This window comes from Oceanihabitans sp. IOP_32, from assembly GCF_009498295.1.
In the GTDB taxonomy this organism is placed as follows: Bacteria; Bacteroidota; Bacteroidia; order Flavobacteriales; family Flavobacteriaceae; genus Wocania; species Wocania indica.
In genome coordinates, this window is the sequence record NZ_CP040813.1 from 818700 (window position 1) to 934042 (window position 115343).

General features: G+C 34.1%; 107 protein-coding genes, 3 tRNA genes, 3 pseudogenes and 1 riboswitch (2 of these 114 cut by a window edge). Of the genes and pseudogenes, 57 read left to right on the forward strand and 56 right to left on the reverse strand.

Annotation, left to right across the window (positions count from 1 at the left end; translation table 11 throughout):
- The 7 genes from FEZ18_RS03370 to FEZ18_RS03400 form a co-directional block, all read left to right on the forward strand.
- Positions 1-7 carry the 3' portion of a hypothetical protein gene (locus FEZ18_RS03370; protein ID WP_153267021.1) on the forward strand. 875 nt of this gene lie to the left of the window's left edge, so only the last 7 of its 882 coding nucleotides appear in the window; the start codon falls outside the window, past its left edge; the stop codon is at positions 5-7.
- A 21-nt stretch (positions 8-28) separates the two neighbouring features.
- Positions 29-601, forward strand: a complete 573-nt coding sequence (locus FEZ18_RS03375; protein WP_153267022.1) for an REP-associated tyrosine transposase — start codon at positions 29-31, stop codon at positions 599-601.
- Between the two features lie 470 nt (positions 602-1071).
- On the forward strand, positions 1072-1317 hold the full coding sequence (locus FEZ18_RS03380; RefSeq protein ID WP_153267023.1) for a hypothetical protein: 246 nt from the start codon (positions 1072-1074) through the stop codon (positions 1315-1317).
- Positions 1318-1411: 94 nt separating this feature from the next.
- The gene (locus FEZ18_RS03385; protein ID WP_153267024.1) at positions 1412-4054 is read left to right on the forward strand and encodes a hypothetical protein; all 2643 of its coding nucleotides are present in this window, start codon (positions 1412-1414) and stop codon (positions 4052-4054) included.
- A 1-nt stretch (position 4055) separates the two neighbouring features.
- Complete coding sequence (locus FEZ18_RS03390; protein WP_153267025.1) at positions 4056-4415, forward strand: hypothetical protein; 360 nt, start codon at positions 4056-4058, stop codon at positions 4413-4415.
- A 3-nt stretch (positions 4416-4418) separates the two neighbouring features.
- The gene (locus FEZ18_RS03395) at positions 4419-5204 is read left to right on the forward strand and encodes a hypothetical protein (protein ID WP_153267026.1); all 786 of its coding nucleotides are present in this window, start codon (positions 4419-4421) and stop codon (positions 5202-5204) included.
- 3 nt (positions 5205-5207) lie between these two features.
- Positions 5208-5621 carry a hypothetical protein gene (locus FEZ18_RS03400; RefSeq protein WP_153267027.1) on the forward strand — a complete coding sequence of 138 codons (414 nt, stop codon included), beginning with the start codon at positions 5208-5210 and terminating at the stop codon, positions 5619-5621.
- Here FEZ18_RS03400 and FEZ18_RS03405 read toward each other — a convergent pair.
- Complete coding sequence (locus tag FEZ18_RS03405) at positions 5605-5952, reverse strand: helix-turn-helix domain-containing protein (protein ID WP_228122835.1); 348 nt, start codon at positions 5950-5952, stop codon at positions 5605-5607. The genes FEZ18_RS03400 and FEZ18_RS03405 overlap by 17 nt on opposite strands.
- 128 nt (positions 5953-6080) lie before the next feature.
- Here FEZ18_RS03405 and FEZ18_RS03410 point away from each other — a divergent pair, with 128 nt between their 5' ends.
- The 5 genes from FEZ18_RS03410 (at position 6081) to FEZ18_RS03430 (ending at position 11161) form a co-directional block, all read left to right on the forward strand.
- Positions 6081-8675, forward strand: coding sequence for a CHC2 zinc finger domain-containing protein (locus FEZ18_RS03410; protein ID WP_153267028.1), 2595 nt, complete (start codon positions 6081-6083; stop codon positions 8673-8675).
- Between the two features lie 115 nt (positions 8676-8790).
- Positions 8791-9555 carry a tyrosine-type recombinase/integrase gene (locus FEZ18_RS03415; protein WP_153267029.1) on the forward strand — a complete coding sequence of 255 codons (765 nt, stop codon included), beginning with the start codon at positions 8791-8793 and terminating at the stop codon, positions 9553-9555.
- Between the two features lie 49 nt (positions 9556-9604).
- Positions 9605-10486 carry a site-specific integrase gene (locus FEZ18_RS03420; protein WP_228122837.1) on the forward strand — a complete coding sequence of 294 codons (882 nt, stop codon included), beginning with the start codon at positions 9605-9607 and terminating at the stop codon, positions 10484-10486.
- A gap of 229 nt (positions 10487-10715) precedes the next feature.
- The gene (locus FEZ18_RS14895; protein ID WP_317164459.1) at positions 10716-10823 is read left to right on the forward strand and encodes a type II toxin-antitoxin system RelE/ParE family toxin; all 108 of its coding nucleotides are present in this window, start codon (positions 10716-10718) and stop codon (positions 10821-10823) included.
- Positions 10824-10858: 35 nt separating this feature from the next.
- On the forward strand, positions 10859-11161 hold the full coding sequence (locus tag FEZ18_RS03430) for a helix-turn-helix domain-containing protein (RefSeq protein WP_410505132.1): 303 nt from the start codon (positions 10859-10861) through the stop codon (positions 11159-11161).
- A 92-nt stretch (positions 11162-11253) separates the two neighbouring features.
- On the opposite strand, the gene FEZ18_RS03435 is transcribed toward FEZ18_RS03430, so the two are convergent.
- Entirely contained in the window at positions 11254-12450 is a 1197-nt protein-coding gene (locus FEZ18_RS03435; protein WP_153267032.1) for an IS256 family transposase, read from the reverse strand.
- Positions 12451-13093: 643 nt separating this feature from the next.
- Here FEZ18_RS03435 and FEZ18_RS03440 point away from each other — a divergent pair.
- Together FEZ18_RS03440 and FEZ18_RS03445 are read left to right on the forward strand one after the other, a co-directional pair.
- Positions 13094-13738, forward strand: coding sequence for a hypothetical protein (locus FEZ18_RS03440; RefSeq protein ID WP_153267033.1), 645 nt, complete (start codon positions 13094-13096; stop codon positions 13736-13738).
- Positions 13739-13741: 3 nt separating this feature from the next.
- Positions 13742-14155 (forward strand): hypothetical protein, encoded by a 414-nt coding sequence (locus tag FEZ18_RS03445; protein WP_153267027.1) that lies wholly within the window; start codon positions 13742-13744, stop codon positions 14153-14155.
- Here FEZ18_RS03445 and FEZ18_RS03450 read toward each other — a convergent pair.
- Complete coding sequence (locus tag FEZ18_RS03450; RefSeq protein ID WP_228122835.1) at positions 14139-14486, reverse strand: helix-turn-helix domain-containing protein; 348 nt, start codon at positions 14484-14486, stop codon at positions 14139-14141. The two genes, FEZ18_RS03445 and FEZ18_RS03450, sit on opposite strands and share 17 nt — an antisense overlap.
- A gap of 128 nt (positions 14487-14614) precedes the next feature.
- Between FEZ18_RS03450 and FEZ18_RS03455 the strand changes: the two genes are divergently transcribed.
- The 5 genes from FEZ18_RS03455 to FEZ18_RS03475 all read left to right on the forward strand — a co-directional run bounded on the left by FEZ18_RS03455 (position 14615) and on the right by FEZ18_RS03475 (position 19699).
- Positions 14615-17209 (forward strand): CHC2 zinc finger domain-containing protein, encoded by a 2595-nt coding sequence (locus tag FEZ18_RS03455; protein ID WP_153267034.1) that lies wholly within the window; start codon positions 14615-14617, stop codon positions 17207-17209.
- Positions 17210-17324: 115 nt separating this feature from the next.
- Positions 17325-18164 (forward strand): tyrosine-type recombinase/integrase, encoded by an 840-nt coding sequence (locus tag FEZ18_RS03460; protein ID WP_153267035.1) that lies wholly within the window; start codon positions 17325-17327, stop codon positions 18162-18164.
- A gap of 41 nt (positions 18165-18205) precedes the next feature.
- Positions 18206-19021 (forward strand): site-specific integrase, encoded by an 816-nt coding sequence (locus FEZ18_RS03465; RefSeq protein ID WP_153267030.1) that lies wholly within the window; start codon positions 18206-18208, stop codon positions 19019-19021.
- A 56-nt stretch (positions 19022-19077) separates the two neighbouring features.
- The gene (locus FEZ18_RS03470; RefSeq protein WP_153267036.1) at positions 19078-19410 is read left to right on the forward strand and encodes a type II toxin-antitoxin system RelE/ParE family toxin; all 333 of its coding nucleotides are present in this window, start codon (positions 19078-19080) and stop codon (positions 19408-19410) included.
- On the forward strand, positions 19397-19699 hold the full coding sequence (locus FEZ18_RS03475; protein WP_410505132.1) for a helix-turn-helix domain-containing protein: 303 nt from the start codon (positions 19397-19399) through the stop codon (positions 19697-19699). The genes FEZ18_RS03470 and FEZ18_RS03475 overlap by 14 nt, the downstream gene beginning before the upstream one ends.
- A 92-nt stretch (positions 19700-19791) precedes the next feature.
- On the opposite strand, the gene FEZ18_RS03480 is transcribed toward FEZ18_RS03475, so the two are convergent.
- Positions 19792-20988 (reverse strand): IS256 family transposase, encoded by a 1197-nt coding sequence (locus tag FEZ18_RS03480; RefSeq protein ID WP_153267032.1) that lies wholly within the window; start codon positions 20986-20988, stop codon positions 19792-19794.
- Positions 20989-21631: 643 nt separating this feature from the next.
- Here FEZ18_RS03480 and FEZ18_RS03485 point away from each other — a divergent pair.
- Positions 21632-22438 carry a hypothetical protein gene (locus tag FEZ18_RS03485; protein WP_153267037.1) on the forward strand — a complete coding sequence of 269 codons (807 nt, stop codon included), beginning with the start codon at positions 21632-21634 and terminating at the stop codon, positions 22436-22438.
- Here the strand turns inward: FEZ18_RS03485 and FEZ18_RS03490 are convergent.
- Together FEZ18_RS03490 and FEZ18_RS03495 are read right to left on the reverse strand one after the other, a co-directional pair.
- A complete protein-coding gene (locus FEZ18_RS03490) occupies positions 22430-22918 on the reverse strand; it encodes a hypothetical protein (protein ID WP_153267038.1) in 489 nt (162 codons plus the stop codon). The genes FEZ18_RS03485 and FEZ18_RS03490 overlap by 9 nt on opposite strands.
- Positions 22918-23166, reverse strand: coding sequence for a hypothetical protein (locus FEZ18_RS03495; RefSeq protein WP_153267039.1), 249 nt, complete (start codon positions 23164-23166; stop codon positions 22918-22920). The genes FEZ18_RS03490 and FEZ18_RS03495 overlap by 1 nt, the downstream gene beginning before the upstream one ends.
- Before the next feature lie 126 nt (positions 23167-23292).
- Here FEZ18_RS03495 and FEZ18_RS03500 point away from each other — a divergent pair, with 126 nt between their 5' ends.
- From FEZ18_RS03500 to FEZ18_RS03515, 4 genes are all read left to right on the forward strand, one after another.
- Positions 23293-24330: a hypothetical protein gene (locus FEZ18_RS03500; protein WP_153267040.1), complete on the forward strand. Its 1038-nt coding sequence runs from the start codon at positions 23293-23295 to the stop codon at positions 24328-24330.
- Positions 24331-25425 carry a PQQ-binding-like beta-propeller repeat protein gene (locus FEZ18_RS03505; protein WP_153267041.1) on the forward strand — a complete coding sequence of 365 codons (1095 nt, stop codon included), beginning with the start codon at positions 24331-24333 and terminating at the stop codon, positions 25423-25425.
- A 358-nt stretch (positions 25426-25783) separates the two neighbouring features.
- Positions 25784-27955, forward strand: a complete 2172-nt coding sequence (locus FEZ18_RS03510; RefSeq protein ID WP_153267042.1) for a hypothetical protein — start codon at positions 25784-25786, stop codon at positions 27953-27955.
- Positions 27937-28143 carry a hypothetical protein gene (locus tag FEZ18_RS03515; RefSeq protein WP_153267043.1) on the forward strand — a complete coding sequence of 69 codons (207 nt, stop codon included), beginning with the start codon at positions 27937-27939 and terminating at the stop codon, positions 28141-28143. The genes FEZ18_RS03510 and FEZ18_RS03515 overlap by 19 nt, the downstream gene beginning before the upstream one ends.
- A gap of 295 nt (positions 28144-28438) precedes the next feature.
- Here FEZ18_RS03515 and FEZ18_RS03520 read toward each other — a convergent pair.
- The 16 genes from FEZ18_RS03520 to mraZ form a co-directional block, all read right to left on the reverse strand.
- Positions 28439-28512, reverse strand: a tRNA-Arg gene (locus FEZ18_RS03520).
- 34 nt (positions 28513-28546) lie between these two features.
- Positions 28547-28777, reverse strand: a complete 231-nt coding sequence (locus FEZ18_RS03525; protein ID WP_153269033.1) for a GIY-YIG nuclease family protein — start codon at positions 28775-28777, stop codon at positions 28547-28549.
- Positions 28778-29095: 318 nt separating this feature from the next.
- Complete coding sequence (locus FEZ18_RS03530) at positions 29096-29545, reverse strand: GatB/YqeY domain-containing protein (RefSeq protein WP_153267044.1); 450 nt, start codon at positions 29543-29545, stop codon at positions 29096-29098.
- Positions 29546-29727: 182 nt separating this feature from the next.
- Positions 29728-31725 (reverse strand): cell division protein FtsZ, encoded by a 1998-nt coding sequence (ftsZ, locus tag FEZ18_RS03535; RefSeq protein ID WP_153267045.1) that lies wholly within the window; start codon positions 31723-31725, stop codon positions 29728-29730.
- Positions 31726-31781: 56 nt separating this feature from the next.
- Positions 31782-33116: a cell division protein FtsA gene (gene ftsA, locus FEZ18_RS03540; protein WP_153267046.1), complete on the reverse strand. Its 1335-nt coding sequence runs from the start codon at positions 33114-33116 to the stop codon at positions 31782-31784.
- Positions 33106-33813 carry a cell division protein FtsQ/DivIB gene (locus FEZ18_RS03545; protein ID WP_317164450.1) on the reverse strand — a complete coding sequence of 236 codons (708 nt, stop codon included), beginning with the start codon at positions 33811-33813 and terminating at the stop codon, positions 33106-33108. Before FEZ18_RS03545 ends, ftsA begins: the two co-directional genes overlap by 11 nt.
- A gap of 16 nt (positions 33814-33829) precedes the next feature.
- Positions 33830-35188: a UDP-N-acetylmuramate--L-alanine ligase gene (gene murC, locus FEZ18_RS03550; RefSeq protein ID WP_153269034.1), complete on the reverse strand. Its 1359-nt coding sequence runs from the start codon at positions 35186-35188 to the stop codon at positions 33830-33832.
- 72 nt (positions 35189-35260) lie between these two features.
- Complete coding sequence (murG, locus tag FEZ18_RS03555; RefSeq protein ID WP_153267048.1) at positions 35261-36364, reverse strand: undecaprenyldiphospho-muramoylpentapeptide beta-N-acetylglucosaminyltransferase; 1104 nt, start codon at positions 36362-36364, stop codon at positions 35261-35263.
- Between the two features lie 7 nt (positions 36365-36371).
- Positions 36372-37565, reverse strand: a complete 1194-nt coding sequence (locus FEZ18_RS03560; RefSeq protein WP_153267049.1) for an FtsW/RodA/SpoVE family cell cycle protein — start codon at positions 37563-37565, stop codon at positions 36372-36374.
- Between the two features lie 92 nt (positions 37566-37657).
- The gene (murD, locus tag FEZ18_RS03565; protein WP_153267050.1) at positions 37658-39052 is read right to left on the reverse strand and encodes a UDP-N-acetylmuramoyl-L-alanine--D-glutamate ligase; all 1395 of its coding nucleotides are present in this window, start codon (positions 39050-39052) and stop codon (positions 37658-37660) included.
- 8 nt (positions 39053-39060) lie between these two features.
- Positions 39061-40302, reverse strand: coding sequence for a phospho-N-acetylmuramoyl-pentapeptide-transferase (gene mraY, locus FEZ18_RS03570; RefSeq protein WP_153267051.1), 1242 nt, complete (start codon positions 40300-40302; stop codon positions 39061-39063).
- Positions 40303-40387: 85 nt separating this feature from the next.
- The gene (locus FEZ18_RS03575) at positions 40388-41851 is read right to left on the reverse strand and encodes a UDP-N-acetylmuramoyl-L-alanyl-D-glutamate--2,6-diaminopimelate ligase (protein WP_153267052.1); all 1464 of its coding nucleotides are present in this window, start codon (positions 41849-41851) and stop codon (positions 40388-40390) included.
- Entirely contained in the window at positions 41848-43809 is a 1962-nt protein-coding gene (locus tag FEZ18_RS03580) for a penicillin-binding protein (RefSeq protein WP_153269035.1), read from the reverse strand. The genes FEZ18_RS03575 and FEZ18_RS03580 overlap by 4 nt, the downstream gene beginning before the upstream one ends.
- A 75-nt stretch (positions 43810-43884) precedes the next feature.
- Positions 43885-44199: an FtsL-like putative cell division protein gene (locus FEZ18_RS03585; RefSeq protein ID WP_153267053.1), complete on the reverse strand. Its 315-nt coding sequence runs from the start codon at positions 44197-44199 to the stop codon at positions 43885-43887.
- 116 nt (positions 44200-44315) lie between these two features.
- A complete protein-coding gene (gene rsmH / locus FEZ18_RS03590; RefSeq protein WP_153267054.1) occupies positions 44316-45212 on the reverse strand; it encodes a 16S rRNA (cytosine(1402)-N(4))-methyltransferase RsmH in 897 nt (298 codons plus the stop codon).
- Positions 45199-45669 carry a division/cell wall cluster transcriptional repressor MraZ gene (gene mraZ / locus FEZ18_RS03595; RefSeq protein WP_153267055.1) on the reverse strand — a complete coding sequence of 157 codons (471 nt, stop codon included), beginning with the start codon at positions 45667-45669 and terminating at the stop codon, positions 45199-45201. The genes rsmH and mraZ overlap by 14 nt, the downstream gene beginning before the upstream one ends.
- A gap of 297 nt (positions 45670-45966) precedes the next feature.
- Here mraZ and FEZ18_RS03600 point away from each other — a divergent pair, with 297 nt between their 5' ends.
- From FEZ18_RS03600 to FEZ18_RS03610, 3 genes are all read left to right on the forward strand, one after another.
- Entirely contained in the window at positions 45967-46731 is a 765-nt protein-coding gene (locus FEZ18_RS03600) for an alpha/beta fold hydrolase (RefSeq protein ID WP_153267056.1), read from the forward strand.
- Positions 46732-46762: 31 nt separating this feature from the next.
- Complete coding sequence (gene yihA, locus FEZ18_RS03605) at positions 46763-47374, forward strand: ribosome biogenesis GTP-binding protein YihA/YsxC (RefSeq protein WP_153267057.1); 612 nt, start codon at positions 46763-46765, stop codon at positions 47372-47374.
- 138 nt (positions 47375-47512) lie between these two features.
- Positions 47513-48718, forward strand: a complete 1206-nt coding sequence (locus tag FEZ18_RS03610; RefSeq protein ID WP_153267058.1) for a C40 family peptidase — start codon at positions 47513-47515, stop codon at positions 48716-48718.
- 105 nt (positions 48719-48823) lie between these two features.
- Here FEZ18_RS03610 and FEZ18_RS03615 read toward each other — a convergent pair whose 3' ends face one another.
- Positions 48824-50959: a carboxy terminal-processing peptidase gene (locus FEZ18_RS03615; protein WP_153269036.1), complete on the reverse strand. Its 2136-nt coding sequence runs from the start codon at positions 50957-50959 to the stop codon at positions 48824-48826.
- 283 nt (positions 50960-51242) lie between these two features.
- Here FEZ18_RS03615 and surE point away from each other — a divergent pair, with 283 nt between their 5' ends.
- The 5 genes from surE (at position 51243) to FEZ18_RS03640 (ending at position 56222) form a co-directional block, all read left to right on the forward strand.
- Complete coding sequence (gene surE, locus FEZ18_RS03620; RefSeq protein ID WP_153267059.1) at positions 51243-52019, forward strand: 5'/3'-nucleotidase SurE; 777 nt, start codon at positions 51243-51245, stop codon at positions 52017-52019.
- Complete coding sequence (locus tag FEZ18_RS03625; RefSeq protein ID WP_153267060.1) at positions 52012-52296, forward strand: hypothetical protein; 285 nt, start codon at positions 52012-52014, stop codon at positions 52294-52296. Before surE ends, FEZ18_RS03625 begins: the two co-directional genes overlap by 8 nt.
- 82 nt (positions 52297-52378) lie before the next feature.
- The gene (gene lpxB, locus FEZ18_RS03630; protein WP_153267061.1) at positions 52379-53494 is read left to right on the forward strand and encodes a lipid-A-disaccharide synthase; all 1116 of its coding nucleotides are present in this window, start codon (positions 52379-52381) and stop codon (positions 53492-53494) included.
- 1 nt (position 53495) lies between these two features.
- Positions 53496-54032 carry a C40 family peptidase gene (locus FEZ18_RS03635; protein WP_153267062.1) on the forward strand — a complete coding sequence of 179 codons (537 nt, stop codon included), beginning with the start codon at positions 53496-53498 and terminating at the stop codon, positions 54030-54032.
- 150 nt (positions 54033-54182) lie between these two features.
- The gene (locus FEZ18_RS03640) at positions 54183-56222 is read left to right on the forward strand and encodes a ComEC/Rec2 family competence protein (protein ID WP_153267063.1); all 2040 of its coding nucleotides are present in this window, start codon (positions 54183-54185) and stop codon (positions 56220-56222) included.
- Positions 56223-56239: 17 nt separating this feature from the next.
- Here FEZ18_RS03640 and FEZ18_RS03645 read toward each other — a convergent pair.
- The 4 genes and pseudogenes from FEZ18_RS03645 to FEZ18_RS03660 all read right to left on the reverse strand — a co-directional run bounded on the left by FEZ18_RS03645 (position 56240) and on the right by FEZ18_RS03660 (position 63066).
- Positions 56240-56789 (reverse strand): annotated as a pseudogene (locus FEZ18_RS03645) (thioredoxin family protein).
- 87 nt (positions 56790-56876) lie between these two features.
- Positions 56877-58958: a peptide MFS transporter gene (locus FEZ18_RS03650; protein ID WP_153267064.1), complete on the reverse strand. Its 2082-nt coding sequence runs from the start codon at positions 58956-58958 to the stop codon at positions 56877-56879.
- A gap of 51 nt (positions 58959-59009) precedes the next feature.
- Entirely contained in the window at positions 59010-60845 is a 1836-nt protein-coding gene (locus FEZ18_RS03655; protein WP_153267065.1) for a peptide MFS transporter, read from the reverse strand.
- Between the two features lie 25 nt (positions 60846-60870).
- Positions 60871-63066 (reverse strand): S9 family peptidase, encoded by a 2196-nt coding sequence (locus FEZ18_RS03660; protein WP_153267066.1) that lies wholly within the window; start codon positions 63064-63066, stop codon positions 60871-60873.
- A gap of 117 nt (positions 63067-63183) precedes the next feature.
- On the opposite strand from FEZ18_RS03660, the gene FEZ18_RS03665 reads away from it, so the two are divergent.
- Positions 63184-64530, forward strand: a complete 1347-nt coding sequence (locus FEZ18_RS03665; RefSeq protein ID WP_153267067.1) for a hydroxymethylglutaryl-CoA reductase, degradative — start codon at positions 63184-63186, stop codon at positions 64528-64530.
- 55 nt (positions 64531-64585) lie between these two features.
- Positions 64586-65536 carry a GYDIA family GHMP kinase gene (locus FEZ18_RS03670; protein WP_153267068.1) on the forward strand — a complete coding sequence of 317 codons (951 nt, stop codon included), beginning with the start codon at positions 64586-64588 and terminating at the stop codon, positions 65534-65536.
- A 197-nt stretch (positions 65537-65733) separates the two neighbouring features.
- Here FEZ18_RS03670 and FEZ18_RS03675 read toward each other — a convergent pair whose 3' ends face one another.
- On the reverse strand, positions 65734-65895 hold the full coding sequence (locus tag FEZ18_RS03675) for a DUF1328 family protein (protein ID WP_153267069.1): 162 nt from the start codon (positions 65893-65895) through the stop codon (positions 65734-65736).
- Between the two features lie 177 nt (positions 65896-66072).
- A complete protein-coding gene (locus FEZ18_RS03680; protein ID WP_153267070.1) occupies positions 66073-66522 on the reverse strand; it encodes a ferritin-like domain-containing protein in 450 nt (149 codons plus the stop codon).
- Positions 66523-66926: 404 nt separating this feature from the next.
- Between FEZ18_RS03680 and FEZ18_RS03685 the strand changes: the two genes are divergently transcribed.
- Entirely contained in the window at positions 66927-67955 is a 1029-nt protein-coding gene (locus FEZ18_RS03685) for a helix-turn-helix domain-containing protein (RefSeq protein WP_153267071.1), read from the forward strand.
- A gap of 53 nt (positions 67956-68008) precedes the next feature.
- Here FEZ18_RS03685 and FEZ18_RS03690 read toward each other — a convergent pair whose 3' ends face one another.
- The 7 genes from FEZ18_RS03690 to FEZ18_RS03720 all read right to left on the reverse strand — a co-directional run bounded on the left by FEZ18_RS03690 (position 68009) and on the right by FEZ18_RS03720 (position 75953).
- Positions 68009-70165: a SurA N-terminal domain-containing protein gene (locus FEZ18_RS03690; protein ID WP_153267072.1), complete on the reverse strand. Its 2157-nt coding sequence runs from the start codon at positions 70163-70165 to the stop codon at positions 68009-68011.
- Between the two features lie 250 nt (positions 70166-70415).
- Complete coding sequence (locus FEZ18_RS03695) at positions 70416-71705, reverse strand: hemolysin family protein (RefSeq protein WP_153267073.1); 1290 nt, start codon at positions 71703-71705, stop codon at positions 70416-70418.
- Positions 71706-71900 (reverse strand): hypothetical protein, encoded by a 195-nt coding sequence (locus FEZ18_RS03700; RefSeq protein ID WP_153267074.1) that lies wholly within the window; start codon positions 71898-71900, stop codon positions 71706-71708.
- Positions 71901-71949: 49 nt separating this feature from the next.
- Positions 71950-72510: an LPS export ABC transporter periplasmic protein LptC gene (gene lptC, locus FEZ18_RS03705; protein WP_153267075.1), complete on the reverse strand. Its 561-nt coding sequence runs from the start codon at positions 72508-72510 to the stop codon at positions 71950-71952.
- Positions 72511-73893 carry a tetratricopeptide repeat protein gene (locus FEZ18_RS03710; protein WP_153267076.1) on the reverse strand — a complete coding sequence of 461 codons (1383 nt, stop codon included), beginning with the start codon at positions 73891-73893 and terminating at the stop codon, positions 72511-72513.
- Positions 73894-73911: 18 nt separating this feature from the next.
- Positions 73912-75225: a hypothetical protein gene (locus FEZ18_RS03715; RefSeq protein WP_153267077.1), complete on the reverse strand. Its 1314-nt coding sequence runs from the start codon at positions 75223-75225 to the stop codon at positions 73912-73914.
- Positions 75225-75953: a type III pantothenate kinase gene (locus tag FEZ18_RS03720; protein ID WP_153267078.1), complete on the reverse strand. Its 729-nt coding sequence runs from the start codon at positions 75951-75953 to the stop codon at positions 75225-75227. Before FEZ18_RS03720 ends, FEZ18_RS03715 begins: the two co-directional genes overlap by 1 nt.
- Before the next feature lie 173 nt (positions 75954-76126).
- Here FEZ18_RS03720 and FEZ18_RS03725 point away from each other — a divergent pair.
- Positions 76127-76199 (forward strand) — tRNA-Phe (locus FEZ18_RS03725).
- A gap of 746 nt (positions 76200-76945) precedes the next feature.
- On the opposite strand, the gene FEZ18_RS03730 is transcribed toward FEZ18_RS03725, so the two are convergent.
- From FEZ18_RS03730 to trxA, 4 genes and pseudogenes are all read right to left on the reverse strand, one after another.
- Positions 76946-77019, reverse strand: a tRNA-Asp gene (locus tag FEZ18_RS03730).
- A gap of 81 nt (positions 77020-77100) precedes the next feature.
- Positions 77101-78030 carry a DUF58 domain-containing protein gene (locus FEZ18_RS03735; protein WP_153267079.1) on the reverse strand — a complete coding sequence of 310 codons (930 nt, stop codon included), beginning with the start codon at positions 78028-78030 and terminating at the stop codon, positions 77101-77103.
- Positions 78031-78159: 129 nt separating this feature from the next.
- A pseudogene (locus tag FEZ18_RS03740) lies at positions 78160-78701 on the reverse strand (ClpP family protease).
- Positions 78702-78779: 78 nt separating this feature from the next.
- The gene (gene trxA / locus FEZ18_RS03745) at positions 78780-79097 is read right to left on the reverse strand and encodes a thioredoxin (RefSeq protein ID WP_153267080.1); all 318 of its coding nucleotides are present in this window, start codon (positions 79095-79097) and stop codon (positions 78780-78782) included.
- Between the two features lie 394 nt (positions 79098-79491).
- On the opposite strand from trxA, the gene FEZ18_RS03750 reads away from it, so the two are divergent.
- From FEZ18_RS03750 to FEZ18_RS03765, 4 genes are all read left to right on the forward strand, one after another.
- The gene (locus FEZ18_RS03750) at positions 79492-79857 is read left to right on the forward strand and encodes an SRPBCC family protein (protein WP_255473340.1); all 366 of its coding nucleotides are present in this window, start codon (positions 79492-79494) and stop codon (positions 79855-79857) included.
- Between the two features lie 644 nt (positions 79858-80501).
- Positions 80502-80735 (forward strand): thioredoxin family protein, encoded by a 234-nt coding sequence (locus FEZ18_RS03755; protein ID WP_153267082.1) that lies wholly within the window; start codon positions 80502-80504, stop codon positions 80733-80735.
- Between the two features lie 116 nt (positions 80736-80851).
- On the forward strand, positions 80852-81064 hold the full coding sequence (locus tag FEZ18_RS03760; protein ID WP_153267083.1) for a DUF2024 family protein: 213 nt from the start codon (positions 80852-80854) through the stop codon (positions 81062-81064).
- A 54-nt stretch (positions 81065-81118) separates the two neighbouring features.
- Positions 81119-81724 carry a MarR family winged helix-turn-helix transcriptional regulator gene (locus FEZ18_RS03765; protein ID WP_153267084.1) on the forward strand — a complete coding sequence of 202 codons (606 nt, stop codon included), beginning with the start codon at positions 81119-81121 and terminating at the stop codon, positions 81722-81724.
- 93 nt (positions 81725-81817) lie between these two features.
- Here the strand turns inward: FEZ18_RS03765 and FEZ18_RS03770 are convergent, their stop codons facing one another.
- The 7 genes and pseudogenes from FEZ18_RS03770 to dnaE all read right to left on the reverse strand — a co-directional run bounded on the left by FEZ18_RS03770 (position 81818) and on the right by dnaE (position 92852).
- Positions 81818-83644 (reverse strand): TonB-dependent receptor plug domain-containing protein, encoded by a 1827-nt coding sequence (locus FEZ18_RS03770; RefSeq protein WP_153267085.1) that lies wholly within the window; start codon positions 83642-83644, stop codon positions 81818-81820.
- 856 nt (positions 83645-84500) lie between these two features.
- Entirely contained in the window at positions 84501-84794 is a 294-nt protein-coding gene (locus FEZ18_RS03775; protein ID WP_153267086.1) for a hypothetical protein, read from the reverse strand.
- A 156-nt stretch (positions 84795-84950) separates the two neighbouring features.
- Positions 84951-85928, reverse strand: a complete 978-nt coding sequence (locus tag FEZ18_RS03780) for a DNA gyrase C-terminal beta-propeller domain-containing protein (protein ID WP_153267087.1) — start codon at positions 85926-85928, stop codon at positions 84951-84953.
- Positions 85918-87339, reverse strand: coding sequence for a phospholipase D-like domain-containing protein (locus FEZ18_RS03785; RefSeq protein ID WP_153267088.1), 1422 nt, complete (start codon positions 87337-87339; stop codon positions 85918-85920). Before FEZ18_RS03785 ends, FEZ18_RS03780 begins: the two co-directional genes overlap by 11 nt.
- 3 nt (positions 87340-87342) lie before the next feature.
- Positions 87343-87729, reverse strand: coding sequence for a hypothetical protein (locus FEZ18_RS03790; protein ID WP_153267089.1), 387 nt, complete (start codon positions 87727-87729; stop codon positions 87343-87345).
- A 139-nt stretch (positions 87730-87868) separates the two neighbouring features.
- Positions 87869-88243, reverse strand: coding sequence for a hypothetical protein (locus FEZ18_RS03795; RefSeq protein WP_153267090.1), 375 nt, complete (start codon positions 88241-88243; stop codon positions 87869-87871).
- A gap of 40 nt (positions 88244-88283) precedes the next feature.
- Positions 88284-88386, reverse strand: a riboswitch (SAM-I-IV-variant riboswitch).
- Between the two features lie 79 nt (positions 88387-88465).
- Positions 88466-92852: pseudogene (gene dnaE / locus FEZ18_RS03800) on the reverse strand (DNA polymerase III subunit alpha).
- 533 nt (positions 92853-93385) lie between these two features.
- On the opposite strand from dnaE, the gene FEZ18_RS03805 reads away from it, so the two are divergent.
- The gene (locus FEZ18_RS03805; protein ID WP_153267091.1) at positions 93386-93886 is read left to right on the forward strand and encodes a 30S ribosomal protein S16; all 501 of its coding nucleotides are present in this window, start codon (positions 93386-93388) and stop codon (positions 93884-93886) included.
- Between the two features lie 148 nt (positions 93887-94034).
- On the forward strand, positions 94035-94559 hold the full coding sequence (gene rimM, locus FEZ18_RS03810) for a ribosome maturation factor RimM (RefSeq protein WP_153267092.1): 525 nt from the start codon (positions 94035-94037) through the stop codon (positions 94557-94559).
- A gap of 11 nt (positions 94560-94570) precedes the next feature.
- Here the strand turns inward: rimM and FEZ18_RS03815 are convergent, their stop codons facing one another.
- Positions 94571-95023: a DUF2383 domain-containing protein gene (locus FEZ18_RS03815; RefSeq protein WP_153267093.1), complete on the reverse strand. Its 453-nt coding sequence runs from the start codon at positions 95021-95023 to the stop codon at positions 94571-94573.
- A 235-nt stretch (positions 95024-95258) separates the two neighbouring features.
- On the opposite strand from FEZ18_RS03815, the gene FEZ18_RS03820 reads away from it, so the two are divergent.
- From FEZ18_RS03820 to FEZ18_RS03830, 3 genes are all read left to right on the forward strand, one after another.
- Positions 95259-95975: a tRNA1(Val) (adenine(37)-N6)-methyltransferase gene (locus FEZ18_RS03820; protein ID WP_153267094.1), complete on the forward strand. Its 717-nt coding sequence runs from the start codon at positions 95259-95261 to the stop codon at positions 95973-95975.
- A gap of 120 nt (positions 95976-96095) precedes the next feature.
- Positions 96096-97274, forward strand: a complete 1179-nt coding sequence (locus FEZ18_RS03825; protein WP_153267095.1) for an acyl-CoA dehydrogenase family protein — start codon at positions 96096-96098, stop codon at positions 97272-97274.
- A 111-nt stretch (positions 97275-97385) separates the two neighbouring features.
- Positions 97386-98294 carry a metallophosphoesterase family protein gene (locus FEZ18_RS03830; RefSeq protein WP_153267096.1) on the forward strand — a complete coding sequence of 303 codons (909 nt, stop codon included), beginning with the start codon at positions 97386-97388 and terminating at the stop codon, positions 98292-98294.
- Positions 98295-98306: 12 nt separating this feature from the next.
- Here FEZ18_RS03830 and FEZ18_RS03835 read toward each other — a convergent pair whose 3' ends face one another.
- On the reverse strand, positions 98307-98855 hold the full coding sequence (locus FEZ18_RS03835) for a CvpA family protein (protein ID WP_410505133.1): 549 nt from the start codon (positions 98853-98855) through the stop codon (positions 98307-98309).
- Positions 98856-99413: 558 nt separating this feature from the next.
- Between FEZ18_RS03835 and FEZ18_RS03840 the strand changes: the two genes are divergently transcribed.
- The 7 genes from FEZ18_RS03840 to FEZ18_RS03870 all read left to right on the forward strand — a co-directional run bounded on the left by FEZ18_RS03840 (position 99414) and on the right by FEZ18_RS03870 (position 103948).
- Complete coding sequence (locus tag FEZ18_RS03840) at positions 99414-99770, forward strand: hypothetical protein (RefSeq protein ID WP_153267097.1); 357 nt, start codon at positions 99414-99416, stop codon at positions 99768-99770.
- Between the two features lie 134 nt (positions 99771-99904).
- Positions 99905-100924, forward strand: a complete 1020-nt coding sequence (gene pheS / locus FEZ18_RS03845; protein WP_153267098.1) for a phenylalanine--tRNA ligase subunit alpha — start codon at positions 99905-99907, stop codon at positions 100922-100924.
- 47 nt (positions 100925-100971) lie between these two features.
- Complete coding sequence (locus FEZ18_RS03850) at positions 100972-101568, forward strand: SHOCT domain-containing protein (protein ID WP_153267099.1); 597 nt, start codon at positions 100972-100974, stop codon at positions 101566-101568.
- Positions 101569-102013: 445 nt separating this feature from the next.
- Positions 102014-102235 carry a hypothetical protein gene (locus FEZ18_RS03855; protein ID WP_153267100.1) on the forward strand — a complete coding sequence of 74 codons (222 nt, stop codon included), beginning with the start codon at positions 102014-102016 and terminating at the stop codon, positions 102233-102235.
- A gap of 1 nt (position 102236) precedes the next feature.
- Entirely contained in the window at positions 102237-102539 is a 303-nt protein-coding gene (locus FEZ18_RS03860) for a type II toxin-antitoxin system RelE/ParE family toxin (RefSeq protein ID WP_153267101.1), read from the forward strand.
- A 312-nt stretch (positions 102540-102851) separates the two neighbouring features.
- Positions 102852-103421 (forward strand): pentapeptide repeat-containing protein, encoded by a 570-nt coding sequence (locus tag FEZ18_RS03865; protein WP_153267102.1) that lies wholly within the window; start codon positions 102852-102854, stop codon positions 103419-103421.
- Between the two features lie 131 nt (positions 103422-103552).
- Complete coding sequence (locus tag FEZ18_RS03870) at positions 103553-103948, forward strand: hypothetical protein (protein ID WP_153267103.1); 396 nt, start codon at positions 103553-103555, stop codon at positions 103946-103948.
- Between the two features lie 354 nt (positions 103949-104302).
- Here FEZ18_RS03870 and FEZ18_RS03875 read toward each other — a convergent pair whose 3' ends face one another.
- Complete coding sequence (locus FEZ18_RS03875; protein ID WP_228122840.1) at positions 104303-105292, reverse strand: sensor histidine kinase; 990 nt, start codon at positions 105290-105292, stop codon at positions 104303-104305.
- 61 nt (positions 105293-105353) lie between these two features.
- A complete protein-coding gene (locus FEZ18_RS03880) occupies positions 105354-106034 on the reverse strand; it encodes a response regulator transcription factor (RefSeq protein WP_153269038.1) in 681 nt (226 codons plus the stop codon).
- A gap of 203 nt (positions 106035-106237) precedes the next feature.
- Here FEZ18_RS03880 and FEZ18_RS03885 point away from each other — a divergent pair, with 203 nt between their 5' ends.
- Together FEZ18_RS03885 and FEZ18_RS03890 are read left to right on the forward strand one after the other, a co-directional pair.
- Positions 106238-106579: a T9SS type A sorting domain-containing protein gene (locus tag FEZ18_RS03885; protein ID WP_153267105.1), complete on the forward strand. Its 342-nt coding sequence runs from the start codon at positions 106238-106240 to the stop codon at positions 106577-106579.
- 193 nt (positions 106580-106772) lie between these two features.
- The gene (locus FEZ18_RS03890; protein WP_153267106.1) at positions 106773-107753 is read left to right on the forward strand and encodes an acyl transferase; all 981 of its coding nucleotides are present in this window, start codon (positions 106773-106775) and stop codon (positions 107751-107753) included.
- Between the two features lie 121 nt (positions 107754-107874).
- Here FEZ18_RS03890 and tyrS read toward each other — a convergent pair whose 3' ends face one another.
- On the reverse strand, positions 107875-109170 hold the full coding sequence (gene tyrS, locus FEZ18_RS03895; RefSeq protein ID WP_153267107.1) for a tyrosine--tRNA ligase: 1296 nt from the start codon (positions 109168-109170) through the stop codon (positions 107875-107877).
- A gap of 225 nt (positions 109171-109395) precedes the next feature.
- Here tyrS and FEZ18_RS03900 point away from each other — a divergent pair, with 225 nt between their 5' ends.
- Positions 109396-110403, forward strand: coding sequence for an NAD-dependent epimerase/dehydratase family protein (locus tag FEZ18_RS03900; protein ID WP_153267108.1), 1008 nt, complete (start codon positions 109396-109398; stop codon positions 110401-110403).
- On the opposite strand, the gene FEZ18_RS03905 is transcribed toward FEZ18_RS03900, so the two are convergent.
- Genes FEZ18_RS03905 through FEZ18_RS03915 form a run of 3 tightly spaced genes read right to left on the reverse strand, consistent with a single transcriptional unit; the run spans position 110372 to position 113070 of the window.
- The gene (locus tag FEZ18_RS03905; protein WP_153267109.1) at positions 110372-110992 is read right to left on the reverse strand and encodes a DUF4296 domain-containing protein; all 621 of its coding nucleotides are present in this window, start codon (positions 110990-110992) and stop codon (positions 110372-110374) included. The genes FEZ18_RS03900 and FEZ18_RS03905 overlap by 32 nt on opposite strands.
- Entirely contained in the window at positions 110989-112335 is a 1347-nt protein-coding gene (locus tag FEZ18_RS03910) for a dihydroorotase (protein ID WP_153267110.1), read from the reverse strand. Before FEZ18_RS03910 ends, FEZ18_RS03905 begins: the two co-directional genes overlap by 4 nt.
- Positions 112336-112344: 9 nt before the next feature.
- Positions 112345-113070: a polyprenol monophosphomannose synthase gene (locus FEZ18_RS03915; protein WP_153267111.1), complete on the reverse strand. Its 726-nt coding sequence runs from the start codon at positions 113068-113070 to the stop codon at positions 112345-112347.
- A 118-nt stretch (positions 113071-113188) separates the two neighbouring features.
- Between FEZ18_RS03915 and FEZ18_RS03920 the strand changes: the two genes are divergently transcribed.
- Both FEZ18_RS03920 and FEZ18_RS03925 read left to right on the forward strand, forming a co-directional pair.
- Positions 113189-113833 (forward strand): DUF4271 domain-containing protein, encoded by a 645-nt coding sequence (locus tag FEZ18_RS03920; RefSeq protein ID WP_153267112.1) that lies wholly within the window; start codon positions 113189-113191, stop codon positions 113831-113833.
- Between the two features lie 26 nt (positions 113834-113859).
- On the forward strand, positions 113860-114609 hold the full coding sequence (locus FEZ18_RS03925; RefSeq protein WP_153267113.1) for a uroporphyrinogen-III synthase: 750 nt from the start codon (positions 113860-113862) through the stop codon (positions 114607-114609).
- A gap of 79 nt (positions 114610-114688) precedes the next feature.
- On the opposite strand, the gene pckA is transcribed toward FEZ18_RS03925, so the two are convergent.
- On the reverse strand, positions 114689-115343 hold the end of the coding sequence (gene pckA / locus FEZ18_RS03930) for a phosphoenolpyruvate carboxykinase (ATP) (RefSeq protein WP_153267114.1). Its footprint extends 962 nt past the window's final position; 655 of the gene's 1617 nt are visible here — the last part of the coding sequence; the start codon falls outside the window, past its right edge; its stop codon occupies positions 114689-114691.

Here is a 115343-nt window from a genome sequence, read left to right on the forward strand (position 1 = left end):
ACACTAAGAAACAAAAAAGATTAAACAAATGAGTAGAAAATACAAGTTCCATAATCCAACAGCCGCATACTTTGTGAGCTTTGCTGTAGTGTATTGGTTAGATGTTTTCACAAGACAAGCTTATTTTACAATCTTGGAGCAAGCTGTTGAATATTGCAGAAAAGAAAAAGGCATGGAAGTTTTTGCTTATTGTTTTATGCCAAGTCATGTGCACTTGGTATTTAAATCCAACAACGAAGACCCATCAGGTTTATTAAGAGATTTTAAAGGATTTACCGCTAAAAAAACAATAAAAGCAATAGAAGAAAACCCTCAAGAAAGCAGAAAAGAATGGTTGCTTTGGATGATGGAAAGCGCAGGAAAAAAGAAAAGTAATGTTAGCAAAAGACAGTTTTGGCAACAACATAACAAACCTATTGAACTATGGAGTGGTAAAGTGATAAAACAAAAAATAGACTACATTCACAACAATCCAGTAGAACAAGGTTTTGTAACCAACCCTATAGATTGGAAATATAGTAGTGCCAGAAATTATGCCGATGATGAAACCGTATTAAAAATAGACAATAAAAACATGCATTTAGGAATGATGGAGCAATGAGTGTATTAAAAAGAAATAGTTGTTGTGTGGGCACGAGCGTGACGCTCGGGCTAGCGGGGGATTATTCAAATTTATAGAAATGGCAAAGATGTTTCAGAAGAGCAGTTAGATAAAGCAAATGAAATTGTAAAAAAACAAGACAATAATATAAATAACAATTATTTTATTTTTGATTTTGAGAAAATAGAAGAGGTTGAAGCAATTAAAGTAAACAAAGACCAGAGAGCATTAAATAATCTAGAATTAAAATTAGGGGTTTACCTTTTTTCTAAAGTTTTAAGCGAAGTAGATAATGAGAGTGATACCTTTATCCTTTTCTTAGAAAAAATAGAACAACAAAACTCAAATTTATTAACCGTCTTAAAAGAAAAAATTGAAGCTCAAGAAAATGATGCTGCAATTATTAATTACTTAGCAGAAGAGTTAATAATAGTGTTCTCTAATATATTAATAACAAATACGCCATAAATATGTTTAAATTAAAAACATGGGGAGCCTTAGCACTATGCATAGCTGCATTATATGTATTTATCACATTTGATACTTATTTAAATGATGATTTTCTTAATAAAGGAGTGGGAAACAAGAGGAAGTTAATGAATCTTATTGTATACACTTTAGCAGAAAATAAATTTGGTTATTGGTTTGTACGCTGTATACCGTTAGTACCAGCTTATATTTTTGGAGCATCATTTGTGAAAAATTTAAAAAAATAACAATAGTAAACATCCATAACTAAAACTTGACACCTAAGAAAATGATTAAATGGATGTGGCGTGTAACTATTGAAAAAACAATAAATATAAACACATGAAACATATTTTCACTCTTATTGTAATTTTACTTTACCAACAGTTTGGTTTTGCAAATACAACGCCAAGTATTGTAACTAAAAACCACAATACTACGGTAGTAAAAAACACAGTAGAACAACTTAATTATTTAGTTAAGCGTAATGCAAACAAAAATAATTTAAACGGGAAATCGCCTTGGTATATCTATATTTTAGGAGGCGATTTAGAAGATCTAAAATATTATATCGACAAAACAGAAGGTAGAGAAACTCGTCCAGAATATCTAATTGAACTAAACAAACAGCTTACAGCTATAAATAGTAAAGGTAATGCCGCCGTTTATGTTGCTTTTACAGATTATAAAAACGAATTAATAACTCCTATTTTTCCTGAAGAAGCAACAACTATGGGCGCAAGAACTGCCTATATAAATAAGCTAATAAATAATAAAGATTATAGTCAAGCTAGCCAAAAAGAACTAGAGTCTTATTTAAATTTTAATGACGCTTTTAAAGACCTTATTGAAAAAATCTATATCGAATCGGAATTAAGTAAAAGTGACGCTCCAAATATATTAATGCCCTTTACGAACTATTCCATAAGGCAGGTTATTCAAAAAATAAATACTAATAATACAAATCAATACACAGAATCTAAAGGTTTTGCATATACGCTATACGCTCCTAAATTAGAACAACCACTTAATAAAGGAAAACTTAAAGCAATTTATAATAATGAAATAGTATCATTATACCCCACAAACAATAATACCGAAAGAATAATTTCTAAAATAGCGCAATCTATTGATACCTACTTTTACGATGATAGCTTTGAGTATAGGGAATGTGAAGAATTGCTCGAGAAATATAAAAATGAACCTATTTTAACCGATTTTCCTGAATTTAGAAAAATTGCTGAAGCTAATCCTTGTGTTTTAAACAATGTTATAGAATGGGGTGTAGATATTAAAGAAAAATCGGACTGGATGACCATGACCGAAAAACTTATTGTTGTCCCCTTATATGCAGTGTTAGCAATTCCTGCTAGCACTATTGCAGGTTCAGCTATTTTAAAAGAATTAGGTAAGCAAAAAACTAAAGATGCTGCAATGGCCGCCTCTATAAATATTACCATACAAACTATTTCTAATTATTATTTTGAAGAATCTGTTTTTAACGAAACTAATACCAATAAAAGATGGGAAAAAGCATTGTTTGCTTTAGATATAAAAGACTTTACTAAAGATGTTATTGAAGGTGTGTGGCAACCAAGCACAAGGCAAATGGCTGTTATAAACTGTATTAACGAAGGTGTTTCCATAGAAAATTTAGACTGGGATAATATAGATATTTCTAAAGCTAACGTTAGCTTTAGTTATAAAGATTGCATCTATGAAGTTGTATACTATTTAACTTTTGAAAAAATTACCGAACAAGCTGGTGGCTACCTATTCAAAAAAATAGGAAACCTGGCTCAAAAAGACCCTAAACTATTTGTAAAGGCCTGGAGAGAACTGCGTAAAGACTTAGGCACAAATTTCAAAAAAACGATTAAAGGCGGAGCTAATAAATATTATAAAGATTTAGCAAAAGCCACAGGCATTTCTAAACTAAGCCAAGCAGCACAAAATTACCTAAATGCATCATTTAAAATGGACGATGCCATAGATGAAGCCTTTAGTGATCTGGCATCACAAATGGGTGAAACCGCAGGCTATCAATTTAAAAATTTAATAAAAGATGCTGCCATAGAAACCGAATTAGATATTATAAATGCTACACAAAAACAACTATCCAATCAAGTAACTAGCAGTATTGTAAAACAAGGAGCAAACGTCTCATTAGATTTTAATATAAATAATGGGAAAACTAAAATTTATGCTACCCTTTTAGAAAAATACGATGATGTCGATGGATCTTTTCGTATTGTATTTATAAATCCGTCTAAGTCCAGTGACCTAGACAATTTCTTAAAAAATACAACGTCTGGCAGAAAAGCTGTTATAGAAGCTCTAAAAGGTGATAAAACAAGCTTTAAGGCCACAGCAACATTAGCTAATGCTAAAGCCATGGGTATTGAAGATGGTAGTGAAATTGTAATAAACGAAGTCGTTTTAAAAACAAAAAAAGCTAATGGTGAGTTTGAAGATGATTTAATTGTTGGAAAGAATTTGGCAGGGAGTGTGTTTAATCACTTGCCTACATCTGGAGCAATAATAACTTCAAATGCTAAGCAAGGGACTTTTTTAATCGGCAGTTACCCAACTGACTTGCAACAGATTTTAACTGAATTAAATTATCCTAAAATCAATTCTATCGACTTAAACTTTCCTGTTCCATCAGGTCAAAAATTTAATCTTCTAAATATTTCTGACGACTTATACCAACAATATTTAAACAGTGGAGGAGGATTTTTTACGCAAGTAAATGGTCCTTGGATTGATGCTGCAGTTAATCAAGGTAGAGATATAATTGTTGTTTCTGATTTTCAACAACTCTATAATGCTGCTGGAGAATTAACGGGATTTGGTAAAGAAGTACATAGGCTTGAATGGGTTCACGGTTACAGATTTGATCCAAATACAAAAAAAATGATTCCTCAACAAGCAGGAACAACTTTACCAAATAAAACTTTACAATCGGACTATACTCAAAATTAATATGAATAATACATTTTTATCCGAAGTTATTGCATCAACAGATTTACACGCAGGAGGACATTTATTTGGAGTTTTGTTTTGTAAAAAATTAAACTTTAAAGTTGATGGTTCTGTAATTCTGACCAAACAGGTTTTAGATGATTTTAATCCTATAGATAAATCTGATGTTGCCCATCTAAATTCATATTCTATAGAAGGAAAATGGATTAAGAATAATTCAAATCAAATTAATTGTGTATTTGAATCTATTTTCTTAAAAATGACTGGAATTGAGAGTGTTAATAATAGATTAATTTTTCATTGTTATGACTCAAGGTTATCAAGGCAATGGGGAGAGGTATACAATAAATGTATCAGTTAAGAAATGTTACAAGGCTTAAAATATCTACTATTATACCTGTTAACATTTCTATTCGGAGTTCAAACGACCTATTCAGAAACGGAATTTGTTCTATCTCCGAATCAGATATCCTTCTCAATTGAACTAACCCAAAATTTCAAAAGCCTAGAAAAAGAACTCCAACCCAATATAGGTTTTCTAAAAGAAAAAAGTAAGTTTGGTAAGTCTGAAGGCTCATCAGTACGAATCAACTGTCATTGTACTAAATGGATTAGCTATGAATTGGTTAATGCAGGGGGTAATCTACCTTCGTTATTACGTCAATTAACTACAAAGCCTACATACAAACCATTAAGGACGATTTGGAGTAAAGAAGGAAAGACTACCACATTTATAGGTAAATGGGATGAAACTGTCAATGGTCAACAAAATGGATTACAAAAAGTATTTGATGAATTATCTGAAAGTGATTTGAATATTTACATGCAATCTGGAAAGTTTGAACATCGTGGAGGGTTTAACATGTTATCTATAGAAGATTTTTCTTTGAAACAAGCTGAGTATGTCCAAAAGATAAATACAGGTCAGATTAATTCCAGCTGGACGTTTGATGATTATATATGGGAAGCATATAATCGTCCATGGTTAGAAAGCGCATTACAAAGAGGAGATGATATTATTATTTGGAGTGATCCAGTAGCTTCAAGAAATGGTTTTTATCAAAGGGAATTAGATTTTATTCAGACTAATGCAAATCAGTATGGTTACGATTACAATTTAGGAATAAGTACAGGAACATTTTCAAAGTAAATTTTGCTTAAAGATAGAGTTGTAAATAGAGTTTTTAAAAGTTATTCCAGTAGTTCGGTCGAATATCATGCTGGAGGCTTCTTTGTGAGAAAGAACGCAGTATATCTTGTCTTTCTATCTAGTATGGATGTTTATTATTTTGAGAGAGAAGAAGGATTACACCCTAAGGATAATGATTATTCATTCTTATTATCAAACTTGGATAAAATAGAGAAGGAGAAATTTGAAATTATTGAAAACTCTAGTAATGTTTTGATATTGAAATCTGAAAAAGAAATACGTCTAGTTCCCTCTATTTTTATGGAGAGTGTTGAGCAAGAGAAATTATCAGAAATATTGATTGATTGGGGAGAAAATAAAACTCTCATTTTTAACCTCGTTTATACTATGTCAGGAAACTTTAGACTAACCCTTTAAGTTTGTTTTTAGCAATAAATGCATCAATTAAAGTATATACGTAATCCTTGTCTTTCTCGGTCATACGAGCTACCTCTTTAATTCTGTTCATTAGTTTATCAGTAAGCTCTAAATCAGTGTTTCCAACCAAGTAATCCAAAGAAACCCCAAGAGCTTTGGCTATTTTATTGGCAATTTCAACAGAAGGAGTAATCTCTTCACGTTCGTATCTGCCAATAACAGCTCCAGAAGTTCCCACTTCTTTACCGAGTTCATCTCTGCTAACACCTTTCTGTTTGCGTAAGTCTGCTATTTGTTTGCCAATATTCATAACTAAAAGATTACAAAACACCTTTAAAAACGATGTTTTTACAAAGATAGCGTACTTATAAGTGAAAAACAAAACGTATAAATTTGCTTAGATTTAATTTATAGATTACATTTGTTACTGATAAGTGATATTAAACTTTTCTCAGAATTATGGAAATCAAACAAATTAAAGAGCAATTAAACATAGAAACAGTACTAAACGAGTACGGTATTGCAATCAACAAAAACAAGCATTGCAAATGCCCTTTCCATAAAGATGATAAACCCAGTTTAAGAATTTACTCCGAAACCAATACCTATACTTGTTTTGGTTGTGATAAAACGGGAGACGTAATACAATTTATACAAGACTTTGAGAAATGCACCAAACATAAAGCATTAAAAAAAGCAACAGCATTAATCGGTACTGAAGAAATAAAACCAACCAAAGCAACAACAGAAACACAAGAGATTAACTACTCAGAACTCTTTCCAAAATTTAAACAAAGCCTACACAGAAGTAAAAAAGCGATAGCTTATTTAGAAGAAAGAGGAATTTATGATGTGAAGTTAGAGCAAGGATTTAATACTTCGACTGGGCTCAGTACAGGTAATGGCACTCAATTTAAGCAACTCAAAAATTGTATTATTTATCCATTAAAAGACCAGGGTAATAATATCGTAAGCCTTTACGGTAGAAATATAGCCAAAGCAGGAACGCATTATTATACAGCTAACAGAAAAGGTTTGTACCCGAACTATCCTACTGCAGAAACCAAAACACTAATACTTACAGAATCTGTAATTGACAGTGCTACACTTTTAAAATATACCAACTACCAAACACCTGCACTGAGCCAAGTCGAAGTGTTAGCACTTTACGGAACAAACGGACTAACAGAAGAACACACGGAGGCCGTGAGCCATTTAAACCAATTACAAGAAATTATACTCTTTTTTGATGGAGACAAAGCAGGAAATGAAGCGATAGAAAAGCACAGTAAAACCTTAAATGAGCTGTTACCAAACGTAATTATCAGTAAAGTAAATACTCCAGAGGATGAAGATGTAAATAGCTTAGTTCAAAGTCATGAACCAACAATATTAGAGCATCTAATTAATGATAGAGAAATACTTTTTTCTTCAATTGAAAAGAAAAAAGAATCCGAAAGCCTTGCAGTGAGCGAAGTTGAACTGAATACAGAAAATCCAGAGTATATAATTTATGAAAATGGTTCACTTCAAATAGCTGTTTTAGGAGGTGTAAACTTGTTCAGTTTGGATAAACTAAAAGTGACATTACGAATCACTAAAATAGTAGAAGGACGCTCAGTGTCCCCTATTTACAACATCAGGCAAAGCAATTTAGATTTATACAATGATGATTCAGTAGATAAATTCATAAGAAAAGTAGCCGAAAGATTAGAATTAGGAACAAGAGAAATACAGATTTCAATAGCAGAGTTAATAAATGGTTTAGAAGAATACAGATTAGAACAAGTAGAACTACAGAAACCCAACAAAGTCGAAAGTCGACAGCTAACTGAAAAAAGAAAACAACAAGTAATAGACTTTTTACAATCAAAGGATCTACTTCGTAGAACCAATGAACTCATCGGTAAAACTGGAATGGTTGGAGAAGAAAATAACCGTTTTATAATGTTTTTGGTATTTACTTCAAGACTCAGAGAACAGCCTTTGCATATCATCAGCTTAGGAGCTTCTGGAACAGGGAAAACCTACTTGCAAGAAAAGATAAGCGAATTAATCCCCGAAGAGCATAAACTAGAAATTACTGCCTTATCAGAAAATGCACTTTACTACTTTGACCGAACAGAATTAAAAAACAAACTCGTATTAATTGAGGACTTAGACGGAGCGCAAGATGAAAAAATACTGTACGCTATCCGTGAGTTAATGAGTAAAAAACGAATCTCTAAAACAATCCCCATCAAAGATGCTAAGGGAAATCTAAAAACAGTTACCCTCCAAGTTGAAGGTCCAATTTGTTTAACCGGAACAACCACCAAAGAACGCATTTATGAAGATAATGCAAACAGAAGTTTATTGATCTATTTAGACAATTCAAAAGCACATAAAAACCAAATTATGGAATATCAGCAAAATCTATCTGCAGGAACAATAAACAAACACAAAGAAGAAGAAATCAAAACCTTTTTACAAGATGTACAATTGCTATTAGAGAAAGTAAAAGTGCGTAATCCGTTCGCTACTAAGCTTAATATTCCTGATACTGTTTTCAAACCTTTAAGAACCAACACACACTATTTAAGCTTTATAGAAACGGTAACATTCTATCATCAATACCAAAGAGAGCGTAAAAAAGATGAGCAAGGAAACTACTACATAGAAACAACATTGGAAGATATTGAGGAAGCCAATAAACTACTAAAAGATGTGCTACTGGCTAAAAGTGATGAGCTTACAAAAGCGTGTAGAGATTTTTTAGAAATATTAAAAGCATACATCAAAAGAGAAGAAAAAGAGAGTTTCTACGCTAAAGAACTAAGAGCCAGTTTAAGAATAAATCCAAAGACATTGAGCCGATATTTAAGTGATTTATCTCGTTATGGTTATATCAAAATCATTGGCGGAAATCCAAGAAGTACAGGCTATGAATATGAAATCTTAAACAGCGAAGAATACAACCAATTAAAAGCCAATATCCAGACGGCATTAGATGAAGCTTTAGCCAATATTAAAGAAGAGTGTCTCAGTACCCCAGTAGTACCTCAGTTGAGTTAGTGAGGTACACAAAGCCAATAAATACAAGGGATTAAGTATGTACCTCAGTAAAAACTCCAAAATGCAAGGCACCCCCCAAAGAAAGTCGAGAGCCTCGACAAGCAATTATTAGATTATGGAACAAATTAAAGATTTTGAGAACTGGCTCACAAGGTTAGGTTATGCAGAAAGCACTATCAAAGGATATGTAAGATTATTAACTAATTTTTTCAACTATTTAAATCAAAGAAAAGCTAGTCAAAAGGAGATAGAAAACTTCATAAAAGACCTACACCAAACTAAATTATCAAGACAATCCATTCAAGGACATTTAAACGTAATCAATCGATACAGTGCCTTTTTAGAGCTAACTACAAAAGAGAAATTAACCGTTGGTAAAATCATAGTAGAAAGAGAGATAAAAACCGAGAGAACCATTTTCACACAAGAAGAAATCCAGCAACTTTTTTCTTCAATTGACGGACATGGTCCGAGCGATTTAATGGATAAAGCAGTACTTAGTTTGTATTACGGTTGTGGATTAAGAAGTAAAGAAGGCATCCATTTAGAACCCAAGGAAATTGATTTTAATAAAGGATTAATCTATGTTAAACCATGCAAGAATTATCAAAGTAGATACGTTCCAATGAGCGTGAAAGTAATGCGTGATTTAAAGGAATACCAAGACTTTTCAAGAGCAGTAATTAATCCAAACAGTAAGTATTTATTAGTTGGAAAACAGAAAGACAAAAGCACAGGAAGCTATCTTAATCAAAGGTTAAAAAATCTTCAAAAAAAAGCAGGAATCAGCAAGAAAGCTAGCCTACACAGTTTAAGGCATAGTATCGCTACACATCTTTTACAGCAAGGAATGGAACTAGAATACATTGGAGATTTTTAGGTCATAAACGTTTAGATAGCACACAAATTTACACCCACATATTGGAGGAATGGAAAAATATAGAGAATGGCTAACAGAAAGATATTACAGCCAGAAATGTATCAAGGATTTTATAATGAGAATTGGACTTTTTACCAAATGGCTCAAATTTCAAGGATTAACATTAAAAACGATAGATTATAAAGGCTTACTTAGCTATATTGGAGACTTACAAACCCAAGAAAAATCAAAAACCAGTATTAATACAACACTCAGAAGTATAGAACATTATTATACGTTTCTACAAATCAGAAATATTGCATTAAACGTAAGGCTAAGAGGAACGTACCAGGAACAAATTTTACTACTATCAGAAGAAGAACTTTTACAGATTTACAGCAATTATCAAAACACCACCAAACACGGTTATTTTAAGTATTCTAACAAATTGATTTTAGGCTTAATGATTTTTCAAGCGTTGGATAAACAAGATATTATGAACTTAGCATTAAAAGATATTGATTTAACAAAAGGAACTTTTCAAGTTCCTGCAGGAGTGAGAAGAAAAAATGAGAGAATAATACAACTAGAAGCGCATCAAATCATACCCTTACACGATTACATAATCAATTACAGAGGAATAGGAAGAAATGGGAAAAAGAGCTTAGAATCAAGCGAACGCCTGTTTCATCCCAACGTCAATAAAGAGCAACGCATCCACGACCAATTAAAAGCATTAGCCAAGGCAATTAGAGTGCAAAATCCAGATTTAAACTTCAAAAGATTAACTCAACTCAAACAATCAAGAATAGGGATTTGGATAGACTTATATGGTCTTAGAAAAACACAATATTTAGCAGGATATAAAGATGTTGGAAACATAGAAAAGTACCGAAATAAGGATATGAAAAACTTAAGTAAACAGATAGAAATGTTTCATCCCTTGAATTAAAAAGAGTTAAAAAACTTCATTAAACGTATCTAATTAGATACCTTTGTCGTATATTTATGAAGAGAGAAGTAATTATTTATAAAAACCATTTTCTTGATTTCTACAAGAAACAAGATGCAAAGACAAGAGTAAAAATTGATTATGTCTTAAAAATATTAGAGAATTAGACCAAATTCCAAGTCAGTATTTTAAGCATTTAACCGGTACAGATGGTTTATACGAAGCTCGAATAAAATTAGGGAGTAACATTTTTAGAGTTCTATGTTTTTTTGATAAGGGTAATTTAGTTGTATTACTGAATGGTTTTCAGAAAAAACACAAAAACACCAAAGAGTGAAATTAAATTAGCAGAACGATTAAAGAAAGAATATTATGAAGAAAAATAGCAATATAATAACTTTAGAAGAGCATTTAAATAATGCTTACGGAGAACAAGGAACAGATAGAAGAGATGAATTTGAAAGAGGATATGAATCTTTTAAATTAGGTGTTATGATTCGTGAAGCTCGTAAAAAGGCAAATATGACACAAGCAGAATTAGCAGAAAAAGCTCAAACTAAACGGAGTTATATATCAAGAATAGAATCAGATGCAAGTGATATACGTTTATCTACTTTAATGAGAATTGTAGAATTGGGTTTAGGAGGAAAATTAGAGCTTAATTTAAATATCTAGCAAATCCACCGCTAAAATCCCCACAAAAGCAAACCCAATTTGACACTATCCCATTAAGTGTGTAAACTTAATTTATCGAGGGTTTGACTTTCTTAAAGTTGAACCCTTTTTTCAAATATAGTTAAAAATTGGTTTAAAATAATGCCCCAATTCCTAATAGGCATTGACCATTTCTTGGTAGCCTCCCTTAATGCTAAAAATGTGGATTTCATTACAGCTTCATCGGTTGGGAATGAGAGCTTGTTTTTGGTGTATTTCCTAATTTTTCCATTGAGATTTTCAATAAGGTTTGTAGTGTAAATGATTTTTCTGATTTCAACCGGAAACTCATAAAAAGCAGTAAGCTCTTCCCAGTTATCCCTCCAACTTTTGATGGCATAAGAATACTTGTGTTCCCATTTTTCAGCAAAGTCCTCCAGGGCGGCCTTAGCGGCGCTTTTGGTAGGTGCATCGTAGATGTTTTTCATGTCTTTTGTAAACTCCTTTTTATCCTTCCAGACCACATAGCGACAAGCATTCCTAATTTGGTGTACCACACATATTTGAGTCTTGGATTCAGGGAACACGTTTTTAATGGTGTCGGTAAAGCCATTAAGGTTATCGGTGGCGGTAATAAGCAAATCTTGAACGCCTCTGGCTTTCATATCGGTCAAGACGCTCATCCAGAAGGCTGCCGATTCGTTCTTGCCCAACCAAAGCCCCAAGACTTCCTTTTTGCCGTCTCTACGAAGCCCTACGGCAATGTACATGGTTTTGTTGATGACTTTGGAGTTTTCTCGTACCTTGAAAACGATGCCATCCATCCAGGTTATTAAATATACAGGTTCTAGGGGGCGGTTCTGCCAAGCCACAATATCGTTGGTAACTTTATCTGTGATGCGTGATATGGTGGATGTTGATACATCAAAACCGTAGACCTCTCGGATTTGTTCTTCGATATCAGAATTACTCATACCTTTGGCGTATAGACTGATAATTACGTTTTCTATGCCATCGACCATATTGGTTCGCTTAGGGACAAGCATGGGGTTAAAGGAGGCTTCCCTGTCCCTAGGTACTTGAATGATACTTTCACCTAAAGCGGTTTTTACCTTTTTGGAAGCATAACCGTTGCGTGAGTTCGGATTGGGCGATTGTTCGTGTCTGCTGTAATCTAAATGAGCATCCAGCTCGCCTTCCAGCATCTTTTCAATGCCTCGTTTTTGAATGGACTTTAGAAAAGAGGTTAGTTCTTCTCCTGTTTTAAACTGTTTTAAAAAGTCGTCGTTTAATAAATCGTCTTTGTTCATCGTGTATAAAATTTAAATTAATAAAAAAATATCGAGGGTTGCAACCCTCGATATTTTTAAACTTTACACACTTTGTGAGATACTACCCCCAATTTTTTGCAGAAAAAGCAAAAAGCCTTTGTGTTTTCTTTTGTTCCGCTCGCCATCCCTTCTGTTTAATTTTTTGTCATAGTTTTTGTAAGCCATCCCACAAGTAGCACTTTGTTATTGTTTTTTTTGAAAATAAAAAAAGCCAACACCAAAAAGCTACCCCACCGCACAGAACAAAAAGCAATGCCAAAAAATTAAACCCCAAAGCTAAGTTACATAATACGTGTTATAAGTTCGCTTCGCACATTTTTAAGGCTGACTGATTGCTTTTTAAAGGATAAAAATGTCGTTATAACAGGTATTATGCAAAATAGCCACACAGCCAACGCTCCCCAACCCACACGTGCTAATGAAGATTCGTTTTCACCTTCCGCACGCAAGAAACATCCTCATTCTAATCAAGATTGTAGGGCGTTTGGATACTCATTTTTTATAATGAATGCCTAGAAACATTCTGCTAAAAATTAAAAATCCTACACAGGCATTAATTACAAAAAATCGAGTTGTTTTTTTCTTCAATTGAAAAAAAGAAAACAACTCGTATCTTTGAAACGTGAATAACCATTTCAAAATATATCTAATAGTCGCACTTAGCTTTTTCACAAGTTTCAATTTAAGTGCAAACGATACTTTTTTTTCAATTGAAAATAAAGGCGATAGGGTTTGTGAATTGGTTAATGCAGGGGGTAATCTACCTTCGTTATTACGTCAATTAACTACAAAGCCTACATACAAACCATTAAGGACGATTTGGAGTAAAGAAGGAAAGACTACCACATTTATAGGTAAATGGGATGAAACTGTCAATGGTCAACAAAATGGATTACAAAAAGTATTTGATGAATTATCTGAAAGTGATTTGAATATTTACATGCAATCTGGAAAGTTTGAACATCGTGGAGGGTTTAACATGTTATCTATAGAAGATTTTTCTTTGAAACAAGCTGAGTATGTCCAAAAGATAAATACAGGTCAGATTAATTCCAGCTGGACGTTTGATGATTATATATGGGAAGCATATAATCGTCCATGGTTAGAAAGCGCATTACAAAGAGGAGATGATATTATTATTTGGAGTGATCCAGTAGCTTCAAGAAATGGTTTTTATCAAAGGGAATTAGATTTTATTCAGACTAATGCAAATCAGTATGGTTACGATTACAATTTAGGAATAAGTACAGGAACATTTTCAAAGTAAATTTTGCTTAAAGATAGAGTTGTAAATAGAGTTTTTAAAAGTTATTCCAGTAGTTCGGTCGAATATCATGCTGGAGGCTTCTTTGTGAGAAAGAACGCAGTATATCTTGTCTTTCTATCTAGTATGGATGTTTATTATTTTGAGAGAGAAGAAGGATTACACCCTAAGGATAATGATTATTCATTCTTATTATCAAACTTGGATAAAATAGAGAAGGAGAAATTTGAAATTATTGAAAACTCTAGTAATGTTTTGATATTGAAATCTGAAAAAGAAATACGTCTAGTTCCCTCTATTTTTATGGAGAGTGTTGAGCAAGAGAAATTATCAGAAATATTGATTGATTGGGGAGAAAATAAAACTCTCATTTTTAACCTCGTTTATACTATGTCAGGAAACTTTAGACTAACCCTTTAAGTTTGTTTTTAGCAATAAATGCATCAATTAAAGTATATACGTAATCCTTGTCTTTCTCGGTCATACGAGCTACCTCTTTAATTCTGTTCATTAGTTTATCAGTAAGCTCTAAATCAGTGTTTCCAACCAAGTAATCCAAAGAAACCCCAAGAGCTTTGGCTATTTTATTGGCAATTTCAACAGAAGGAGTAATCTCTTCACGTTCGTATCTGCCAATAACAGCTCCAGAAGTTCCCACTTCTTTACCGAGTTCATCTCTGCTAACACCTTTCTGTTTGCGTAAGTCTGCTATTTGTTTGCCAATATTCATAACTAAAAGATTACAAAACACCTTTAAAAACGATGTTTTTACAAAGATAGCGTACTTATAAGTGAAAAACAAAACGTATAAATTTGCTTAGATTTAATTTATAGATTACATTTGTTACTGATAAGTGATATTAAACTTTTCTCAGAATTATGGAAATCAAACAAATTAAAGAGCAATTAAACATAGAAACAGTACTAAACGAGTACGGTATTGCAATCAACAAAAACAAGCATTGCAAATGCCCTTTCCATAAAGATGATAAACCCAGTTTAAGAATTTACTCCGAAACCAATACCTATACTTGTTTTGGTTGTGATAAAACGGGAGACGTAATACAATTTATACAAGACTTTGAGAAATGCACCAAACATAAAGCATTAAAAAAAGCAACAGCATTAATCGGTACTGAAGAAATAAAACCAACCAAAGCAACAACAGAAACACAAGAGATTAACTACTCAGAACTCTTTCCAAAATTTAAACAAAGCCTACACAGAAGTAAAAAAGCGATAGCTTATTTAGAAGAAAGAGGAATTTATGATGTGAAGTTAGAGCAAGGATTTAATACTTCGACTGGGCTCAGTACAGGTAATGGCACTCAATTTAAGCAACTCAAAAATTGTATTATTTATCCATTAAAAGACCAGGGTAATAATATCGTAAGCCTTTACGGTAGAAATATAGCCAAAGCAGGAACGCATTATTATACAGCTAACAGAAAAGGTTTGTACCCGAACTATCCTACTGCAGAAACCAAAACACTAATACTTACAGAATCTGTAATTGACAGTGCTACACTTTTAAAATATACCAACTACCAAACACCTGCACTGAGCCAAGTCGAAGTGTTAGCACTTTACGGAACAAACGGACTAACAGAAGAACACACGGAGGCCGTGAGCCATTTAAACCAATTACAAGAAATTATACTCTTTTTTGATGGAGACAAAGCAGGAAATGAAGCGATAGAAAAGCACAGTAAAACCTTAAATGAGCTGTTACCAAACGTAATTATCAGTAAAGTAAATACTCCAGAGGATGAAGATGTAAATAGCTTAGTTCAAAGTCATGAACCAACAATATTAGAGCATCTAATTAATGATAGAGAAATACTTTTTTCTTCAATTGAAAAGAAAAAAGAATCCGAAAGCCTTGCAGTGAGCGAAGTTGAACTGAATACAGAAAATCCAGAGTATATAATTTATGAAAATGGTTCACTTCAAATAGCTGTTTTAGGAGGTGTAAACTTGTTCAGTTTGGATAAACTAAAAGTGACATTACGAATCACTAAAATAGTAGAAGGACGCTCAGTGTCCCCTATTTACAACATCAGGCAAAGCAATTTAGATTTATACAATGATGATTCAGTAGATAAATTCATAAGAAAAGTAGCCGAAAGATTAGAATTAGGAACAAGAGAAATACAGATTTCAATAGCAGAGTTAATAAATGGTTTAGAAGAATACAGATTAGAACAAGTAGAACTACAGAAACCCAACAAAGTCGAAAGTCGACAGCTAACTGAAAAAAGAAAACAACAAGTAATAGACTTTTTACAATCAAAGGATCTACTTCGTAGAACCAATGAACTCATCGGTAAAACTGGAATGGTTGGAGAAGAAAATAACCGTTTATTAATGTTTTTGGTATTTACTTCAAGACTCAGAGAACAGCCTTTGCATATCATCAGCTTAGGAGCTTCTGGAACAGGGAAAACCTACTTGCAAGAAAAGATAAGCGAATTAATCCCCGAAGAGCATAAACTAGAAATTACTGCCTTATCAGAAAATGCACTTTACTACTTTGACCGAACAGAATTAAAAAACAAACTCGTATTAATTGAGGACTTAGACGGAGCGCAAGATGAAAAAATACTGTACGCTATCCGTGAGTTAATGAGTAAAAAACGAATCTCTAAAACAATCCCCATCAAAGATGCTAAGGGAAATCTAAAAACAGTTACCCTCCAAGTTGAAGGTCCAATTTGTTTAACCGGAACAACCACCAAAGAACGCATTTATGAAGATAATGCAAACAGAAGTTTATTGATCTATTTAGACAATTCAAAAGCACATAAAAACCAAATTATGGAATATCAGCAAAATCTATCTGCAGGAACAATAAACAAACACAAAGAAGAAGAAATCAAAACCTTTTTACAAGATGTACAATTGCTATTAGAGAAAGTAAAAGTGCGTAATCCGTTCGCTACTAAGCTTAATATTCCTGATACTGTTTTCAAACCTTTAAGAACCAACACACACTATTTAAGCTTTATAGAAACGGTAACATTCTATCATCAATACCAAAGAGAGCGTAAAAAAGATGAGCAAGGAAACTACTACATAGAAACAACATTGGAAGATATTGAGGAAGCCAATAAACTACTAAAAGATGTGCTACTGGCTAAAAGTGATGAGCTTACAAAAGCGTGTAGAGATTTTTTAGAAATATTAAAAGCATACATCAAAAGAGAAGAAAAAGAGAGTTTCTACGCTAAAGAACTAAGAGCCAGTTTAAGAATAAATCCAAAGACATTGAGCCGATATTTAAGTGATTTATCTCGTTATGGTTATATCAAAATCATTGGCGGAAATCCAAGAAGTACAGGCTATGAATATGAAATCTTAAACAGCGAAGAATACAACCAATTAAAAGCCAATATCCAGACGGCATTAGATGAAGCTTTAGCCAATATTAAAGAAGAGTGTCTCAGTACCCCAGTAGTACCTCAGTTGAGTTAGTGAGGTACACAAAGCCAATAAATACAAGGGATTAAGTATGTACCTCAGTAAAAACTCCAAAATGCAAGGCACCCCCCAAAGAAAGTCGAGAGCCTCGACAAGCAATTATTAGATTATGGAACAAATTAAAGATTTTGAGAACTGGCTCACAAGGTTAGGTTATGCAGAAAGCACTATCAAAGGATATGTAAGATTATTAACTAATTTTTTCAACTATTTAAATCAAAGAAAAGCTAGTCAAAAGGAGATAGAAAACTTCATAAAAGACCTACACCAAACTAAATTATCAAGACAATCCATTCAAGGACATTTAAACGTAATCAATCGATACAGTGCCTTTTTAGAGCTAACTACAAAAGAGAAATTAACCGTTGGTAAAATCATAGTAGAAAGAGAGATAAAAACCGAGAGAACCATTTTCACACAAGAAGAAATCCAGCAACTTTTTTCTTCAATTGACGGACATGGTCCGAGCGATTTAATGGATAAAGCAGTACTTAGTTTGTATTACGGTTGTGGATTAAGAAGTAAAGAAGGCATCCATTTAGAACCCAAGGAAATTGATTTTAATAAAGGATTAATCTATGTTAAACCATGCAAGAATTATCAAAGTAGATACGTTCCAATGAGCGTGAAAGTAATGCGTGATTTAAAGGAATACCAAGACTTTTCAAGAGCAGTAATTAATCCAAACAGTAAGTATTTATTAGTTGGAAAACAGAAAGACAAAAGCACAGGAAGCTATCTTAATCAAAGGTTAAAAAATCTTCAAAAAAAAGCAGGAATCAGCAAGAAAGCTAGCCTACACAGTTTAAGGCATAGTATCGCTACACATCTTTTACAGCAAGGAATGGAACTAGAATACATTGGAGATTTTTTAGGTCATAAACGTTTAGATAGCACACAAATTTACACCCACATATTGGAGGAATGGAAAAATATAGAGAATGGCTAACAGAAAGATATTACAGCCAGAAATGTATCAAGGATTTTATAATGAGAATTGGACTTTTTACCAAATGGCTCAAATTTCAAGGATTAACATTAAAAACGATAGATTATAAAGGCTTACTTAGCTATATTGGAGACTTACAAACCCAAGAAAAATCAAAAACCAGTATTAATACAACACTCAGAAGTATAGAACATTATTATACGTTTCTACAAATCAGAAATATTGCATTAAACGTAAGGCTAAGAGGAACGTACCAGGAACAAATTTTACTACTATCAGAAGAAGAACTTTTACAGATTTACAGCAATTATCAAAACACCACCAAACACGGTTATTTTAAGTATTCTAACAAATTGATTTTAGGCTTAATGATTTTTCAAGCGTTGGATAAACAAGATATTATGAACTTAGCATTAAAAGATATTGATTTAACAAAAGGAACTTTTCAAGTTCCTGCAGGAGTGAGAAGAAAAAATGAGAGAATAATACAACTAGAAGCGCATCAAATCATACCCTTACACGATTACATAATCAATTACAGAGGAATAGGAAGAAATGGGAAAAAGAGCTTAGAATCAAGCGAACGCCTGTTTCATCCCAACGTCAATAAAGAGCAACGCATCCACGACCAATTAAAAGCATTAGCCAAGGCAATTAGAGTGCAAAATCCAGATTTAAACTTCAAAAGATTAACTCAACTCAAACAATCAAGAATAGGGATTTGGATAGACTTATATGGTCTTAGAAAAACACAATATTTAGCAGGATATAAAGATGTTGGAAACATAGAAAAGTACCGAAATAAGGATATGAAAAACTTAAGTAAACAGATAGAAATGTTTCATCCCTTGAATTAAAAAGAGTTAAAAAACTTCATTAAACGTATCTAATTAGATACCTTTGTCGTATATTTATGAAGAGAGAAGTAATTATTTATAAAAACCATTTTCTTGATTTCTACAAGAAACAAGATGCAAAGACAAGAGTAAAAATTGATTATGTCTTAAAAATAATTAGAGAATTAGACCAAATTCCAAGTCAGTATTTTAAGCATTTAACCGGTACAGATGGTTTATACGAAGCTCGAATAAAATTAGGGAGTAACATTTTTAGAGTTCTATGTTTTTTTGATAAGGGTAATTTAGTTGTATTACTGAATGGTTTTCAGAAAAAGACACAAAAAACACCAAAGAGTGAAATTAAATTAGCAGAACGATTAAAGAAAGAATATTATGAAGAAAAATAGCAATATAATAACTTTAGAAGAGCATTTAAATAATGCTTACGGAGAACAAGGAACAGATAGAAGAGATGAATTTGAAAGAGGATATGAATCTTTTAAATTAGGTGTTATGATTCGTGAAGCTCGTAAAAAGGCAAATATGACACAAGCAGAATTAGCAGAAAAAGCTCAAACTAAACGGAGTTATATATCAAGAATAGAATCAGATGCAAGTGATATACGTTTATCTACTTTAATGAGAATTGTAGAATTGGGTTTAGGAGGAAAATTAGAGCTTAATTTAAATATCTAGCAAATCCACCGCTAAAATCCCCACAAAAGCAAACCCAATTTGACACTATCCCATTAAGTGTGTAAACTTAATTTATCGAGGGTTTGACTTTCTTAAAGTTGAACCCTTTTTTCAAATATAGTTAAAAATTGGTTTAAAATAATGCCCCAATTCCTAATAGGCATTGACCATTTCTTGGTAGCCTCCCTTAATGCTAAAAATGTGGATTTCATTACAGCTTCATCGGTTGGGAATGAGAGCTTGTTTTTGGTGTATTTCCTAATTTTTCCATTGAGATTTTCAATAAGGTTTGTAGTGTAAATGATTTTTCTGATTTCAACCGGAAACTCATAAAAAGCAGTAAGCTCTTCCCAGTTATCCCTCCAACTTTTGATGGCATAAGAATACTTGTGTTCCCATTTTTCAGCAAAGTCCTCCAGGGCGGCCTTAGCGGCGCTTTTGGTAGGTGCATCGTAGATGTTTTTCATGTCTTTTGTAAACTCCTTTTTATCCTTCCAGACCACATAGCGACAAGCATTCCTAATTTGGTGTACCACACATATTTGAGTCTTGGATTCAGGGAACACGTTTTTAATGGTGTCGGTAAAGCCATTAAGGTTATCGGTGGCGGTAATAAGCAAATCTTGAACGCCTCTGGCTTTCATATCGGTCAAGACGCTCATCCAGAAGGCTGCCGATTCGTTCTTGCCCAACCAAAGCCCCAAGACTTCCTTTTTGCCGTCTCTACGAAGCCCTACGGCAATGTACATGGTTTTGTTGATGACTTTGGAGTTTTCTCGTACCTTGAAAACGATGCCATCCATCCAGGTTATTAAATATACAGGTTCTAGGGGGCGGTTCTGCCAAGCCACAATATCGTTGGTAACTTTATCTGTGATGCGTGATATGGTGGATGTTGATACATCAAAACCGTAGACCTCTCGGATTTGTTCTTCGATATCAGAATTACTCATACCTTTGGCGTATAGACTGATAATTACGTTTTCTATGCCATCGACCATATTGGTTCGCTTAGGGACAAGCATGGGGTTAAAGGAGGCTTCCCTGTCCCTAGGTACTTGAATGATACTTTCACCTAAAGCGGTTTTTACCTTTTTGGAAGCATAACCGTTGCGTGAGTTCGGATTGGGCGATTGTTCGTGTCTGCTGTAATCTAAATGAGCATCCAGCTCGCCTTCCAGCATCTTTTCAATGCCTCGTTTTTGAATGGACTTTAGAAAAGAGGTTAGTTCTTCTCCTGTTTTAAACTGTTTTAAAAAGTCGTCGTTTAATAAATCGTCTTTGTTCATCGTGTATAAAATTTAAATTAATAAAAAAATATCGAGGGTTGCAACCCTCGATATTTTTAAACTTTACACACTTTGTGAGATACTACCCCCAATTTTTTGCAGAAAAAGCAAAAAGCCTTTGTGTTTTCTTTTGTTCCGCTCGCCATCCCTTCTGTTTAATTTTTTGTCATAGTTTTTGTAAGCCATCCCACAAGTAGCACTTTGTTATTGTTTTTTTTGAAAATAAAAAAAGCCAACACCAAAAAGCTACCCCACCGCACAGAACAAAAAGCAATGCCAAAAAATTAAACCCCAAAGCTAAGTTACATAATACGTGTTATAAGTTCGCTTCGCACATTTTTAAGGCTGACTGATTGCTTTTTAAAGGATAAAAATGTCGTTATAACAGGTATTATGCAAAATAGCCACACAGCCAACGCTCCCCAACCCACACGTGCTAATGAAGATTCGTTTTCACCTTCCGCACGCAAGAAACATCCTCATTCTAATCAAGATTGTAGGGCGTTTGGATACTCATTTTTTATAATGAATGCCTAGAAACATTCTGCTAAAAATTAAAAATCCTACACAGGCATTAATTACAAAAAATCGAGTTGTTTTTTTCTTCAATTGAAAAAAAGAAAACAACTCGTATCTTTGAAACGTGAATAACCATTTCAAAATATATCTAATAGTCGCACTTAGCTTTTTCACAAGTTTCAATTTAAGTGCAAACGATACTTTTTTTTCAATTGAAAATAAAGGCGATAGGGTTTGTGAATTGGCTAATGGGGTGGATGATGTTTTACTAGAAGCTATTAGAGTTGGAAAGAGAGCTGATGGGTCATTAGCAAATGCTTTAGATAATGCAAGTTTTCCTAAAGGTGGTGATGCTGTTAGAAAAGCAAATGGTGTTAACAGGAATAATAAGAGATTATTAGATATTGGGGATTCTGATATTCCTAATGCTGTTTCAGATTATACATTTTCAAAAGGAGGGCAAACCTTTTCAAAATTAGCAAATGAATCTTGGGATGATTTTTTCAAAAGATTAAAAGCTAATGGGTTTAATGTATTCGAGTCTCATCATATCTTTCCTGTTGATTTATTTAAGAGAGAATCTTTCCGAAAATGGTACGAATTAGAAGGTTTCAAGCATTTTGATGTAAATGGAACTAATTCTTTAGATAACCTGATTATGTTAGAAAAGAAAATTGTAGGCAATGGAGGTGTACATAGTAGACATGACGCTTATACTAGTCGAATTGGTGATTTTTTTGATTCAAGATGGGGAGAATTAAAAACGCAAAATCCTAACTGGAGTGATTTAAAAATAGCTGAAGAAATAAATAATGACGTAATCAACCTATCTAAAAACTTAAAACAATCTCTTTTAGATAACTCAGTAAAATCAAATACAGAAATATCTAAATTTTGGGATACAGTAGATTTTAATAGTTTGTTAAACTAGGTTACTATTGATAAAGAAATCATTTGTGTTTTTTCTTATTTGCTGAGCTAAAATCTTAATGCTATTATTTAGAGGGATGTAGAAATTGTTTAGTTCTATTTCAAGTTGTTTATATTTTGAATCAAAGTCAACAGGATTTGTTTCAAGATATCTAAATGTATTAACGTTTTTGTTATAAAAACTCAATGCTCTATCAATAGCCTCTTTTGTGTTTTTGTGACCTATTTTTTCTAATAGAATACTCAACTCTTCTAGTTCTATAATTTGGTCAGAATAATCAATAAAAAAATTTAATAGACCATAACTTTCAATTGTAAATTCTAAATCGTTTAATAGTTGACATATCCTATGATGTTCTAGAAAAGTAGAATTTTGTTCATCAGAAAAGGAGCTTTCTGGTTCATATTTTTCAGATTCACCAATTAATTGAATTAAATTTTCATCTGAAATTGAGTCGTTATAGGAAATAATTCTTCTCATTACACCAACCCTTTAATTTTCGTTTTAGCGATAAAGGCATCTAATAAAGAAAATACGTGTCCTTTGTCTGTATCGTTCATTTTAGAAACCTCATTAATACGGTTTAATACATCATCATCTAATTGTTGGTCTGTTTTGCCTACCAAATAATCTAAAGAAACTTTCAGCGCATCTGCAATTTTTTTAGCTACCATAACAAGGGAGAAATCCGTTTTGTTTGCTAAGCAATTATTAGAACAAATATTCATTTTTATTAGCTAATATTGTTTTTCATTTTTTTTAAACTCTCACAAGTACTTTACAAAAGCTTTATTTCTTCAAATTTATTTATTTAATAAATAAAAAGCAAATACAAAAATGTATCTTTACCTTCCATGAAAAAAATTTTTAAAATATTTTTTTTAATTGCGTTAAGCCTCTTTACAAGTTTCAATTTAAATGCATTGCATTCAATTAATAGTGGTAACGACGGGGTTATATTAATTGAAAGTGCAGGCACAGCCTTAGGCCAAGATGCAACTCAATTGCACAATAAATTCAATGGTTTTGAAGACCTTACCAAAATTAAATTTCTAGATGATTTTGAGGATGCCATTGATGATGTTAAAATCATATTTAATACAAATCCTAGTTTGATTGATGCGTGGAAGAAAGTAATTGGAAGAGCATATAGTACGGATGTTCCTTTTTTTGAAAAACTTTCTGAAATAATGGAACCATCAGTTCTAAATAAATTACCAAACGGTGAAGCTGATTTAGATGTTATAATCGCTGCATTAGTTCATCCTCATATAGGAGCTTCTCATACATTTTTGAAGCAAGCAGCAGAGCATTTAGATGATATAAAACATCTGGTTACTAATTTTGACGGTGTTGAAGGTTTTGATAAAGTTATAACAGCATTGAAGAACCCGAACTTTTTTGCTCAAGATGGAGCGAGCCATTTGTTGACTAAGTTGAAAACATTAAATGCTTCTAATGTAGCAAAGCTTGAAGGAAAAATAGTAGATGCAGATAATCTTGCTGGAATTTGTGCTAATTGCTTATTTGATATTCAATTATCAAGTGGTAAAAAATTAGAATTGAAAAGCTATTCAGAATCTACTATTGGGAATATTTCTGGTTCATCTCAATTTAAGAATCAGTTCAAAGCTTATTTAGCCGATGCTGATAATATGGATGAGTTTGAATATGTATTTAACAGTAAGAAAATTGGGGATAATTCTACTCTCGTAAAAGATAACTTTAAGACTTTATTTCAGCAGAATAATCATTCGATTTATGATGATATATTAAATACCAATCCAAATTCAACTGTATTTAGTTCTGTTGGCATTAATACTAAAGGTCAGTTTATCCAAGCAGTTAATAATACAGGTCATGACCTGTACAAATTTATTGATATTCTATAAATGAAATATATACAATCAATTAATGAAGTAAATGGGTGTTATTTTATACAGGATGCTTTTGTGGTGTTGTATAAAGAAGTTGTTCGATGTTTTGATTTAAGTCAAAACTTGTTGTGGGAGAAGTTAATACCTGGCAATAGTACAAATTGTATAATTTACAGAGAGCATGCTTACATTGAATTTATAAATAAAGAATCAGGGTTTGAGAAAACTATCACGTTAGATGTAAATACAGGTGACGTTGTAGATAGAGATTTAGAGAATTACATGTTAAGGAGTGTGTCAAATGAAGGATATGCTATTGCATTAAAATACAATCCAGATTATTCTACAAACACATTTTGTATTCAATTACCATTTAGAGTGAAATGGGAAAAACAAATTGAAGACTTACCATTATTTATTGATGGAGAATATCTTGTAAGTGGAGTCAAAAACAGAATAACCTCAATTGGAGATAACGGAAAAATAGATTGGAAGTTTGATACGTCAGAATTAGGTAATTGGTCTGATTATGATGGAAAAGAAAAGACAACAGAGATATTAAGAATTTTAGGGGTAAGAAACGAGGCACTATACTCATACTTAAACAATGGGAAAATTTTAGTCTTAGATATCAAGACTGGAAAGAAAATCTTAGTTATCGAAAATGATAAAAATACGGATCAAGGTTCGTTTAGTGGGATGTTTATGAATGCTGTTGAATTGGATGAAGAGTCTGGAAGACTAATACAATTATTTAATCAGCGATATACTGAAGTTGATTTAAACTCTGTTTCAGTAAGTCAAGAGTTTTTGAATGAAATGGAAGAGCAAGGGCTAAAGAATATGTCTCGTTTTGTATTTAATCATGATCATATTTACTTTGCCGATAAGAACAATAGCAAAGTAGGTGCTTTAGATCGAGTGACAAAAAAGATAGATTGGACTTACGAATTGTCACAAGATGGGGTTACAGAACAGTCAAGATATGCGAGAGGTCTTAAGTTAAACAGTAATAGACTTTACGTATTAGATAATAAAAGTTCTCTGCATATATTCGAGAGGCAAGATCTCCCGCTAGCGCGAGCGTCACGCTCGTGCCAGCAACAGTAAGAAACAAAAAGATTAAACAAAACAAATGAGTGTAAATTAGTGTTTATGATGCATTTTATAAAAACAAAGTATAAGCTTACTGGCTCCTAGCTCGGGACATTAAGAGCAATATACCTAAACAATGAGCAGAAAAACACAAAACCTATAATGTAAAGTTTTAATAATCAATCACAATAAACTAACTTTACTAAACAAAGGAAGAAAACATAAAAACCCATTTGATATTTAATTGTTGTATAACAACATTAAATATATCACAAAAAAGATTAGAAAAGTATTGAATAAAAAAGCACCATTATTTTTAATTTTTAAAGCTCACTTGCTAATCCCCCTACTTCTACTTTGTGTGTTAACACCAATGTCTATAACCGCACAAGACTTAGAGAATATAGGTAGTCGAACGGTAGATAAAATAAAAAACAGCCCTTTAAAAATAAAAGGAGGCATCTCTGCAAACAGTATATTTTATAACTCGAATGGGCGTAGTGCCCGCGAGCCATTTACTTATTTCTTACAAGGTAATTTAAACGTAAGTTGGCTAACCTTTAGTATGCCTTTAAGCTACAGCTTTACTAATACAGGTAACCAATTAGGTTACCAAACTCCATTTAAATTTAACAGACTTAGCATACACCCCAAATATAAATGGATACAAAGCCATATTGGTGATGTAGCCATGACGTTTTCGCCCTATACCTTAAGCGGCCATCAATTTACAGGAGCGGGTGTAGAATTAACACCAAACGACGCTTTTAATATGAGTGTCATGTATGGGCGTTTACTAAAAGCCACAGAGGATGATGGACAACAACAAACCCTTCCTGCCTTTAAGCGTATTGGATATGGTAGCAAATTAGGTTGGGAAAAAGAAAATTACAAAATTGGTCTTATTGGTTTCTATGCCAAAGATGATATCCATTCTATTGTGGCTGTTCCAGATGATAGAAACATTACCCCTAAAGAAAATTTAGTGTTTGGTTTGGATGGCGAGGTAACCATTGCAGAACATTTTATTATTAAAGCAGAGTATGCCTCTACAGCAATTACCCAAGACACAAGAGCCGAAAATACAAATGAAAAAGGAACAGGCTTAGCAAGTTTACTTTTTAACAGTAAAGGTTCTACCGAGTACTACAATGCTTATAAAATTGGTTTAGATTATGAATTAGACAAAATGAAAGTAGGTTTAGCCTACGAACGCATAGACCCCGGTTATGAAACACTCGGTGCTTATTTTTTTAATAATGATTTTGAAAACATCTCCCTTAATGGCTCCCGACCCCTGTTTAACGACAAATTAAATATATCGTTTAACGCTGGCTACCAACGGGACGACTTAAAAAATCAAAAAACACAAGCAACTAGTAGATTTGTGGGTGCAGTTAACGCCACTTTAAAAGTTACAGATAAAGTTACACTTACAGGGACTTATTCTAATTTCTCTACCCACACCAATAGTAGCCTTAACCAATTTGATGACATTAATGATAGCGATCTTACCGATGAAAATTTAGAAGCCTTAAACTTTAAACAATTATCACAAAACGCAAATGTGAACCTCAATTGGTTGTTAGCTGAAGGAGAAAAAAACAATCAAAATATTAATTTAAATTACAGTCTAGCTTCATCTGCAAATAAACAAGCGGGAATTATTAGGATTGGACAGGCTAATAATTTTCATAACGCCAATGCCGTATATACGATAGGCTTTCCAAAAGACAATATAAATATTTCTACATCTTTAAATTATAATTATAGTGATATTGGTAGGGATGATAGTGATGCTTACGGTGGCGCTTTAGATATTGGCAAAAAGTTTTTTGAGAACAAACTCAACGCATCACTTGGTGTAACTTATAATACCAACAATACCAAAGATTTAACAACCAACGTTCTTAATTTTAGAGGGAATGCCTCAATGGTTGTTGCAGAAAATCATAATCTCAACTTGAATGCCATACAATTATTTAAAACAGCTGCAAAGCAAGACGCTCTAAATGAGGTAACCGTAACATTTGGCTATACCTACACGTTTGATATTGGCAGGCCCAAGAGGAAACCGAAAAAAGAAAAAGAATTTTCATTTTCTTATAGAACACATACTTTTTCAGGTTTGCATGAAAATATTAGTAATGAAATTACATATCTAATAAATACTCCAGATTTTGTTGCGATTAAAAATGTATCAGCAATTAAGAACGAATTATCAAGATTAGAGGAAATACTGAGGCAAAACGAAAATAAATCTGATAAAGCTTATAAAAATTCCGGTATCAACTATTTAAAGTATTTATATGAACATAAAGACTATTTAAGCACCTACCAAAACATCGTTTTTAACAGTTTAAAAAGCTTATATGAAGATGCTAAGAAATTCGATTATTCGTTAAAAGAGGAATATGTTAACGAGTTGGCCATTATAAATACAGCCAAGCAAAAAGGTGAGACCATAAACCCAACCGATTTAGAAAACTTAGCCATAATAGAAAAAAATACAAAGCCCATACATGGATGCAAGAACAGCTTATAGTCATTACATTTGAGGATGTTTTAGAAAGCAAAGCCCTTTTGAAGGAATTTGAAAACATCTATTTATCCAAGGTTTTTGATTTGTTACAACTTCAAAAATCTAACGAGGAAGTAGAAATATATTTAATAACCCATTTAGCCGATTTTTATCATAAAAAATCGCATCAAATTCAAAATCTATCTCCATAATTCTAAATTTTTTATTCCTCTAATACCAATTTAGTTTTGAAATGTCGTATTATTAATTTGAATTATTTTTTGTTCAGATGAGATAGAAAATCAAAGCATAGCCTGAGTTATGGTTTTATTTTATACCGAAATATGGGTGAAAAAGAAACAAATTATATGCGGCATGACATGGCTAATTTGGTATAAAATAATAAAAACAAGTAGATCGTCCTCAAAGCGCCGCTTTGAAAATAGTTCTAACAAAAAAAAACGCTCAAGCGAGCTTGGCGTTTTTCCTTGTGCAACTATTTATTAGTGACCGCGAGAGGATTCGAACCTCCAACCCTCAGAGCCGAAATCTGATATTCTATCCAGTTGAACTACGCAGCCTTAATTCCTACAAAAGTAGGAATGTTTTTTTAAGTTACTTATTTTTTAACATATCCTTTAAAAAAGCCCTACCCATTCCAGTTTTAAAATACTTTTCTCTTAATATTGCTTCTACTCTCGTAGCAAATACTTCGTAATAAAACAGTCTCCAGGGCGCATAACCTTTTGTCGATTTAGTCTTTCCTTCATTATGTTCAATCAAGCGTTTATCTATATCTTGCGTATGCCCTTTGTATAATCTACCGTCTACTTCACTTATTAATATATAGAAACAATCTTAATTCATATCATCCGAAATCTGATATTCCCTGACTGTCGGCAGACAGGTATCCAGTTGAACTACGCAGCCTAAATTCCTACAAAAGTAGGAATATATTTTAAGTCATTAATTTTTTCTTTAACATATATTTTAAAAATGCGTTACCAATTCAAGTTTTAACCTTCTACTTCACTTATTAATATATAGAAACAATCTTTATTCATATCATCCGAAATCTGATATTCCCTGACTGTCGGCAGACAGGTATCCAGTTGAACTACGCAACCTTAATGCCTACAAAAGTAGGAATATCTTTTTATTTTTCTATGATAATTTTGCTTTTACAATATGAGATATCGTTTTACCATCGGCTTGTCCTGCTAGTTGCTTGTTAACTAAACCCATAACTTTACCCATATCTTTCATACCACTAGCATCAGTACTTTCTATAGTCATCACAACAACCTTTTCAATCTCTTCTTCGCTTAAAGCTTCTGGTAAAAATTGAGCAATCACATCGGCCTCGGCCAATTCTGGAGTTGCCAAGTCTTCGCGACCTTGCTCTAAAAAAATAGCCGCACTATCTCGGCGTTGTTTCACTTGCTTTTGAAGTATTTTAAGCTCCTGTTCTTCTGTTAAATCTGCTTTGTCTCCCGTCTCGGTTTGAGCTAGTAAAATAGCCGATTTAACCGCACGTAAAGCAGTTAAAGCCGTTTGATCCTTAGCTTTCATAGCCTCCTTCAAAGCCGCCATTATATCTTGTTGTAAACTCATGCCTTTGTTTTTTGAACTGCGAAGATATAAAAAAGTTAGATGAGTTACATGCGTTTAAAGGATCAAAAATCACCCTTAAATTGTTATTTGTTTAAAATTTTTAATCCGATAAAGAAGCCCAAAAAGTAAAATTTAATTTTTGGGCTAGTAATCAGTAAAATATAATACCAAAGATACTTTAATTAATCGACATTATCGTGCAAAAAAGAATTATTATTTCTTAATTGTATATCGTCATTATCATCTAAGCCCAAACTGGTCCTAGACCTATCTGTTTCTGATGAGTGTTTTGCTTCTTTTAAATTTACACCCTGACGTTTATAGGCTGGAACCTTCTCGATATCGTCTATCTTCGAGCTGTTAAACTTATAATTAAAAGCTTTCATTTTTAATCGGCGCTCGTTAGCGCGTTCCTTAAGTAAATCTGAAATAGGACTTTCCAAAGGATCCACCTCTTCTTCCGTTATCGATTCTTCTGCTGCTTCCGGTTTTACCACTTTCTTTTCAAAAACGATATTGTCGTCATAATCATCAAAAACCTCTTTAGACTTCGACGTTTTTTTATTTATTCCAGATTCCACTTCAACATAATCATCTAAAACATAACGTATACTACCCTTATCGGTGGTTTCTTCAACCGTTATTAGCTCGACATGATCGTTAACTGAGATGTCTTTTACCTCTTCATTTAATTGATGCGAAACAAGCTCGTCTGTGGTGTCGTTTTCTGAGGTTTCAGTAGATATTGGCAAATCGAAAGTTAAAGTAATTTGTTTCTCTTCTTCGATGTAATTTGATGCCACGTCGTCTTCTTTAATGTCCCCAGCAGCATTAGAGGTTCTTGAGACTGGATGTATTATAAAATCGTCGGACGCGTCGTTTTCTATACTGTTCGTGTCTTCATGGCTTTCTGCTTTTACTTCGCTATAAACCACATTAATATTCCTCATATCTTCTGTGGTTGTCGTTAAATTTGAATCTTTTACATCTCTATTTGCTAAACCCCTATTCTCTGTCTTTTTTTTTGCCTGATCGTTAGAATTTTCGTCAAAATCTAAGGTATGCCTTACAACTTGAGAAGTCTTCTTGGGTGTTTGTTTTGCAACAGGTTTCTTTCTGGTCATTTCGCGCTCTTCTTCAAGACCTAAAGTATGCACCACTTTTTTGGTTTCTGTGTTAGATATTTCATCCTGCTGCTCTACATTAAAACCCGTCGCAATAATAGTAACGGCTATAGATTCTTCTAAGCTTTCGTCTTCGCCAACCCCCATAATGATATTTGCACCATGACCGGCCTCAGACTGGATATGATCGTTAATCTCGCCAATCTCATCGATAGTGATTTCGTGCGATCCTGAAACTATTAACAGCAATACATTTTTAGCGCCAGTAATTTTATTATCGTTTAATAAAGGAGAATCTAAAGCCTTACGAATAGCGTCTTGAGCGCGACTTTTACCAGAAGCCTGAGCAGACCCCATAATAGCCGTTCCGCTGTTGCTAAGAACAGTTTTGGCATCGCGTAAATCGATATTTTGAGTATAATGGTGCGTTATAACTTCGGCTATACCACGAGCAGCAGTAGATAGCACTTCGTCTGCCTTAGAGAAACCAGCTTTAAAGCCGAGATTGCCGTAAACCTCACGAAGTTTGTTGTTATTTATCACAATTAAAGAATCCACAACGTTACGTAATTTTTCTATACCTCTTTGCGATTGTTCAATACGCATTTTACCCTCGAAGGCAAATGGCATGGTAACAATACCCACGGTTAATATGTCTAAATCTTTAGCCATTTGTGCGATTATGGGAGCAGCACCAGTACCAGTACCTCCACCCATACCAGCAGTTATAAAAACCATTTTTGTATTGGTATCAAGCATGGTAGAAATATCGTCGAAACTCTCGACAGCCGATTGTTCGCCAATATCGGGGTTTGCCCCTGCTCCTAATCCTTCGGTTAAATTTACGCCTAATTGGATTTTATTTGGAACGGCACTATTATGTAGTGCTTGCGCGTCTGTATTACAAACGTAAAAATCTACGCCTTTAATACCTTGTTGAAACATATGGTTTATAGCGTTGCTACCGCCACCACCAACTCCTATAACTTTAATGACATTCGATTGGTTCTTTGGTAAATCAAATGCTATGCTTTCGAATTCTTTCTTGCTGCTCATAAATTCTGTTTTACTTGAGGGTTTGTAATGTATTTTTCTTTATCAATGAATTTTAATTATTCTGCGCTATCTAAAAAATCTTTAACGCGCTCTGTCAACTTATCTAAAAACGAGCGTCGCTCTTTAACTGGTTTTTCTATGGTCTCTTCTTCATCTTCCTTTTCGGCTTCTGTTCGTTTTGCCTCTAAGGCTTCCAATTGCTCTTGATGCTCTTGCTCCATGCGCTTTCTATCTTGACGTTTTAAACCATCTAAAACCAAACCAACTGCGGTGGCGTAAAGCGGACTGGTAATTTCCTCATCACTATCACCAGCTAAATGCTCGTTTGGATAACCAATTCTGGTATCCATACCTGTAATATATTCTACCAATTGCTTTAGATGTTTTAATTGTGCGCCTCCACCTGTTAAAACAATACCTGCAATAAGTTTCTTTTTTTGTTCTTCGTGACCGTAATTTTTAATTTCTACGTACACCTGTTCTACAATTTCTACAACCCGAGCATGAATTATTTTTGAGAGATTTTTTAAGGTAATTTCTTTAGGTTCTCTACCACGTAATCCTGGAATAGATACAATTTCGTTATCCTTATTCTCACCCGGCCATGCCGATCCAAATTTTATTTTTAAAAGCTCGGCTTGTTTTTCTATAATAGAACAGCCTTCCTTTATGTCTTCTGTAATAACATTCCCACCAAAAGGAATAACAGCAGTATGGCGAATAATACCGTCTCTAAAAATAGCCAAGTCGGTTGTACCACCACCAATATCGATTAAAGCGACTCCCGCCTCTTTTTCTTCCTGACTTAATACGGCTTTTGCCGAGGCCAGAGGCTCTAAAGTGATACCCTCTAGACTTAAACCAGCACTTTTTATACAACGCCCTACATTTCTAATAGAGGATACCTGCCCAACAACTACATGGAAATTAGCTTCTAACCGTCCACCATACATACCTATAGGTTCCTTTATTTCGCCTTGACCATCAACCTTATATTCTTGTGGTAACACATGAATAATCTCTTCACCAGGCAACATGACTAATTTGTGCACTTGGTTTATAAGCCGCTCGATATCGTTATCGTCTATAACCGTTTCAGAATCTGATCTGGTAATATAGTCACTATGCTGCAAACTTCTAATATGCTGCCCCGCAATGCCAACAGTGACCTCCGATACCTGCAAATTCGCAGCTGCTTCGGCTTCTTGAAGCGCTTGCTGTATAGATTGAATGGTTTGCGTAATATTATTTACAACACCACGATGTACGCCCAAACTTTTAGATCTACCAATACCTAAAATTTCCACTTTGCCGTATTCGTTTTCACGCCCAATCATCACCACTATTTTTGTGGTCCCGATATCTAATCCTACTGCTATCTTATGCTCCATTGCTTACATTTTTGGTACACACTACTTGATTTTTAAACTGCAAATTGACTTTGCTATAATTATTAAGCGTTTGGTCTTTTTTATTTTTTTGATAAAACGCTTTTAAGTTACTTATTTTCCGATCTAAAAAATCAACACTACCTAACTCCACTACAAAATTGCACTGCCTCAACTTTAATTGGATCTTATTATTCGTGTTTTGATGAATCTCAATAACATTTTTTTTAAGAAAATCATCATGTTTAATTTTATTTGCTACTATAAATATACTACTTAAATCTTCTTTTTTCACATCACCTGTAACTAAAGGTACTCTGGCTGAATAATTGTTTGACAAAGGCATATAAAAACCTTGACTATCAATATAATACGGTTTTTTCACCTGCACTCGAGCTATCGGTGTTTTTTGTTCAATTTCTGCCTTAAGCGTACCATTTACCGTCATATACACCTCGGCAGTTTTTATCATAGGGTTTGCGTTAAGAGCGTTTTCCAATTTACTCAAAACTAAAGCTTCTTTGGCTATGTTTTTCGTCCCTCCATAATTTTGTATCAACAATTTACTAACAGCCTCATTTGTAATATATAGGTTGTTTTCGCCAACGAATTTTACATTAGGTTTCGAGACCTCCCGTTCTGCGTTTTTTCGAGACGAAAAAGCAAACAAAAAACCTACTATACCCAGTAGAACAATCATTTTTATGTTATTCCAATTAATTCGCAAGTTGTAATTCGTTTTTAATCATATTTACTTCTTTTCCTATATCGCCAGCACCCATCGTAATAATAACTTGTGCATCGCTTTTTTGTATGGCTTTTAACAGTTCTGATTTACTAACCAACTGCTTGTTTTCGTTGTTTATTTTATCCAACAGCCATTGGGAGTTCACGCCTTCAATTGGCAATTCTCTAGCCGGATAAATATCTAATAATACGACCTCGTTAAACGGCGCCAAACTCTTGGCAAAATCGTCAATAAAATCGCGTGTTCTAGAGTACAAATGCGGTTGAAAAATAGCCAATATTTTCTGATCTGGATACATTTCGCTAATCGCCTGGTACACCGCATTGATTTCTTTTGGATGATGTGCATAATCATCAATAAAAACGAGATTATCGGTTTTTATATGATATGTAAATCTTCGTTTCACCCCTTTATAAGTCGCCAAAGCTTTTACGAGTTGCTCTTGCGAACAACCATACTCTAAAGCCATCGCCAAGGCTATTAAGGCATTCTGCAAATTATGCCGACCTGGGAGGTTAAATTTTAAGTTTTTAAGGGTTGTTTTTGGTGTTTTTACATCAAAAACATACCGCCCATTTTCTATTTTTATATTTTGAATGCTATAATCAGAATCGTCTTCTATACCGTATGTAATACCGCTTAACGGCAAACCGTTTTTAACAAACAACTGACCGTTTGGCTTTATTCGCTCAGAAAACGCTTTAAACGATTCGTGCAAAGCTTCTTCTGCCCCGTAAATGTCCAAGTGATCGGCATCCATAGATGTTATACAAGCTAAATCTGGAGATAGGGTTAAGAACGACCTATCATATTCATCGGCCTCCACAACCGAAACTTCTGTGCCCTTCAATATTAAATTAGAATTGTAATTCTCGCTAACACCTCCTAAAAAAGCTGTTAATTCTACATCGCACTCATACATTAAATGTCCGAGAATACTGGTTGTGGTTGTTTTCCCATGAGTACCTGCAACGGCCAAACAAAAGGTGTTTTCGGTTATTAAACCCAAAACTTCAGACCGTTTTAATACCTGAAAGCCTTTAGTTTTAAAATAATTCAATTCGCTGTGAGTATGGGGAATAGCGGGAGTATAAACCACTAATGTATTATCAGGATTTAAAAACTCAGGGGCTATAGCTGCTACCGAATCTTCAAAATGAATTTTAACATTTAAAGCCTCTAGTGCTTCTGTTATGGCACTTGCTGTTTTATCGTACCCCGCCACCATTTTATTATTAGCACAAAAATAGCGTGCCAAAGCACTCATACCAATACCTCCAATACCAATAAAATAGATATGCGTGGCCCATGCCAAACCTTTGCTCATGGTATGCGCTTTACTATTATTATCGCTATTTTTTATTTCTCTATTCATGGTGTAACACTTCGTATTAGAAGATTAGGCATGATGTAAAAGCTCTTCTACTTGGTTTACTATTTCTTTTGTGGCATTTACTAGTGCCAATTTTTTTATATTCTCGCTCAGTTCCTTTTGTTTTTCCGCGGAAGCGATTAATTGCGAAAACTTATTCTCGAAATCGGTTTCTAAATCTTCTTCTTTAATTAATAATGCCGCATTATTTTTAACTACTGCCATCGCGTTTTTTGTTTGGTGATCTTCGGCCACGTTTGGCGATGGAATAAAAATTACAGGCTTACCCACGATACATAATTCTGATACCGAAATTGCACCTGCTCTCGAAATCACAATATCTGCAGCTGCGTAGGCATAATCCATTTTATTTAAAAACTGATGGACTTGCACGTTTTTTGTATGGCTATAAATTTTATATTGCTGATAATACAACTTACCACATTGCCAAATGATTTGCACATTCTGAGTGTCTAAAAAATCCAACTCCTTTTCTATCAGTTCATTAATTCGACGCGAGCCTAAACTACCCCCTAATACTAAGAGGGTCACTTTGCCAGATTTTAAGTCAAAATACGATTTCGCTTGTTCTGTTTTCGTTTCAATATCTAGTAAATCTTGACGTACGGGGTTTCCTGTTTTTATAATTTTTCCTTTTGGGAAAAACCGCTCTAAACCATCATAAGCCACACAAATTTTATCAACTTTTTTTCCTAGAAGCTTATTAGTAATTCCAGGAAATGAGTTTTGCTCTTGTATTAAACTAGGTATCTTTTTAGCCGCCGCTACATACAATAAAGGACCGCTTGCAAAACCACCAGTACCAATGGCGACGTTTGGTTTAAAAGATTTAACAATTTTTCTAGACTTTAAAATACTGCTAAGTACTTTAAAAGGAAACATCGCATTTTTAAGCGTTATTTTTCGCTGAATACCAGAAATCCATAACCCTTCAATACGATATCCAGCCTGCGGAATTTTCTCCATTTCCATACGATCTTTTGCCCCTACGAATAAAAACTCGGAGTCTGGAAAACGCGCTTTTATTTCGTTGGCAATAGCAATGGCAGGGTAGATATGTCCCCCTGTACCGCCACCTGATAATATGATTTTATACTTCTTATTCACCATTTTTAAATTACATCGCTTCCGAAAGAATTTCTAACGGATTATCCTCATTATTTTCCTGTTCTTTTATTTCTTCTCGTTTTGCACTAACACTTAAAATAATACCTATGGCTAAACAAGTCATCCAAATCGAGGTACCACCACTACTTATTAATGGCAGGGTTTGCCCGGTAACTGGAAACAATTCTACGGCAACTGCCATATTAATTAAAGCTTGAAACACTATAGGCAAGCCCACGCCAAGCACCAGCAGTTTGCCAAAAATAGTATCGGCTTTCTGGGCTGCGATAACAACCCTAAATAATAGCCACATGTATAAACCCATGATAATAAATCCTCCTATCAATCCGTATTCTTCAATAATTATCGCGAAAATAAAATCTGAAGACGATTGTGGTAAGAAATTCTTCTGGATACTTTTCCCGGGACCAACACCCTGAATACCCCCAGATGCAATGGCTATTTTTGCCTTTTCGATTTGATAATCGGCCTGAGTGTCTTCATCGTTTGAAAAACTTTCAATTCTGCTTAGCCAAGTATCTACTCGATTAGGCATCGCATCTGGAAAAGCCTTGGCTGTTAATACGAAAATAACTAATACCAAAATACCCGAACCGATAATCACACTTAAATAGCGGATAGGATACCCCCCTAAAAACACCAGCATAATTACCATTAAAAACATAATGGCAGCAGTTGAAAAATTAGCGGGCAAGATAAGCACTAAAATTAAGAATACGGGCACCCATAGTGGCCATATCGATTCTTTAAAAGTTATGGTTTTATCTTTTATTTTAGACATATATCGCGCCACATAAACCATTAAAACCACCGATGCTAAAGTTGAGGTTTGAAACGACACACCCACAACTGGTATTTTTATCCATCGGCTCGCATTTGCACCTTCTATAGTAGTGCCTTGCAACATGGTTACCCCTAATAACAATAATACTACAGGGATTAATATTAACGACAAGCCTTTAAAATAACGATACGGAATTTTATGAACACCATACATTATTACAAAGCCCAAAAGCAAATGCATAAAATGTTTTACAAAAAACGCAAAAGTGTTACCACTACCACTTCTATAGGCCAAATTACTAGCAGCACTATACACTGGTAAAAATGATAATATCGCTAATAGTGCCACAATGGCCCAAATTAACCTATCACCTTTTATATTTTTAAAAATTTGCTTCATTATTTTCTTCGCATTCCGTAAACACGAAATAGCCAGTTTAAATTTTCTATAGTTTGTTTTTAAATTAAGCTATAATTTAAATAATTACAGACTTATAAATTTCTTACCGCATTTTTAAATTGACGCCCTCTATCTTCATAATTCTCAAAAAGATCGAAACTTGCACAAGCAGGCGATAACAATACACTATCTCCAGCTTCTGCAATTTTATATGCCATTCTTACGGCCTCGTTCATTTCTTGGGTTTCATGAAAAACCTCAACCATGTTTTTAAACGTTTGTTTGAGCTTCTCATTATCTTTACCCAAGCATATAATTGCTTTAACTTTTTCGTTAACAAATCGGAATAAGCCTTCGTAGTCGTTACCCTTATCGACACCTCCAACAATCCACACGATTGGTGCATTAACGCTTTCTAAAGCATAGTAGGTCGCATTTACATTGGTGGCCTTCGAATCGTTTATATACTGAACTTTATTTATTTTTAAAACCGACTCTAAACGGTGTTCAACACCTTGAAAACTCTCTAAACTCTCGCGAATAGCTTGCTTTCTTATTTTTAATAAATGGGCTACTGTCGAGGCAGCCATAACGTTCTTTATATTGTGTTTACCTTTTAAGGCATTTCTTGTTGCAGACATAATTAACTGATTATTATTAATTGATATAATAATTTTTTGCTCATCCAAATACGCACCATTCTCAATAGTTTTTGTTAATGAAAAAGGTAATAATGTGGAGTGTACTGGGTGATTTTCAAGATATTGTGTAATCACCTCATCATCGGCGTCATAAATTAAAAAATCATCTTTGGTTTGATTCTTCGCTATTCTAAATTTTGAAGCGATATAATTTTCGAATTTATAATCGTATCTATCTAAATGATCTGGAGTTATATTAGTAACAACCGCTATTTTTGGTCTAAAATCAATAATATCATCTAACTGAAAACTGCTAATCTCTAAGACGTAGTTCTTAAAATCGTGCTCTAAAATCTGTTTCGCAAAACTGTCTCCAATATTGCCCGCTAACCCGACGTTTAATTCTTGTTTTAAAATATGATGCATGAGGGTCGCCGTTGTAGTTTTACCATTACTTCCCGTTATACCAATAATGGTCGCCTTGGTAAATTTAGCCGCAAATTCAATTTCTGAAACCACAGAGATACCGCGATCCCGTATTTTTTTTACAATTTGCACATGCTCTGGAATGCCCGGACTTTTCATAACCATGCTAGCATTTAAAATTTTAGCTTCGGTATGCTTTCCTTCTTCCCAATTAATCGCATGATGTTCTAAAACCTGTTTGTAATGTTCTTTAATCTCATTACTATCAGAAACAAAAACATCGTAACCATTAGCCTTGGCCAAAAGTGCCGTCCCTACACCACTTTCTCCACCACCAAGAATTACTAAATATCCAGCAGCCCCCTCTGATAATAAAGCGGTTTTTTGAGTTTGCTGAGTATTTTTTTTGTTTTGATTCATTTTAATTTTTATCTAATTTTTAATGTCACTATAGACACTATGGCTAATAAAATCCCTACAATCCAAAATCGAGTGACAATCTTACTTTCGTGGTACCCTAACTTCTGATAATGATGATGCAACGGAGCCATTTTAAAAAGCCGTCGTCCTACACCATGCTTCTTTTTGGTGTATTTAAACCACCCCACTTGCATAACAACCGATAAGTTTTCAACTAAAAAAATGCCACATAACACTGGAATTAACCATTCTTTTCGAACTGCAATAGCTATTACTGCAATTATTCCTCCTATGGTTAAACTCCCTGTATCACCCATAAACACCTGGGCCGGATATGCGTTATACCATAAAAACCCAATAAGCGCACCAACAAATGCTGCGATATAAATGGTTATTTCTTCTACCCTAGGGATGTACATGATGTTTAGGTAATCTGAAAAAATAATATTACCCGATACCCAAGCGAAAATACCCAGAGTTAATACTATAATAGCCGATGTTCCCGCGGCTAAGCCATCGATACCATCGGTGAGATTTGCGCCATTTGATACGGCAGTTATGATAAAAATGGTAACTAGAATAAAAACAATCCAAGCGTATTTCTCGAGTCCTGGATTAATCCATGTGATTAGTTTGGCATAATCAAACTCATTTCCTTTTACAAAAGGTATCGTCGTTTTTGTCGATTTCACTTCATCCTGAAATAACTTTGAAGCAGCAATTTTTGGGTTTTCAGCCAGAAGTTCTTGTTGTACTTCTGCAGGAAGTTTTTCTTTCATGGTCACATCATCGTGAAAAAATAGAGTTGCCCCCACGATTAAACCCAAACCAACTTGACCAACCACCTTAAATCTTCCTTTTAAACCTTCTTTATTGTTTTTAAATTTCTTGATATAATCATCGATAAATCCAATAACCCCCATCCAAAGGGTTGTTACAATTAATAAAATAATATAAATATTAGCCAGTTTAGCAAACAGGACAACCGGAATTAAAGTGGCAAGAATAATAATAATTCCACCCATGGTTGGCGTTCCAGCTTTTTGCACCTGCCCTTCCAGACCGAGATCTCTAATGGTTTCACCGACTTGTAGTTTTTGTAAAAAACGAATAATTCTTTTTCCAAAAATGGTTGATATTAGCAACGATAAAATCATAACTAATGCTGCTCTAAAAGTTAAATAACTAAAGAGTGTTGCTCCTGGCAACTGGAATTCGCTTTCTAAATATTCAAATAAGTAGTATAACATTTAATTCTTTTGTTGAGATGCTTCGACTGTGTTCAGCATGACATTATCATATAATTTTCACTTCCGTCTTCGGTCTTCCAACTCTTTATTTCTGCAATTGTTTTAAAAATTCTTGTACTATTTTATAATCATCAAAATCGAAACGCTCGCCATTAATTTCCTGATAATTTTCGTGTCCTTTCCCTGCGATCAAAATAATATCGTTGGGTTGAGCTAACTGGCATGCCGTCTTTATGGCTTGTTTTCTATCGGCAATGGTCATTGTTTTTTTAAAATTTTGAGGTTCAACACCACTTTCAATAGCTTTTAAAATAGCTTCAGGGTTTTCGCTTCGCGGATTATCGTTTGTAAAAATAACCTGGGTACTTAATGCCGATGCGATATGACCCATTTTTGGGCGTTTAGACACATCTCGATCGCCACCACAACCTACTACAGTAATTAAGGTTTCATTTTTAGTGCGTATGCTATTTATGGTTTCCAGTACATTCTTTAAGGCATCTGGCGTATGGGCGTAATCGACTATGGCCGTTATTTTTTCATCTGAAATTATATATTGAAAACGTCCGCTAACACTCTCTAAATCACTAACCAACCTCAAAACCTCTTCTTTTTCCAAACCTAACAATTCTGCAGTCGCATAAACGGCTAGTATATTATAAGCATTAAACTTGCCGATAAGACGAGTCCACACTTCACATTCGTTAATTTTAAGCAATAAGCCACTAAATTGATTTTCTAAAATTTGTGCTTTATAATCGGCATAACTTTTTAATGCGTAGGTATATTTTTTAGCCTTCGTATTTTGAAGCATTATCGACGCGTTTTTATCATCGGCATTTACAAGAGCAAATGCTTTAGCTGGAAGTGCATCAAAAAACACTTTTTTAACGTCGCGATATTCTGCAAAGGTGTTGTGATAATCTAAATGATCGTGAGAAAGATTGGTAAAAATACCGCCTTCAAAACGCAAACCTTCAATCCTGTTTTGATGAATACCATGCGAGCTTACTTCCATAAAACAAAACTCTACACCAGCATCATTCATTTCCTTTAAATACTTATTTATAGTTAAGGAGTCTGGTGTGGTATGGGTAGCCTGATATGTGGTATTATTAATACGTACTTTAACTGTAGACAACAAGCCCACTTTGTAGCCTGCTTTTGTGAATAAATTATACAATAAGGTTGCTACTGTAGTTTTACCATTTGTTCCAGTTACCCCTACCAACTTTAAATTTTCTGAAGGAGTATCGTAAAAATTTGAAGCCATAAACGCCAAGGCACTTTTAGAATTCTTAACTTGAACGTAAGTAATTCCCGGCGCTAAGTGTGCGGGTAAATTTTCGCAAACAATTGCCTTCGCACCATTATTTATGGCCTTGTCTATAAACTGATGCCCATCGATTAAGTTTCCTGTAATAGCAACAAACAAATCGTCGTTTTTAACCTCGCGAGAATCAAAACGAATGGTATTTATACACACACCTGTGCTTCCCACAACATCGTGAATGGCCACCTTATATAATATGTCTTTTAATACCTTCATGAAGCTTGTAATACAATAGATTGATTGTTTTTTAATTTAACCCCCTTATTAACCGACTGGTTTTTAATGATACCACTGCCGTTGAGTTTAACTTTTACATCTACATCCATATTCTCCAATAATGCCAAAGCATCCATAGCTGGTAAGCCTACAACCAGGGGCATGATGGTTTTGTAAGTTTGAGCTATTTTGTAAAATTGCTGATATTCCTTATCTGTCGATTTATTCTTAATGTCTAAAGATTCTACCTCATCGATAATAGGGGTGTCTGTAAAAATTTTTTGAGCAATTTTTTTAAATACAGGCCCTGAAACATCGGCACCATAATAGCCAACGCTTTTATCTGGTTCGTGAATTACTACTATACAAGAGTATTTAGGATTATCTGCAGGAAAATACCCAGCAAAAGACGAGATGTAATTTAGTTTTTCTTTGTTTTTATAATCTTTTTGACTCGTGCCCGTTTTACCAGCCATCGAGAAATTTTTAGAATACAACTTATTTCCTGTGCCGTGTTTTTTTTCGACGACATGCTTTAAAAGCTCTTGTAATTTCGCTACTGTTTCTTTCGAGCAAACCTGTTTATTAATCACCTCCTTCTTAAAAGGCACTATTACTTTATCGAACTCTTTAACTTCTTTTACAAACTGTGGTCTTACCATTTCACCATCATTTGCAATCGCATTATAAAAGGTTAAAATTTGCAGTGGAGTAAAGGATATTCCATAACCATAAGCCATCCACTGCAATGCGATGCCACTCCAGCGACCATTTTTAATTCTAGGATCTGGAATTACAGGGCTAGGCTCTCCTATAATTGGCAAGCCTAATTTCTGATTTAAACTCATGCTATAAAGTCTATCGACAAACTTACTTGGATTTTTTCCATACGCCTGATCGATTACCTTAACAATACCAACATTTGAAGACACCTCGAAAGCCTTAGAAACCGATATTTTACCATAACCACCGTGTTTTGAGTCTCGTATTCGCTTTCCATAAAATGATAACACCCCATTTTTTGTATCGACTACATCGCTAGTATCTATAACTTTATCTTCCAGTGCAACAGCAAGAGACATGAGCTTAAAGGTAGAACCCGATTCGTGAGATTCGCCAACCGCATAGTTTAAACGCTCGTAATATTTTCCGTTTTTATTTCTACCTAAATTAGAAATGGCTTTCACCTCTCCTGTTTTGGTTTCCATAACAACAACACAACCATGGTCGGCCTTATACTTCTCTAACTGCTCTAAAAGGGCATGATGGGCTATATCTTGAATGTTTACATTTATTGTGGTGTATAAATCGTAGCCGTTTTTAGGCTCAATTTCGTTAGCATCGCTTAGAGGCTTCCATTGCCCTTTGCCTATTTTTTGCTTTTTTCTATGACCATCGGTACCCCTTAAGTACTGAATACCAAAAGCCCCATCAATCCCAGGTCTGGTAATGTTTCCAGCATCATCAATACGCTCGTAACCTATAGTGCGTTGTGCAATGCCGCCCATAGGATGTTCGCGCTTTGTAGTTTGCCTAACGATTAAACCACCTCTAAATGCACCGAGATTTAATAAGGGAAAATTCCGAATTCTAATATAATCGGAATAACCAATGTCTCTAGCCAACAAATAATATCTATTTTTATTGGCTCGTGCTTTCCTAATTTCTTTTTGATAGTAACTAGATGGTCTCCCCGAGAAACTAGCCAGAGAGTCGCACAGCGGTTTTAAGTATTTTTCGAAGGTTTTAGACTTTGGCGTTAGGGCATCTATGCGAATATCATATTTAGGTACCGAGGTTGCCAACAAATTACTATTGGCCGAATATACATTACCCCTATTAGCCGGAATAACAACATCTTTAATTACACGTTCGCCAGCCATTGCCCGATACTTATCACCTTGCAAAAACTGAATACTTAACAATTTAAAAACCACAGCAAGACCAAAGACGAACATACAGCCTGCTATAAAATACAATCGGTTTAATATGTTTTTTTCGTTTACTGCCAAGACTTCCTTTTTTTTATTCTTCTATTGTTTTTTTATTTTGATTTTCTTAGGCGGAATTAATGAGGATGACAACCCTTTTTTCTGCATTTTAACCACCACAACCGATTCCATTTTTAAGCGCATCAATTTCGATCTACCTTCTATAAATATTGAACGCAATTCATTCACTTCATTTTTTAATTTTGCTATTTCGTATACTTTCTTGTCTGCACTATGCGAACTCGCAATCATTACAATAGCTAAACCAGAGACAAAAAGAATCATGCGCCAATTCTTAAAGGAATCGTCGCTTACCAAAAAGGTACCTTTTAATATGCTCTGAATATTTTTTTTCAACCTAGATTCTTGTTTTTTTCGTTAATGCTAGCCTTTTTAGGTATGACAATCTGTTTTTACGATTTCATTTCAAGAGATTCCTGTGTCTCGAAAAACCCCCTAGAACAACATCCTTTTTATAGTTTTTCAGCAATTCGAAGTTTTGCACTCCGTGCTCTATTATTTATTTTAATTTCTTCTTTCGACGGGATAATTAAGCCGTTTACTTTTTTTAAAGGCACTTCAAAATTGCCAAACATATCGCGTTCTGGCTCACCTTCAAAAAGCCCATTTCTAATAAATCGCTTCACTAACCTATCTTCTAAAGAATGGTAGGATATAAAACTTAAACGCCCCCCTACTTCTAAAAGCTCTGGCGTTTGCATTAAAAAGGCTTTTAAAACTTCAATTTCCTGATTAACCTCAATTCTAATTGCTTGATAAATTTGAGCTAACACCTTGTTTTCGTGACGCGGAGGCAAAAACTTTTTTAAAACCTTTTTTAATTGATCGCTTGTTTTAATTTGCTCAATTGCTCTGTGCTCTACAATTAATTTTGCCATCGCAGGAGCCGCTCTCAATTCACCATATTGCGAAAACACTTGCCTTAATTGCTCTTCTTCATATTCATTAACTACATGAAATGCCGATAACTCACTTTGTTGATTCATCCGCATATCCAAATCGGCATCAAATCGGGTTGAAAAACCACGTTCTGCAACATCAAATTGATGTGACGACACACCAAAATCGGCTAAAATACCATCGACTTTTTTTACGCCATGAAACCTTAAAAACCGCTTTACATATCTAAAATTTTCATGAATCAAGGTAAATCGCTCATCATCAATTGTATTTTCCAGTGCATCTTGATCTTGATCGAAAGCAAACAGTCTTCCCTTCTCACCAAGACGTTTTAATATCTCTCTACTATGACCGCCACCGCCAAACGTAACATCTACATAAATGCCATCTTCCTTAATATTTAAACCATCAACGGCTTCTTTTAATAATACAGGTTTATGATATTCCATAATCATCATCGTCTTGTCCCATAACTTCTTCTGCTAAATCTGCGAAATCTATAGCAGTATCGTTAATAACTTGTTCGTACTTGTCTTTATCCCAAATTTCAATAATATTAACAGCAGGCGAAATCACTATGTTTTTTGAAATTCCAGCAAAACCAATAAGATCTTTCGGAATTAACAAGCGTCCGCTTGCATCGATATCAACCATTTTTGCGCCAGCATTAAAACGACGAATAAAATCGTTGTTCTTTTTTTTAAACCTGTTAAGCTTATTCACCTTTTGCATAACCTCTTGCCACTCTCGCATAGGATACAACTCCAAACACGGCTGAAATACCGATCGCCTCAACACAAAACCATCTTCCAAAATAGACACCAATTGCTTCTTAATACCAGCAGGCATCATAAGCCTCCCCTTGGCATCTACTTTACAATCGTATGTACCTATTAATGAGTTCAAAACAGTTTTTGCTTAGTTTAGGGTTTCGTCCTCAAATATATCAAAAATTTTACCACTTTTTACCACTTTACTGCACTTTGTTAATAAGTTTTCCATTAAATAACTTCTTATTAAAACCAGCATGCGTTTAAAAAACATGAGTCATTGATTATCAATATTTTAAAAAAACACCAGTATATACGGGTGCTGGGCTAAGCTTAATTTTTAATTTTTTTTTGGAGCAGTTTAAATTAAATGATTGTAATCTGAATGAAATAACTATATTTGTTTTCAACGAAAAACAAGACTGACTAGTTAATGACACATCGTTTAAAAAAAGAAAAAAACCATAGCTATATTGAAATTGGGGAGGGTAAGCCTATAATTATTTTACATGGCCTAATGGGTGGACTAAGCAATTTTGATTCGGTAACTGCCTATTTTAGCAAAAAAGGCTATAAAATTTTAGTTCCAGAATTACCAATTTACAGCATGTCTCTAATCAAAACTAATGTAAAAAGTTTTGCTAAGTATTTACATGATTTTATTGCGTTTAAAGGTCTTGAAGATGTAATCTTACTGGGCAACTCTTTGGGCGGGCACATTGCCTTATATCACACCAAAATGTATCCTGAAAAAGTTAAAGCGCTTATAATAACTGGAAGCTCTGGACTTTACGAGAGCGCCATGGGTAGTGGTTACACAAAACGCAGCGATTACGAGGTTATTAAAAAGAAAGCCCAAGATGTTTTTTACGACCCTGCCGTTGCTACTAAAGCCATTGTAGACGAGGTTTACGAAACTGTAAACGATCGCAACAAACTTATAAAAACATTAGCGATTGCAAAAAGTGCGATAAGGCATAATATGGGTAAAGATTTACCTAAAATGGAGACTCCAACTTGCATTATTTGGGGAAAAAATGATACGGTTACACCACCAAATGTAGCCGAAGAATTCAACGAACTTTTACCAGATTCTGAATTGTTTTGGATCGATAAATGTGGTCATGCTGCCATGATGGAACACCCTGATGAATTTAACCAAATTTTAGACGCTTGGTTAACTAAGCGGAATTTCTAAATAGAAATCTATTGCTTTTTAAACGGAATACATGAAAATTAAATCTGCCGAATTTGTAATGAGTAATTCTGATGTTGAAAAATGTCCGAAAAGCAGGCTTCCAGAATATGCGTTTATTGGCAGGAGTAATGTTGGAAAATCGTCTTTAATTAATATGTTAACTGGTCGGAAAAGTTTAGCAAAAACTTCTGGTCGCCCTGGTAAAACACAACTTATAAACCATTTTTTAATTAATAAAAACTGGCACTTAGTAGACCTACCTGGATATGGTTATGCCCGCGTTTCAAAAAGCTCTAAAAAAACTTTTCAAAAATTTATTACTCAATATTTTGCTTTACGCGAACAGCTAGTTAGTGCTTTTGTTTTAGTTGACATTAGACACAACCCGCAACCCATAGATTTAGAATTTATGCAATGGTTAGGCGAAAACGGGATTCCGTTCTCCATTATTTTCACCAAAGCCGATAAACTAAAACCCAAAGCTATCGAAAACCATATTGAAGCGTACAAAAATGTACTTTTAGAAACTTGGGAAGATATGCCCAATTATTTCGTTACCTCCTCTTCAAAAACCATAGGAAAAGATGAGGTTTTAGAATACATAGATAGTTTAAATGCCAATATGGATTGGACTGCGCTTTAGCCCGAGATTTCGTATAGCCGCCCCTAATTAAAAAGACCTGTTTACTCCTTATTATTTACTTACCCCTTTTTTAGAAAAAAAAACACACTCGCACCTAAGCTTTGATTTTGTATTTTAGCTTCACTAAATTTAATTTTAATGAAACATTACATTATCATACTTGCTTTACTCTTTCTAGTGTCTTGCAACAAACAAGAAACCAGCTACCAAAATAATTTTGAACACATAAAGGATAGCCTTAAAACAATATATGCCCCAGATACTCGAGTGGAAGTATATCATATTAACTTAACTAAACAAGAAAAAACGCTTCTTGTAACTGGAGAAACTACCAACGCTGATGTTATTTCTGCATTATCTTCGTCACTTTTAAAAGCGATAGATACGTCGGGGAACTTAAACATAGATTTCGATATAGATTTACTGCCAAACACATCGGTTGGCGAAACAAAATATGCCTTAGTTAATAACTCGGTAGCCAACATCCGATCTAAACCAAAACACTCTGCAGAATTAGCGACACAAGCTATTTTAGGTACGGTTTTAAATGTCTTAAAAATTGAAGGCGATTTTTATTTAGTACAAACCCCAGATCGTTATATTTCGTGGGTAGATCACGGTGGTGTAACGCTAATAACTGATACTGAATTGAAAGAATGGCAAGCCACTCCTAAGATTATTTACACCGAAACTTTCGGACATGTTTATGCTTCTGATGAGCCAGATGCACCAATAATTTCAGACATTGTTCTGGGGTCTCAATTAAAGCTAGTAAACACCAAAAAAGACAGCTATAAAGTTAGCTATCCAGACAATCGCATAGGCTATATTAAAAAGGAAGAAGCCATGCCTTATAACGTATGGCTTGACATCTTAGAACCTTCTGCAGACCTCATAGAGACTACTGCCATGAAGTTTATAGGCGCTCCGTATTTATGGGGTGGCACCTCTACTAAAGGTATGGATTGTAGCGGTTTTACCAAAACTGTTTTTTTTATGAATGGTTTTGTGATTCCGCGAGATGCTTCACAGCAAATTAATGCGGGTAAATTGGTTGATGAGGATTTAAGGTTTGACAACCTACAAAAAGGAGATTTACTTTTTTTTGGTAAAAAAGCGACCGATAGCACAAAACAACGCACTACCCATGTTGGTATTTGGCTAAACAACGCTAATAATGAATTTATTCACGCTTCAGGTCGGGTAAAAATTAACTCGATAAATCCTGAAGCCCCAAATTATGACGCTCTTAATAAAAACAGATATTTAGGGGCAAAACGGTATTTAGGAGTCGATGACAGGCTTATTAAAAATTTAAAAGAACACCACAACCTAACGCCTTAAGATTTAGCCAAATATTTCAGGTCTAAAAATATATACTCAAAATAAAAACATCCCAAAGTTTTCGAACCCTGGGATGTTTTAGTATTAAAACTAATGCCTATAAACTTAGCGCTTAGTATGCGCTACTTTTTTCATGGCATAAGACATTTTTAAATCTTCCAGAACATTTAAAGCTTCTTCAATATACACATCTTTACTCATGCTTTCATACCATCTTTCTCGCTTTTCTTTGAGATCTGTGGTATCGCTAGTAAAAAGTTTACGCTCGTAGGCATGCGACTTAAATGTTAGGTTTGTTTTATATTCTGAAATGGCATCAAAACGTTTAGACTCCTCTTCATTTTTTTGATTAGTCGCTCTATACACTTCGTAATTTAATGGCACGAGAGTTTCGTCAATTTTGCTTTTCATCCATTTCGCGTTTTCATCAATAAGCTTTAACTGTGCATTATTACGCATGCGTTCCTTACTTTTGCTAATGGTTTCGTTATAGTCGTAATAGGTATCTAAGACCTTATAATTGGCAGCATCAATTTCGTCCCATGGCAATGGATTCGTTTTATCCTTCTCACCCACATCAATATAACTAAATCGTCCAGGCACAACAACATCACTCTTAACACCTTCTAACTGTACAGAGCCCCCATTAATTCTATAATACTTTTGAGTAGTTAATGCCAAAGCACCTAGATCGCCTAAAGTATTATTTCTAACGACGTTATTAAGATTCATCACATTTTGAACAGTTCCTTTGCCGTATGTTTGTTTACTACCTATAATAATTGCGCGTTTATAGTCCTGCATGGCAGCTGCCATAATCTCTGAGGCGGATGCAGAAATCTCATTAACCAAAATAACCAAAGGACCATCCCATGTAATCGACTTATCCTTATCTCTTAAAATTTCTTTGGACTCCCCTGTTGATCGCACTTGAACAATTGGTCCTTCTTCTATAAATAAACCAGCCATATCGACAACCGCAGGAAGTGAGCCCCCTCCGTTGCCACGTAAATCGAGCACTAGACCACCAATTCCCTCGGCTTTTAAACGCTCTATTTCTTTTTTTACATCTGCAGCGGCATTCAATCTTTTATAGTCGTTAAAGTCTAAATAAAAAGATGGTAAATTAATAACCCCAAACTTTTTATCGTTTTTTTCTACCAATGAAGATTTTGCGTAGGTTTCACCCAACTCTACAACATCTCTGGTAATAACTACATCTTTAATAGAGCCATCTATTTTTTTAATGGTTAAAGTCACTTTCGTGCCTTTTGGCCCCTTAATTAATTTTATGGCGTCGTCTATACGCATGCCAACTATACTAACGGCTTCCTTTTCATCTTCTTGTTTTACTTTTAAAATAATATCGTCTATCTCCAATTCTTTTCCACGCCAGGCCGGACCACCAGACACTAAATATGTGATTTTAATATAATCCATACGCTTTTGAAGCCCAGCTCCAATACCTTCCAACTTCCCAGACATACGCTGATCGAAAACCTCTTTATTTCGAGGGGCTAAATAATAGGTATGCGGGTCGAACTCATCTACAATAGCATTAACATACACGGCAAAATAATCTTCTCGAGTTAAATCGTCTAGATTATCATTAAAATAAATATCCAAAGATTTTAGAGTCGCCTCACGAGCTTCTTTTTCAATTTCTACAGCGGTTTTCATAACATGTAAAGAATCTTTTTCTTTAGCTTGTATTTCTTCTTTGTAAATATCGTCGTAATTAATTAATGTAGAGTATTTAAGTTGTAATCGCCAACGCTCCTTGAGTTCCTTTCTGTTGTTAACAAAAGACAGTTTCTCAGAATCGGTATCTAAAACCTCGTCTTTAGAAAAATCAAAAGGTTGAGATAAAACTTCTTTATAAAGAGATTTGGCTTCTTGAATACGCTTCATCATACGTTCGTGCGTCACGTTAAAAAAGGTAAGATCTGAGACTTTTAGTTGGTCGTCGATAGTTAACTTATACTTTTCAAAATCTTTATAATCTGAGGCATAAAAAAATCGCTTAAGCGGATCAATAGTTTCTATATAATCGGCAAAAAAATCAGCTGAAAATTCGTCATCAATAGCTATAGGATCAAAATGATATTCTTTTAAAATGTTTTTAATAATATGAATTAGCATTTTATCCTTATCAGAATCATCGAATGATTTTGTTGTAAAACTGCAGGATGCAAAAGCCAGCAACACCATTAACAATAACACCTTATAATTCCTCTTCATAATATTTTTCATAAATCTTTATTAATCATTATTTATGCGTCGAACGACACCTTATTTAGTATTCCTTTTGAGAGACAAACTCTACTTGTAGATTTTTACGTATTTCAATTTTTATTAGACCTTAAAATCTTCGTTCGCCAAAAGCCCTACCAATTATTTTTACTAAAATAGAGAAAAAACCATGCCAATAAATACAATTGCTACTAATTTTTTGTTAAAGCAAAGAAATTACCTATTTACAGGTCATTTTTCGTATTTTTGGTTTCTTATTTATAATTCAAGTATGTCAAAAAAACCTTTAATATTAGTAACTAACGACGATGGCATAAATGCGCCGGGTATTAGAATGCTAATTGAAGTCATGAAAACCATTGGAGAGGTTGTCGTAGTAGCTCCCGATGGTCCCCAAAGCGGAATGGGTCATGCCATTACAATTAACTCGACACTATACGCCAGAAAAATTAAATCGGAAAACCAAACGCACTTAGAGTACAGCTGCTCTGGAACTCCTGCAGACTGTGTTAAACTGGGTATAAGAGAACTATTAACTAGAAAACCAGATTTGTGTGTATCTGGTATTAACCATGGCTCAAACTCATCGATAAATGTAATTTATTCGGGCACTATGAGTGCTGCCATTGAGGCGGGTATCGAGGGTATTCCGGCCATAGGTTTTTCGCTATTAGATTATACTTGGAAGGCTAATTTTGACGCCTGTAAATCGTTTGTAAAAACCATTACCGAAAAAGCGCTAAAACACGGTATACCAAAAGATGTGGTTTTAAATGTAAACATCCCTAATGTTCCAGAGGAAGCTATAAAAGGAATAAAAGTTTGCCGCCAAGCACGAGCTAATTGGGTGGAAGCTTTCGATAAAAGACAAAACCCTCAAGGTCGCGATTATTATTGGCTTTCGGGTAAATTTGTTAATTTAGATCACGGAGAAGATACCGATGAGTGGGCCTTGGAACAGAATTACGTGTCTGTGGTTCCCACGCAATTTGATTTAACCGCACACAAACACATCAAATCAATAAACAATTGGAATTTAAATGATTAAAAAAGAAGTCGCAACAGGCGTATTGGTAGGTTTAATAGCAAATAGTATCGGTCTTTTTTTAGCTGCAAAGCTTTTGGGTGGTGGCGAAAGTTTTACTACCACTCTAAAAAACGCACATACTGAAGGTGTATTGGGTAAATTGTTGAGCCTAGGGGCTATTTTAAATTTAGTTGTTTTTTTTATTTTTATAAAAAAGAGACAGGACTACAGAGCTCGCGGGGTGTTATTGGTAACTGTTCTTGTGGCTGTTTTAACACTAATTTTTAAAATAATTTAATATGCTTTTATAACCGAGATCAGGTTCGGGTTTAAAAATAGATAAACAGGTTTAAAACTGTTTTTGAAATGACATTATAACAATGAAATACTATATAATTGCTGGCGAAGCATCGGGTGATTTACATGCATCGAACTTAATGAAAGCTTTACAAAAGGAAGATGTTAATGCCAATTTTAGGTTTTGGGGTGGCGATCTTATGCAAAGCGTAGGGGGAACTTTGGTGAAACATTATAAGGAGCGCGCCTTTATGGGGTTTATTGAAGTTATTTTAAACCTTAATAAAATATTTAAAGATCTCGCGTTTTGCAAGCAAGACATCGAAGCTTTTAATCCAGACGTTATAATTTTTATAGACAATTCTGGATTTAATTTGCGTATTGCAAAATGGGCAAAACAAAAAGGATTTAGAACAAATTATTATATCTCTCCGCAGGTTTGGGCATCGCGTGCAAAACGAGTTCATAACATTAAAAGGGATATTGACGCTATGTATGTTATTTTACCTTTTGAAAAAGACTTCTATAAAGATAACTTTAATTACGATGTTACCTTTGTGGGGCATCCTTTAATTGATGCTATTGCAGATAGAACTCAAATTGAAGAGGCAGAATTTCGAGCTATGCACCAATTAAATAACAAGCCTATAATTGCACTGTTACCAGGCAGTCGAAAACAAGAAATCACAAAAATGCTTTCGGTAATGCTTAGTTTAGTTCATGACTTTAAAGACTACCAATTTGTAATTGCAGGGGCACCTAGTCAAGATTATGAGTTTTATAAACCCTTTATTAAAAACGCTAATATTAGCTTTGTAGAAAATAAAACCTACGACTTGTTAAGTGTATCTACTGCAGCCTTAGTCACCTCTGGAACAGCCACTTTAGAAACGGCATTATTTAAAGTACCCCAAGTAGTATGTTATAAAAGTAGTGCTATCTCTTACGAAATCGCTAAACGTATTATAACTTTAAAATATATTTCTTTAGTTAATTTGATTATGAACAAGGAAGTTGTTAAAGAGCTTATTCAAAAAGATTTCAATAAAAATCGTTTAAAAGAAGAATTAGATTTAATATTAAACTCCGAAAAACGCGATCAATTATTTTTAGATTATTACGATTTAGAAAAAAAACTTGGTGGTAAAGGCGCTAGTGAAAAAACAGCCAAATTAATATACGAATCTATTAAGTCTTAATATGAAAAAACTCCTTTTTATACTCCTATTATTTGCTTGTTTTAGTAGTTGTAAATCTTCCAAATCAAGTAGTAGAAGAGAACATGTTGTTATTAAAAAACAAAAAGCTGAAGTCAAAACAAACCATTCTAAAAAAACCAAGGGCAACACCCTTTATAAAGCTGAGGATATCGTTAATTATGCTAAGAAATTCGAAGGGGTACGTTATAGATATGGGGGTACGACAAGAAAAGGTATGGATTGTTCTGGATTGATTAATACTGCTTTTAAAAGCGAAGGAATTTCACTTCCTAGAACCACCAAAGACTTGGCGATTACTGGAGATTGGATAGACCTCAAGCAAGTAAAAAAAGGTGATTTACTTTTTTTTGCGACTAGAAAAAATAGCAGAAAAGTAAACCATATTGGTATCGTAACGTATTCGCAAGTAGGTCGGGTTGAGTTTATTCATGCCTCAACAAGTAAAGGTGTTATTATTTCAGATTTATCTGAGCGCTATTGGTATTTTGCTTTTGTACAAGCCCGACGCGTGCTTTAACAGGATATAGAATGAACAACTACTATAAATTATAGTAACTTTAATTTACAAATTACACTTGAATGTGTTTATCATACAAACAAGTTAACTAAGCCTAAATATAATGTACAACATTTTTTGTACGTTATTTTTTTTAGTAAATTTAGGGGTATGAAGTTGCTGAATTTCACCATTATTAAATTTACAGGCTTTCTTATAATAGGAATTGTAATCTCTTATTTTTACTCTCCACCTTATCTTTTATCTCTATCTATAACAGCGATACTTCTTGTTCTACTTGTGATTCTTTTTTTGCTGGCAAGAAACAGATTTACCCAAACCATTTGGTTTGGTGTTATGGCTTATCTGTTAATGTTGTTTATTGGTATATTATCCGTCACTTTCCACAATCAAAAAAACTTTCCAGATCATTATTCTAAACTACTTTCTAATAAGGAAGAACCAACCAAAAACGTTGTTTTTAGAATAAGAGAAGTTTTAAAACCTGGAACCTATAACGACAAATATATTATCGACATCTTAGAGGTTAATAACGAAGTAGTCTCGGGTAAATCCTTATTAAATATTAAAAAAGATTCCGTAGCAGCGGCTTTAAAAGTAGATGAGATTATACTAAGTAATTTCCCATTCGAGACTCTTAAAGCGCCTTTAAACCCGCATCAATTTAATTATAAAAAATATCTTGAGAAGCAATACATCTACCATCAAGTATTCGCTGAAAATAAATATTTAGTTAAGATAAGTTCACACAGCCATACTTTTTTTGGATTTGCAAATAACGTTAGAGAACACATTAATCTAAAATTAAAAAATTATCCATTTTCTAAAGAAGAACTCGCTGTTATAAATGCCTTGCTCCTAGGGCAAAGACAAGATATTAGTAGCGAAGTTTACAACAACTATATAAATGCTGGTGCCGTACACATTCTAGCGGTTTCTGGCTTACATGTGGGTATTGTTTTAATTATTTTAAGTGTTATCCTTAAACCCCTTAATCGGTTTAAACACGGCAAGTTGCTAAAAACAATTTTAATGGTTAGCTGCTTATGGAGTTTTGCTTTAATTGCCGGACTATCGGCATCGGTAACCCGAGCAGTAACGATGTTCAGTATCGTTGCAATAGCTATGAATCTAAAAAGACCTACCAATATTTACAATACTTTAGCCATATCCATATTTGCAATTTTACTCTTTAAACCTTTATTTCTTTTCGATGTGGGTTTTCAATTAAGTTACTTGGCTGTTTTTTCAATTGTGGCCATAGATCCAAGACTATATGAATTATGGAAACCTAAAAATTGGCTTTTAGACAAATACTGGCATACTTTAACGGTAACCCTTTCTGCGCAACTTGGTATTATACCCATTAGCTTATACTATTTTAATCAATTTCCAAGTTTGTTTTTTTTATCGAATTTAGTAATTATTCCCGTTTTAGGAATTGTTTTAGGATTGGGTATACTTGTTATTTTATTGGCAACAACAAACCTACTCCCCCATATATTAGCCGAAATTTATGGTGTTATAATTAGCAGTATGAATGTTTTTGTGAGTTGGGTTTCAAAACAAGAATGGTTTATTTTAAAAGATATTGCTTTTAATCTATTGTATGTTTTAGCGTCTTATCTCATAATTTTTAGCTTCGTTAGGTTTATAACACACAAAAATTTTACCCAATTAAAATTTTTGTTAGTCACTATTTTAATTTTTCAATTTATTGTTATGTACACCACTTATATTAAGCTAACAAATACTTTTATTATATTCCATAAGCACAAATTTAGCATACTAGGAAATCTTACTAAAAATAATTTTGTTTTTGCTCATGATTGTGATAGTGTAACCTTATCTAAAACCAAAATAATAAGAGATTACACACTTAGCAATCATATAAAAAACCTAAGTAAAGAGCCCTTGCAGCCAGTCTATTTTTTAAATGATAAAACCGTATTAATAATTGACAGCCTGGGTGTTTATAATATAAAAACGATGCAACCCGATTATGTTGTGTTACGACAGTCACCAAAAATTAACTTGAACCGACTGATTGATTCGATTCGTCCAAAACACATTATTGCAGACGGTAGTAATTACAACTCTTATATAGAAAAATGGGAGTCCATTTGCTTAAAACGAAAACTCCCCTTTCACCATACAGGTAAAAAGGGAGCTTATACTATAAATTACTAACTTATTTTTGTATTCTATTAACCTTTAAACTCGGGTTTAAAAGCTTTGTAATAGGCATTAAATTGTTCTTGAGTTTTTAAATTTTTATGGTCGTCATTACCAAACATTTTTAAATACAGCTCCAGTTGCGTTGGTGTTTGATACCCTTTTAAAGGAAACATTAAATCTCCTTTTTCGTCAATAAAAACAATCGTAGGATACGCGGTAATCTGAAAATACTGGGCTAACTGGTGCGCCGAATTACGTCGGTTTGCATTCGCTGGATTGTAATTGGGGTTTGAAAACGTGTTTTGTTTATAAGTAACGCTTTCGTTACCCTCCCCATTAAACTTAACAGCATAATAGTTTTTGTTCACATAATCGGCCACATCTTTATTTTGAAACGTGTTTTTTATCTAACATTTTGCAAGGACCACACCAATTGGTATAAACGTCCATCATAATCTTTTTGGGTGTTTTCTTTTGTAGCTCTAAGGCTTCTTCAAAAGTGACCCAATTAATCTTTTGAGCATACGTATTTGCACTAATAAGAGCAAAAGTTAATAGTAAATATATTGTTTTTTTCATAAATAAATAGTTTATAAAATATACTTCGAACTTACAAAAAAAGCTCCTAAAGAGGAGCTTTTCGATGTATTTTAACACTTTTTTTGATTACCGCACACCGTGCATTAATCGCTTCATTAAGGGATTAAGCACCGTAATTAACAATCCAGCTGCCATAGGTATTATGGTGAAAATCAAGAAAAAAGTAGATAAGTTATATTCTTCCTGAATTTGCTCTACCATACCTCCCATAGAAGCAGCTACTTTGTTACCAATTGCAATAGCTAAATACCACATACCAAACATTAAGGCAATCATTCTTGCTGGAACCAATTTACTTACATAAGACAAACCTACAGGTGATAAACAGAGTTCACCAATGGTATGAAAAAGATAAGCTAAAATAAGCCACACCATACTAACCCGCACAACACCAGGGCCAGCACCTTGAGGTATAAAACTAGAACCATAGGCTAATACAGCAAATCCAACACCCATAATAAAAAGGCCTAAACCGTATTTTAGAGCGGCTGAAGGATTGTATTTACTTTCCCACCATTTGGAGAAAAACGAAGCAAAAGCAATAATAAAGAAAGAATTCAAAATACTAAACCAAGACACTGTAATTTCGACCTGATTCTCTTTCGCTCTCACCACTTCACCCATTATTAATTGAGATTTCAATCCCGCTTCTGCATAATCTGACACTAATTTTTCCCGCTTCTCATCATCTAGGTATCGGTACTTGCCCAACTCTAGATGAGCTCCAACAGCTTGACCCGCTTTTAACTCATTATTTGAAGAGATGGTTAATACCTGTGTTTCGGTAGTTTCACCAGCTTTTAAAGGACGAGCTTCAGTAATAGGCTCATAAACAACAGAGGTTTCACCATCTACAACTTGTTCGATTTTTACAGCTTGGTATTCGACCTCGTAAGCTTTTGTAGAAAAATCTTGAGCAAGCATCCAAACCACTATACCCCAAACTAAAGCAAAACAAACTGCCAACACCACATTACTTCCTGGTATTTTACCAAATGTTTTCTTGTTTAATAAATACAGTACCCAAGTAATAATCATTAGTGGTATTACGGTTAGTAAGGTATTTACAATATTAAATATTAAAGCAGCATTACCGGTTAAAACTCTATCGGTATAATCTCGAGCAAAAATAACCATAGAAGTTGCTGCCTGTTCAAACGGAATAAAGAACAGTACGGTAAAAAAGGCAAATATAATTACGGCAATCATTTTGTCTCTTACAATTTTCTCATAACGCACTATACGCCCAATTACTAGGAAAAGAAAAAGAGCTACACCTATTAAAGTAATCACTATAGGTCCTGAAAGCACATCTTTAGAAAACAAGAATTCTGCAGGCAATAGGTTGATTCCGCCAATCTTAGACACCGGATCGTTAATTAAATACAGAAAGCCAATAATTGAGGTCACAATAATAAGAATCTTATCTAAACCAGTGAATTTATTCTCCTTGTAGTCTTTAACAGCTGCCGCTTTTTCTTCTTTGGTCTGTTTTACAGGAGGTGCACCAATTTTACCAAACAAAGGTTTGGCGAGTAAGAATTGAAGGGTTCCAAACAACATAAAAACACCTGCTAAACCAAAACCCCAAGACCAACCTACACGTTCGGCTAGGTAACCGCAAAGCATCATACCAAAGAAAGCACCCGCATTAACACCCATGTAAAATATGGTGTAAGCCCCATCTTTTTTCTCTGGAAGGTAGGTGTACATTTCAGAAATTATAGAGGTGATATTCGGCTTAAAAAATCCGGTTCCAATAACCAGAAGTGCCAAGCCTAAATAAAGGGAAAATTCGGTCTCTAAGGCCATGGAGGCGTGACCGAGTGTCATAATTACACAGCCAATTAAAACGGCCCAACGGTACCCGGTAAATTTATCGGCGATAACACCACCTAGAATTGGGGTTAAATACAGTAATCCCGCATAAGTTCCAAAAAGTGCTCCCGCATTTTCTGCGGTCCACTCCCATCCTGGATTACTGCCAATTACAGCCATGGTTAGGAAATTAATCAACAAAACGCGCATACCGTAAAATGAAAATCGCTCCCACATTTCTGTAAAAAACAGAACAAATAGTCCTGCTGGATGCCCTAACACTTTACTGTTAAAAAACTCATCGTGTTGAGATGTATCTACTGTTGCCATAATTGATTGAATATTTGTTTAAAAAGAATACGTTTTAGTTAATATTATATTTTAATTATTATCTGGATCTGCCAATTCGAAACCTTCGGTTTCTTTATCGTACTTTACATCCACCTCATGATCTTCAGCACCATGTGTTAACTTCTTTAATTTTTTCAAGAATAATAAAAGTAAAAACCCAAAAGACACCGTGAAAATGGTTAGCCACATAAAGGTAGAGTATTCTTGTTCGCTTTGTTTTTCTTCTAAAACAAAAGACACTCCGTAGTCTTTCCCGTCACCTTTATTCTCAATGTTTTGAGCTTTATCTTTGTCCTTTTCAAACACCAATCTTGCATGGTAAGGATTAGAAGACGTTACGTTATTTTCGGTTAAATCTTCGAGTAACTTGGGTGTATTCGAATCGGCTCCCTGAGACATTTCAAATAAAGGATTCAAATTTTCACCAGATTGGTAATCGGTAAAAACCACCTCTCCGTTTTCAGGAAATACTTTCGCTTTTATTATGAATTTTTTGTCTTCGTTTATTGGATAATCATAAATGGTAACGATTTCATTTTTTAAGGTTTTAATTTCCATGCTATCCTTCTCGATATAAGGGAGTAATTCCTGCTTACTCACTACCACTTCCCCTTTAAAGGATTCTAATTGAGACATTTCGCCAATAGAACCCGCTAATTTATTACCCAAACCAGTAGCCGCAAAGTAAACGCCCATCATGATTGACGCATATTTTAAAGGTGCTAATTTTGTAATAAAGGACAAGGATACGGGCGAGGTACATAATTCGCCAATAGTATGAAATAAATAGGCTAAGAAAATCCAAAACATAGCCGCCTTACCAAAAGTTTCGGCACTGGCTTCTTGCGATGCAAACATCATGAAAACATAACCTAACCCCATAATAATGGTTCCTACGGCCATTTTAAATAAAGATGAGGATTCTTTACCACTTTTTTTCCACCATACCCAGAAACTACCAATAACGGTACCAAAAATAATAATATACCCAGCATTTAAAGACTGGAATACGGCTGCTGGAATTTCTTCTAACCAACTTAAGCCAATAGTTCTATCTACTTTAGCATCGGTATAAAGATTCATTAAACCTCCCGCTTGCTCGAAAGCTCCCCAAAAGACAATTACAATTAAAAATGAAATCAATAAAACAACAACTCTATCTTTTTCAATTTTAGTTAAAGGGCGTTTGGCGGCTAATCGTTCTTCTTCGGTAGCCTCACTACCTCCAGTAAATTCGCCAACCCCTTTAAGGTATTTTTGTCCCCAAATAAATACGGCTTGACCAACAAACATACCAATACCAGCAAGACCAAATCCATAATGCCAGCCATAGATATAGGCTACCAAACCAACGGTAATACTAGCTAAAAAAGCTCCAATATTAATACCGATATAAAATATAGTAAATCCGCTATCACGTCTTATATCGCCTTCTTTGTATAAACCACCTACCATAGTAGAAATGTTTGGCTTTAAACCACCAACACCTAATATAATAAACAGTAAACCTGTAAAGAATGCCCAATCTTGAGGTACTGCCAAAACACCATGACCTATACAAAGCAATAAACCACCAAGCATCACGGTTTTTTTCTGACCTAAAAATTTATCTGCAATCCAACCCCCAGGAATGGATGCCACATAAACTAACATGGTATACCAGCCATATAGCCAAATAGCATCTTTACTACTCCACCCTAAACCAGGGTCTATAGCCGTTGCAGAAGTTGCCATATAAAGTACTAAAATCCCACGCATTCCGTAATAAGAAAATCGCTCCCACATTTCTGTAAAAAACAGAACGTATAAGCCCGCTGGATGTCCAAAAACCTCTTTTTGATTTGGTTGTAATGCCGTAGCTGCCATAAAATTATTATTAGTTATTATTAAATTAATTTGTTACTGTTACACGCTGGTCTCCAAGATTAGAGTGTATAAAGTGAGTCATTTTTTCATACAAGTGTAATCTTGTATTCCCGCCGTAAATTCCATGATTTTTATCGGGATAAATAAGCCATTCGAATTGTTTATTAGCCTGAATTAAAGCTTCTACCAATCTCATGGTGTTTTGCAAATGCACATTATCGTCTGCCGAGCCATGAATTAATAGATAATCACCTTTAAGTTTATCGACATGATTTATTGGTGAGTTTTCATCGTAACCACTTGGGTTTTCCTGTGGCGTCGTCATGTATCGCTCGGTGTATATCGTATCGTAAAATCTCCAACTGGTTACAGGTGCTACCGCAATAGCCATTTTAAAAACATCATGGCCTTTAAAAAGGGCATTACTACTCATAAATCCACCATAACTCCACCCCCAAATCCCAATGCGGCTGGCATCAATATAGGGTAAGGCTGCTAATTGCTTTGCGGCTTCTATTTGGTCTTCTACTTCAAATTTACCTAATTCGTTTTGTGTCACTTTTTTAAAGGCCACCCCTTTAAAGCCGGTTCCTCTGCCGTCTATACATACAATGATATAGCCTTGTTGTGCCAAATGTTGATACCAAAAATCGTTGGCAGCATTCCAACGGTTGGCCACCTGCTGAGAACCCGGACCAGAATATTGATACATTAGCAAAGGGTACTGTTTAGAAGGATCAAAATTTGTGGGTTTAATAGTCCACATATTTAAATCGTTACCGTTTATGCTTATAGTACTAAATTCTTTTTTAGAGATTTGATATTCTGACAGTTTATTTAATAACACATCGTTGTCTAATATCACTTTTAAAACCGCACCAGACTTGGCATTGTTTAAAGTGTATTGAGGTGGAGTGTTCGCGTTAGAAAAGGTGTTGATAAAATACGTAAAATCTGCACTGAATGACGCACTATTTGTGCCCTCACTTTTGGTAAGCCTTGTTTTATTTCGACCATTTAATTTAATCGAATACACATCGCGGTTTATAGAACCATTTTCTACAGATTGATAAAAAATAGTATTCGTTTTAGTATCAAACCCATAATAATTGGTTACCTCCCAATTGCCTTTGGTGATTTGATTAATTAATTCACCCTCTTTTGAATAGTGATAAATATGATTGTAACCATCCTTCTCGCTGGTCCATATAAAACTATGATCCTCTAAAAAGGTTAGGTTATCTGTTATGCCAACATAAGCGCTATCGGTTTCAGTTAAAACGACTTTAGCTTGCTTGGTTTTTGTGTTATAAAACACCAAATCTAAGTCGTTTTGATGCCTGTTTAAAACTTGTGCACTTAATACGTTTGGATTGTTGGTCCATTTTAGTCTTGGAATATATTCTAAATCTTCGTCTAGTGGTACCTTCTGGGTTGTTTTATTGTTAAGGTTGTAAACATGTAAACTCACTTTAGCGTTCGTCTCGCCCGCTTTTGGATATTTAAATACTTGCTGTGTTTGATATAAATCGTCACCAAAAATATCCATAGAAAATTCTGGTACCTCGGCTTCGTCAAATTTTATAAACGCAATTTTCTTACTGTCTGCACTCCATTCAAAAGCGCGAACAAAAGCAAATTCTTCCTCGTAAACCCAATCGGTTATACCATTAATAATCTTATTCTTTTCACCATCAAAAGTAATTTGCGTTGTGGTGTTAGTACTTAAATCTTTAACGTATAAATTATTGTTAAATCCATAAGCTATGTGAGTGCCGTCTGGTGAGAAGGTAGGTTCTTGTATTTTGTTTTCAGAAATTAGGTTAAGAGATTCATCGGCAGTGTTATAAACAAAATAACGTCCTAAAACCGATCTTCTGTAAATGGACTCTTCATCTGTTGCCAGTATTATTTTGCTTTCATCGGCACTAAACGTGTAATCGGTAAAATAATCCAACGCTGCTATATTAGAAGAATTTACAAGGGTACTGGTTTTTTGTAAGGTCTTGTAATTATAAATATCGATAGATGTTGACGAGCTTTGTCTATCAAAATTTAAAACAGCGTATTGTTTTCCGCTATTCAAGGAGTGCAAAGCATCCATATGTTCGGCTCTAAACGTACCATCCCAAATCTGACTAAGTGTAATGTGCTTATCTTGAGCTGTTAAAGAAGTAGATATTAAAAAATAAACAAATAGGGGTAATTGTAGAATTTTCATTTAGATTATTTTTTTGCAAATCGCTGTCAAGTTTACAAAAATTATACTAAATACCGATAGTAATAACAGTTAAAAAATTGTTTGTAGTAAATTACTGTCCATGTTTTAATACCAAGAATGCTATATTTGCGCTTAAAAAGGTTAATAATGAATAAAAGAATTACTGGATTTTCTAAGCTCCCAAAAGCCGAAAAAATTTCATGGCTTGCAAACACATATTTTTCGGATGCTAAAGCGACCAAGATTATCTTAGAGCAGTACTGGAACAGCAACGAAAAATTACAGCAACTTCACGATGAGTTTATTGAAAACACCATTACCAATTATTATCTACCCTTTGGTGTGGCTCCTAATTTTTTAATTAATAACCAAGTTTACGCCATCCCAATGGCAATTGAAGAGAGCTCTGTTGTAGCCGCAGCAAGTAAAGCAGCTAAGTTTTGGTTGGATCGTGGTGGCTTTAAAACAAGGGTTATTTCGACCACTAAAATTGGGCAAGTACATTTTATGTATCACGGCCATTTTAAAACGTTAGAACGTTTTTTTGAACGTGTAAAGCCAAAACTTTTTGAAAATGCCAAGCCACTAACCAAAAACATGGAAGCTCGTGGCGGCGGTATTTTAGACATCGCATTACAAGATAAAACCAAAGACCTAAAAGGTTATTACCAGCTACATGCCACCTTTGAAACCTTAGATGCGATGGGAGCTAATTTTATTAACTCGTGTTTAGAGCAATTTGCAGAAACTTTAAAAAAAGAATCTTTAGCATTTGATGACTTTTCTAGTAACGACGAGGAAATTCAAATAGTTATGAGCATTTTATCGAACTATGTGCCAGATTGCTTAGTTCGTGCAGAAGTAAGCTGCAAGGTTGAAGATTTAAATGAAGATGAAGGCATATCACCACAAGATTTTGCAAACAAATTTATTCAAGCCGTTAAAATTGCAGAGATAGAACCCTATCGGGCTGTAACACATAACAAAGGTATTATGAACGGTATTGACGCCGTAGTTCTGGCCACTGGAAACGATTTTAGAGCCGTTGAAGCTGGTGTACACGCCTATGCCTGTAGAAACGGACAATACACGAGCCTCTCGCATGCCAAAGTAGAAAACGGTATATTTACGTTTTGGATAGACGTTCCTTTAGCCTTAGGAACCGTTGGCGGACTTACAAATTTGCACCCTCTGGTAAAATTAGCTCTTGAATTATTACAAAAACCATCAGCTAAAGAACTGATGCAAATTGTCGCTGTTGCTGGATTGGCGCAAAATTTTGCGGCACTGCGTTCCTTAATTACAACAGGCATTCAGCAAGGCCATATGAAAATGCATTTAATGAATATTCTAAACCAATTTAAAGCAAACGATACCGAAAAAAAAACCTTAACCGAGCACTTTAAAACGCATACGGTAACCCATAATGCCGTTATTGAAGCCTTAGAAAAACTCAGGCTATAAAATGTGTCGAGCAAAAGTATTCAACATATCAGGTTACATTTAAAACTTACACACATTGATAAAATTTAACAGTCACGGCAAATTATTATTAACGGGCGAGTATGTGATTTTAAGCGGCGCATTAGCTCTAGCGATACCAACAAAATACGGTCAGTCGCTTGAGGTTGTTCCTAACAATAAAAATAAATTGTTTTGGAAAAGTATCGATGAAAAAGGCAATGTTTGGTTTGACGATGCTTTTAATCTTAACGAGATCGTTAGCTCTGAGGGCTCTAAAAATAATATTAGCATTCGCCTTAGCCAGATATTAAATACTGCTAAAAAACTCAACGGTAGTTTTTTAAACACCAAACAGGGCTACACCGTAACAACAAAACTAGATTTCCCTAAAGCTTGGGGTTTGGGCACGTCTTCTACCTTAATAAATAATATTGCGCAATGGGCCAATGTCGATGCCTACCAACTTTTAGAACAAACCTTTGGAGGCAGTGGTTACGATATTGCATGTGCAAAACACAGTACATCTATAATTTATCAATTAGTTCCTGATAATTCACTAAAAACTTCACAGCAGACCTTAGCACCCAAAGAAACCTCCAGGATGATTACTGAAGTTGACTTTAAGCCATCCTTTAAAACTCATTTATATTTTGTGTACTTAAACCGAAAACAAAATAGTCGAGATGGTATCGCGCAGTATAAAAAACAAACTTTTAATTTATCGGAAACCATTTCGGCAATTAGCAGTATTACTGAAAAATTTATGACTTGCACCACTTTAGATGATTTTATGTTGCTTATAGATCAACATGAAGAAATCATTTCAAAAGTTATACAACAACAACCCGTAAAAAAACAACTATTTGAAGATTTTAAGGGCAGTATAAAAAGTCTTGGTGCTTGGGGAGGTGATTTTGTGTTGGTCGCTTCTAAAACTAATCCCGAGTCCTATTTTCATGATAAAGGTTTTAAAACTGTGATTCCTTTTAAGGATATGATACTGTAAAACCCGTTCTGTTACAAACTACGATGCATAAAAAAAGACCCCATTTTGAAGGGGCTTAGTGATTGTTTTAGGCCTCTGTATTTTCAATATAAAGGCCTATTCCATTTCATTTCACAGACTCTGCGTGTCTTCTACTTTCATAGTTCTAAATCTAACAAACCCAGAAGACATGTTATATAATTCGCGTTTTAGCTTATCTATTTTTTTACAAGTCCTCTTATTAACGAGATAATAAAAAGAACTAAAAAAACATAAAATAATATTTTTGCAATTCCGGCAGCTGCTCCAGCGATTCCCCCGAAGCCTAAAACTCCAGCAACTATTGCAATAATAACAAATATAATAGTGTAACGTAACATAATTTTGGTTTTGAAAATTAAAATGTAAAAACCTGTCTTTCAGGCTATACAAACAATATAATTCTTAATTTTAATCTTAAATACCTCTAATCATTCATATTTTAATTCAAACAAAAAACCTTGACGCTATAAAACGCATCAAGGCTGTATTTTTATAATCGATTAAGCTATAAACTTTTAACTTAGATCTTCTAAAGTTTTTAGTCTATTTAGGCCAGATTCTATTTTATTTTTCTGAGACTCTAAAATAGACTTGGTACTAATAGGTAAGGTGGTTTCTTTAATAATTTCATTATACTCTTCAACAGCTGCCTTTTCGCCTCTAATAGCTTCTTCTAGCATAGACTCTTCATCATCGTCTGAAAACAGAGCTTTAATATCCATCCAAGCTCTATGTGCAGTTCCTGTTAAACTCCCAGACTTATCCGCCTCTTGTCCTAAAGCCTTAATCTCAGTTTTTATTTCGTGTCCAAAATCGTAGCGCTCTTGTGCTTTTTGCTCAAAATAAGATTTTAAGGCTTTATTATCTACGTGATCGGCCGCTTTTTTAAATCCTTTTTCAGCATCGAATGTTTTCTCTAATAAATCATTTAATTTATTACCAACATCTTCTGTGTATGTGCTCATAGTTATTAATTTTTTTAGTTAACAGTAGTTTGTTTAGAGATGCCTACTGGTTTACATCGTTGTTAGTGATAACAACTTTACTTTTGCTTGTGTATCAAAGGTAACCAATAACAAGATTATCAATGAGTTCGAAAGCGTTTGTTGTTAACTCATTTGATAAAAAAACATATTAACTATCCTTTTTGAATCATTTATTTGTCAGTAATTAATACTATATTTACTTAGCTATAAAGTTAAACAGGAACCATAATCTGTTATCGTACAGAAATTAGAACGACGCTTTTAGCGTATTAAAACAATATCCATGCAATCTCTGGAAAGTGAGAGAACGGCTTTAAAAAATCTATAAAAATTAACAAAACGTATATAAGCATATAACACTTAAATTTGAATCATTACGCGATATGATAGAAATTGGTATTAAACCAGACAACCTTAAAGATCTCCTTATTGAAATTAAGAACCATGTAGGTGGCACCATTAAAGAGGAATGGAATGAGTTTACCCTATTAGTAAACAATGATAAGGCAACTGGAAGTATTCGCTTTATGCCTTTCGATTGGGGCGTACATCTTCTCGATTTCAACATTACTTTTAGAGATGATGTAAAACTGAGCATGCATGCAAACGGATTTAATCCGATTCGCTTTGCTTATGTTTTAAATGGTTATTTTGAGCATAAATTTAGCGCCGATAACAGAAGGATACTCATAGACCAATATCATTCGTTAATATTTACCAATAAAGCCGATGGGGTAAATTATATTTATTTTCCGAAGGATACCAAATTAGAAATAAACTCTATAGAGATAGTTCGTAAAAAATTTTTAAAAAAGCGTACTACCAACGTCGCTACCTTAAATAAAAAATTATACGAAGTTTTTGTTGATACCGACGAGGAAAACAGATTTGCTCATTATGGGGCGCTAAATCTAAAAATTGCAGATCTTGTTAAAAAAATGCAAACTATAAAAGCAAAAGGGATGCTAAGGGTATTAAGAATTGAATCTATAATTTACGAAATTCTATCCTTCCATATTCAACGTCACGACAAATCACAGCAAGGTGTACCATTACCAACCTCTCTTACTAAAAGCGAACTTATACTGGTTAGAAAACTGGGTAAATCCATATTAAAAAATCCAGCTAAAAATTACAGCTTAGATCAATTGGCACTGGCTACGGGATTATCTCAAGCCAAACTTCAAGATGGATTTAAATTTTTATACAATAGAACCGTAACCGAATACATTAGACATGTGCGACTAGAATCGGCAAGGGATCTTATCAATACAACCGATTTAAATATTTCTGAAGTTGTGTACTCGATAGGCTTTACAAGTAGGAGTTATTTTTCTAAGATATTTAAAGAAAAATATGGTTTAACGCCCAACGAATTTAAAAAACAGCTGGTAACTGCCGTAGCTATGTAAACCAAAAAAGCCCCGAAAATCGAGGCTTTTTTTATATGTGTTACTTTTAGTATTTATTGAATTTGAGTCTCAGCTCTATTATCTTCAATATCTGCGGCTTCTTTTAAAGCGCTATACAATTTTGATGTTACGACAGCAACTTTACGCGCTTCGACTTGATTAGCGTAGCTCTGATAATTATCCAACTCTACTGCTGGTGTGTATTTAGTTACTTGAAGCATATACACCCCATTTGCACCATCGATTAAGCTAGACGTTTCGCCCTCTTTTAAACCAAATGCAGCACCTACAATAATAGGCTCTCTACCCGCACCAGAAAGAACTGGAGACGTCATAGTTACGGCCATAGCCGTTCTAACCGTGGTGTTTTCGGCAGCTGCCAAATCTTCTAAATTGGTAGCAGAAACACGATCTCTAATAAGCTTAGCCTTTTTCTCTTTTCGAATGGCAGGAATAGCGATTGCCGAAGCTTCCTCTACACTTTGAAGGCCAGCCTTATGCTTGGCTACCAATTGTACAGCAACATAACCGGTAGACGTTGTAAAACGTTTAACATCACCAACTCGAGATTCCTCTTCGAATGCCCAACGTACAATCGGTCTTTGGTTTCCTATACCAGGAATATTTTCATCCAGTACTTTTATACCATTTACTGGTCGAACTGTATAATTATTCTCGTTTGCTAAATCTTGGAAATCGCCTGATGCCGCATTAATCTCAAAATTTGAAGCATCTCTAAATACTTTCGATACTGTAGCTTCAGAAGGTTCAATCTTACGTGCAATAGTAGCTACTTGAACCGCTTTCTTTGTATCCGACTGTCCTTCGATTTCAATGATATGGAATCCAAACACAGTTTTAACAATCCCTAAATCTCCCACTTTACCTTCAAATTCGAAATCGTTAAATTCTGGTACCATGGTGTTATAAGGGTGCCAATCGTATCGACCTCCATTTTCAACACTCCCTTGATCTGACGAGAATGTTTTTACAAAATCACCAAACTTAGATTTATTTGTTTTAAGAACACTTAAAAGACTATCGGCTGTAGCTTTAGCCTCTGCCTCTGTTTGCACCACATCTGGTGTTGCCGATTGCGAGCCTTTAAAAGGAATTAAAATATGACGCACTTTAGCCGAATCTGGAATCTGTTTTACCGCAACTAATTTTGATATTTTAAAGAAACCATTATCTTTATAAGGACCGTATACCTCACCGACATTGAGGTTAAAAATATTATCGGAAATACTTGAAGGCAAATCAGACTTAAACACAAAACGATCATCAAATTTAATGTCAGAATTAGCATTCACAAAGTCTTCATGATCTTTTGTTGTTTTAAAACCAGCGATGGTTTCTGTGGTTTTTAGACCTTCATTATACTCTTCTCTGTCATTTAACAACACGTTTAAGGCCTCTTTAATGGCGTTTTCATCTTCAACAGTAGCGGCTTCTTTAAACTCCACATAGCGAATATCTCTAGAAGCGTCCACTTTAAACTGTTTTTTATTTTTATTGATGTATGCCGTAATATCAGATTTAGAAACAGAAACCGTACTATCTGCAATCGAAGCGTAAGGTATTTGTACAAACTTAATATCTACTTTATCGCCTTGTAATTTGTGCTCTAGCGCCCCTTCTGCTAAGGTGCCTGTTAAACCCGCTTTAACTAAATTAAAATAATTCTGACTTAAGGCGTTACTAGCCAACTGTCTTTCATAATTCACCCAATCGTTAAACGTTAAAGGTTGCCCACCAATAAAACCAGGTTGTGGCGAGAGCTCTTTCAGGTTTGCGATAAACTCATTTAGCTTGTCTTCATCAAACAATCCTGCTTCATTAACAAACTCAGGATTTGTAGCCATGGCAGTTTTAAGTAAATCGCGCATTTGATCTTTTTCTATCGTAATACCAAGTGCATCGTATTGAGTTTCCATAACAGCTTGTCTCACTTCTTGCTCCCAAACACTATTCATTACCTGAGTATTGGTTGCAGATGCTCCCGCACGCTGTTGTGCAATCTCTACTTTTTGTAAAAAGTCTTCACGAGTAATATCTTTTCCGTTAATGGTTGCAACAACATTTTGTGATTTCGCCATTAGCGCATCGCTATTTTGGAATAAATCTGCTAAAACGAAAGAGAATAACGCTAATGCAATAATTAATATTAAAAATAGTGAGCGTTGTCTAATCTTATTTAAAACTGCCATTTGTAATTAAAATTTAAAATCCGTAAATCGGGATTAGTCTTGTTAGTTGTTTTGGCATTTCATCATTTATTGACAAAATACAGTGCGCGAAAATACCATTTTCTATTTAATAATGAAAGCGTAAAGATGCTTTAATTAAATTAAATGCCATAGATTTCATTTTTTGCATTGGTACGCATCCAGTTGTTATTAACATTAGTTATGGGCACTCTAAAGCACGGAATCCAATGTGTTATCTGCCTAAGGTGTTTTACCTGTCGTTTAAAACCTTGAGCTCCACCAGATCGATTTTGGTGTTTGATACTTCTAAAATATTGAATTGAAAGCCCTCAAGGTGCACAACATCATTTTTTGCAGGGATTTGCTCGGTTTGATTTACAATTAAACCTCCTAAAGTTTCGTAATTTTCGTTCTCAGGTAGATTTAATTTATAAGTTTCGTTTAAATAATCGACCTCTAAACGAGCAGAAAAACAATAGGTGTGGTCACTCGTTTTTTCTTCAATCAAATCAATGGTATCGTGTTCGTCTTCAATCTCGCCAAAAAGTTCTTCCACAATATCCTCAACCGTAAGCATTCCAGAAGTACCGCCGTACTCATCTAAAACTACAGCTATACTTTTGTGTTTTTTAGTAAGGACGTTTAAAACATCTTTAATTAATACCGTCTCCGGAATATATTCTACAGGAAGCATAGCCGCTTTAATGCTTTTCGGTTTTTTAAACAGCTCAAAAGCGTGCACGTAACCCAAAATATCATCGACCGTACCCTTATATACCAGAATTTTAGTGAACCCCGTTTCGGTAAAAAGCGCATTAAGTGCGTTTATCGTTTCGTTAATTTCAACAGCTACTATTTCGGTTCTTGGCACCATAACCTCACGAGCTTTTACTTCAGAAAACTCTAATGCATTCTGAAATATCTGAATCTCGGTATCCACATTATCATGGGCTTCTACCGATTCCATTTGCTCACTAATATAATTGCCTAATTCTACCTTGGTAAAAGCTAATTGAATTTGATCGCCTTCGGTTTTAAAAAAGTACTTTAGTATAAAATCGGAAATCCAAATAACGAAATCTGAAATAAAATTGAATATTACAAAGAATATGTAAGCCGGAACCGCTAATATTTTTAGGAGCTTATTAGAGTAGATTTGAAAAAATACTTTTGGCAAAAACTCTGCGGTAATTAAAATAACCAATGTAGAAATAATGGTTTGACTCAACAAACTTAAATCGTCTAACATATAATTTACAAAGCCAGACGTGGTAGGCAATAAAGAATGAAACCAATTAACCAACAAATCGCCCATAAAAAACCCGTAAATTACCAAAGCGATATTGTTTCCAATAAGCATGGTTGTAATAAATTTCGAGGGTTTAGCCGTTAACCTACTTAATATTATGGCTAGAAGTCCATCTTGCTTTTTTTCAATTTCGATATGGATTTTGTTTGAAGATATATAAGCGATCTCCATGCCAGAAAAAAAAGCAGAAAGAATTAACGAAGCGATTATAATAGTAATATAAATACTCATTTATTTAGAATTATCGCCATCCTTAAACTTTTGATTGAATCGTTTTCTGAAAAAAAACATAAAAACTGCGAGTGCCGCAAATAATACCGAAGTATAACTTAGCTCGCCATTGACTGTGTATTTATCGATAGCATCGTATATAAACAGTGCCGCAAGCACTAAATAAGCATATTGAAAAATCTTGTAATATTTCATTTTTAATTATGTATTATAATAGAGCTGAATTTAAAACGGTTGTTAATTTTTAATTGTTAACAACAAAATCTGAATCGTGAAACTCTATAAGTTCCAAGTCTTTTAAATCTCTATCGGTATCGAAAACATTCCCTTTAAGTGTCGATCCGTCGTTAGCTTTTAAAGTAATTGGTAAATTTGTAAATAGCCAGTCTTTTTTTTGATCGTAGTATAATTGCTGTGCGTAGAGCGTATCGTTTGTGGCTGTAGTAATAACCACGTTACCTTGTAAATCTATAAGATTTGTACTAGAATAACTAATGGCATAATTGGCCGAAACGACACTTTTTTTATTTTCCTTATCGAATAAGTCTAAAACAATCCCTTCGGGAAACTCAGCATACGGAAAATCTCTGTTTTGGTAATCTAGCATTTTCGGACTAATAAGAATGGCTTTAAGCTTACCAGAATCGGTATATTTTAAGTTGATATTTTCGGCAATGCCAATAGGTGTGTTTTCAGACACCCCAATTTTCTGTACTTCCTTAAAATTATCCTTACACGAAAAAAACATAGTCACAGTGATTACTGTGACTATGTTAAGAATTTTATTTATGTAATCTGTTTTCATTTAAATTTTAGGCACCGTAACAGATGATCCAATCCAACATCCAATTTTTATGGTTTTCCCAGAATTAGCAGCACTAAAAATATCTGCTTTAGATGGCGCTCGTGCTGTATAACTATTTGCCGATTGTGCAGCAGCCTTTTTTAAGGTAGGATCTACACGTCCCGCTTTTCTTGCTTCTTCTGCGGCTAACCAGTACACGGCTCTTTTATTAAATGTCGTATCACCACAGTTATTGGCACTTGCGGCATACATCGCAGCGATGGCTAAGTGCGGACGTCCATTAGATGGATTTAATTTTAAAGCGTTTCTAAAATAACCTCTCGCTTGGCCATATCGCCCTTTATTCTTAAGAATTACACCAATTCGGTAAGCTAATTTCGATTTTTTAAAACTATCGCTTTCTAAATCGTAAGACTGCTCAAAATAGGTAATCGCTTCAGATTCTTTACCTTCTTTTAACAAGACACCTGCAACAAAATATTTGGTATCAGCAGATGGTTCAGTTTCATCATAAGCTTTTACTAGTTTAATGTATAATGGATCGTCTGTACATTCCTTATTAAACATTCTACTCACTGCTCGTCTTAACCAAACCGCATCGTTTTTATACAACTCAAAGTCCCTTTTATACAATGGTATTAAGTTTTCACAATTAGCACGTTTACCCAATTTAGCATCAATGTTTCCAGAAATTAAATCGTAGGCACTTAAAAAACTAGAGTACGATTTTTTATAACGCTTCTCCTTACTGGTTAGGGCTGTACCTGCATCTTCCTTTTCAACTAATTTATTTAATTTTACAGAGTAGTTTTTAACCTCTTCTTCTATTTTCTCGGCAACATCATCGTATTTGTTAAACAAATCCTTGTCTTGTTTTTCTCCAGAGTCAAACAAGTCTACCATTAAAGAAAAATAAGTGTAAAGACTTTTTGGGTTGTTAAACGTTTTTTTATCGGCAGTATAGGCCGCATCAAAACAGTCATAAAGCTCTAAATTAGATTTATTTAATATATCTTTATTATCGTACATTAATTGACATGCTTTTGCCTCGTATTCACCCTTAGGTGTCTTGCTAGCAAAATGCGTCATCCTTTCGTCCCATAACTTAATAAGATCATTAACATAAGCCACTTTTTCTGCGCCTGATGCATTTTTAATTTTGTCTGCTAAAATCCTTTCGCCATAAACATAAATAGCTCTATTAAACTTAGGATTTCGCTCTCTTAACTCCATAAATGGCTTATACGCTGAGTCGTAATTTTTGGCTTTAGCCGCTTCCGTCATTATCGACAAAGTTGACATGTCCTCTTGGTTAGTTTGAGCAAAACTAACATTTGATCCTAGAAGCCATAGTGCAAATAATAATGTGATTTTTAATTTCATGATAATAATTTAATGATGTTAGTCATACTTCCTTTTATTGAACCATCGATCGTTCAAAGATAAACTTAATTGTAAATTAACAAAATTCTCTTGAATTAAGTTACTGTTTTTGGTTCCGCGTTTACCCATTTCGAAACCTATATTGGCGTTAGAGAACACTCTAATATCTCCTATTGGTAATCCTAAACCAAAAGATATGCCAAACTCTTCAATAGACTCATTATTTATATTTAGTCCTGTTTTTTCTGCTCGAATACCAGCCCTATAAACAATGCGTTTAAAATAGCCATCTAAGGTATTGTAATTAGGTATAAAAAACCCACCTAATGACATAATTGAGCCATCTTCAAAATTGGTGCCCGTACTACTGTATAAAGCGTTCGAGAATTTACTCGTTTTCAATACCGTATATTCTCCACCAACAAACCACTTTCTAGGTTGCCCAATACCAGCGCCAAACGAATACTTAGAAGGCATAATTAAATCGGTTTCAGCCAATCCAATAGCTGCTAAATCTTGCTCTATAGTATTGAGTGCAAACTCTTGTCCTGTCGTGGAGTTAATCCTTATGGTTGAAAAAGTACGTTTGTTTTTGGATGTTAAATTACTCTCTGGGGAAAATGTAACACCAGAAACAAGCTCAAGTTTTTTAGTTAACATTTTCTTATACGAAACTCCAATATTAAAACTTAAACCACTTAAATCCGATCGGTTAGACTCTCGCGATTGATATTGTGCCAATGTGCCTTGGTTATCGTAAAGAAACTCGACAGTCGAGTTCTGTATATTTCCAAAATTATAATGCGCATCCACTCCAATACTTAATCCTTCCATTAACATATATCCTAGACCTAAATACACCTTATTAACACCACCTTCTCCTCTAAACCTGTTTAAGGGGTTGCCATCGGTATTAACCGACTCTAGTTGGTAGCCCACAGAGGTATATGGCATTAATCCAAAGCCTAAACCAAATTTACCCATAGGCACCGATAACGCAATATAATCGAACGTAGTGGCCGAAGCTTTATCGTTTCCAGAGTTACTTTCTAAATCTAAGCTCGAGTAACTTCCTCCCACAGAAAACTTAACAGGTCTGGTTTCTTTATTATAAAATTCTAAATTTTTACTAGCATACGAGGCAGGGTTGCGCAAATTAACATGAATACTGTCGCTGTAAATACTTAAACCGCCCATACTTCTATTTTCGACGGTTCCTTTAAATTTTAGACTTCCAATACCATAAAAAGAGTATGGTGATGCCGTACCTTGTTGAGCGTAACTCTGAATTGCAAAAAAAGCAATAAAAACTAATACAAGTTTTTTTATCATTAGTGTGTATTAAATTGTAAAATATAGTTTAAGCCCTCTAAAAGAAAATTAGAGTTGACAAATATGCTACTTTTTAATTGTTTAGACAAGAAATTAGCATCTCCTCCTGTTAAAATAACTGTTAAATCTGAATATTTTTGTTTATAATCTGCTATCAGCCCATCAATTTCCTTTAAAACTCCGTTAACCACTCCCGAGTGTATGGCGTTATTTGTAGAGTTTCCTATGAGCGCCTCAGGGCGTTCTGTCTCTAATAAAGGTAAACTAGCCGTAAAATTATTTAAGGATTTATAGCGCATCCGAATTCCAGGAGAAATAGCACCACCAAGATAGGCCTTATTATGGGTAACAAAATCGTAGGTAATACAAGTACCTGCATCAATTATTAATGTGTTTTTATTTGGAAACTTTTTTATTGCCGCGTTTACTAAAACCATTCTATCGATTCCCAGAGTGCTAGGTGTACGATATAAATTTGTGAATGCCCATTTCGTATTAGCGTCTAAAATTTGTAAATCAAAATGTTTATTGATTTCATCAATATCCTTAGCTTCTAATTTACCAACCGAAGATAAAATGACTTTTTTAATCGAATTATATTTCTGCTTTAAAGACTTGATACCACTAACAAGATCCTCCAGTTCTACAACCTCCTTTACCTCAAGCCTATCGCCTTTAAAAAGAGCCAACTTCACATGGGTATTGCCTACATCTATAATTAAATTCATATCCTATTACACTCTAAGTTTAGAGAATCACTAAAAATAACGGTTTGAAATTTTTTACAATATTAATATTTAAGTTTATGTGTGTCAATTAAATAACAATAAACTTTAATTTTTTTACGTTTTTCTTTTGGCAGATAGCAAAAATGAATATATATTTGCAACCGCTTAGGCATGGTACCTTAGCTCAGTTGGTAGAGCAAAGGACTGAAAATCCTTGTGTCCCTGGTTCGATTCCTGGAGGTACCACAACCAAATCCCGAAACATAAGTTTCGGGATTTTTTGTTTTATAAAACAATTGGTCTTTTTTGGGCGAGTTTTTAAGAAAAATAAAAACCGCGCTATCCACTGTATCTTTTTATTACTGTATCACTGGCATTAAAGTTTTTAAAACGCTATGAAGCTATTTGCTTAAACACAACTTTTGGACTTGATCCCTCATTTGTGTATAACGATTTTTGTTGCGCCAAGCCAATAAAACAAAACAAGCCAATTAAAATTGTAAAATATGTCTTCATAAGAGATTAGAAAAGGGGTTGTAAACAATTTTACAAAGCCAATTACATTAAAAATAACAGAAAATTGTCCCGCTTACAAAAAAACACCTTCAAACTATGCTTTTCAATGTCGCAGTGAATTCTATGGTTAAAAGGCCGTATTTAAAGTCTCGACCCGGTACAGCTAAATTAAAACTTAATTAAATCAAAATAGATAGATCATCATTATATTTAATTTGGCTTCATTTTAAATTGGATTAAAATGGAACACCTGAAGAAAAAATAAGCCCCCTTTTTTAAGACATAAAATAATCAGAAACCCCTCTAAATAAAAAAAGCATCCCAATCTTCTTATTAAGAAAAAAGGAAAGCTTCTCATTGGAATGCCAAAATAACTCTGACATAACTACGTCCTAGATTACTCTAGGCACAACACAACTTCTTTGTATTGCTAAAAAAAGCCCTAATTTCTTAGAGCTTCTTTTTGCAATTTTTAGCGGTCTGGACGGGACTCGAACCCGCGACCTTCGCCGTGACAGGGCGACATTCTAACCAACTGAACTACCAGACCGTTGCTGTATTGCGGTTGCAAAGATACACGCCTTTTTGAATATCGCAAACCTTTTTTAAACTTTTTTTAAAAAAATTTTAATTAAAGAAATTTTTGGCGCTCGAGCATATAAGTCGTTAACACATTACTTAGCGGTTTATTAATGTCTGCCTCCACATATTTAATTTTGTATTGCGCACATTTTAAGCGTAATGCATTAAAATAAGAGCTTACCGCTTCACCATAACTATCTTTAATCGTATCTGCAAAGAGGTTAATAGTTGCACCAGTCTCGACATCAATAAATTTTTTAGGTTTATTGTCAAAATTAAAATTAAACTCTTTTTCCTTATCGAATACATGAAATAAAACCACCTCATGTTTGTTATATTTTAAATGTCGTAACGCTTCAAAGAGCTTTGCATCATCTTCTATGGTTTGAAACATATCTGTAAACAGAAAAATCATGGATCTTCTATGAATCTTTTCTGCTATTTGATGTAAATACTTATACGTTTCACTCGTTTTTTCTTTAGCTCCAGAATACAGCACATGACTAAGCTCACTCATTAGCATATGATGGTGTCGCTCGCTACCCTTTTCTGATGCATAAAAGTCATAATTATCACTATAAACACTTAAACCCACCGCGTCTCTTTGTTTTTTAAGCATTTGCATTAACGCTGCTGTTGCTAATACCGAAAATCCTATTTTATTAAGATTATCTATCGAAAAACTATCCATGTCTGGATAATGCATCGAGCTACTATTATCTATAATAATATGGCAGCGTAAATTCGTTTCATCGTCGTAGCGTTTGGTGTAAAGCTTATCTGTTTTTGCAAATAATTTCCAATCTATATGCCGCGTGCTCTCCCCTTGGTTGTATATTTTATGCTCGGCAAATTCTGCTGAAAACCCATGAAACGGACTTTTATGCATGCCCGATATAAAACCTTCTACCACTTGTTTTGCAAGGAGTTCAAGATTTTTAAATCCGTTAGCTTTATTTAGTTCGTTTTGTAAATTCATAGACCCCACTTAATTTCCACAAAGGGTAGATACTCTCTGGTGGTAAAAGCATAATGTTTCATTTATAAAAGATTTTAACCACTAGTAACTCTTTTTCCATAGCATTAGGAGTTCTCCCTACTCTGATATTTAAGGAGCTATCTTATCCACAATACCATATTCTACAGATTCCTCTGCGCCCATCCAGTAATCACGATTAAAATCCTTCATGATTTTCTCAAAAGACTGTCCGCAATTATCTGCTAATATTTGCGCTCCAATTTCTTTGGTTTTTAAAATCTCTTTGGCCTGTATCTCTATATTCGATGCTTGACCGCGTGCACCGCCACTTGGCTGATGAATCATAACGCGGGCATGCGGATGTATAAACGTTGTCCCTTTTCGCCGGCCGACAACAAAATAGACCCCATTGATGCCGCCAAACCTGTACAAATGGTAGATACGGGGCTTTTAATCAATTTCATGCAATCGTAAATGGCAAATCCAGAAGTCACATAGCCACCAGGACTATTAATGTACAGGTGGATGGTCTCGTGAGATAAAGCATCCAGATATAATAATCTGTCCACGACATGTTTTGCAGAATCATCATCCACCTCGCCCCATAAAAACACTTTTCGTGCTTCAAGTAATTTACTATCAATAGCTTCTTGAACTTTATTTTCACTCATAATTTCTATTTTTCATCTAAAATAAAAAAAGGTTTACCATAAACGGCAAACCTTTTCATTTTTCTTTTTAATGATCTTCTATAAAAGTGCGTCGATAGCTTCGGTATACGCGTTTTTAGGCGCTACTCCCACTTGTCTGCCCACAACCTCTCCGTTTTGGAAAACCAATACAGTTGGAATGTTACGCACACCGTATTTTGCAGCAAATTCTTGATTCGCATCAACATCTACCTTCCCTACAACAGCTTTACCATCGTACTCCGTGCTAATTTCTTCAATAATTGGCCCAACCATTCTACATGGTCCACACCAAGCCGCCCAAAAATCTACCAATACAGGCTTGTCACTTTTTAATACCGTTTCTTCAAAAGTTGCATCTGTTATTTCTAATGCCATAATATTTATATTTTAATATGTTTTACTTTAAACTTGATTACAAATTTAGTCAAAATATTTTCGATACCTTACAAAGCTACAATTTGTTTTATTTATAACCATATTGCCTTAAGTTATTTCATTTTTTCAGGGCGCAACCGCAAGGGTCGGGCTATCCGCTATATCTTTTTTGCACTCCATAGTTTTAGTATCTCATTAAGCAAACAAAATGGTATAACACATTTTTTTTTATTACACAGATCGTTTAGCTCAAAAAAGGATGCCGCTACTATCCCTTGCGCAATGCTAGATTTCATTTAAAATCTCAATTAGGTAGTCACAAAGTTGCATATTAATCAAAAAACAAATAGTTACGAATGATGTTATTAAAAAAGAAGTCCTGTTTAAACATCCCATAGAACAAGTGTGCAACCCCATTACAAAAGCCGAAGAAATCTCTACTTGGTTTATTCCTAACGATTTTAAAGCAGAACCCAGATACCAATACACCTTTACCTCACCTCCAAACGAAAAAGGATGTACGGTTACCAGCGGCAAGGCAAAAAAAGCCCATACGTACATACTAATCTACACGTGGATAGTAGGCGACACCAAAGTTGAAACCATCGTAAAATGGGAATTAGAAGCTACCCAAAATGGCACAAAACTATCATTAGAGCATTCTAATATCTATAACTATGCATGTGAAACTGCGGTTGCTAGGTTCGAAAGTTTTAATGGTGGTTGGGATAACTGCATTTCTAGTTCAACCAGTTATTAAAAACAAGAAGTTAATTCAAGATAAAATTACCTCCTTTTTAACGCCATAGCAGATCCAACAAGGTGTGAAATTTTTCATGCCTCGGTTTTGGCTACCTCAGCATGGTCTATTACCTAATTTTCTAATCAATTTGACATTAGCGGCCAAGGCGTTACCAAACACCTTAAAACATAAGAAGCCGCGGGTTTAGCTTATATCGATGCTAAAGGCGAGAACGTTTTTGTAACGCCAATGCAAAACCTCCCAAAGAAGTGAATACATAATTAAGATTTTACGAGCAATTCTGGGATGACAAACTAGGTGACTTAGGCCATTATTTAGAAGGCAAAGTTTAATCTATAACTTCGCATTGAGGAGATTACAACGTGACAATCTATATAATTATGAACTCAAAACTTGAAGTAATCGATATACAGCTTCTCAGGCTTTTTTCTAAATAGTGTCTGGACGGAAACACAGAAAAGGCCATTTTAACCTCTCCCAAGGCGAGTTAAAACGGAAACCCAGAAGCAGAGCCCTCGGAGAATTCTTCAGGTTTAGAAACTCAGCATGACACAAAAATTTAAAATAAAATGTTAAAATATTTTACATTGTTAGGAATCCTAACTATATTTGTTTCTCAATAATAATTAAAACAAAATATTATGAAGAAATCAATTTTTTATCACGCAGGGTGTCCAGTATGTGTTAGTGCAGAACACGACATTATTAATTTAATAGGAGCAGAAAATATTGACATCGTTCATTTTGGAGAAGACAATTCCAGAGTTTCAGAAGCCGAAAACGCCGGTGTAAAATCGGTTCCAGCATTGGTAACACCAAACGGAAATGTGCTTCATATCAACTTTGGTGCTTCTATGGAAGCTATAAAAGGCTAGTTTTTAAAGCAATTAATTAGGAATCCTAATTTATAAAACACGTTATATTATGAAATCAATAGTAGTATTTTTAGTAACCTCATTTTTATTTACATTAAGTTGTAAAAGTCAAAATCATGCTTTTTGATATCTTAGTGTCAACTAAAATAAATGATGCTCAAATCGTTTTAAACTATGGCACAGCATATTTAAAAAGCAAAACTTTTAAAACAGAAAAACTATCATTAAAAATTTGCAGATTTTGTCATATTGAACATGCTACCGCTGCTATTGTAAACGATATTCAAAACAAAGGTTATTCGCTTATTGAAATGGAAAACTGCGATTAATTTAATTAGGATTACTAACTTTGCCTGTCGACCTAATCTCGACAGGCATTTTTTATGAGCGATAATATTTTTAATCCAACACATCAAGAAACCAATATCTATAATAAAATTGTTGCTGGTTTAGAGCGTATTTCTGAAGCTTTTAAAGTTTTACTTTGGGAAAAAGCAAAGCTTATGGGCTTGAGTCCAATTCAAATACAAATACTCATTTTTATTAATTATCATAAAATTGAATTTTGTAATGTGAGTCATTTAGCTAAAGAATTTAACCTTACAAAACCCACAATTAGTGATGCTGTAAAGGTTTTAGTGAATAAAAAACTGATTGAAAAAACATGTTCTACTTCTGATAGTAGAAGTTATGCCATACAATTAACGGATTCTGGTAATACTATTGTTTCCAAAACCGAAAATTTTGCACATCCTTTAAAAAAACAATTAAAAGGTATTAGCAATGAAAATCTAGAATCTACCTTTGAAACGCTTACTACACTTATTTATAAATTAAATCAGATTGGCATTTTAACAGTTCAACGTACTTGCTATGGCTGTAAGTTTTACCAGAAAAATAACCATCAACATTTTTGCAATTTACTAGATAAGGAATTACTCAATTCTGAGATTCGGATAGATTGCAACGAGTTTGAAGATAAGGCTTAACCGCAAATCGCTATGGCATCGAAAAAGAATTCCAGAGTATAGTTACAATAAAATTGAGTTGAATTCCACTAGATTTTTGTCTAGGCAGAAACCTTATCTAAAACCATAACGCAGCCCAAACAAAACATGACTTGGCGGCATGGGTGTAAAACCTGATTCAATATATTTGGCATTAAAAATATTACTTGCCGTTACAGAAAGCTCTACTTGTTTTAATTGCATAACTACCGAGGCATCCCAAACATTGTAAGATTGTCCTGTGGTACGCTCGGCATGTTTATAAACAATATTCTGACGGATTTTTTCTGTAAACTGCGTGCTTAACCGTGTTGTGAAATGGTGTTTTAAAGTGTTTAAGGCATAGCGAGATAAGGCTTCGTTCTGCTCTAAAATATCATCCTCTAAAAAGGCGTAACCCAAAGCTAGGGTTTGGGTAAAACTATCGATTTTTAAATTGTAAGCGGCATCAACCTCTAAGCCTTTCGTGTTCACCTCTGCAATATTGGTTGCGGTGTAAATGGTTTCAACCAAATTTGGCCGGATATAATCGATTAAATTTTCAGCATCTCTATTAAAAACAGATAAACTTCCTCTAAATTTCTCACTTATATATTTTATTCCCACTTCTTGAGCAAAGGCTTCTTCGGGTTCTAAATTAGGATTTCCATTGGTTCTTGGATCGCTATAATACAAATCGGTATAGGTAGGTATTCTATAAGTAAAACCAATGTTTCCGTAAGCTTTTAAATTGTTGGTAATATCAAAACCAATATCCAAACCAGGAAAGGCATTAAATTTAAAATCCGAAAAATAGGTCATCGCCACACCAGGCGTAATATCTAAGCGATTGTTAGCAAATTGGAATTTATGTTCTAGAAACACGGTGGTCATAAATCTGTTTCTATCTCCTAAATTATTACTGCGTAGGTAAACTTTAGACATATCAACACCAAATCCTGTAACACCTAATTTTGATCGGTATGAGGCATTGGCTTCTGCTCCAATCTTATCTGAAATATGAACATTTCTGAAAAAATTAGGTTCAAATCGTTTTAATAGAAACACATCTTGATTGCGTTTCCAATACACACGAGGATGAATTTTAAATTTATCAGATTGAAATTTTGTAGTAAAAGCAATTAAACTGTTTTGGGTTTCTTCGTATTCATTGAAATCTGGATTGGTGGTATAAAAATTTTCGGCTCCAAATTTACGTTCAAAAAAGGTCGCCATCATTTCTATGGGCTGCTCTTTTTTGTTGAACGCACTTTTTAGGAAAATATTTGAATTATCGTAATCCGAATTATTTCGATAACCTTCAGAAGTCATTTTACCAACATGAAGAATATGAGACGAATGTTCCAACTCTGAACCTACCGTAACCGAACCGTTAAGCTGCCCGAAAGAACCCGTTTCAGCGTTTACAGAAACCGAGTTTTTTAAGCTGGATTTCGTCACGATATTAATAGCTCCTGTAAAGGCGTTTTGACCAAAAACACGTGCTGCTGGTCCTTTAATGATTTCAATACGCTCAATAACTTCAATAGGCAAGGCCGCATTCATGCTGTGATGACCAGTTTGCGCATCGTCCATTTTCACACCATCTATTAATAGAAGGGTTTGGTCGAAACCACCACCTCTAATAAACAAATCGGCTTGACTGCCTCCTGTACCACGTCGTCTAATATCGACACCTGCAACTTGTTGTAATACATCTGTTAAAGTTACAGCTGCACTATTTTTAATATCTGTAGACGTTATAATGTTTATGGTTCTCGAATTTTCTTTAAAAGGCAAATCGATACGGGCCGAGGTTATGGTTACAGAATCTAACTCCTGTTCTGGATAATTTTGTGCCTTAAGATTGTAGTTTATTGTTATTAAAAGTATGGTAAAAAAAAAGAGCGTCTTTAGATTCATTTTTGATTTATTTTTTCCAGCGCAAGATAAAACAATTTTGAGAAAATTAAACTACTAAACCGTCATTGCGAGGAGGCACGACGCTGCAATCTCTTGACAAAAAAACCCAAATCATAATCACAAGTAAACAACAAACAGATTCCTACGCTTTTTTTCCTATAGAAAAAGCTCTGAATGACAACACAAACAAAACCAAAACCACAAAAACCCCGTCATTGCGAGGAGGCACGACGTGGCAATCTCTTGACAAAACCCCTAACCATAATCACAAGTAAACAACAAACAGATTCCTACGCTTTTTTTCTATTGAAAAATCTCGGAATGACAATACTAACGAAACCAAAAATCATCAACAACCCGTCATTGCGAGGAGGCACGACGCGGCAATCTCTTGACAAAAAAACCAAATCATAATCACAAGTAAACAACAAACAGATTCCCGCGATTTTTTTCTATTGAAAAATCTCGGAATGACAACACTAACGAAACCAAAAATCATCAACAACCCGTCATTGCGAGGAGGCACGACGCGGCAATCTCTTGTTAAAAAACCTAATCATAACCACTAGTAAATAACAAACAGATTCCTACGCTTTTTTTCTATTGAAAAATCTCGGAATGACCGTACGGATATTACAAAAAAACTGAACACCGACTACGCAAAAACTAATTCAACCAAAACTTTACGTCCTGCAATTCCAACACATCCAAGAGGCCTTGACACACTTTAACTTTTGGCTTTCTATTGGGTATGTTAGTTTCATCTTTTTTTAGTATTATAAACCAAAAAAAAGCCTTTTCAAATTTGTTTTAAAATATTTATAAAAAAATTGGAACCATATCTATTTCAATGAACTTACAACACTAACAATTTTGGGGTCACAAACAGCTCGCTTTCTTTATTGACATTGGGACTATAAACAATGCATTCTCGATAATCCTTTTTTGTTTGAGAATAATATTCTTTTACAGCATCAATTAAATCTTTTATCGATTTTATTTCAACTGAATTTCCAACTAAACCTTTCTGGTTTGAAACAACAAAATCAAACCTATTTACACACTTTAAATTAAAGCTTGTAAAGGCTTTATTTTGATTGACTAGCTCGTTCTTTTCATTAAAAAACTTTAATAATTTTTCTTTTTTCATTCGTTTTGTTTTTTGATTTGAATCTAAATTACAACCGTAATTCCAAATCTCAAAAAACATTAATCTCAGTTTGATATATCAAAATTGAACTAATGAATTTGGAGGCTATTTAATATTATTTTGCTACTTCTTTAAGAAATATTGATACTGTAATTATTATATAATCAAATTTATTTGATTATCAGAAATTTTCACTCCCTTGGGCTCAGAATCAAGCCAACACCTTCCATAAATTTGAATATCATGAACGTTTAGCTTTTGTAAGTAGTTTTCTTGTACTAAAATAAATTCATTTCTATCTAAGGTATTTATCGCATGCTTAATTATGCAAGTATTATAATTTCCGACAGTAACATGAACACCTTTGCCTCCATAATTTGTTAGTCTAAAATCAGAAATGCTGATTCTAAAACCATATCCGTTTTCTGAGATCAGCAACAAAATTGACTCCTTTAGATTATTAATAGAAACCAATCCTTGTACATTATCTTCTTTGCTAATAAAACTTATTACACGATTTCCGTATGCATTTTTTTTCAAAAATTTAAGCTTTGATAGTTCAAATCTTATCGCTCTATCATTTGTGAAAACCATAAGTTGATTGTTCTGATTTGGGATTTTTTTAACAGCTTTTAGTTTATCTTTATTGTAGAGCTTAATTGCAATTTTATTAGTTAATGTTTCTTTGACGAACTCTACTAAATAAATCTTTTTTACAAAACCACCTACTGTAGCTAAAATTAGATATTCCTTATTTGGTTTAAAGGAATTAAAGAGTATTGTAGAAATAATATCAACATCTTTTTTAAGATTGAATAAATCAGTCAATGCAATTTCTTTGTTTTCTTTAAGTGCTTCTAATACATTTTCTGCATTTATAGAAAAGTATTTTCCATCTGACATAAAAAAAAGAATCTTATTATTTTTATTACTAAAAGGGATTTTTAAATAAAACTTAAATCCACCATTACATGTTTCAATATCTTCGACCAGACTTACAGTTCTATTTGATTTGATTATAACATGATAAGCTTTACTAAAATTAGATAATAATTTCTCTCCTATTTCTAATTGTTTACCTAAGCTAATGAGCGAACTTGAAATTATTGTAATTTTATTATCACTATCTTTCATTTTCTGATTTTAATTTTAAATCGACTAAAATAGTTTCAAATTTTGATTTCGTTGTACTAAAATAATAATCAAAATCAGTTATTTTATTAATTTTGTGGTAAACTCGAGATTCTTTTAAACTATTAAGATTTTTCTCTATCTCTTCACGCTTTATAATAAGTATGTGTAAAACAGATTTTAACTTCTTTAATTCATCTATTGTTTCTCCTTGTGAAGTAAAGATTCCTTTCTCTAAATCCTTTAATATTTCTGAAACCTTTTTAAAATCATTTTTTTCATAAGCCTCCCTTAAATTATAGAATATTTTTTCCGCCATTACTTTTTGTGCTTCAGTTACTTTATCAGGATGACACAATAAAGAAGCTTTTCTGAACATCTTTTTTAACTCTATTTGTTTATGATATCCCAAAGAATACCTTTTAGGCTTTTCCAATGCTTTATTATACGAATAAGAAAAGTCTTTATACTCTTTTTGCGCTTCTTGATAAGAGTTTTGTTTTTCAACATTTTCTTTATCTTTATCTAATTCTTTTTTAGCTAAAAATCCTTTTAACAAAAGTATTTTTTTTATAATCTTTCCAAGATCTCTATTGTACCTATCATTAAAACCAGAAATGAGTTTCTCTATATCTGTCTTCTCACTCTCTAAAGTAGCAATTTGAAACTCAAGGCCTCTTATTTCTAATTTTAATGCAGAAATATATGGGTCATGAAAAATAGTGACTTTTTTATAATTAGCAATAATCGCTTGTATTTTATATAATGCTTCTCTATAATTTTTACTATCACATAAACTTATAACTTGAGTTATTGTATCGAGACCCTTATCATTAATACTATTATGAGCCAAAAGTTTTAATTTGCTTACTTGATATTTTATATCATCGTTATCCTCTATCTTAATTGCATTTCTAATGGCTCCGAGTCTCAGAATTACTTTTGCCCAATCAATAAATATCTCTTTAATTATACCTTTAGCTTTTTGCTTAATTTTATCAAACTCCTGATTAAAATCTAAAATAAGATTGTCATCTCCTTCAATAATCGTAATACTTTCGTGGTTTGATTTTGCTTTTTTTGTCCAATTATACGAGCCAAAGATTAAAATCTTATTATCAATTATACAAAACTTATTATGCATTAAAGGTGCATACGCAAAATTATCACCTACCCAATAAAACTCTCCTCCACGTCTTTTAATTTCTGTAAATTTAATATTAGAGTTAAAATTTATGTCATTATTAGCAAGAAGCAACTCCACTTTCACACCTTCATCTAATTTTTGTAAAAGAATATCAAAGAGCTTCCCACCAGTAAACCAAGCTACTGCAATTTTAATGCTTACTTGACTCCTTTTCAGTTGAAATTCAATTTGGGTATGGATTTTTTCAAAAAAAGCTTGTGTTTTCATGTTCTAAATTATTCTTGGATTAATAGCATCGGTTTCTTCCAACATTACAATTTCATTATGAAACACCATAACAGTCCTATTCTGCTCTAAAGCTTTCAATAATTTTTTAGCTAATAACAAAACATGTTCTTTAAAATCCTTTTCACTTAAAGGAAATTTAGGATAATTAATAAACTCTAACATCACACTAGGTTCAACTTGTCCGCTCAATACAATATCACAATTAGAAATAGCAGCACTTAAATAAACATTTTTTATCTGTATTAACTGTTCCTGTTCTTGCTGCAAGGCTTTAATAACATCTTGCTTGGTAAGCAAATTTTGGGTGTAGCCTTTTTGTAAACCAATTACAAAACTTGCTGTAAACTTTTGTGATATTGTACTTGTCATGATTTTTAATTTTTACTCTATTCCTACATTTCAATTCAATGCTTTAACAAAGCCTCAAGTAAAATGGTATCTAAATCAGTTTTAAACTTGAATAAATAAGCTTTCACCTATTTTTATTTGTAAGACATTAATATCAATTTTAATTTTCTAGCCAATATTTAAGTGAATTTAAATGTCTTTTTATCATAATCAAATTACGGTTATCTGTTTTTTTTAAATATTCCTCTCCTATTCCTTTAATTTTTTTATCATCAGGATATTCTGTAATAATCTCATATAAATTTGCTATTACTTTCCTGTCTATTTCCTGTTCTAATTGTTCCACAGATTTATTTTTGACTTGAATGTTCATAGCATCCATGCATTTCATAACTGTTTTATAATCAGAATCTTCATTTAAAGTTATATTGTCTCTGATTGTTATTCTATGGGATTTTAAGTTTTGAGTTTTTACTACTGAAAAGTTTTTCTTTGACTTTAATTTAAATTGACTAAATAACTTTTTTAAATACATAATTATTATTTTAAAGTTACATCAATAAACTAAGAAGGGAAGTTGCTCTTTATTTTGACAGACTGTCCACATCTTTTGACCACCGCGGACTCGCGTCTCGGTTGGTTTTTGAGCGTTTAAAACTCAAAATCTTGATGTATTTTAAGTAAAAATAAGAAAAAAAAGCTTAATACAAAAGTTAGAAGCTTATTGTTTTGAGATTTATGCCTACACAGGAATTAGTTAATTCAACCTAAACTTCACATCCTGCAACTCCAACTCATCCAAGAGTTCTTGACACACCCTAACTTTCTGCTTTCTACTTGGCATAGCCAACTTTATTTTTTCATTGATATCATAAATCAAAAAATTCAGCATTTGGTTTCCGGGGTGCATACTAATCAGCTCGCTTAAAGCTTTTATTTTCTGTTCGCTTAAATCTTTAATATCGACCTGTATAGATAGTTTTTTGGCATAATTCTCCATGACATCATGCAACAACTGGAAATTATTAAACTGTAATCTTGGATCGCTTTTCTTTCCAGTGTCTTTATTTACCCAGCCTTCGCGAACAAAAGTTTTTACAAACACGAAATTATTCTTCATTAAAAAATGACGAAACTTTAAATACTCTTCGCCAAAAATCCTGAATTCAAAACTATCGGTATAATCTTCAATGGTAAATAATGCCCAACCTTTACCCTGTTTACTTACACGGTGTTGCACATCGGTTACTACGCCAGCGAAAACAATTTCACGATTAACATAAGGTTCTAAAGTATTAAACATAGCCACGTTACCATTAGTAAATGTTTTTATTTCAGTTTTAAAATCGTCTAAAGGATGCCCAGAAATATAAACGCCAACCACTTCACGCTCTTTACTTAATTTTTCCATAGTGCCCCACTCCTCACATGGCGGGACTTCGGGTTCGGCAATTTGTACTTCACTAGACTCACCAAATAAACTTACCTGCGCCGAGTTTTCGTTTTCTTGGTGCTTTTGTCCGTACTTTATGGCTTTCTCTAAAAAGGTAATGCCATCGCCATCATCATGAAAATATTGCGCACGGTGTGTATTAGCCAAACCATCAAAACCACCTGCTAAGGCCAAGTTTTCAAAGGCTCTCTTATTGGCAGCACGCAAATCGATGCGTTTGGCCAAATCGAAAATAGATTTATAATGGCCATCTTTTCTATTATTTACAATAGTCATTACCGCACCATGGCCTACGCCTTTTATAGCTCCCATGCCAAAACGAACGGCGTTATCTTGATTTACCGAAAACTTATAATAACTCTCGTTAACATCTGGGCCAAGCACGTCTAATCGCATACGCTTACACTCTTCCATAAAGAAAGTAACTTGCTTAATATCGTTCATATTATTAGATAGAACGGCTGCCATATATTCTGCAGGGTAGTGTGCTTTTAAATAAGCCGTTTGGTAGGCAATCCAAGCATAACAGGTAGAGTGCGATTTATTAAAGGCGTAACTCGCAAAGGCTTCCCAATCTTTCCAAACTTTTTCTAAAATTTTGGCATCGTGTCCATTTGCACTGGCTTGTTCTATAAACTTGGGTTTCATTTTATCGAGCACGGCGATTTGCTTTTTACCCATAGCTTTACGCAAAACATCGGCTTCACCTTTTGTGAAATCTGCTAGTTTTTGAGAGAGCAACATCACCTGCTCTTGATATACCGTAATCCCGTAAGTTTCTTTAAGGTATTCTTCCATCGCTGGCAAATCGTACTCAATGGTTTCATCGCCATGCTTTCGGCGAACAAAACTTGGTATATATTCCATTGGCCCCGGACGATACAAAGCATTCATGGCAATTAAGTCTTCAAAAACAGTAGGTTTTAAATCTTTAAGGTGTTTTTGCATGCCGGGCGATTCGTATTGAAAAACACCTACAGTTTCTCCTCTCTGGAACAATTCATAAGTCTTTTCATCATCTAAAGGAAAGGTGTCTGGGTCGAGCACAATACCGTGCTTTGCTTTAACAATTTTTACGGTATCTTTAATTAGGGTTAATGTTTTTAATCCTAAAAAATCCATTTTTAATAAACCGGCATCTTCTACTACCGAGTTATCAAACTGGGTAACATATAAATCGGAATCTTTAGCTGTTGCTACGGGAACAAACTTGGTAATATCGTCGGGTGTAATAATCACTCCGCAGGCGTGAATACCTGTATTTCGCACCGACCCCTCTAAGGTTCTTGCTAGGTTTACCGTTTCGGCCTGTAAATCGCTACCTTCAGAAATATTTAAAAGTTCGTTTACTTTTTCTAGATCTTCAGCTCTAAATTTTTTAGCCAATTCTTTCTCGTCCACTCCAAAAATCTTACCGAGCTTAGACATGGTTGGAATTAACTTTGCAATTCTGTCGGCATCAAAAAGGGGTAGATCTAAAACTCGGGCGGTATCACGAATTGACGATTTTGCCGCCATGGTTCCATAAGTAATAATTTGAGCAACTTGATTACTCCCGTATTTATCGATTACATAATCCATCACGCGACTTCGGCCTTCATCGTCAAAATCGATATCGATATCTGGCATACTAATACGGTCTGGATTTAAGAAACGCTCAAAAAGCAAATCGTATTTAAGCGGGTCTATATTGGTAATCCATAAACAATAGGCCACCACCGAACCAGCTGCCGAGCCACGACCAGGCCCTACCGAAACATCCATATTTCGAGCTTCCCGAATAAAATCTTCTACAATTAAAAAATAACCGGGATAGCCTGTATTTTCGATAACGCTTAACTCAAAATCGAGGCGCTCTACAACCTCTTCGGAAAGCGGTTCGCCATAACGTTTTTTTGCTCCTTCAAAAGTTAAGTGCCTTAAAAAAGCATTTTCGCCCCGCTTGCCGTTATCCAATAAATCTTCTTCATGTTTAAACTGGTCAGGAATATCGAAAGCAGGCAACAACACATCACGCGCTAATTGATAAGCTTCCACTTTATCGATCACCTCTTGAACATTATAAATGGCTTCAGGAACATCTTTAAACAGTTGCTTCATGGCATCAGGAGACTTAAAGTAATACTCCTGATTTGGTAAACCATAACGATAACCACGACCACGACCAATAGGTGTCGCTTGTTTTTCACCATCTTTTACACATAGTAAAATATCGTGAGCATTGGCATCGTCTTGCTTTCTGTAATACGTATTATTTGATGCAATTATTTTTACATCATGTTTTTGGGCTAGTTTAATTAAGGTCGGGTTTACACGGTTTTCATCCTCTTGATTATGGCGCATGAGCTCCACATACAAATCGTCGCCAAAGGTTTCTTTCCACCAAAGTAAGGCCTCCTCGGCTTGATTTTCACCGATATTTAAAATTTTACTAGGCACTTCACCGTACAAGTTTCCTGTGAGTACTATAAGGTCTTCTTTATATTTTTCTATGAGTTGTTTATCGATACGCGGTACATAATAAAATCCATTTACAAAGGCATGCGACGATAATTTTGCCAAATTATGGTATCCATTTTTATTTTTTGCCAACAGTACAATTTGGTAACCATTATCTTTTCGGGTTTTGTCTAAATGATTGTCGCAAACAAAAAACTCGCAGCCTATAATGGGTTTTATTTCTTTTAATGTAGTGGTTTCGCCCTTTTCCTGGGCTTCAGCTATTTTTGCTTTTACACTGCTATTATGTCTATTTACCGCATTTAGAAAATGGAAAGCCCCCATCATGTTCGCATGATCTGTTAGGGCGACTGCTGGCATGTTGTATTCGGCTGCTGCCGCAACAATATCTGCCACTCCCATGGTAGATTGCAAAACCGAGAATTGTGAATGATTATGTAGATGTGCAAAATCGACATCGGCTAAATTGGATATATTTTCTTTAATTTCTGCCGAAGATATATCGCTAGCTTGAGCCTTTTGTAATCGTTTATTAATTCGAGCACTTTCCTTTTTTAAATTAATGTGCTTTAAACCAATAAGCTGAATGGTTTGCGGATTAGCCTCTGTAAATTTTTTAAAATAATCGGGGGTCAACATCGAGCTCCTCCTTGGTATATTCACCTAAGCGAATTAATTCTAAAAAACAACGCGTTGTGGCCTCGACATCGGCTGTGGCGTTATGTGCTTCAGCAAAAGGTTCGTTAAACAAAAACTCATGCAACTCGGTTAAAGTGGGCAGTTTAAATTTACCATAGCGCCCTCCTGGAATCTGGCATAAGTTTGCTGTGTGTTCTGTACAGGTATCTAAAACTGGAAGTTCTTGCAAGGGGTTGGCGACAGCGCCACGAACAAATTCAGCACCCATAATATTAAGGTCGAACTTTACATTTTGCCCCACCACAAATTTAGTTTTACCCAGTGCTTCATTAAATTTCTCTAAAACTTCGGCCAAAGGCACCCCTTGCTCCATAGCCAATTCGGTAGAGATACCGTGAATTTTCTCGGCATCATAAGGAATATTAAACCCCTCTGGTTGCACCAAATAATCTTGACTATCTATACAATTTCCCATGGCATCATGCAGTTGCCATGCAATTTGGATACACCTAGGCCAATTATCGGTATCTGTAATAGGTGCGTCCCATCGCTTTGGTAATCCTGTAGTTTCCGTGTCGAAAATTAAGTACATAAAAGTAGTTGTTAGTCGCCTTAAAAGCCGTAAAGTTTTTAAACGTGTAAAAATACATAGAAATTATACTTTTATAAAATGAAGACTGCAAGAGTTGTAAACAAAAAAGAAAGAACACTAAAGCGCAGCCTACTTTGGTTGGAAATTTAAAAAAACTTGTATGGTAAAAACCCTTAACCATATCTAAACCTACCCTTTTAAAGCATTATAACACAAATGTCCGATCAAAGATATTATGAAACTGTCAACGCCTTTAAAATATAGAACTTTACACATTTTTTTAAATGTTACCTTGTTTATTTTAAACCATTGTTAAGATTTAAAGGAGATATTTTGCTAATTGAAGCACTTCTGCTTATCCCTTAGTTAGAATCAAGTCTTTGTACTTGATTCTAAAAGCGAAGCGGTCTTAAGCCTCTTATAAGACATTGATGATAATATTCTTTAAAATAAAATCCTTAAAAATAAAAAAATATAGTATATTTGCGCCCTCATTAATAACAGAGGTCGAGAACCTCAAATAATTAATAATTATGCCAGTAAAAATTAGATTACAAAGACACGGTAAAAAAGGAAAACCTTATTACTGGATCGTAGCAGCAGATTCGCGCGCGAAGAGAGATGGTAAATACCTAGAAAAATTAGGTGCTTACAACCCGAACACAAACCCAGCAACAGTTGAATTAGATGTTGATGGTGCTGTAAAATGGTTACAGAATGGTGCACAACCAACTGATACAGCCAAAAACCTATTATCTTACAAAGGTGCTTTACTAAAAAATCACTTAGTAGGTGGTGTTAGAAAAGGAGCCTTAACTGAAGAGCAAGCAGAAGCAAAATTTGCGGCTTGGTTGGAAGAAAAAGAAGGTAAAGTACAGGCTAAAGCTGAAGGATTATCTGAAGCTCAAGCTAAAGCTAAAGCTGAAGCATTAGCTGCTGAAAAAGCAGTAAACGAAGCAAGAATAGCTGCGGCTGCTCCTGCGGTTGAAGAAACTGCTCCTGAAGCTGAAGCGCCTAAAAAAGAAGAAGAATAAAACGTTTATTTTTTATACTTTTAAACTCCGATACCTGCTATCGGAGTTTTTTGTTCAAAATAGTTTTGTGCGATAACTTAAAGTGTGAATTCTTAAATGATTAATAGACCGATTTCTGTGTTTGCTGAAATTGAAAAAATACCTTTTTATGACTAAGGAAGACTGTTTTTATCTCGGAAAAATTGTAAAAAAATACAGTTTTAAAGGTGAAGTATTGGCAAAATTAGATACAGACCAACCAGAGATTTACGAAAATTTAGATGCTGTATTCTTAGAACTAAGAAATAATTTAGTCCCTTTTTTTGTTGAAAGCTCACAACTACATAAATCTACTTTATTGCGCCTTAAATTTGAGGATGTAGAAACCGAGGCAGATGCCGATGCCATAATGAAAAGTAATTTATATTTACCGCTTAACTTACTTCCAAAACTTGAAGGCAATAAATTTTATTTTCACGAAGTTATTGGCTTTACCATAGAGGACAAAAATTTTGGTGAAGTAGGCCTCATAAAAAGCATTAACGATTCTACCTTACAAGCTTTATTTGTGGTCGATCGCCATGGCACCGAAATATTAATCCCCATGAATGATGAATTTATTTTAAACGTAGATAGAGAGAATAAAACTATTTTAGTAGAAACACCCGAAGGTTTAATTGACCTTTACCTATAAGTTAATTTATTTCAGGCTACCAATGATTTTTCTCGTTCTAAAAGAGTTAAATTATCTTGTATTTGATCACGTTGTCTAATTAACAATTTACAAAGTGATAAAGGCAAACCGTGCTCCAACAATAAGTCATTATAAACATTTATAGTTAAGTACTTTATTTCACGTATCTCTCTTAACAAATCGACCTCATACTGAAAGAGAAGGGCGTTTTTAATATTCATCTTAATTTTTGAAAAATTGATAAAATTATTTTTAGAATACTCGCTATTTTTATCTAGTTTTTCAATTTCAGATTGTAATAATTTACCAAATTCATAGCGTTCAAAACTACGCTCTCTAAAATAGGTCTTTAAATCATCTCTATAAACGTATTCCAGTCCTTCTAAATATGTGGTTTCTATTTCATGATTCATAATCAACAAATCATTCAATTTTTTTAAAATTTTCGGGTTCTTCAATCTCATATCTGCAAGTTTTATTTATTACAACGCTTCCAATTCAATGTAAAATCTAAGTGTATTCAAATTAACGAACACACCAATCATCAAATTCAATCATTAAACCAAAGTTTATAATATTATATACGAGCCACCTCCCGTTATTAGACACCTAACACGTAATTTTAACATAATTTAGCATATTTTATACCTTTTAAGCACATTATTTTATACTATTGCTCCATATTTAAAACCTCATAATATGTCTAATAAACCCTTTCGTTTTAAACAATTCTCGGTACATCAAGGTCGATGTGGCATGAAAATTGGCACCGATGGTGTATTACTTGGTGCCTGGGCGTCTCTAGACAGCAACCCCTTGTCTATTTTAGATATTGGCGCTGGTACAGGAATTATTTCGCTCATGCTTGCACAACGAAGCGATGTGCAACTTATAGACGCTATTGAAATTGACTCCGAAGCCTACGAACAATGTGTAGATAATTTTGAGCAATCGCCTTGGGGAGACCGTTTGTTTTGCTACCATGCTTCACTTGAAGTGTTTACAGAAGAGATAGAAGATAAATACGACCTGATAATTTCTAACCCTCCTTTTTATGTTGAAGATTACAAATCGGAGAACAATCAGCGTGATTTAGCGAGATCTTCGACTGCACTACCCTTTAGTGTGCTTATCGAAAGTGTTTCAAAATTACTTTCAGAGAACGGAGCTTTTAATGTTATTATTCCTTTTAAAGAGGAAAGTAATTTTATTGATTTAGCTTCAAAAGTAAATCTTTTTCCAACCGATATTTTACATGTAAAAGGCAATCCTTCAACCGAGATTAAGCGTAGTTTAATCGCTTTTTCTTTCCGCGAAAGCGACACAGTCACCGAAACGCTCATTATTGAAACCGAAAGACATCGATACACCGAAAAATACATTAATCTTACTAAAGATTTTTACTTAAAAATGTAATTCGTTTGATTTGGATTTGTAAATTTGATAGATTTAAAATGATTATTCTCAATAAAAGCAACACATCATTAATTTCTTATTTTTTTTGACTGTTGTTTTAGACTTTAAAAACAAGACTAAATGAAGCCAGATTTATTTGAAGCTCCAGATTATTACAACCTAGACGAGTTATTAACCGAAGAGCACAAATTAGTGCGCGATGCCGCTAGAGAGTGGGTAAAACGCGACGTGTCTCCAATAATTGAAGATTATGCTCAAAAAGCAGAATTCCCCGCTCAGATAATTAACGGCTTAGCAGAAATTGGTGCTTTTGGGCCTTATATTCCAGAAGAATATGGTGGTGCGGGATTAGACCAAATTTCTTATGGCCTAATTATGCAAGAAATAGAACGTGGCGATTCTGGCGTGCGCAGCACTGCATCGGTACAATCGTCTTTAGTCATGTATCCCATCTTTAAATATGGCAACGAAGCACAGCGCAAAAAATACTTACCCAAATTAGCAAGTGGCGAATGGATAGGCTCTTTTGGTTTAACAGAACCTGACCACGGCAGTAACCCTAGCGGAATGACCACAAATTTTAAGGATATGGGTGACCATTATCTGCTTAACGGTGCTAAAATGTGGATTAGCAATGCGCCTTTTTGCCATATTGCCATAGTTTGGGCAAAAGATGAAAGCGGACGCATTCACGGCCTTATAGTCGAGCGTGGTATGGAAGGATTTTCTACTCCAGAGACACATAATAAATGGTCGCTAAGAGCAAGTGCTACTGGCGAATTAATTTTTGATAATGTTAAAGTGCCAAAAGAAAACTTATTGCCAAACAAATCTGGTTTAGGTGCGCCGCTTGGCTGTTTAGATTCGGCGCGTTATGGTATTGCTTGGGGGGCTATTGGTGCCGCCATGGATTGTTACGACACGGCTTTACGCTACAGTAAAGAACGCATACAGTTTGGAAAACCTATTGGGCAATATCAATTACAACAAAAAAAATTGGCCGAAATGATTACCGAAATTACCAAGGCTCAGTTATTAGCATGGAGACTCGGTGTAATGCGCGACAAAGGGACGGCAACCTCTGCACAAATATCTATGGCCAAACGCAACAATGTAGAAATGGCAATTAATATCGCTAGAGAAGCGAGGCAGATTTTAGGTGGTATGGGCATTACTGGAGAGTATTCTATCATGCGCCATGCTATGAATTTAGAAAGCGTAATAACTTACGAGGGCACTCACGATATTCATTTATTAATTACAGGTCTAGATATTACAGGACTTAATGCGTTTAAATAGTAATTAAGCCATATTTGGCAGCACATCTTTAACTCATTATTTTTTTTAAAACGCAAATGCTTCTTTTTATTAGGAAGCATTTTTTTATTGAAAATTAGTTACTTTTACTTTATGTTTTCATCAACAAAAAGATTAGATAAAGCCTATAAAAATGCGAAAACCATTAATTTTAATGATGATAGCAAGTTTATTTTATTTAGTGATTGCCACCGAGGCGACAATAGTTTTGCTGATGATTTTGCCAACAATAGAAACATCTATTTTCATGCTTTAAAGCACTATTATACAGAAGGCTTTGCATATTGTGAGATTGGAGACGGCGATGAGCTCTGGGAAAACCTATCGTTTAGCAGCATTTTTAATGCACATAAAAATGTGTATTTGCTCATGAAATCATTTCACAAAGCTAATAAATTACACATGATTTGGGGCAACCACGACATGGTGTACAGAAACCCAAATTATGTAAAAAAACATTTATCAACCTATTTCGATCCCAAAACTGGTCAAGATGTTGAGCTGTTTAAAAATCTTGAATATCACGAAGGGCTTATTTTAAAACACAACGCAACACAACAAGAGCTGTTCTTAACCCACGGCCATCAAGCCGATTGGTGGAATTATTTGTTCTGGAAATGGAGCCGGTTTTTAGTGCGAATTCTTTGGAAACCTTTAAACGTCATGGGTATTGCAGATCCTACAAGCCCGGCAAAAAATTATACCGAACTTATAAAAGTAGAACACCGTATTAAGAAATGGATCATTAAAAATAATAATCTTATTACCATTACTGGCCATACGCACAGGCCTCGTTTTCCCGAACCTGACAACATCTCTTTTTTTAATGATGGTAGCTGTGTACACCCTCGAAGTATCACAGGGATTGAAATTGAAAATGGCAAAATAGCCTTAATAAAATGGCAAATAGCCACTAAAGAAGATGGCACACTGCAAATTGTGAGAATACTGCTTGAAGGGCCAAAAAAATTGAGTGATTATAAAACAGATTCTTTCATCTAAACAAAAACAGGTCTATACCTCTGTTTCTGGACTTATATAATCTGCCTTAAGCTCAAGTATATTAGGAAATATCATAGGCACCAAATCTTTTACAGGCTTATAAAGTACCGTATCGTTAATATCATCTTCTTCAACAAACGTAATCGTACTGTTTAGCCTGTCGAAAATATTTAAAACAATACTTAAAATGAGTATAATTTTCACGGCTCCAAAAACACCTCCTAAAAACTTATTAACAATACCCAAGGCAGCAAAATCGGCTAATTTGGTAAGTGCTTTACCTGCAAGCGCAATAGCTAAAACAATCACAATAAAGGTTATGGCAAAGGCGGTAATCGTTATGGTTTTTTCGTCCCAAGACACTTTAGTCTTTAAAAAATCGGATGCAAAATTGCTAAAATGTATCGCTCCATAAACCCCAGCAACCAGAGCAATAAGTGAGGCCACCTCAACAAAAAGGCCTTTTAAAAAACCCCGAATTAGACCGAATAAAATTAAAGTCCCTAAAACAATATCTATAACGCCCATACTGCTATTTTTTGTAAATATATAATTTTTCATCGTTATAAATTGCTACCTCGTAGTATTAAAGAAAAGATAAACGACCGCTGCGCTTTTAGAATCAAGAAGAAATACTTGGGTTCAAAATAAATAATAAGCATTATAAATTCTTTTCTATGCTATTAGAAGCAATACTTTCTAAATTACACAAAAGGAATGCTGCACACGTTTCAAAAAAAAATAGAAAGCACTAAACCCATTTCATTAAATAATTATATTTTAATTATTAATGTCCGGTAAAAGACATAAGACCGCTTCGCTTTTAGATATTAGAACAAAGACTAGATTCTAACTAATTGATTGGCAGAAGTGAATTGAATAATAAAACATCTCATCGCACTCTTTATAATTGTTTTGTATAAACAAGGTATCATTTTAAAAGACGCGTCAAGTTCTTTATTTAAAAAAGATTAACGATTACAAAACGTTTTTAGTCGGACACTAATGTATTTTAATAGAATATTAGCGTTAAAGAATAAAGAATTTATAGAACAGAAGTCCAAAATAACAACGCCATTCATTAACTTTGACCTTTCAATTTTAAACTGGAATTTTAAAATGTCAAGAGACGAACAATTAAAAGCGCGCTGGAATTTGGTGGTCACAAAACTATCTAAGCAATTTGCCGATGGAGAAATCTTAGATCTAGACGCTATAATTTACCTCATAGGCGTGCAAGAACTTGGGCAATTAAGCCGCAGCTTTAAAAAAGACCAAAAACTCGATTTAATGCATATTGCCATTTGTAAATTGCTTACACCTTACGGCTATTACGAGCTGGATTTCGTAGACGATGAGGGTTGGCCACATTACAAAACTTTAGAAACTTTACCGCACCTTAAAGCCGGTGAGCAGAGTGTTTTAATGAAAGAGGCCATTGTAAATTACTTTGTAGAAACCCAGTATATTGATTAGTAATTTTTGGGCGTTACCACAAGGGTCGGGCTTTCGGCAGTCGCTCTCTGCGAGGAGCTCCAACAAATACCTCAATCCCTAACGCACTTTAGGTAAAAAATAGTAGATTTGCATTCATTTTTTTAAATGTAGTTATGATAGATAAAGTAAAACAACTTATTGCCGAGGCCGAAGCTTTTCAAGCGCAATCGAAAGAAGAAGTAGAAGCATTCCGCATAAAATATTTAGGTAAAAAAGGATTACTAAACGGCTTTTTTGCCGAATTTAAAAATGTTGCCAACGACCAAAAAAAGGAATTTGGTCAAATTATCAATCAGCTTAAAAAAACAGCCGAAGATAAAGTAACCGCTTTAAAAGAAGAGCTAGAAAGCAAAGACGAGGTAAAAGGCGTTTTTGGTGATTTATCACGCCCAGGAACACCTGTTCAAATTGGTGCGCGCCACCCTATTTCTATTGTAAAAAATCAAATTATAGAGATATTCTCGAATATTGGTTTTAATGTGAGCGAAGGTCCAGAAATTGAGGACGACTGGCATAACTTTACCGCATTAAACCTTCCAGAATACCACCCTGCACGCGATATGCAGGATACTTTTTTTATTCAAACCAATCCAGATATTTTACTGCGTACCCACACCAGTTCTGTGCAAGTACGTTATATGGAAAACAACAAACCGCCTATTCGCACCATATCGCCAGGTCGCGTGTATAGAAATGAAGCGATTTCGGCACGCTCGCATTGTTTTTTCCATCAAGTAGAAGGTTTATACATCGATAAAGATGTAAGTTTTGCCGACTTAAAACATACCCTACAATACTTCACCACTCAATTGTTTGGGAAAAGCAAAATACGGTTGCGTCCGTCGTACTTCCCGTTTACAGAACCTAGCGCAGAAATAGATGTGTATTGGGGTTTAGAAACCGAAACCGATTATAAAATTACAAAAGGCACAGGTTGGTTAGAAATAGCTGGTTGCGGTATGGTAGATCCCAACGTTTTAACCAATTGTGGCATCGATGCCGAAACCTATTCTGGTTTTGCTTTTGGCGTGGGTATAGACCGTATTGCTATGCTATTACACCAAATTGACGATATTAGATTGCTAAGTGAAAACGATGTGCGTTTTCTGGAACAGTTTAAATCGGCTTTGTAGAGATGTTAAGTGTATAACTCTAAAGCTTTAATAAAATTTAAAATAAAATGAAGATAAGTTCAAGGAAACATTGGTATTCTTACACATCAAGTTTGTTTTTAATTATATTAATTGGCATACCGATAATTGTTTTTTATTTCATATCAACAGACTGGTTCGATATTAACCCATTGCTTAGAAATGGAATTTTGATTTTTGGTATATGGATATTATTTAAGGCTACAAGAAGAATAATTCTTAATTCGAGAATACAATGGTTATTTGATGACCAAGTTTTAACGGTAAAATCTGGTTTGCTTCCGTGGAAAAAAACTCTATTCGAAATGGATATTTCCCAAATTTATGAGATTTATTATACCAATAGCTTCATGGGAACTTTACTAGGTTTTGGAGGATTATGTGTTCGAAGAACTGATGGGGTTACATCGAAAATAATTGAACGATCTATGACAAACCATAAACGTATAACTTCGGCTGTAAATAACTCTTTAAGCATTCATAAAAAAAGTGGAATCCAAAAGCCTGAACAAATAAATTCAAAAGAATCTTTACCTGACGAATTAAGGAAGTTAGCCGATTTGAATAAAGACGGTGTCATTTCTGATGAAGAATTCGAAAAACTTAAAAATAAATTAATCAACTAATTATTAAGCAATACCTCTAAATTATTTTTTGATCTAGATTAAATTCAAAAAAAAGTTTTTGGGTGCAATAAAGCAAATATTAGTTTTCTCCTGTATTGTTCATAAATCAATCATTAGTAAAATCCTTCGAAATACCTCAAATCATCAAAACAGGCATTAAATCATTATTTGTATATCTTTGATAAAAGCAAATACATGGATTTACAAACACAAAAACTAGAACTTACTAAAGCGTTTTTTAGATTAGCCAGAATAAGCTCGAATTGATCATTTTAAAACAATATTGGTTGTAAAACGCCTAAAGAAATGACAGAAAACAAACAAAAATTTGTAGCTTAGTAACATCTAAAAACCAAAACTTTTTGTTTCGTTAGCACATAGAATCCAAATTGCCCATTGAAATTTGCGTTTAAAATCATTATTTTTGATAATAAATAAAAATGTTATGAATATTCAGGCAGATAAAATAGAATTGGCTAAAATGATTTTGGATACCGAAAACCCGAAAATTATTGAATCCATTAAAAAAATCTTCAAGAAATCGAAAACTGCCGACTTTTGGGACGATTTATCTATGGAACACCGTACAGAAATTGAAAAGGCTTCTCGTGAAATAGAAAACGGAGAAGTAACAGATTACGAATCTTTTATGCAAAAACACCGGTAGATTGAGCAGAAAAGTGGTTATTTCAAGAACAGTAGAAAAGAAATTAGAAAAACTTTTTGAGCACTTAATCAAAGAATGGTCTGTTAAGGTAAAAAATGATTTTGTTACAAAATTAGATTCAACGATAGAAATAATTAAAAACCAGCCTGAAATATTTCCTGAATCCAAAAAAGGAAAAGGTTTAAGAAGATGTGTCATTACAAAGCAAACAACTTTATATTATCGCTACAGTACCAAGCAAATTAATATTGTTACTGTATTTGATACAAGACAAAATCCGAATAAACTAGATAAAGAAATATAAAAACGAAGACTCTACAAAGGTTTTAAGCAAATGTTCGTCATTGCTACTTGTCAGATTATTGTAGAATCTCCAACATTTAAATCACTAATATAGCCAAACACCAACCCGCATAACCAAATACAAACCAAATCTTTAAAACCTATTACACACTCGAAACTCTCCATTAAATAACTAAATTTTATATTACTATCTAAGATTCTATAAATGTACGATTAATAGAATCTAGCGTATTAAAAAACAAAATAGACACATAAAATTTTAATTATTTTGTGATGATAAAACGAACATAAATAAAGCACATTAACCCATCCAATGAAACCCCAAACCCACTACGACGAATTCTTTAACAAAATAAGTTTCGCTGAAAAAGAAATGCAAAACACAGAATTTGATAGTTGCTCGTTTACAAATTGTGATTTCTCAAACGGCTCATTTCTTTCAAGTTTATTTACAAATTGTGTGTTTACAGATTGTAACCTCTCGATGACCAAGTTTAACGACTGTCAATTGGAAAACATCAGCTTTAAAAATTGTAAACTATTAGGTGTGAATTTTAGCTCTTGTAACGACTTTTTGTTTGCTTTAAAATTTGATGCTTGCATTTTAGATTGCTGTGCCTTTATTGGAAAAAAAATGCATAAAACACCTTTTATGAATTCGTCTATTAAAGAAGTGGACTTTTCGAACTGTGACTTATCAAATTCCAGCTTTAAAAATTCAGATTTATCACAAACTACTTTTAATAATACCAATCTTAGGGGTGTCGACTTTCGAACCGCTAAAAATTACAGTATTAACCCTGAAATTAATTCCATAGCTAAAGCTAAATTCTCCCTTGAAGACGTTGCAGGATTATTACCTTATAATATTGAAATTGAATAAATACAGACGCCAATAAAGTATTTCAATTATTAGTATTTTTGCACTTTACATGCGCGTGTATGGGTTTGCAAGGTGTGCTCTTACGTGTTGTAGACTTAAATAAAAACCAGAGCTTTTCAAATCAGAAAACAATGAAAAAAGATATTCAAATCCCTATTGTAAAAGACGTTTATGTGGCCATTGTAAACGAATATAACGACATTTATAAAACCCAAGACTGGAACGCCTATATTATTAACGATAAGAATGTTGATTTAGACATGGTACTTATTGTAACCAGTGGGTATTCTGAAGATAAAACCACCTCTGTTTTTAGAAAAAAACTGGACGTACTGCCTAAAAAAAGTTATGCTAAAATTGAACTTATGCAAGAAGATTTATTTGCTTTAAACAACAGCTTTAAAGTCTCTTTTTTTGAGGGCAACACCATGTTTGATAAAACTTATTTGTTTAGAAAAAATACGATTAACCTTAAAGCTTTACAGCCCATACCTTTAATGAAGGTTCAAGGGGTTTTGGTGAAATAACAAACCACGGCAAAAAGTGCGTTAGGGATTGCAGTGAAAATCCTTTTTGTAAGGCACGAGCAAAAAGATTGTAGCGTAAAGCCCGACTTTTTGTTTTTCTCAAAAAGTAACGCCAAAATAAAGCACACCTAAGCGTATTAGATGGTTTACACCTAATACCCATATCATGTCGCATATAATTCGTTTGTTTTGCGTCCGTATTTGGGTATAACATAAAATCACTACTTTGGCTATACTTTAATGTTAGCTCAGGCCCATATTATAGTAAAATAACGAGTTTGTGAATCTGCGATTTCTATCTCTTCTAAAAAAAAAATAGTTGAAATTAACCATACGACATTTCAAAAATTGGTTTTATATGGCCTTCTCTAGGGTAAAGGAGAACTCACTACCTACACCAAATTCACTCTCAATATAAATTTTTTCACCGTGTGCCTCGATAATATGCTTCACAATAGATAGGCCTAAGCCGGAACCACCCACCTTGCGATTACCAGTTTTATCGACTCTAAAAAACCGTTCGAATAGGCGCGGTATGTGTTTTTTTTCTATGCCTTCTCCGTTATCGGTAACACGAACAATAACTTTGTGTGGAGTTAAGTTTTCGATACTCACCTCGGTAGTGCCTTTGTCTTTACCATATTTTATGGAGTTTACAATAAGGTTTGTTAACACTTGTTGTATACGCTCTTTATCTGCCCTTACTAAAATGGGTTGGTTGTAATCTCTGTAAAAAGTTAAAGTAATGTTTTTTTTGAGGGCTCGCATTTCAAACATTTCGAAAACGGTATTCACGAGTTCTACAATATCAAACTCTTCGATATTTAAACTTAAATTCCCGGCTTCCAGCTTTGTAATCATATCTAACTCCTTGGCGATATAGCTAAGTCTTTCAACCCCCTTATTGGCACGTTCTAAATACTTTTTTCTGATGTTTTTATCGTCTATAGCCCCATCCAGAAGCGTTAATATGTAACCTTGAATTGTGAATAATGGTGTTTTTAATTCGTGTGAGACGTTTCCTAAAAACTCCTTACGGTATCTTTCGCGATCTTTAAGCGTCTCTATTTCTAATTTTTTATCGCGGGCATATTTATCTATTTCTTTGGTAAGGGCCCTCATATCGGTAGTAATCGACACTTTATTTATACTTGCAGATTCTAGAAGCGTTAAATCGTCATAGATTTTTTTTACGCGCTTGTAAATAAATTTTTCGGTTCTCATTTGAATAAGAACAAAGGAGAACAAATAACAAATTAAGGTAAATACCAGAATAAAGCTCCAATTAAGAGAGTAAAAAACGTATAAGAAAACAGAGAGTAAGGCACCAATAAAAAGTGCCATATATAAAGATGTTATAATTGCAAATCGAGACGACTTTTTTAAATTCACCATATTACAATAATTATCGCACAAACTTATAGCCTACACCCTTAACGGTTTTAAAGCTATGGTCGCCTATCTTTTCACGCAGTTTACGAATATGAACATCTATGGTTCTGCCCCCTACGACCACCTCATGCCCCCAAACCTTATCTAATATGTCGTCGCGTTTAAACACTTTCCCAGGGTTTGAGCTCAATAAACAAAGGAGCTCGAACTCCTTACGAGGTAAAGGAATTTCCTCTCCTTTTAAGGTAATTTTGTAGGCTTCTTTATTAATAATTAAATCTCCTATTTTAACCGTGCTATTTTTAGTATCGTGATTAAATCTGCGTAAAAGGGCATTCACTTTGCTAACCAAAACTTTAGGTTTTATAGGTTTTGTAATATAATCGTCGGCTCCAGCCTCAAAACCTGCCACCTGAGAGTAGTCTTCGCCTCTTGCTGTTAAAAAGGTAATAATAGTCTCTTTTAAATCTGGATTTTCGCGAATTATTTCGCAGGCTTCAATACCATCCATTTCGGGCATCATAACATCCATTATAATTAAATGAGGTCGTTCTTTCTTAGCTTTTTTAACCGCTTTAGCGCCGTTATTAGCCGTAATAATTTGGTAACCTTCTTGCGATAAATTATAACCCACGATCTCTAAAATATCGGGCTCATCATCAACTAATAAAATCTTTATATCCTTTTTATGCATTGTAAAACAAGAGCTTATATCAATAACTGGAGTAAATATATGATTAATCCCATAATTTTGATAATTATATATCACAAATAGCTTTAAAGTAACACCTCGTTTATATAAGAAGCGAAATTTAATTGGAAATTTTAAATTTTAACATTATATTGGTATGGCGTTTGTTTGCTTTTGCTTAGCTTTATTTGCTTTAAATTCATACTATGAAAAAAAATTACGTTTTCATCTTATTTGTTGTTTTCATAAGTTTCGCTGCTCAAAAGGGATTTGCGCAAAACAAGTATCCTAATGCGTCTGAAAAACAAAAAATTGAAGGGCTTTCCATTTATCCCAATCCAGCTAGTAACGGGCATCAATACATTTATATTTCTTCAAAAAAGAAATTAAACAAAAATGTAAAAGTTTACAACGCCCTAGGGAGACAAATATTGTCCCGTATGCTAGTCGATAAAGCTTTAGATATCTCAGACTTAAACACTGGCATTTATATTTTAAAAATAAGTGAAAATAATATTACGGAAACACGAAAACTAGTAATAAAATAGCTCTATTTCCTTAAGGTATTGAAATTTTAGAATTTAAATTCGCTAAAAACCAATCTCAATGTCTTAAAATGAAAGCGTCATATATTATAAAAGCGTTGCTAACGATCAACGCTTTTTTTATTTTGTATATTTTTGCATTTAATCTCCCAACAGTATATTTGATTACAAATTTAAGCGTATTGAAAATTAGTACATGATAGATAGTAATACCATTTTTAATATTAAAAATAAGTCTGAATTTGAAGACACTGCTTTACAAGTTTTCGACTACCAATTTAGGAACAATCGTGTTTATAGATCGTTTTGTGACTTAATTTACAAACACCCCAGTGATATTAAGGTTTTAGAAGACATCCCTTTTTTACCCATACAGTTTTTCAAATCGCATCGCATCGTAAGTTCCACAGACCCCATTATTACTACCTTTACAAGTTCTGGAACCACGGGATCTGTATCCAGTAAACACCATGTTACCAACTTAAGAATTTACGAGCAAAGTTTTACTCAAGGTTTTACACAATTTTATGGACATATTGAAGACTATGTTATTTTAGCATTACTACCCTCCTATTTAGAACGCGAAGGTTCGTCTTTAATTTACATGGTTAATTCCATGATTTCTAAGTCTAAACACCCCGAAAGCGGTTTTTATCTCAATAATGTATCTGAATTAAAAGACACGCTAATCAAACTTGATACCCAAAAACGCAAGGTCTTATTAATTGGTGTCTCTTTTGCCTTATTAGACTTGATTGAAACGTATCAGTTTAAACTTAACAACACCATTATAATGGAAACAGGTGGTATGAAAGGTAGACGAAAGGAATTAATTCGAGCAGATCTACATAAAAAATTAAAAGCGGGTTTTGGTGTTAAAACCATACATAGTGAATATGGTATGACCGAACTTTTAAGTCAGGCATACTCCAAAGGAGACGGTATTTTTAGCTGCCCTAATTGGATGCGGGTTTTAATACGAGATCCCGAAGATGCTTTCACCATTCTGCCTCAAGGAAAAACAGGAGGTCTCAACATTATTGATTTGGCCAATATTAATTCCTGTGCCTTTATTGCTACACAAGATTTAGGCAAAACGCACGATAACGGGAGTTTTGAAGTTATTGGGCGGTTTGATAGCTCGGATATTAGAGGATGTAATTTAATGGTTTTATAACTTCTTTGTAATCTTTTACAATTGATTACGACTAAAACAGGTACTAAGTAAATAATTGATTAGTTTAGTTTTTAGTTGATTGATTAAAAAAGCCTGAGTTTACGCTCAGGCTTTTATACATTTAAGATATTCGTAAAACGAAATAATTCTTTTTACCCCGTTGCAATAAAACAAACTTCTTGTTAATTAAATCTTGTGCCGTAATCTTATACCCTTCTTGTACCTTTTCTTGGTTAACCGAAATGGAATTTTCTTTAAGAGCACGACGAGCCTCACCGTTCGATTTTAAAAAGCCTCCTTTCTCTGCTAGAGCTGCAATTATATCTAAACCTTCCTCTATGTCGGATGCCTTAATTTCTGTTTGTGGTACCCCATCGAAAACATCTAAAAAAGTCTGTTCGTTTAATCCTTTTAAATCATCACTAGTAGATTTACCAAACAAGATTGCACTGGCAGTAATGGCATTGTCTAAGTCTTCCTTACTATGTACCATGGTGGTAATTTCTTCAGCCAAACGTTTCTGTAAAATTCGTAAGTGTGGTGTTTCTTTATGCGCTTCAATTAAAGCTTCAATCTCTTCTCGTGATAAAAACGTGAAAATTTTTATATATTTTTCAGCATCTATATCACTTGTATTTAACCAGTATTGGTAAAATTTATATGGCGAGGTTCTTTCTGGGTCTAACCAAATGTTTCCCCCTTCAGATTTTCCAAATTTAGTCCCATCGGCTTTAGTTATTAAAGGCCATGTTATACCGTAGCCCTTTCCAGAATCTACGCGTCTAATCAACTCGGCACCTGTGGTGATGTTTCCCCATTGGTCGCTACCACCCATTTGAAGGGTACATTGTTTTTCTCTATATAAATGTAAAAAATCGTAGCCTTGAACTAACTGATACGTAAACTCTGTAAAACTCATTCCTACAGACGACTCTGATGATAAACGTTTTTTTACCGAATCTTTAGACATCATATAGTTTACCGTAATGTGTTTACCAACGTCGCGAATAAATTCTAAGAAGGTAAAAGACTTCATCCAGTCGTAATTATTAACCATAATAGCAGCGTTTTCAGCATCGCTATCGAAATCTAAAAACCGTGATAATTGCGCTTTAATTCCGTTTTGGTTATGTATAAGCGTTTCTTCATTAAGTAAATTACGCTCATCAGATTTTCCAGAGGGATCTCCAATCATACCAGTAGCACCGCCAACAAGGGCGACAGGCTTATGTCCCGATAATTGTAAATGCTTGAGTCCCATAACACCAACTAAATGGCCAATGTGCAAAGAATCTGCAGTAGGATCAATACCCACGTAAGCCAAACGCATCGCCTCTAACAAATGCTCTTCTGTACCTGGCATACAATCTTGTATCATGCCCCTCCAAGTTAATTCTTCAACAAAATTCTTTATCATTTTTGAATAATTTTATAAAATCATGCAAAGATAAAAATACGAGCATAATTATGCTTGTAATATGAATAATTCTTTGTTTACCGCGCTAAACTAAATCATTTCACTTAGTTCAAGACATCATACCAATGCATATAAAAAATACTAGTAACGGTTAAAACCTAAAGATATCAAATATTACACCTCAAGTTTAACTTTTAAATTTGAAATATTCACTACTTTAGTTGCATGATTTTAGTTACTGGAGGCACAGGTTTAGTTGGTGCACATTTACTTTATAAACTGGTTAAAAACAACGAAAAAGTTCGAGCAATATATAGAAACGAACACAAGCTTAAACACGTAAAACAAGTGTTTTCGACTTACTCGGACGATGATGATGCTCTTTTTAACCATATAGATTGGATAGAAGCCAATATTTTAGATATTAGCCAACTTAATGATGCTTTTACGAACGTTACTCAGGTATACCACTGTGCAGCTTTTATATCTTTTGACCCTAACAAACACAAAGCTTTATGTAAAATTAATATTGAGGGCACCGCGAATATTGTTAATTTTTGCATTTCTAACAACATAGAAAAATTATGTTATGTTAGCTCGATTGCTACGACAGGAAAACCCATTAATAATGAGGTTATTACCGAAGAAACGCACTGGAATCCTGAAGATGATAATAGCTTCTATGCCATAACTAAATATGGAGCCGAAATGGAGGTTTGGCGTGCCTCAGAAGAAGGTGTAAACGTTGTTATTGTAAATCCTGGCGTTATTTTAGGCGCAGGTGTTTGGAGTTCTGCTAGTACTCAGTTGTTTAAAAAAGCACATAAAGGCTTAACCTATTACACCACAGGAACTATTGGTTTAATAGATGTTAAAGATGTGGTATCCATTATGATTGACCTTCAAAAAAGTGACATCATAAACAAACGTTTTATATTAGTTGCTGAAAACTGGAGCTATCAAAAGTTTTTGCAAACCATGACCAAGGCTTTAAACGCCAATCCTCCAAAAAAATTAGCTAAACCTTGGCTCCTACAGCTGGCATGGAGATTAGATTGGCTATTACATAAATTAACCGGTAAAGAAAGACAACTAACCAAACAAATGGCCACATCGTTAACTACTAAGACCATATATAGTAATCAGGAAATTAAAAATGCCCTTAAAGTTGAGTTTACACCTATAAATAAAACCATTTCATCTATTGCAAATCGATATCTCGAACAGGTTTAATTAACTTTGCTTTTGTTTTAGGTTTAAGTTTAAGTTGTAATACAGAATCTTTCTTTTTCAAAAGAGCCAAAGTGTCTTTTATTTTTGTTAATCGTAAGGAATCCTTTGTACTCGAAAGATTTAACGCTTCCTTTTCAGTTAAGGATTTAAGACTTTCTCGTAATTGTAAAATATGTTTGGAGTTATTTTTGACGACTAAACTTAAAGAGTCCCTTAAAGCTTTATCTTCAGCTTCTTGAGCGACTAACACATCGAACTGCTTTTTTAACCGCTCTAAGCTATCTTGAGCTTTTTCGTAAATAGCTTTGTAATCGTCTATAAAATAAGCGTAGTAATTATTGCTTAAAGCAAATTGTAAGCTATCCACCCCATGTTTGTTGTACACATAGTTTTCTGCCTCGAGGTTGTTTTTTTCAAGAATGGTTTTGTTGGACCCCGTTGCCGAAGAAAGCAAGCGTATATCGAGAATAATATCAACCATTTTATCCTTAGAAATTAAATTCTCGGGCTTAGCGGGTTTGTCGTAATTAAAACACGAAAAAAAACTTGTTAAAATAACAAAATTCGCAAATAATCGTTTTAAAATCATCTATTAAAAGTTAATCGTTTTGCAGCAGTCAAGTCGTAAAATTTAAAGTTTTTATAGGCTAAACTACCGTTAACAAAAGTGTGCGTTACGCGTGATCTAAATGTTGTACCATCAAAAGGCGACCACTCACATTTGTAAAGAATATTATCTTTTTTTACCGTCCATGGATTATTTAAATCGACAAAAACCAAATCGGCAAAATATCCTTCTTTTATAAATCCGCGCTTTTCAATCTGAAACAAAATAGCGGGATTATGACACATTTTCTCTACAATTTTCTCTATTGAAATTTTACCTTTATGATGCATTTCAAGCATAGCGGTTAACGCGTGTTGTACTAGGGGTCCGCCAGATGGTGCTTTGGTATAAACGTTATTTTTTTCTTCTAAAGTGTGTGGTGCATGATCTGTAGCAATAACGTCAATTCTATCGTCTAACAAGGCTTCCCACAACTTATCGTTATCTGTTTGTGTTTTTACAGCAGGATTCCATTTTATTAACGAACCTTTTGTATCGTAATCTTTATCGGTAAACCATAAATGATGCACGCAAACTTCGGCGGTAATTTTCTTGTCTTTTAAAGGAATTTTATTGCTAAACAAGTTGGTTTCTTTTCCTGTCGACAAATGAAATACATGTAATCTAGCACCTGTTTTTTTTGCCAATTCGATAGCCTTGGATGATGATAAATAACAGGCCTCTGCACTTCTAATTTCGGGGTGATATTGCATAGGAATGTCCTCGCCATAGGTATCTAAAAAAGTTTCGAAATTAGCTTTAATCGTATCTTCATCTTCGCAATGCACGGCAATTAGCAAATCTGTTTTAGAAAATATTTTCTCTAAAACCTCTGGATTATCAACCAACATATTACCGGTTGAAGAGCCTAAAAAAAGCTTTAAAGCCGCTACTTTTTTAGGATCAACTTTTAAAATTTCTTCTAAATTATCGTTCGTACCACCAAACATAAATGAATAATTGGCTGCCGATGTTTTTGAAGCTATAGTAAACTTTTCTTCTAATTTTTCTATCGTTGTGGTTTGCGGGTTTGTGTTTGGCATTTCAATAAAGGAGGTAATACCACCAGCAATAGCGGCTCTAGACTCGGTTTCTATAGTGGCTTTGTGTGTTAATCCCGGTTCTCTAAAATGAACCTGATCGTCTATAACCCCTGGAAGTACAAACTGACCTTCGGCATCAATGAGTTGAACATCGGAGGTTTTTGCGCTTATAGAGGTGTTTATTTCCTTAATATACTGCCCTTCAATTAATATATCGCCATTAAAAATCTCGCCTTCATTTACAATCTGAGCATTTTTAATAAGTACCGTTTTTAGTGTCATTTTATACTTTTATTTGTTAAATAAACTTTTTAGTTTCATCGAAATTACCCCAAAAATTGCTTCAGAAATTATACCAGAACTCAACTTAGATTCTCCTAGTTTCCGATCGGTAAATATAACAGGAATTTCAACTATTTTAAATTTCTTTAAATAGGCTTTAAATTTCATTTCAATCTGGAAGGCATACCCAATAAACTTAACAGCGTCTAAATCTATCGTTTCTAAAACTATACGTTTATAGCATACAAAACCAGCCGTGGTGTCGTGAATTTTCATTCTTGTTATAAATTTAACATATTTTGAAGCAAAATAAGACATAAGTAGCCTTTTCATGTCCCAATTAACCACATTTACCGAATTATTAATATATCGCGATCCAATTGCTAAATCTGCACCTCCGTCTTTACATGTTGAATATAAGCGTATTAAATCTTTGGGGTCGTGGGAAAAATCGGCATCCATTTCAAAAATATATTGATACGATCGCTTTAAGCACCACTTGAAACCGTGAATATACGCAGTACCTAGCCCCGATTTTTCCTTTCTCACTTCTAAAAATAGTCTATCGGGAAACTCGATTTGAAGCGCTTTAACTTTTAAGGCTGTTAAATCTGGAGAATTATCGTCTACAATAAGCACATGAATGTGGTTAGACTGAGAAAAAACAGCTCTTATAATAGCTTCTATATTTTCAATTTCGTTGTAAGTAGGAATTATAACAACCGTATCTCGCATTTAATAATAAATTACAATTATGAATTTTAGCAAATGTACATTATTTAAAAGATTGTTGTTTTTTAATATTACACATTATTTATGGCCATAGTGTGAAATTTTATAATAATTTTACAGCATGTTTCGCGATATTGTTTTTAATGACATATTTACTATCCTTTTAATAACAGGGCTTGTTATAATTGCTACGGCTAAACTCGTGGCTCCGCAGCGTTTTAGCGATTTTAGTTATATTCTAAGCAACTTTAAATACCTTAAAATATATTCTAAACACCAAAAATTTCTCGATAAGTTTGATGCTTTACTTTTTGGCAACTTCATTATTTCCTTATCCATTTTTAGTTATTTAGTTTATCAAAATATTACAAATACTAAAATCATTTCAATTAATGTGCTTTTTAAATTGGCCTTTGGTATTGGCTCCTTTTTTTTAATAAAAGTGCTTATCGAACGTTTATTGGGTAGCCTATTTGAAATTGACAAATTAATAGGTCATTACATCTTTCAAAAAATAAGCTACAGAAACTTTATAGGGGTTATATTACTACCTATTAACGCTTTATTAATTTTTACCATTACACCAACTCTGGTTATTTTTAACATAATAATTACACTTCTACTAATTATTAATATTTTGGGTGTAATAACCTCATTTAAAACACATCAAAACGTAATAAAAGCTAACTTATTTTATATTATTGTGTATCTTTGCGCACTCGAAATAGCGCCATACATTATTTTGTACAACGTACTAATTTCGTAAAGCAATAAAACAAACTAATTGTGTATATGAAAGTTAAAACAATTTTAGTCTCACAGCCTGAACCTAAGATAGAAAACTCCCCATATTTTGATTTGGTGGAGAAGTTAAAGGTGAAAATCGATTTCAGACCCTTCATACATGTTGAAGGTGTTTCTGCAAAAGATATCAGACAGCAAAAAATAGATTTAAATGACTATACTGCTATCATATTAACCAGCAGAAACGCAGTAGATCATTTTTTTAGAATTGCTGAAGAAATGCGTTTTAAAGTGCCAGATACTATGAAGTATTTCTGCCAGTCTGAAGCAGTGGCTTACTACCTCCAAAAGTATGTGGTTTACAGAAAGCGTAAAATTTATGTTGGTAAACGGACTTTTTCTGAACTTTCACCTTTAATTAAAAAATATAAAGATGAAAAGTTTTTATTGCCAAACACCGATAAGATTAAACCAGAAGTACCTAGTACATTAGATGCCCTAGGTGTAAACTGGAAACAAGCAACCTTCTTTAAAACGGTTGTAAGCGATCTTTCAGATTTAGAAAATGTAACCTACGATGTGCTGGTCTTTTTTAGCCCTTCAGGTATTGAATCTTTGTTTAAAAACTTTCCGAATTTTAAACAAAATGATACCCGAATAGCTGTATTTGGAGACACCACCATTAAAGCGGTTGAAGAAAAGGGGTTACGAGTAGATATTGCTGCCCCAACTCCCGAAACACCGTCAATGACTATGGCTTTACAAAAATATATTGATAAGGCGAATAAAGGAAAATAAATTCCTATTAAGTAACAAAAAAAGCGGGTGGTTTTTAAAAACCACCCGCTTTTTTGTTATCACTTAAATTATTATTTTTTTAGAAAGAGTACCGCTGCGGACCGCCACGTCTTATCTCCTCACTAGCATCCGATTCGAATTTTTTAAAGTTTTCACGAAAAGCATTAGTTAATTTAAATGCTGTTTTATAATACGCTTCGTCGTTATTCCAAGTGGCTCGGGGACTTAATACTTTTGTTGGAACACCAGGGCAAGATCTTGGTTGCGCTACTCCAAAAACAGAGTGAATATGGTAATCTTCATAATTATACAACCCTAAATCTCCATTTAATACCGCATTAATCATGGCACGAGTGTATTTAAGCTTCATTCGGGTACCCACACCGTAAGGACCACCGGTCCAACCTGTATTAACCAACCAAACATTCACCCCGGTTTTTTTCATTTTTTCGCTGAGCATTTGGGCATATTTAGCAGGATGTAAAGGCATAAAAGGTTCGCCAAAGCAAGCAGAAAAAGAAGGCTGAGGCTCAACAACGCCAGCTTCTGTACCAGCAACTTTAGCCGTATAACCCGAGATAAAGTGATACGCTGCTTGGCTTGGGGTTAATTTAGAAATTGGGGGTAAAACTCCAAAAGCGTCGGCGGTTAAAAAGAAGATATTCTTTGGATTTCCACCAATAGAAGGTGTTTTTATATTGTCTATATGGTAAATCGGGTAGCTTACCCTTGTA

Excerpts from the sequence above, each read along its gene's own strand:
- FEZ18_RS03475 (WP_410505132.1), top strand. The coding sequence starts at position 19,397 with ATGAAGAAAAATAGCAATATAATAACTTTAGAAGAGCATTTAAATAAT.
- FEZ18_RS03790 (WP_153267089.1), bottom strand. The coding sequence starts at position 87,729 with ATGACAAGTACAATATCACAAAAGTTTACAGCAAGTTTTGTAATTGGT.
- FEZ18_RS03855 (WP_153267100.1), top strand. The coding sequence starts at position 102,014 with ATGAATATTCAGGCAGATAAAATAGAATTGGCTAAAATGATTTTGGAT.
- FEZ18_RS03820 (WP_153267094.1), top strand. The coding sequence starts at position 95,259 with ATGTCTAATAAACCCTTTCGTTTTAAACAATTCTCGGTACATCAAGGT.
- FEZ18_RS03430 (WP_410505132.1), top strand. The coding sequence starts at position 10,859 with ATGAAGAAAAATAGCAATATAATAACTTTAGAAGAGCATTTAAATAAT.
- FEZ18_RS03375 (WP_153267022.1), top strand. The coding sequence starts at position 29 with ATGAGTAGAAAATACAAGTTCCATAATCCAACAGCCGCATACTTTGTG.
- FEZ18_RS03495 (WP_153267039.1), bottom strand. The coding sequence starts at position 23,166 with ATGAATATTTGTTCTAATAATTGCTTAGCAAACAAAACGGATTTCTCC.
- FEZ18_RS03780 (WP_153267087.1), bottom strand. The coding sequence starts at position 85,928 with ATGAAAGATAGTGATAATAAAATTACAATAATTTCAAGTTCGCTCATT.
- FEZ18_RS03700 (WP_153267074.1), bottom strand. The coding sequence starts at position 71,900 with ATGAAATATTACAAGATTTTTCAATATGCTTATTTAGTGCTTGCGGCA.
- FEZ18_RS03480 (WP_153267032.1), bottom strand. The coding sequence starts at position 20,988 with ATGAACAAAGACGATTTATTAAACGACGACTTTTTAAAACAGTTTAAA.
- FEZ18_RS03900 (WP_153267108.1), top strand. The coding sequence starts at position 109,396 with ATGATTTTAGTTACTGGAGGCACAGGTTTAGTTGGTGCACATTTACTT.
- murD (WP_153267050.1), bottom strand. The coding sequence starts at position 39,052 with ATGAATCAAAACAAAAAAAATACTCAGCAAACTCAAAAAACCGCTTTA.
- rsmH (WP_153267054.1), bottom strand. The coding sequence starts at position 45,212 with ATGGAATATCATAAACCTGTATTATTAAAAGAAGCCGTTGATGGTTTA.
- FEZ18_RS03560 (WP_153267049.1), bottom strand. The coding sequence starts at position 37,565 with ATGAAGCAAATTTTTAAAAATATAAAAGGTGATAGGTTAATTTGGGCC.
- murC (WP_153269034.1), bottom strand. The coding sequence starts at position 35,188 with ATGAGCAAAGGTTTGGCATGGGCCACGCATATCTATTTTATTGGTATT.
- FEZ18_RS03760 (WP_153267083.1), top strand. The coding sequence starts at position 80,852 with ATGCTTTTTGATATCTTAGTGTCAACTAAAATAAATGATGCTCAAATC.
- ftsA (WP_153267046.1), bottom strand. The coding sequence starts at position 33,116 with ATGGAGCATAAGATAGCAGTAGGATTAGATATCGGGACCACAAAAATA.
- FEZ18_RS03505 (WP_153267041.1), top strand. The coding sequence starts at position 24,331 with ATGAAATATATACAATCAATTAATGAAGTAAATGGGTGTTATTTTATA.
- FEZ18_RS03510 (WP_153267042.1), top strand. The coding sequence starts at position 25,784 with ATGTCTATAACCGCACAAGACTTAGAGAATATAGGTAGTCGAACGGTA.
- murG (WP_153267048.1), bottom strand. The coding sequence starts at position 36,364 with ATGGTGAATAAGAAGTATAAAATCATATTATCAGGTGGCGGTACAGGG.
- surE (WP_153267059.1), top strand. The coding sequence starts at position 51,243 with ATGTCAAAAAAACCTTTAATATTAGTAACTAACGACGATGGCATAAAT.
- FEZ18_RS03925 (WP_153267113.1), top strand. The coding sequence starts at position 113,860 with ATGAAAGTTAAAACAATTTTAGTCTCACAGCCTGAACCTAAGATAGAA.
- FEZ18_RS03665 (WP_153267067.1), top strand. The coding sequence starts at position 63,184 with ATGCTATATTTGCGCTTAAAAAGGTTAATAATGAATAAAAGAATTACT.
- FEZ18_RS03775 (WP_153267086.1), bottom strand. The coding sequence starts at position 84,794 with ATGAAAAAAGAAAAATTATTAAAGTTTTTTAATGAAAAGAACGAGCTA.
- FEZ18_RS03685 (WP_153267071.1), top strand. The coding sequence starts at position 66,927 with ATGATAGAAATTGGTATTAAACCAGACAACCTTAAAGATCTCCTTATT.
- FEZ18_RS03910 (WP_153267110.1), bottom strand. The coding sequence starts at position 112,335 with ATGACACTAAAAACGGTACTTATTAAAAATGCTCAGATTGTAAATGAA.
- FEZ18_RS03770 (WP_153267085.1), bottom strand. The coding sequence starts at position 83,644 with ATGAATCTAAAGACGCTCTTTTTTTTTACCATACTTTTAATAACAATA.
- FEZ18_RS03680 (WP_153267070.1), bottom strand. The coding sequence starts at position 66,522 with ATGAGCACATACACAGAAGATGTTGGTAATAAATTAAATGATTTATTA.
- FEZ18_RS03625 (WP_153267060.1), top strand. The coding sequence starts at position 52,012 with ATGATTAAAAAAGAAGTCGCAACAGGCGTATTGGTAGGTTTAATAGCA.
- FEZ18_RS03825 (WP_153267095.1), top strand. The coding sequence starts at position 96,096 with ATGAAGCCAGATTTATTTGAAGCTCCAGATTATTACAACCTAGACGAG.
- FEZ18_RS03575 (WP_153267052.1), bottom strand. The coding sequence starts at position 41,851 with ATGAAGGTATTAAAAGACATATTATATAAGGTGGCCATTCACGATGTT.
- FEZ18_RS03765 (WP_153267084.1), top strand. The coding sequence starts at position 81,119 with ATGAGCGATAATATTTTTAATCCAACACATCAAGAAACCAATATCTAT.
- pheS (WP_153267098.1), top strand. The coding sequence starts at position 99,905 with ATGATAGATAAAGTAAAACAACTTATTGCCGAGGCCGAAGCTTTTCAA.
- FEZ18_RS03850 (WP_153267099.1), top strand. The coding sequence starts at position 100,972 with ATGAAGATAAGTTCAAGGAAACATTGGTATTCTTACACATCAAGTTTG.
- FEZ18_RS03880 (WP_153269038.1), bottom strand. The coding sequence starts at position 106,034 with ATGCATAAAAAGGATATAAAGATTTTATTAGTTGATGATGAGCCCGAT.
- FEZ18_RS03660 (WP_153267066.1), bottom strand. The coding sequence starts at position 63,066 with ATGAAAATTCTACAATTACCCCTATTTGTTTATTTTTTAATATCTACT.
- FEZ18_RS03785 (WP_153267088.1), bottom strand. The coding sequence starts at position 87,339 with ATGAAAACACAAGCTTTTTTTGAAAAAATCCATACCCAAATTGAATTT.
- FEZ18_RS03690 (WP_153267072.1), bottom strand. The coding sequence starts at position 70,165 with ATGGCAGTTTTAAATAAGATTAGACAACGCTCACTATTTTTAATATTA.
- FEZ18_RS03915 (WP_153267111.1), bottom strand. The coding sequence starts at position 113,070 with ATGCGAGATACGGTTGTTATAATTCCTACTTACAACGAAATTGAAAAT.
- FEZ18_RS03580 (WP_153269035.1), bottom strand. The coding sequence starts at position 43,809 with ATGTTCGTCTTTGGTCTTGCTGTGGTTTTTAAATTGTTAAGTATTCAG.
- FEZ18_RS03835 (WP_410505133.1), bottom strand. The coding sequence starts at position 98,855 with ATGAAAAATTATATATTTACAAAAAATAGCAGTATGGGCGTTATAGAT.
- FEZ18_RS03710 (WP_153267076.1), bottom strand. The coding sequence starts at position 73,893 with ATGAAATTAAAAATCACATTATTATTTGCACTATGGCTTCTAGGATCA.
- yihA (WP_153267057.1), top strand. The coding sequence starts at position 46,763 with ATGAAAATTAAATCTGCCGAATTTGTAATGAGTAATTCTGATGTTGAA.
- FEZ18_RS03875 (WP_228122840.1), bottom strand. The coding sequence starts at position 105,292 with ATGGCACTTTTTATTGGTGCCTTACTCTCTGTTTTCTTATACGTTTTT.
- FEZ18_RS03830 (WP_153267096.1), top strand. The coding sequence starts at position 97,386 with ATGTTTTCATCAACAAAAAGATTAGATAAAGCCTATAAAAATGCGAAA.
- FEZ18_RS03650 (WP_153267064.1), bottom strand. The coding sequence starts at position 58,958 with ATGGCAACAGTAGATACATCTCAACACGATGAGTTTTTTAACAGTAAA.
- trxA (WP_153267080.1), bottom strand. The coding sequence starts at position 79,097 with ATGGCATTAGAAATAACAGATGCAACTTTTGAAGAAACGGTATTAAAA.
- FEZ18_RS03890 (WP_153267106.1), top strand. The coding sequence starts at position 106,773 with ATGATAGATAGTAATACCATTTTTAATATTAAAAATAAGTCTGAATTT.
- FEZ18_RS03385 (WP_153267024.1), top strand. The coding sequence starts at position 1,412 with ATGAAACATATTTTCACTCTTATTGTAATTTTACTTTACCAACAGTTT.
- FEZ18_RS03870 (WP_153267103.1), top strand. The coding sequence starts at position 103,553 with ATGAAAAAAGATATTCAAATCCCTATTGTAAAAGACGTTTATGTGGCC.
- FEZ18_RS03795 (WP_153267090.1), bottom strand. The coding sequence starts at position 88,243 with ATGTATTTAAAAAAGTTATTTAGTCAATTTAAATTAAAGTCAAAGAAA.
- FEZ18_RS03515 (WP_153267043.1), top strand. The coding sequence starts at position 27,937 with ATGCAAGAACAGCTTATAGTCATTACATTTGAGGATGTTTTAGAAAGC.
- FEZ18_RS03395 (WP_153267026.1), top strand. The coding sequence starts at position 4,419 with ATGTTACAAGGCTTAAAATATCTACTATTATACCTGTTAACATTTCTA.
- FEZ18_RS03755 (WP_153267082.1), top strand. The coding sequence starts at position 80,502 with ATGAAGAAATCAATTTTTTATCACGCAGGGTGTCCAGTATGTGTTAGT.
- FEZ18_RS03865 (WP_153267102.1), top strand. The coding sequence starts at position 102,852 with ATGAAACCCCAAACCCACTACGACGAATTCTTTAACAAAATAAGTTTC.
- ftsZ (WP_153267045.1), bottom strand. The coding sequence starts at position 31,725 with ATGAGCAGCAAGAAAGAATTCGAAAGCATAGCATTTGATTTACCAAAG.
- FEZ18_RS03695 (WP_153267073.1), bottom strand. The coding sequence starts at position 71,705 with ATGAGTATTTATATTACTATTATAATCGCTTCGTTAATTCTTTCTGCT.
- FEZ18_RS03530 (WP_153267044.1), bottom strand. The coding sequence starts at position 29,545 with ATGAGTTTACAACAAGATATAATGGCGGCTTTGAAGGAGGCTATGAAA.
- mraY (WP_153267051.1), bottom strand. The coding sequence starts at position 40,302 with ATGTTATACTACTTATTTGAATATTTAGAAAGCGAATTCCAGTTGCCA.
- FEZ18_RS03415 (WP_153267029.1), top strand. The coding sequence starts at position 8,791 with ATGGAACAAATTAAAGATTTTGAGAACTGGCTCACAAGGTTAGGTTAT.
- FEZ18_RS03715 (WP_153267077.1), bottom strand. The coding sequence starts at position 75,225 with ATGATAAAAAAACTTGTATTAGTTTTTATTGCTTTTTTTGCAATTCAG.
- FEZ18_RS03410 (WP_153267028.1), top strand. The coding sequence starts at position 6,081 with ATGGAAATCAAACAAATTAAAGAGCAATTAAACATAGAAACAGTACTA.
- FEZ18_RS03675 (WP_153267069.1), bottom strand. The coding sequence starts at position 65,895 with ATGTTACGTTACACTATTATATTTGTTATTATTGCAATAGTTGCTGGA.
- FEZ18_RS03885 (WP_153267105.1), top strand. The coding sequence starts at position 106,238 with ATGAAAAAAAATTACGTTTTCATCTTATTTGTTGTTTTCATAAGTTTC.
- FEZ18_RS03380 (WP_153267023.1), top strand. The coding sequence starts at position 1,072 with ATGTTTAAATTAAAAACATGGGGAGCCTTAGCACTATGCATAGCTGCA.
- FEZ18_RS03615 (WP_153269036.1), bottom strand. The coding sequence starts at position 50,959 with ATGAAGAGGAATTATAAGGTGTTATTGTTAATGGTGTTGCTGGCTTTT.
- FEZ18_RS03735 (WP_153267079.1), bottom strand. The coding sequence starts at position 78,030 with ATGAATTTACAAAACGAACTAAATAAAGCTAACGGATTTAAAAATCTT.
- FEZ18_RS03655 (WP_153267065.1), bottom strand. The coding sequence starts at position 60,845 with ATGGCAGCTACGGCATTACAACCAAATCAAAAAGAGGTTTTTGGACAT.
- FEZ18_RS03455 (WP_153267034.1), top strand. The coding sequence starts at position 14,615 with ATGGAAATCAAACAAATTAAAGAGCAATTAAACATAGAAACAGTACTA.
- FEZ18_RS03390 (WP_153267025.1), top strand. The coding sequence starts at position 4,056 with ATGAATAATACATTTTTATCCGAAGTTATTGCATCAACAGATTTACAC.
- FEZ18_RS03640 (WP_153267063.1), top strand. The coding sequence starts at position 54,183 with ATGAAGTTGCTGAATTTCACCATTATTAAATTTACAGGCTTTCTTATA.
- FEZ18_RS03460 (WP_153267035.1), top strand. The coding sequence starts at position 17,325 with ATGGAACAAATTAAAGATTTTGAGAACTGGCTCACAAGGTTAGGTTAT.
- FEZ18_RS03470 (WP_153267036.1), top strand. The coding sequence starts at position 19,078 with ATGAAGAGAGAAGTAATTATTTATAAAAACCATTTTCTTGATTTCTAC.
- FEZ18_RS03465 (WP_153267030.1), top strand. The coding sequence starts at position 18,206 with ATGAGAATTGGACTTTTTACCAAATGGCTCAAATTTCAAGGATTAACA.
- FEZ18_RS03805 (WP_153267091.1), top strand. The coding sequence starts at position 93,386 with ATGCCAGTAAAAATTAGATTACAAAGACACGGTAAAAAAGGAAAACCT.
- FEZ18_RS03815 (WP_153267093.1), bottom strand. The coding sequence starts at position 95,023 with ATGAGATTGAAGAACCCGAAAATTTTAAAAAAATTGAATGATTTGTTG.
- FEZ18_RS03610 (WP_153267058.1), top strand. The coding sequence starts at position 47,513 with ATGAAACATTACATTATCATACTTGCTTTACTCTTTCTAGTGTCTTGC.
- rimM (WP_153267092.1), top strand. The coding sequence starts at position 94,035 with ATGACTAAGGAAGACTGTTTTTATCTCGGAAAAATTGTAAAAAAATAC.
- lptC (WP_153267075.1), bottom strand. The coding sequence starts at position 72,510 with ATGAAAACAGATTACATAAATAAAATTCTTAACATAGTCACAGTAATC.
- FEZ18_RS03635 (WP_153267062.1), top strand. The coding sequence starts at position 53,496 with ATGAAAAAACTCCTTTTTATACTCCTATTATTTGCTTGTTTTAGTAGT.
- lpxB (WP_153267061.1), top strand. The coding sequence starts at position 52,379 with ATGAAATACTATATAATTGCTGGCGAAGCATCGGGTGATTTACATGCA.
- FEZ18_RS03720 (WP_153267078.1), bottom strand. The coding sequence starts at position 75,953 with ATGAATTTAATTATAGATGTAGGCAATACCCATGTGAAGTTGGCTCTT.
- FEZ18_RS03490 (WP_153267038.1), bottom strand. The coding sequence starts at position 22,918 with ATGAGAAGAATTATTTCCTATAACGACTCAATTTCAGATGAAAATTTA.
- FEZ18_RS03920 (WP_153267112.1), top strand. The coding sequence starts at position 113,189 with ATGTTTCGCGATATTGTTTTTAATGACATATTTACTATCCTTTTAATA.
- tyrS (WP_153267107.1), bottom strand. The coding sequence starts at position 109,170 with ATGATAAAGAATTTTGTTGAAGAATTAACTTGGAGGGGCATGATACAA.
- FEZ18_RS03600 (WP_153267056.1), top strand. The coding sequence starts at position 45,967 with ATGACACATCGTTTAAAAAAAGAAAAAAACCATAGCTATATTGAAATT.
- FEZ18_RS03905 (WP_153267109.1), bottom strand. The coding sequence starts at position 110,992 with ATGATTTTAAAACGATTATTTGCGAATTTTGTTATTTTAACAAGTTTT.
- FEZ18_RS03840 (WP_153267097.1), top strand. The coding sequence starts at position 99,414 with ATGTCAAGAGACGAACAATTAAAAGCGCGCTGGAATTTGGTGGTCACA.
- FEZ18_RS03435 (WP_153267032.1), bottom strand. The coding sequence starts at position 12,450 with ATGAACAAAGACGATTTATTAAACGACGACTTTTTAAAACAGTTTAAA.
- FEZ18_RS03545 (WP_317164450.1), bottom strand. The coding sequence starts at position 33,813 with ATGATTGTTCTACTGGGTATAGTAGGTTTTTTGTTTGCTTTTTCGTCT.
- FEZ18_RS03500 (WP_153267040.1), top strand. The coding sequence starts at position 23,293 with ATGAAAAAAATTTTTAAAATATTTTTTTTAATTGCGTTAAGCCTCTTT.
- FEZ18_RS03420 (WP_228122837.1), top strand. The coding sequence starts at position 9,605 with ATGGAAAAATATAGAGAATGGCTAACAGAAAGATATTACAGCCAGAAA.